The sequence below is a fragment of the Acinetobacter sp. KB005 genome, assembly GCF_049949095.1.
Classification (GTDB): Bacteria; Pseudomonadota; Gammaproteobacteria; order Pseudomonadales; family Moraxellaceae; genus Acinetobacter; species Acinetobacter calcoaceticus.
This window is the reverse complement of record NZ_CP188191.1, coordinates 1,037,300-1,152,642: the sequence shown is the minus strand read 5'-3', so window position 1 is coordinate 1,152,642 and position 115,343 is coordinate 1,037,300. Positions and strand designations below refer to the sequence as shown.

Here is a 115,343-nt window from a genome sequence, read left to right as displayed (position 1 = left end):
TTTTGATCCGTTAATTGCCCATTTAAAGAAGGCATATTCATCCGATCTTGACGGTCACCAATATTATAAATTAAAGCACCACCACCCCAATGCAATTGACCATCAACTGCAGCGAAACCTTGCTCTTTTTTATAATTAAAATCAATATCTTTTAACTGGATACTGTTCACAGGCCATTGCCAGTTCACAATTTGTTTTAATGTTTCAGGCGCAATTTGACCATTCATTGCTCTAACAAGTACTTTTTTACCAACACCATAGGCCATTACCCCAGATAATTGGGTATTTCCACTATGGATATCCACATCAGCCGCGAACCTCAATAGAAACAGGTCAAGAGGTCTAGTTTTCCAATGAATCGAGCCTCTCAAAGTACCGCGCCGCCAATCTGCTTGGCCCTGCCAGATATTTCCACTTACATTGTGTAGAGTTTGATTATTCTTTGAAAATTTAGAAATAAGCCACGTCGCTGGGATCTGTAAAATAATAAAAATTAAAAATGCAATGAGGGCAAATAACCACCACTTCCACTGCTTAGACTTTTTCTTCATTCAGCCTTACCAACATGCAAATTATCGTCCTTATTTTGAGAGTAGCTCCCTAGTCTGACATTATGCATACTTTTTCAACATCGCCAATTCACTTCATATAAAAAAACCAAGCAATCAGGCTTGGCTTCTGTATTAAGACTATAAGTTGAACGTATGACAAAATCATGAAAACTGGCTAATCAACTTACTAAACGTACATTTGATCTCAACAATCTATTTAAAGATGAATTTAAACACTCAAATTCTTAAATAATATTTATAGCAAAATTTTAAATATTTCACGCATAAAAAAGCCAGGCAAATTTGCCTGGCTTTTTAGATCAGCAATACGATTAGATTAAGAAATCTTCAAGTTTTGCGCCTTTTTCAATTTCAGCAACTAACCAGCGTGGTTGTTTACCACGGCCAGTCCAAGTCTCTTCAGAATTGTTTTTGTTACGGTAACGCGGTTCAACAGATTTACGTGTTGTTTTCTTACGTTTTTGAGCACCAAACTCAAGAAGTTGTTCAACACTAAAACCTACATTTTCAGCGATCTCGATAATTTGATTATAAGCATCTTCGATTGCTTGATCTTTTTTACTTACAATTAAAGCTTCAGCTTCTTCTTGTAAACGTTTTAACTCTTCAACAGATAATTCACTGATATCCGGCTTCATTAATAAATACTCCAGTCTTACAGACAATTCAAAATAATACAGACAAAATTTAAAAACATAAAATCAAGACCAATATTATTTATAATCTATTCAATAAGCAATAGTTTGAAAGCCGTGTTCATCAGAATAATCAAAAAAATTACCTTTTAATTACATTACCAATTATAAATGACATATATTTTATTAATATTTATTTAAGATAAATGTATTAAGTCATGTCCAACAGATTTTTCTAGCTCAATAATTTTTTGTTTTATCTCTTGAGGTATTTCACATTTTCGTTCTGTTAATTTATCTACGCATACCATAACAGCATCACCCGTAGCTACGATTTGTTGTTGTGTTTCGCTCCACAATATATAAGCCATACGGAATGCACTATTACGGAGCTCTTCCACACGAACACCAACTTTCAATACATCGGGATAAAAAACAGGCTTTAAGTATTTGCATTGGCTTGAAGCGACAACGGTATATAATTGTGGGGTTAATATATTTATCGCTTCCATATATAAAATACGTGAGCTTTCAATATATCGATAATATTGTACATTATTGACATGACCAAAAGCATCCATATCTCCCCACGCTACTTTCTGTTCATATATTATCGGGTAGACAGACAGTTCTTTCATTTTTACCTCATATTTTAAATTTTAAAAAATTCGCATCATTTTCAAAGATTAGGTTTAACTGATTGATTAACACTTCATCTTCTTTAAGGGTAGACTTAATACGCAAATAGCTCATTAAAATATTATCTGGATATAATGTTAATAATGTTTCAGCCTCTGCTTGACGTCCAGTTGCCATATAGACATGCCATTTTGCAAAAGTTAAAACTGGCAAATTCATATATTGATTTTCAAGCTCAATAATTTTTTCTTCGACATCAGCATAGTCTGGAACCTGTTTAAGCAATTGTTGCTGAAACCACAGGTAAAACACTTCTGGATCAAACTGCTCTTTTAATAAGTGTAGTGTTAAGGCTGCATGCTGCATGCTCATATCAGGCATACGTGCTAATAGTTTGAGCCATAACAACTTACTGCTATAAGGTCGAGTTTGGATCTCAGACTCTAAATCCAGATAACGTTGTTGCAAGGCATGCAGGTCATCAATAGAAGCTTGATCAAATTGCTGAAGAAGCTGCTGCAACCATAAATCACGGTGTTCAGCATCTAATAATCCATACTTCATGGACCGTAAATATACCCATGGATGTTGCAGCGCTAATTGCCCCCATAACGCAGTTAATCTTTGCTGGTAGGCGGTTTCTATTTCCTCAAGCCAAGGCGATAACTGATGCTGGTATAAAAATTCAAGATGAGTTAATGCACGATCAGCTTCATTTTGGGCTAAAAAGATTTCGATTCGCTCTAACTCTGCCAATTCAAATGCCATTGGCGGTGACTGATCTAAAGCAGCTAATGCTTTTGGATAGTCTCCACTTAAAACCAGAAACTTGGCATCAATAATATTTTTTAAAAGTCCTGATTGAGTAAAAACACGTTCAATAAATACACGTTGGTCTTCGGCAGCCTCTAATAACCAAACAATACCTAATTGTTCATAGGGATGAAGGTTTTTAAACTGGAAGATGTTTTCACTTTTTCTTTGCTCACGAGAGGAATAACGTTTAATCCAAAGCCATACGAGTTGTGCAATAAAACTCACTACCACAAAAGCAAGCGTTAATCCCCAGACATTTGTTTGCAACTGCAATTGTCGCCAGTAGATATAGACATACCCCATTCCATAGCCATAACTAAATAAAGCTAAAGCTGCAAAGAGTATTAAGCTAATTACGAAATAAACCGACAGGAGGTGTTTCATATCTCCTCCTTATGAGCCAATTAGACCAAGTGTAGATAATTTAGGAACAGGCACTACCGATAAATGTGCCACTTTAGCAATACGTTTTTTTAACTGCTGACTCGTTGCATCAGGCATTTCATCTAGCTTTTGCATCACAGACTGCAACTCGTTTTGGTACTCTGTCATTTTCCCTTCATTGAGCGCCTGTTCCGCAATTAATAATCTTAATTGCACTTCTTTGAGCACTACACTTCGATTCATTAAATTAATAGACGGCGTTTCTACTTTTTCTATACGGAACCATTTTTTCCACCAAGACACAGACTCGGATTGATCCATCTCAAGTTTAGGCTGAGCTAAGGCTTGCTGAATATTTTTATCAATCGTCTGTAATAAATCATCAATCAATTGATGGCGTTGATTTTGGGCCAATGTGAATTGCTGAACTGCCTGTTTATCCTGCTCAAGCGATTGGTTCAAGCTATGTTGCAATGCAGGGGCAATTTCATAGTGTAGAAGAGATTGCTGTAACTGGTTTAATTGATCAACTGCGTAAATCAATTGTTGCTGATCAATTGCAAATTGAATTAAATCCAACTTTTGTTTTATTAAAACTGTAGGGGCAATACCCATCGGCGGGACTTCTAAATGGCCGGCCGGACTCAGTTTATTCCCTGTATTTACAGGTTGATTCTGTAATTGTCGTTGTAAAGCAACCAATTGATCATTTAGATTGGCATAGTGCTGTTCTGATTGAAGCAAACTTTGCTTAAGCTCGGGAACAGTACGAGAAATTTGCCACATATCGTAACTGAGCTTAGCCAACCAAGCCATGCCCAGTAAAATGATGATAGAAACAAGTTTTCTCATACGAATCCTTATAATGCCTGAATGTGATGAATCATCCCCGAAGGCGATAAATTTTCAAGTTGAATAATGTGAAAATGAGCCTGTTGCTGATCGCGATATTCTTTAACAATTTGAAAAAGACGTGGCCCTAAAACCAAATATACACAATCAGGTTGTACATTATTTTTTGAACAAAGCTCTAACCAATACTTCCAGCTCGCCTCACTCGTAATCAAGACCAGCCATTTGTTTAAATTATAATTTGAATTCTGTGTCAGATGTTTGAATGTGGAATATGAGGTTTCTGGGCACTGCCGATGATATAAAACGAAATTTAAAATCTGAATTCCTTGCTGTTGCAAGGTTTCCATCATAAATTGACGACCACCTTCTCCTCGCCAAAAAGCGACGCTAGCAGCTTGCTTCATATTATGGAGAATAGGTAGATTTAACATCCCCTCAGAGGTTTCAATATCTGGAATATGTGCTTCTACTCCATATTCATTTAGACAATTGGCCGTTGACTGCCCAACGGCAATCCACTGAATATGCTTCAAGTCAGATAGTTTTAAACCGCTTTGCAGTAAATACTTCATCCCCACATCAACGGCGGTTGGGCTCACTACAACGATAGCTTGTACTTTAACTAATTGTTGGTAAAGCTGAAGTAAATGTTCGGAAAAGGGTTTAGCAACGAGTTCTAAAAGAGGTAAAGACTCAACCTGATAACCTTCATTTTGCAAAACTTCTGTTAATTCTGCAGCCCGAGAATCAGGTCGAGTATTAATAAACAACATAGCTTAGTAGAGAGCCTTTAATAGCTCACCAGCACCTTGATCAAGTAAGTTTCGAGCAAGGTTTTCACCCAATTGCTGAGCGTTGCTGGCTTCATCTGTCAGTTCAGCACGTAATAATGTTTGACCATCGGCACTTCCGACACGACCTTCAATATGGATTTGTCCATTTTGTAGTGTGGCATAACCTGCAATTGGGACCTGACAACCGCCTTCAAGATAAGCATTAAAGGCACGCTCAGCACGCACACAAACATCTGTTTCTTGGTGTAATAAAGGTTGAATTAAAGCTAATACTTCGTTGTCAGCTGCACGGCATTCCAAACCCAATGCACCTTGACCCACAGCAGGTAAGCTAATATCTGGTGTTAAACAATGACGAATGCGTTCTGACAGCCCTAAACGCTTCAAACCAGCACTGGCCAAAATAATCGCGTCGTATTGACCATCATCTAACTTCCCTAAACGTGTTCCAACATTTCCACGCAAATCAATAATTTGCAAATCAGGGCGTTGTTTTAAAATCTGAGATTTACGACGTAAACTTGATGTACCAACTTTTGCACCTTGAGGTAAGTCAGCAAATTTTTCAAATTGATTTGAAACGAAAGCATCTAATGGATCTTCACGTTCACAAATTACCGCCAAGGTTAAACCTTCTGGCAAAGCCATCGGAACATCTTTCATTGAATGTACGGCTAAATCTGCACGCCCATCTAAAAGAGCTGCTTCTAACTCTTTAACAAACAGCCCTTTCCCACCAATTTTTGCTAAAGGCGTATCTAAGATTTTATCGCCCTGCGTGACAAATTTAACCAACTCCACCATTAAATCCGGGTGAAGCTCCTGTAATCGGGCACGAATATATTCTGCCTGCCAAAGAGCAAGTGGGCTTTGTCGTGTAGCAATTTTCAAGGTTTTCATAAATTCAAGCATGGGCTGGTCAAACAATACACCCTAAACTTAACTTGATCCCTTAAAATTGCAAGTAAAATCTCGCACGTCCAAGATAACTCTTTTTAAGTTTAGAGCTGATGAATCCGGTCTCTAAGCATAGATAAATGTCGGCGGCTCACCGAAAGTCGTTCATCTAAACCACGTAATCGAACCTGATATTGCCCCGAACTGACCAACTCCAATCCATCTAAATAGGCAACTGCAACCAACGCATTGCGATGAATGCGAATGAATTGATCTGCAAATTCGGTTTCAAGCTCTTTTAAAGTTTCATCAATTAATACACTGCCATTTTGATGACGCACCGTGACATATTTCTGATCTGCTAAAAAATAATAAATATTCTCCACAGGAATCAGCTCAACCCCACGATAGGTTTTAGCAGCAATTTGATGTCGCTGTGTTTTTAGATCATGTAAAAAATCATGTTGTGGCAAAGCATTGAGCTGCGCTCGAGTAAGCTGAGTCAGTTGACTAAAAACTTGTTCAAGTTCTTGAGGGTCGATCGGTTTAAGAAGATAAGCTTGAGCCTGAGATTTAAACGCTTCCAATGCATGTTGGTCATAGGCTGTACAAAATACAATCGCAGGTCTAGGGTTCAGCTGACTTAACTGTTCTGCACAGACAAGACCATTCATACCTGGCATTTGAATATCAAGTAAGATTACATCCGGTTGATGAAGCCGCGCCTGTTCCAAGGCTTCCTGTCCATGATGAGCCGTTGATACAACTTCATGTCCCATCTTTGAAACTAAACGTGATAATCGCTCCACTGCAAGTGGTTCGTCATCACAAATCAGCACCTTCATTTATCCTCCTTGTCACCGTTAACTTGATCCATTTTTTTATGGTTAACTCTGACTAACTTATTATTTTGTTTGATATTGATAGCTCATAATGGTGGTATATAAGGTTTCACCTTTATAAACCTGAAATCTAACGGAGTTCCCATAATATGCTTTCAGGCGTTGTTTTACATTTTCAAGCGCGATTCCATGCCCTTTCCGTGAATTTATTGTATCGTCTGTATATGGGTTGGTAATGACTATACTGACCTGATTTTGCAATATTTCAACCAATACCCCGATGGTTGCCTTACCTATCATTGGTTCTACCCCATGAAAAATACTATTCTCTAACAAAGGTTGTAATGTCAATAAAGGAATGGTGATCTGTTTCAGTTGCACAGGTGAAAGTTCAATTTTCCAATCTACTTTTAAACGCTCTCCCAAACGTACCTGCTCAATCATTAAATATTGTTTACTCAACTCGATTTCTTCATGCAGACTCACCAATTTCAATTCTTGGAAGCTTGCGCGAAATAAACGTGACAGGCTAATCAACATACCTTCTGCTTTATCTGGGTCTATCGCAATTAAGCTCACCACATTATTTAAACTATTAAATAAAAAATGGGGATGAATCCGCGCTTGCATAGCCTGAATACGAGCATTTAACTCTGCATATTGTTGATGTAGCCATTGCTCTCTCACATAGAGATAGCGCAAGCAGAAAGCCCCCAGTAATATCCCGTAGCTTAGATATAAAGGCACATTGGTAAAATAAATGCGCCAGTCCTGTGTTAAAGAAGCATGTTTATTTAAAAGACCAAACTGAAAAAAATTACTTATTAAAGTCGTCAAAACAACGATAGCTTGCAACATGACAAAACCGATAGCCAAGGCAAATTCTTGACGTAAGCTGCTAAAAAAACCTTGAAAGCGTTCAACCAAGGAAAAAAACGACAATATTACCCAGTTAATAAAAACGATGTATTGTAAAAGGCGTCCACCGCTTAATGCTTGCCATGACTGAGCTTCAGCCAGTGCCAAAACCAGTGCCAAAATGTTACTTGCGATAATTAATTCGAATAAGTGTTGCCAACGACCGTTTTTCGTAAAAAAATAGGAGGAATTTTGATTTCGGTATGCTGTAGGAAACAACTTTGTTTGTTGAGCTTCGGCAAGTGATATACTCTTTTTTATTTTACTGAGCCACCATGACCACATCTTCAAATCCCCCTAATTCAGTAACCCCAGACCAAACCTCAGGTATGTGGGGTGGTCGTTTTTCTGAAGCGACGGATGCTTTTGTAGCCGAATTTACCGCCTCTGTTCAGTTTGACCAGCGTTTTTATAAACAAGACATCGCCGGTTCGATTGCGCATGCTACCATGCTTGCGAAAGTTGGCGTACTCACAGAAGCAGAACGCGATGACATTATTGAAGGTTTAAGCACTATTCGCTCAGAAATTGAGGCTGGAACCTTTGAATGGCGCATCGATCTTGAAGATGTTCACATGAACATTGAATCACGTTTGACTCAACGTATTGGTATTACAGGTAAAAAATTACACACTGGTCGTAGCCGTAACGATCAGGTTGCAACCGATATTCGTCTTTACCTACGTGACGAAATTGATGACATTTTAAAATTATTAGAGCGCTTACAAAAAGGCTTGTTAGGCTTGGCTGCCAAAAATGTAAACACCATTATGCCTGGCTTCACCCACCTACAAACTGCACAGCCAGTGACTTTTGGTCATCACCTATTAGCATGGTTTGAAATGTTAGTACGTGACTCTGAGCGTCTTCAAGATTGCCGTAAGCGTGTCAACCGTCTGCCACTTGGTTCTGCCGCTCTTGCTGGCACGACATATCCAATTGACCGCGCTTACACAGCAGAATTATTAGGTTTTGAAGCTGTATGTGAAAACTCTCTTGATGCTGTATCTGACCGTGACTTTGCCATTGAGTTTAATGCAGCTGCATCTTTAATTATGATGCACTTATCACGTATGTCAGAGGAACTGATTCTTTGGACTTCTGCACAGTTTAAATTTGTGAATATTCCTGATCGTTTCTGTACTGGTTCTTCAATCATGCCACAGAAGAAAAACCCGGATGTTCCTGAACTGATCCGTGGTAAATCAGGTCGTGTATTTGGTGACTTAATTAGCTTACTTACGCTAATGAAAGGTCAACCATTGGCGTACAACAAAGACAACCAAGAAGATAAAGAACCTTTATTTGATGCAATCGATACGGTTCGTGGTTCACTCATGGCTTTCGCAGACATGATTCCTGCATTGGTTCCAAATATTGAAATTATGCGTGAAGCTGCACTTCGTGGATTCTCGACCGCAACCGATCTTGCTGACTATTTAGTGAAAAAAGGCGTTGCTTTCCGTGATGCTCATGAAATTGTAGGTAAAGCAGTTGCATTAGGCGTAGCTGAAGAAAAAGATTTATCTGAATTAACGCTTGAGCAATTACAACAATTCTCTGACTTAATCACAGCAGATGTGTTTGATAAAGCTCTAACACTAGAAGCTTCAGTAAATGCACGTGATCATATTGGTGGAACTTCACCAAAACAGGTAGAAGCTGCAATTGCTCGTGCCCATACACGTTTAGAACAGTTATACGCTTAAGGATAAAACATGAGTCGACAAGTATTTTGCCGCAAATATCAAAAGGAAATGGAAGGTCTAGACTTCGCTCCATTTCCTGGTGCTAAAGGCCAAGATTTTTTTGAAAATGTTTCTAAACAAGCATGGCAAGAATGGTTACAACACCAAACAACGCTGATTAATGAAAAACGCTTAAATGTGTTTGAACCAGAAGCGAAGAAGTTTCTTGAAGAACAACGTGAGAAGTTTTTCAATAATGATGAAAGCGTAGAAAAAGCTGAAGGCTGGAAACCAGAATAAGCGGTTTGTTTTAACCTAATCATCATTTAAAAGGCGGGTCTATATACATAGATCCGCCTTTTTTTACGTGAAACTTACACAAGCATAAAAAGCCTTACATAGAGCGAACAGGACTCTACATGACATAAAAAAGCGAAGAACTTAATATCAATTCATAGCAAGAAGAACACGATCCCTGTCGTGTTTATGCACTTGATTTTCTGTCCTGAACTTCCCCCCAAAGTTCGGGACATTTTTTTATCTATTATTTCAAAAATAAAAAAGCCTTGTTTCAAACAAGGCTTTTAAATATTTCAGCTTAAGATTACTTTTCGTGGACTTTAGCTTCAATTTCTTCAATTTTGGTATGGCGGGCATCAAAGCCTTTTGCCATGTAAATCACTTGCTCAGCAATGTTACGGGCATGGTCACCAATACGCTCTAAAGAACGTAACACCCACATCACATTAATTACACGAGCAATATGACGTGGATCTTCAATCATATAAGTCATTAAAGTACGTGTTGCTGACTGGTATTCACGGTCAATATCTGCATCGGCTAAAAGCACACGCAAAGCTTGATCTGCATCTAAACGCGCAAAAGCATCAAGTGCATCATGAATCATGACACGAACTTGGTTACCAATATGACGGGTTTCCATGTAGCCACGCGGAGAACCACCTTCTTCACAGAGGTTTTGCGCAATACGAGCAATTTTTGCAGCTTCATCACCAATACGCTCAAGGTCAGTATTGGCTTTGCTCATTGCAATAACCATACGCAAGTCGATCGCTGCCGGATGACGACGTGCCAAAATTAGCGTAAGACCTTCATCAATATCACGTTCATATTGATTGACGGCGTTATCTTTAAATTGAACATCAATCGCTAAATTTGCATCTGTATCAAGCAAGGCATGAATTGCGTTCGCCACCTGTTGTTCGACCAAGCCACCCATGGTCATGAACTTTGTGTTTACATCTTGCAAATCTTCATTAAATTGAGAAGAAATATGATGGCTTAACACCGGATTACTTGGACTCAAGGGAAGCCTCCAACATGATGGCGCAGGAATAAAATGATTGAGCATTAGAACACAGCAATCATTAAGTTTTTATGACAAAATTAAAATTCAGATAAAAGCTTTTTTTGCTCACTGATAGGTTAGCCAGCTGTTTAATTCGACCAGATCTTTTTCGCCTAACTGGCCCACCGCAGCTTTTAACCGAAGTACATTCAATAAGTAGTCATATTGACTATTAAGATAATCCTGTTTTGCCGAAAAAGCATTACGCTGCGCTAATAAAACATCAACCATACTTTTTAAGCCTTCGTTATAACTCGCTTTTGAAGCTTGAGAAACAAGCGAAGACGAATCCATTGCAGCTTTTCGTGCTTCGAGTTTTGCTTGATCTGTATCTACCTGCATATATGCACTTTTCACATCAACATTGGCACGGCGAATAGCTGCATCAAGTTGTGCCTGAGCTTTACTGGCCTCTACAGTCGCTTTTTTAATTGATGTTCGTGTACGCCCACCATTAAATAAATTCCAGTTCATTTCCACACCGACCTGATCAAATTTTCCATCAGTGGAAATGAGTGTCTCTGGTGTCTGTTTGGTATATCCATAACTTGCAACAGCATCAATTTGAGGATAAAGCGCGGCTTTTTCCACACGGCGCTGATCCTCACTATATCGTTGCTGTAAACGTGCTTGTTGAATCTTTAAGTTTTTTTGCTGGGCCAAAGAAAGCCAATCATTAAGCTGGGCTGGATAAGGTTTTTGAAAATTAAAATCACCACGCAATATTGCAAGCTTATCTTGATAAGCACCAATATATTCGGAAAGCTGTTCTTGCGCTAAAAGTAATTGAACATTGGTTGAAATACGATTGGCTCTAGCATTTTGATATTGAGCATTTGCTTCACTCACATCACTACGCGCCACCAAACCCTCTTTGAGCTTGGCATTCATCATATTGAGTTGCTCAAGCAAAGCTTTTTCTTCTTGTAAGTATGCAACGCTTAATGCCTGCTGGCGCAGCACATTAAAATAGGCCTCTGCTACATTTAAAACATGGTCTTGTTTTTGCAATCTTAAAGTTATTTCACTTAAGGCAACCGAGGTTTTAACTTGCTTATAACCTTCCCAAGCATCCATTCGAAAAAGTGGCTGACGTGCAGTTAAAGTCGCTTGACGAGTAGTAGACGTATTACTCACCAAGGCATCTGAAAGCCCTTCCTGATCAACTCCAGGAAAATTAGAACGCTTCACCGTTTGCCGATTACGAGTAATATTTCCTGACAATGTGACCGTTGGTAATAAGGCACCAGTTGCCAAACCTAAATTAAGTTGATCTGCTTCAAATTGTTGTTGATTGGCTTGCCATGTTGGGTCATTTTGTTTTGCGCGCTCATAAGCTTCAACTAAATCTAGAGCAAAACTGGAAGATGCAAAACTCCAAAGGCCAACAGCGACCATTAATTTTATTTTCATTGTTCAAATCAACGATAAAACTTGCCTTTAAGACTAAGAAAAATTCCAAGCAAACTCAAGCCATTAAAAGTTTTAGTTTTTTAAGCGTTCTCATTTTTTGACAATATTAAAATACAAATGAAAATCAAAAACATACCTATCCAACCCAACCATGAAATATGCTCACCAACCAATACGATGGCAAAAAGCGCGGCAACTAGAGGTTCAAATAAAGTTAAGGTCGTCGCTTTACTGGCATTTACTGTTTTTAGACCAAAGCCGAAAAGTAAATAACCTAAAAACATAGGAATCAACATCATATAACCAGCAACAAGTAAATTGGTTGAACTTTGCAACAACCCTCCACCTGTAACCAGTAAAGTAGGAAGCAAAATAACTGCCCCACCACCCATAATCATGCCCATTGCAGCTTTAGCAGCAACACCCCGATCTATTAATCTTTTAGCAGCCCATGAATAAAGTGAATAAGTTGTAGCCGCGACAAGCCCAAGAAAAATACCGAAGATTTTATTCCATTCATTTGTACCCTCTTGGAGCGCATGGTTTTCACCCATGGATAACAAACTTACGCCCATAACACCAAAAATAAAACTTAAGAACCAGATCGCTGACAAAGACTTCCGATCAAAAAATCGTTCTAAAATTGCTGCGATCAGTGGCGCTGCACCAATAGAAACCACGGTGCCAATCGTAATTCCTGCATAATGCATTGAGGAATAAAAGGCCAAAGGATAAATACCAACTGCCGCAACACCTAAAAGCAGTATTAGAAGGTTTTGCCTTATAAATTGACGGTTTTCTCGAATAGCCCGCGATGCAACCAAAGCTTGCAAAAGACCTCCGCCACCCATAGCCACAGCACCAATGGCGAGTGGTCCAAGTGTTGGTGCAAATGCGGCAGCAGTACCTGTTGTTCCCCATAAAACAGAGGCAACTAAAATTGCGATTGTGCCGCCATAACTACTATTTTTAATGAGGCTAATCATGTTGGCCTTCTCTCTTTAGAAGATCTTCTGCCATTTGTCTTGCTAATAGAAGCTGACGACTACTTCCTTCCAACCCAGCTCTTGCCATAGAACCCTCTAAAAGAAAGGAAAGCTGCGTAGCCACGTAGCTAACGCGCTGCGAGTCTGGTATTAATTTTTTTAAATGTTCAGCAACAATAGCTTCAACCTCTTCTTTATGCTGTCTGACAGAACTTCGCCCTGCACTATTTGCTGGAAACTCAGCCGCAGCATTCAATAACCCACATCCTCGAAAGCCTTTTTCATAGGCAAATTCTGCATGATCTTGATAGGCATCAAACACTGCCAAAATAGCTTCTGTAGCTGATTTTGTTGTCTCTAAACGTTTTTGATAAAGATCAAGCCATTCTTGATGCCGCGCAGCAATGTAGGCATCGACAAGCTCGCCTTTTGAAGAAAAATTATTATAAAGCGACATCTTAGCAACATCTGCTTTAGCCGTAACCGAGTTAATTCCAGTTGCAGTAATGCCATCGTTATAAAACAAAGTTGCTGCTGCATCGAGAATTTTCTGTCTTGCTGTTTTATCATTCATAGCTTTGTTTTTTAAGTAGACCGATCTACCTAATAATAAAGATTTCTAACAATGATGCAATCTTTTTCCGAGTTATAATTTGAGCAATGTTCACTTCGATAAAAATACAATGATGAAAAAATTTCTAATGATGAGTGTATGCAGCGCACTACTTTTATCTGGATGTAATAAAACATCGCAGCAAGATCAAGCTGTTTCTAAAGAGCAAAAATCAACTGAACAAAAGCCAGAAAGCAAACCAGATAACAGCTGCATACAGATCAATGCCGCAATACAGAAGATTAATCAGAACAGTAAAATAGAAGACTTAAATCAAATTAATGAGAAACTGAAAACGTGTGTTCCATCTTTGAAGAATGATGAACAGCTTAAGGTGATTGATGCATCAACAGCTATGTATCAACGTTTTCTAAAGCAAGACTACACTGACAAAACAGCCAGAGCTTTTGAAGCTTTTGGCTATGCCGTTTTAGAACAAAAACAACGAGACCCTAAAAAAGTCATTCAAAGCCAGAAAAAATTATTCGACCAACTTAGTCCACGTGACCAATACTTACTTCAACATAATGGTGAAGCCTATATTGACCTCCTTTATCAAGGCGAAGGCATGTTTACCTATCGACGTCAGCCAAACTATCTAGTCGATGTTTTTTCTAAAGCCTTAACCACGGACCAAAAAGAGTTCTTAACTCGTATGGCGAAAGACAATCAGGATATTTTCTATAACGATGGTGCTTTGGCTGTTTCGTGGAAAGAGCTCACTGAACGAGCGCTGTTTTGGGAAAAATTTATTCAAAAATATCCAAAAAGCCACTTTATTGGTGATGCAAAACTACTCTTTAACGAATATCGCTATTTTATTTTCTTTGGCCTAGATAACACCCCTGTTTCAGATGAATATGCACCGAACACATGGTTTGATAAAGATGCACTTCAACAAATCCGTTTTCTATCTACACAAAACCAATCGAGTTTAGCAAAACCTGCCCAGCAATTTCTTAAGTTTATTGCCACGCCTGTAGAAGAGCGCAATAAGCAATTTAAAATAGATTTAACTGAAAAGAATGGCGATAAAAAATCAAATTATCAGATTACCCATGAACAACTTGAGCAGCTATTAAAATTTGATTCGCCATGGAACACGGAAGTCTATCGTGACTGCCATATAGATGCCGTTTGTATAGATACAAATTGACAATGCCAGCCAACCTAAATCATGTTAGTCTGTAATTCGCTTGACGGAGCGCGAGTAATAGCTCGCTGAGATTGTGTAAATTTCGTGTTATCGCAACACAAGTTTGATCACAAGTACCGTTGAACCTGATCAGGTTAAGACCTGCGTAGGAATCAAGCCATCTAAAAACTAAAGCCTCAAATTTATCTAGTAAAGATAAATCCGCCACCGTTTTTGGTCGTGCTTGATTCGTTGATGTTATTCATAAGGATCATGTAATGAACCAGTTAACGAATCTCTCTTCTGTTGAAATTTCAGCGCAACATGAACAAGATGCAAAAGATTTAACTCGCATCTTACCCGCTTCAAAAAAAGTTTATATTGAAGGCTCTCGCCCTGACATTCAGGTTCCAATGCGGGAAATTTCTCTCACCGATACCCCTACCGGTCTTGGTGGCGAACATAATCCCCCTGTTATGGTCTATGACACTTCAGGTGTTTATACCGACCCAAATGTTCAAATTGATTTAGACAAAGGTTTACCTTCAGTTCGCCAAAACTGGATTGAAGAACGTAACGATACTGACGTACTTTCTGGCTTAACTTCAACATTTGGTCAAGAACGTTTAAAAGACATTCGTACCGCAGATATTCGCTTTGCCCACATTCAAAATCCACGCCGTGCCAAAGCTGGCAAAAATGTCTCTCAAATGCACTATGCCAAGCAAGGTATTATCACACCTGAAATGGAATATATTGCAATTCGTGAAAATCAGCGCCAGCGTGAAGGTGTTGATACGCGCCAGCATCCGGGACAAAATTTTGGTGCAAAAAATTTAAAAGAAATTACACCTGAATTTGTTCGCCAAGAAGTTGCTGAAGGTCGGGCAATTATTCCTGCAAACATTAACCATCCAGAACTTGAACCAATGATTATTGGTCGTAACTTCTTGGTTAAAATTAATGCCAACATTGGTAACTCAGCGCTTGGTTCTTCAATTGATGAAGAAGTTGCCAAAATGACATGGGCAACCCGTTGGGGTGCTGACACCATTATGGATTTGTCGACAGGTAAGAATATTCATGAAACACGTGAATGGATTATTCGTAACTCACCTGTTCCAATCGGCACCGTACCAATTTATCAAGCACTAGAAAAAGTGGATGGTGTTGCAGAGGACCTGACTTGGGAAATCTTTAAAGACACGCTCATCGAACAAGCTGAACAAGGCGTTGACTACTTCACGATTCACGCAGGCGTATTACTTCGCTATGTACCACTCACTGCAAACCGTTTGACCGGTATTGTGTCTCGTGGTGGTTCAATCATGGCACAGTGGTGTCTAGCGCATCATGAAGAAAACTTCTTATACACACATTTCGATGAAATCTGTGAAATCATGAAAGCCTACGATGTTTCATTCAGTTTAGGCGATGGCCTACGTCCGGGCTGTATCCAAGACGCAAATGACGAAGCACAATTCAGCGAACTTAAAACACTCGGTGAACTCACTCATCGTGCATGGGAACATGATGTTCAAGTCATGATCGAAGGCCCTGGTCACGTACCAATGCACATGATTAAAGAAAACATGGACTTGCAGCTAGAAGTTTGTAAAGAAGCGCCATTCTATACGCTTGGGCCTTTAACGACCGATATTGCTCCTGGTTACGACCACATTACCTCTGCAATTGGTGCAGCCATGATTGGTTGGTATGGCACGGCGATGCTTTGCTATGTCACACCAAAAGAGCATTTGGGTCTACCAAATAAGAAAGATGTTAAAGACGGGATTATTACCTACAAGCTTGCGGCTCACGCGGCCGATCTTGCTAAAGGACATCCGGGTGCACAGGTTCGCGATAATGCCTTGTCAAAAGCACGTTTTGAATTCCGTTGGGATGATCAGTTCAACTTAAGTCTGGACCCTGACACAGCTCGTAGTATGCATGATGAAACCTTACCGAAAGAGGCTCACAAATCTGCACACTTTTGCTCAATGTGTGGACCAAAGTTCTGCTCGATGAAAATCACCCAGAATGTTCGCGACTATGCCAACAACCTCACCAATATCAATACAGAGGTTGAAGAAGGCCTCAAAACCATGAAAGAGGTTTATCAAGAACAAGGACAAAAACTGTATCACAAAGTGTAAATATTCAAAAAAAACACTTGCCTAGCCATGATTCTCAGTTAGGATGAAATAAATAGATTTTATCCTGACTGGCTCATGAGCATTGTTGAACATCCAAGCTATATATCTGAAGATGTCGAAATAACATCCCGTGAATATGTATTCCGCGGTTTTATTCAGGTTGAAAAAGTCAGCCTTCGACATCGTCTATTTAACCAGTCTGAATATACCCCTGTAATACAGCGCGAGCTTATTCATCGCCCTGAGGCTGCAGGCGTTCTACTCTACAACGATCAAAAACAACAGTTCGCACTTATTGAACAGTTTCGTGTTGGCGCTTTAGATGACCCTCTCTCCCCATGGCAACTGGAAATAATCGCAGGCGTGTTAGACGGTGATGAAACACCCGAGAGTTGTATTCGTCGAGAGAGCCTCGAAGAGTCAGGGTGTGCAGTTCAGGATTTACAACATCTATTTAGCTTTTATCCGTCAGCTGGTGCGTGTTCAGAGTTATTTCATCTCTATGTTAGCGAAACCGATTTACCTGCTGAAGGCGGCGTTTTTGGTGTAGATAATGAAGGTGAAAATATTCAACTGCACTTATTTAATTATAGTGAAATCCAGACGTTACTCGACAGCGGACGTTTAAGAAATGCTCCTGTCATTATGGCGTTACAATGGCTGTCTCAACACATCACAACGATAATAAAATCCGACGAGGTAGGACGGTGACTTTTCAAGTCTCAACACTTTCACAAAAAGACCATGTCATTATACAAATTACCGATACTCACTTATTGGAGTATCCGCACTTAGAATTTGTGGGGATGAATCCTGAAGAAAGTTTTCATGCAATTATTCAACAGATCCTGAAAAAACATCCTGAAACTGATGCCATTATCCATACCGGAGATCTGGCTCAAGCACCAACGCCTATTACGTACAAACGTTATATTCAATATATGCAAACGTTAGGTCTGCCATTTTTTCAGACACTGGGTAATCATGATAACGTTGACCATTTTCCATTGCATAAAGAAAACCATCAGGAACCTGTGGTGATTGGCTTAGGAAACTGGCGTGTTATTTTATTAAATAGTGCGGTACAAGGTCAGATTGATGGACACCTTTCACCAGAACAACTACAAAATTTAGCGACATTACTCGAAGAATTTTCAGATAACCCTGTTTTATTGGCTTGTCATCATCATCCTTTTGCAATGAAATCCAAATGGATTGATCATCACAAGTTACAAAATTCTAATGCGTTGCTTACAACATTAGCTCCATTTAAAAATGTAAAAGCTTTAGTCTGCGGGCATGTTCACCAAGACTCACTCAACACTTGGCAAGGGATCGAGTTTTTCTCGACCCCATCGACCAGTGTTCAGTTTAAACCGTTTAGTAATGACTTTGCCCTAGACCAAAATGCTCCCGGCTACCGTTACATTCGTCTAAAAAACGATGGTAGTTTTGAAACCGAAGTCTTCCGTCTTGAAAATTTTCAGGGCCTTATAAATACTGATATTTCAGGCTATTAGCTCTATTTTTTATATGCTTATATGCAATTATGACTAGGGTAAACACGTTTTGAAAATATTTACGGGTCGGAATGACTATCATCTTGCAGGAAAAATCTATATGATGACGACCCGATGGTAAAATCCATCGATGGTTTTCTATAAAAACACTTGCATATCACCATATTTTTTGCGTATAGATAATACGTGTATGATGAGGAATGCCCTATTATGGCGAATGACAACCACAACCAAGTTTTGGATGAACATACAGAAGTTGTAGTGGAAGGTGAAAAAGCTTCTGCAAAACGTGCACGTAAAGTGAAACCTAAAACTTCTGATATAGGCACAACTGCAAGTTTATTTGGTATTGCACCTTATCAACCTAAGAAAAATGAAGAGTACATGTCTGAAGGACAGCTCGAGCATTTCCGACAAATTCTGCAAGCATGGAAAGCTGAATTGATGTCTGAAGTTGATCGTACGTTGAATACGATGCAAGACGAATCAACTGCATTGCCAGATGTAAATGACCGTGCTACCCAAGAAGAAGAGTTTGCAATTGAATTGCGTACACGTGACCGTGAACGTAAGTTAATTCGTAAAATCGAACAATCTATGGAAGCCATTAAAAATGAAGACTATGGTTTCTGTGAAACGTGTGGTATCGAAATCGGCTTACGTCGTTTAGAAGCACGTCCAACGGCAACTTTATGTATTGATTGCAAAACTTTGGCAGAAATCAAAGAGAAGCAAAATAACGGTTAATATGACCGAGGTAACTCGTAAAGAGAAACCTAGCTTTGCATATTCAGGCCGGTTTGCGCCATCGCCAACCGGCCCTTTGCATTTTGGATCACTCATTACTGCCGTTGCCAGTTATTGTGATGCAAAGGCCCATCATGGCACATGGCTCGTTCGTGTCGAAGACACAGATATCCCTCGTATTTATCCCGGCAGTGAAGATCATATTCTCACATCACTGGAAGCCTTCCAGTTTGAACCCGATGCAGAAATCATCTTTCAAAAAAACCGTTTAGATATTTATGAAAGCGTATTAGACCAACTTAAAAAAGAGGGTCTTATCTATGCTTGTCAATGTACACGCAAAATGCTGGGTTCAAATGCAATCTACGCCGGAACTTGCCGCAATCTAGGGCTTGATTTTCAAGGACAAGCGATTCGGGTAAAAGTTCAAGATCAACAGATCTGTTTTGATGATCGGCTACAAGGAACTCATTGTTCTAATCTGCAACATGACCTTGGAGACTTTGTTCTTAAACGCCGTGACGGGATTATTAACTATCAACTTGCCGTAGTCGTTGATGATTATCTGCAAGGCATCACCCATGTTGTTCGAGGCTCAGACCTATTAGATAACACCGAACGTCAGATCTGGCTTGGCGAGCTCTTAGGATACCCTAAACTGAGCTATATGCACCTTCCTCTCGCCATGAATGATCAAGGGCAAAAGCTCTCTAAACAAAACCTTGCTCAGGCACTTGATTTATCTAAAGCGCCTGAATTGCTGCAACAAGCAATACAAGCACTAGGACAACCTACCGTTGATTTAGACCAGCCTAAAGTTATGCTTAAACAAGCAGTAGCGCAGTGGAATGTAGATTTAATTCCACATGTAGAGCAGCTTAGTGGAACCTACCTATAAATAAAAAAACCCGATATCAAATCGGGTTTTTAATACCTAAATACTCAACTAGAAGTTTGATTCTTCCCTTTCTGGGTTAACTTCTTGGGTTGAAGCATCAATCTTTAAGATCAAGCTAATCATCGCAGCACACATCATTAAAGATGTACCGCCATAACTAATAAATGGCAGAGTCAAACCTTTAGTTGGCATCAAACCCATATTCATGCCCGCATTTACCAAGATCTGAAGCAAGAAAATAATACTAATGCCGTACGCCAAATAACCTGCGCGAAGGTAATGATGTTTCAATGCACGATGACCAATTTTGATACAGCATGCCAACATCAAGAAAGACAAACCAATGACAATCGAAATACCAAAGAAACCGAATTCTTCGCCTAACACTGCCAACATAAAGTCAGTATGTGCTTCTGGCAAATAAGACAGCTTTTGGACACTGTGCCCTAAGCCTGTACCAAACCATTCACCACGGCCAAAGGCCATTAATGCATTTGATAACTGGTAACCAACCCCTAATGGGTCTGCCCAAGGGTCAGTAAATGAAATCAAACGCTGGAAACGATACGGCTCAAACAAAATTAAAAAGACAATACCGGTTACAATCGCACCAAGCATAATTAAGAACTGTGTTGGCGGCGCACCAGCTAAAAAGAACACACCAACCATCATCAATACAATTACGATCGTAGCACCCAAGTCAGGCTCAGCAATAATCAAACCGACCGTGATTGCCATGACCCCACTTAAACGTAATAAGCCTTTCCAATGAGTACGAACCTCTTTGGCACGGCGCACAACGTAGTCTGCGGTAAAGATCGCCATCATGACTTTGGCAACCTCGGTTGGCTGCAAAGTAAAGCCACCGATCTTAATCCAGCGTGTAGAACCGTTGACTTCTGAACCCACCACCAAAGCAGCAAGCAAAAGAACCATGGTCAACAACCACAACGGGAAAGTATTTTTAAACCACGTATTGAGTGATATCCGATAGGTCAAATAAGCCACCACAGCCGCAGCGACAATCGAAATACCATGACGAATCACATAGTGAAACGGGTTTTCATGCATATATTCAGCATAGGGCATCGAAGCAGATGCGACCATCACTGAACCGATACACAATAATGCAACGACACAGAAAATCAGGACATTACGTGGCGTCACTTCCGCTGGCCATTTAGGCAATATCCGTTCATACCAATGATTGATTTTCTGGATTGTGGTCTGAGCTAAGCCTGCCATACTACATTCCTAATCATGTTTTCTTTAAACCAACGAATTGACGCAGGCAACAAACTGCTGACCACGGTCATTATAACTTTTAAACATATCAAAACTTGCACAGGCTGGTGATAACAACACCACATCTTCAGCTTGTGTTTCACGTTGACACAGCTCTACAGCGTCTTTGAGCGTTGCTGCATGCAAAATTTTGGTCGCGCCCTGAATTGATTGTTCAATAACCGGAGCATCCTCACCAATCAATACCACAACTTTGGCATATTTTTCGATAGAAGAACGTAATGGAGCAAAATCTTGACCTTTGCCCTGCCCACCCAAAATCAAGGCAACCTTACCTTTTTTAACCTCAATTGCAGCACCTAAACCGTCAATTGCTGCAAGTGTAGCACCAACGTTAGTTCCTTTAGAGTCATTGTAATAACGTACATCATGTACAGTTCTCACATACTCACAGCGGTGTTCTAATCCTTTAAACTGTTTTAACGTTTCAAGCATAGATTCCATAGGTAAACCAATTGCTTCACCTAGCGCCAAACAAGCTAAAGCATTGGCTACGTTGTGCATGCCTTGAATATATAAATCTGAGCTTTTAATTAAACGCTGCAAACCACGTGCAAGCCAAAGCGTGCCATCGCCATCTCTTAAAACACCATATTGATTTAAGTCTGGAGCATTTAGACCAAAGCTTTGCATTGGTGTTGTATCTGGAACAAGAGGACGACTTAAAGCATCATCACGGTTAAATATGACTTTTTTAACACCTTGGAAAATACGGTGTTTTGCTTGGTGGTAACCCCACATATCGCCATGACGATCTAGATGATCTTCACTCATGTTAAGAACCACAGCAACCTCAGCATTCAAATGAGATGTGGTTTCTAACTGAAAACTTGATAACTCAAGTACAAGCAACTCTGGTTGATCTTTTAATAAATCTAGAGCTGGGCGTCCAAGGTTTCCACCAACAGCAACTTTCTTACCTGCATCTTTAGCCATTAAGCCAATTAAAGTCGTTACTGTACTTTTCGCATTAGAACCCGTAATCGCCACAATAGGTACTTCGGTCGCGCGGCGTAATAATTGAATGTCGCCTACGACTGAAATCCCTTGAGCAATAGCTGCCTGAATTTCTGGTAATTGCGGTGCAAGGCCTGGGCTTAAAATAATTTCTTCTGCTTGTAATAATAATTCTTGGTCAAGTTGACCGAAGCTGGTTTTAACGCCAGCTGGAATCTGGTCATAGCCTGGGGGTGTGGGACGAGAATCCGTTACTGCAACTTGGTAGCCTTGTTCATGCAGGAAATTAACAGCAGAAACGCCTGATATTCCCAAGCCTGCGACAACTTTTAATCCACCACGTTGTATTAACATTTTTGCCCCACAATTTATCAATCGACAGAATGGCAAAAATGTTAGCACTTTGCTGTTTTGAATGCTTTTTCAGTTTGAACTTTATTCATCTTTTTTTGTGTCAGTGCGTAAAAAAGCCATCAATATGATGGCTTTTTAAACGAAACAAGAAATACTAAATTTATTGCCATTTAATCGGCTTAATTTCTTGAACTGTATTCGTAGGTTTATCTTCACTTGAGCAACCACAGCCGCCAGCACAGCCAAAGGTCATTTTTGGCTTAAGCCATTTTGCCAAGGTTGTCCAACCCTGCTTTTCACAAAATAAAGAGAGTGTAGAAAAGACTGAATTTGCTGTTTTTGGAAATACCTTCTTAAAAACAACAACAGCACTCCAACTCACTAAAACCGCAATAATCAAATATTGAATCATGTACAACCTCCTTTCTTGCCTTAACCCCAATAGTGGGAAGCAATTTGATAGGTAACAAACGATGCCAAATAAGCCAAGCCGAACAGATATGCAGTCATGACAGCAACATGTTTCCATGAACCTGTTTCACGTCGTACTGTTGCCAATGTGGCCAAACAATGTGGAGCATAAATAAACCACACTAAAAGCGATAATCCTGTTGCCAAGGACCAACCCGAGCCATCTGCACTAATCAGATGTGACAAACCTTGAGCTACAGCATCGTCACTCGTTGCAGACAAGGCATAAACTGTACCTAATGCTGCCACTACGACTTCACGTGCTGCCATTGCTGGAATTAAAGCAATACAGATTTGCCAGTTAAAACCAATTGGAGCAAATAAAGGTTGGATAAGATGTCCGAGCATACCGGCAAAACTATAATCTATCGCAGGTAATGTCGCCCCTTCTGGTGGCTGTGGGAAGGTACACAAAAACCAGAGCAAAATAGAAAGCGCAAAAATGATTCCACCGACACGTTTCAAGAAGATCTTTGCACGATCCAGCAAACCAATTCCCACACTTTTTAAATCGGGGAAACGATAACTCGGTAGCTCTAGCAGTAAAGCATGCTGTGACTTATCTTTTTGCAAAAACTTCATTAAAAATGAAACGCAAAGAGCACTCACAATACCAGCCATGTACAGACCGAATAGCACCAGACCTTGTAAGTTAAAAATACCCCAGATCATTTTCTCTGGAATAAATGCAGCAATCAGCAAAGCATATACAGGTAAACGTGCCGAACAGGTCATTAAAGGCGCAACCATAATGGTCGTAAAACGATCACGAGGGTCACTAATACTACGGGTTGCCATAATTCCCGGTACTGCACAAGCAAAGCTTGAAAGTAAAGGAATGAAAGCGCGTCCGCTTAGACCCGCTTGAAACATTAATTTATCAAGCAAGAATGCTGCACGTGGTAAATAACCCGATTCTTCTAATACTAAAATGAAGAAGAACAAGATTAGAATTTGTGGCAAGAACACAACTACGCCACCAGCACCCGCGATAATTCCGTCAACGACCAAACTATGCAGTAGTGGCTGTGTAATCACAGTTCCCACCACTTCCCCCAACCAGCCAAAGAAGCCTTCAATGCCATCCATGAATGGAGCTGCCCAAGCAAAAACTGCCTGAAACACAATAAACATCATGAGGGCAAGGCTAAGTAGGCCTAAAACTGGGTGTAAGAAAATTCGATCTAGAAAATCAGTACGTTTATCTCCCTGATCGACATATTGAACAACATCTTTAAAAATCATATCGATTTTTTGATGATGAGTTCCAGTCAAACCACTCAGTTCGGTTTGCGGCACACTGTATTTTTCTTGATCAAGGGCATGTAATAAATTTTCAATACCCGCATTACGAACAGCAACTGTTTCAACGACTGCTACGCCCAAACGTTGAGACAACTTTTGAGTATTAATTTGGATGCCACGACGACGCGCTTCATCCATCATATTCAGTACGAGTAAAATCGGACGGCCAAGCTCGATCATTTCGAGCACTAGTCCTAAATGCAATTTTAAGTTAGTCGCATCGACTACACATAAAAAAGCATCTTGCTGACCTTCTTCGGCAATCTTACCCAAGCAAACATCACGGGTAATGACTTCATCAGGACTGGTTGCATTTAGACTATATGTACCCGGTAAATCGAGTACACGCACTGCACGCCCTGAAGGTAATTGAAAATGACCTACTTTACGCTCGACCGTTACGCCCGCATAGTTTGCGACTTTTTGTCGAGTTCCAGTTAAATGGTTAAAAAGAGAGGTTTTACCACAGTTTGGATTTCCCACAAGGGCAATACGTAACGCATCACTCATGCGGGTACTCCTTCTTCTACTTGAATTTCGATTTTGTCCGCTTCTGCTTTACGCAAAGCGAAACGAGTAAAGCCAATTTGGATCAAGATCGGATCACCACCAAAAATACCCTTGGTAATCACTTCCACTCGTGTGCCTGGCACAAAGCCCAAACTTTCCAAACGAATTGCGACCAAATCTTGCTGCTCGGACTCTACTGATATCCGATTCACTTTGCTGATGGTCGCCGCTTGCTTCACTTTTAAAGCTGATAAACGCACCGCATCCGATCCTAAACCTTTTTTTCTAGTATACATATAAATGAGAATAATTACCAAATAAGGTTAAATTTCACTTCCTATTCAGTTTAATCGACAAACCTTAAAGTTTCTTTTACAGTACAGAGGTTTAGAGGATGTAGTGTATGTTAAATAAAAAACCGCGTATTCCAAGTCCTGTTCAAATTCCTGAACATTTAAGCTTTTTACAAGGTTTTCGCGACTATCTCGTTGCACAGACAGTGAGTCCACATACACGTAATGCTTATTTATCTGACCTCATTCAATGCAGCGAACTCCATAAAAAAAATGCTCTTCCACAATGGTCAAGTGATGATATTGCCGATGTTCTTATCGAACTGACAAAAGCAGGAAAAAGTCCCCGCTCAATTGCACGGTGTTTATCTGCCCTACGTCAGTTTTACAAATTTTTACGTGAACAGAAGTTACGGAGTGACAATCCGGTTGCGACCCACCACTCTCCTAAAATTGGACGAGCATTACCCAAAGACCTATCTGAAGAAGATGTCGAATCACTGATTCAAGCACCAGATATCAATACAGCACTTGGCTTACGTGACCGAGCAATGTTTGAAGTGCTTTATGCATGTGGTTTGCGTGTTTCAGAATTACTTAACTTGCGTCTGGAACTCATTAATTTAAAACAAGGCTATTTACGTGTTACAGGTAAAGGCAATAAAGAGCGTTTGGTGCCATTAGGACAATTTGCCTGTGAGTGGGTAGAACGCTATTTGAATAATGCTCGGCCTCAACTCTATAAAAGCTCGACTGACTATCTCTTTTTAACCCAACATGGCGGGATTATGAGTCGACAAAACTTTTGGTATGCCATTAAACGCTATGCGCTACAGGCCAATATTCAAGCTGAACTCTCGCCTCATACCTTACGCCATGCATTCGCAACGCATCTGCTCAATCACGGTGCAGACCTACGCGTCGTGCAAATGTTACTGGGTCATAGCGATTTATCTACGACTCAAATCTATACACATGTTGCACAAGTCAGAATGCAACAATTACATGAAAAACATCACCCTAGAGGATGATAAACCTTTCAAGCTCCACTCAAGTATTTCAGATCAATCGTTTGATTTCGTTCACAAAGGTTAAGAAAGTTTTAACAATACACATTAGATTTTTTGGTATGCTTAGCAGCTTCTGACTATAAATACTGATGAAATAAGGGTTATCTATGTCTTTTACCCGCTCTCAAATTTTTCTTGCCTGTACTCTGGCATCTAGCCTTTTGTTCAGTGCTTGTTCTAAAGAAAACAAACCACAAAAAGAAGATGCGCTCACAGCGACTGCACCTGCTACAGGGGAAGCTTCAACCATTATCGAGCGTAATGCCAAGCAGCGTTTGATCGAAACTTTGCAAAAACAATTTAAGAATGCAAATATCAGCGCCAAAATTTTAGATATCAAGCCGACTGAAGTTCCTAATTTATATTGGGTAAATCTAGAAGGGATGACATCAGTTTATACAACAAATGATGGTAAATATTTAATTCAGGGTGATGTAATCCGCTTAGGAGGCAAAGAGCTTCATAATATTGGTGACTCACTTCAAGCATCAGAAAATAAAAAGCATCTTGCCGCTTTAAAAAATGAAGATCTTATTGTCTACCCTGCAAAAGGTAAGGCTAAGCACGTGATCTATGTGTTTACCGATGCAAGCTGTCCTTATTGCCATAAGCTACATGAGCACATACCCGAAATTAATGAAAAGGGTATTGAGGTACGTTATATCGCTTGGCCACGCGGCGAACAATTTATGCCGACCATGGAAGCTGTATGGTGTAGTGCAGATCGTAAAGCTGCCTTTAATCAAGCAGTACAAGGTATCAACATTCCACCGGCTCAATGTAAAAACCCTGTTCGAGAGCAATATCAACTTGGCTTGAATATGGGTGTAAATGGTACACCTGCTATTTACAATGCTGATGGCGAGTACTTGGGTGGATATCTAACACCAGATGAATTAATTAAACGTCTGGATAAATAATCCACTTAAAGTTGATGAATGATTAATCATCTGTCTCTTAAGAAAAGCGCTGCTCTTATTGCAGCGCTTTGTTTTTTCAATAATTAATACTTTATCCACCTGTGTTTAAAGACTGATCTACTCTTCTTTTCCAAACATCGCACTCTAATTCATTGAACAGGCACTAAAAGCGCTAGAGTCTGGCGTTTTTTTTAGCTATGATCTAGCTTCAACTAAATGATTAAATGATGAATGGAGTGTGACGTGAAACCAGTTCGCCTGGCAATACTCGGTCTAGGAACCGTAGGTGGAGGAGCCCTTAAACTACTACAAGAAAATGCCGCTGAAATTAAACGTCGCACCGGTCGAGAAATTCAAATTACCCACGTTGGAACACGCCGCCCTCGTCCAGATCTCGAATTAGAAGGGATTAAACAAAGCGCAGATTTACTTGATATCGTTCGTCAACCAGATGTTGATATGGTTGTTGAAGTGATGGGTGGTATACACCCTGCTTACGAAGTCATCATGGAAGCGATCAAACACGGCAAACAAGTCGTTACTGCAAATAAAGCTCTACTCGCTGAACATGGCAACGAACTATTTAAAGCAGCTGAAGACAATGCTGTACAAATCGCTTATGAAGCAGCAGTTGCTGGCGGTATTCCAATTATTAAAGTCATCCGTGAAGGTCTTGCTGCAAACCATATTCAATGGTTGGCAGGTATCATTAACGGCACAGGCAACTTTATTCTGACCGAAATGCGTGAGAAAGGTCGTGCATTTGATGATGTATTAAAAGAAGCTCAAGAACTTGGCTATGCAGAAGCAGATCCAACTTTTGACGTTGAAGGTATCGATGCTGCGCACAAACTTACCATTTTAGCGTCTTGTGCTTTTGGTATTCCTCTTCAGTTCGATAAAGTCTATACCGAAGGTATTAGCAAAATTACTGCACAAGATGTGAAATATGCCGAAGATCTCGGTTTCCGCATTAAACACCTAGGAATTGCGCGTCGCGCTGAAAAGGGTATTGAACTACGTGTTCACCCAACACTCATTCCAGATGAGCAGCTTATTGCTAACGTAAATGGTGTTAAAAATGCTGTTTTAGTTCAAGCGCATGCTGTAGGCCCTACACTCTATTACGGCGCTGGTGCTGGTGCTGGTCCAACTGCTTCTGCTGTTGTTGCAGATGTAATTGATATTGTCCGTGATATTTCTTATACCGAAGATGGTGCTGGAACGATTCCTCAACTTGCTTTTGAAGCATTAACAAATGTGCCAATTTTAAGCCGTGAAGAAATGACCACAGGTTATTACATCCGCTTAAATGCCGAAGATCAAACTGGTGTACTTGCAGATGTCACTACCATCTTAAGCCGTGCTGGAATTAGTATTGATGCCATCATGCAACAATCCCGTTTAAAAGACCTTATTCCAATCGTGATTCTCACCGATCCAATCGTCGAATCTAAAATGGATGAGGCACTTGCACAAATTCAAGCCTTACCTGCAATTCGTGGCGAAATCGTAAGAATTCGTTTAGAATCGCTCGATAGTTAATCAGGTTGAGGGAAAGATTCCCTCTCCCGCTTCATCTCTAATTGGAACACCATCATGTCTAATGCCAATCGTTATACTGGTCTTGTAGATCGTTATCGTGACCGTTTGCCAGTTTCGGCAACTACTCGTGCTATCTCTTTGGGGGAAGGCAACACCCCACTCATTAAACTAGAGAATATTCCACGTATTATTGGCAAAGATGTTGAAATTTATGTGAAATATGAGGGTTTAAACCCAACTGGTTCATTTAAAGACCGTGGTATGACCATGGCTGTAACCAAAGCGGTTGAAGAAGGCTCTAAAGCGATTATCTGTGCATCTACTGGTAACACTTCTGCTGCTGCTGCTGCTTATGCTGCACGTGCAGGTATCAAAGCATTTGTTTTGATTCCAGAAGGCAAAATTGCGATGGGTAAAATGGCGCAAGCGATGATGTATGGTGCGATCACTATGCAAATCCGTGGTAACTTCGATGATGGTATGCGTCTTGTAAAAGAAGTCGCTGATCAAGCGCCTGTAACGATTGTAAACTCAATCAACCCTTACCGTTTGCAAGGTCAAAAAACCATTGCTTATGAAATCGTTGAAGCTTTAGGCCGTGCACCTGATTATCACTGCCTACCTGTAGGTAACGCAGGTAACATCACAGCTCACTGGATGGGCTATACTGAAGCAGTAGCAAATCAGCCTGCTGATCAGTTTGAACAAGTTATTTATGACGCAGCAACAGATCAGTTTACTGGTCCAAAACCTGAAGGTTTACCAACAATGGTAGGTTATCAGGCTTCTGGCGCAGCTCCATTCTTACGTGGCGCTCCAGTTGAAAACCCAGAAACAGTTGCAACTGCAATTCGTATTGGTAACCCACAAAGCTGGAACCATGCTAAAGCGGTAGTACGTGACTCTAAAGGCTGGTTTGATGAACTTCAAGACAGCGAAATTTTAGAAGCTCAGCGCTTACTTTCTATGTACGAAGGCGTATTTGTTGAGCCAGCATCTGCTGCTTCTATCGGTGGTGCGATTCGTGACATTAAAGCAGGTAAAATTGCTGAAGGTTCTGTAATTGTATGTACAGTAACTGGTAATGGCTTGAAAGACCCAGATACTGCAATCAAACAATGTGCTGATGCAGTTATGTTGTCAATTGATGCAACAATGAGCCAAGTAAAAGATTCGATTTTATCTAACATGTAAAATCTGAGTTTTCATAAAAACGGCTGTTCAACACAGCCGTTTTTATGTCTTTTTTAATAGCCATAAAAAAACGCTTCTATCTAGAAGCGTTTTTAGAATAATTAAATTAAATACGTTTTGGTAAATTACTTAACCAACCTAATAGGTTAGTTGCATCATTGTTACGTGCCTGCGTACTTGGCTCACCAAGTAATACAATCACTGCTGGACGTGAGTTTACAGTCGTATGCATGACAACACAGCGACCTGCTTCATTGATATAACCCGTTTTAGACAAGTTAATATTCCAACCACCATTACGCACTAGAGCATTGGTATTGTTAGATTTCAACACGCGATAACCCAAGTTAAAATCATAAGTTGGTGTTGTTGAGAATTGACGAATCAAACCATATTGAGATGCTGTACTCGCCAAAATCCCTAAGTCACGCGCAGAAGATACATTGCGCGGATCTAAGCCTGTAGATTCATAATAATGAGTTGCGTTCATACCTAAAGCACGTGCTTTAGAGTTCATTGCAGCAACGAATGCAGGACGACCACCCGGATAGGTACGCGCTAAAGCCGCTGCTGCCGGATTTTCAGACTTCATTAAAGCAAACAACAACACTTCTGCACGGTTCATCTTGTCGCCAACACGGAGTGTTGAACTTGAATTTTTACCGTTTGCCCCCGCAAAATCAATTTGCTCAAGCATAATTTCTTCTGACATGTTTAAACGAGCATCTGCCGTTACCACTGCTGTCATTAACTTGGTAATAGATGCAATTGGCACAGAAGCGTTCGTATTTTTACTAAACAGTACTTCACCAGTTTGCGCATCCATCACTAACGCAGCTCGAGCACTTACACTCGGCTGAGCATTGTACCCACTCGTATCACGAATTGGAGCAAGCTTAGGAGCAGACGCTATAACTTTCGGTGCATTACCGCCACGCAATGTTGTAGTTACAGATGTTGAACCTTGCGGAGTGGGTTCATCATCTTCCTCATTCAAAAATTGGCTAGCGTCAGCTGAAGACCAATTTAAGCTTGCAGTACCACTACTCCCTGAGGACGGGTTATTGACGAGTTCTGCAAAGCTTGTTGAACTCAAACTAAGCAAAATAGACATGCTTAGCACATGTATTAAAGACTTTTTAGAATTTTTCACGGCACAATACTCGACTCAGGGTGATACACATTTGCGCTTACTATAATTATGCCTTACATTTGAGGTATAAGGTATAACGCTTTTACCGACACAATTGTGCACAACTATTCGCTCACTATATAAGAATAGGATTGCTAATTTTGTCATTCCATTGCAAGCTAATTTTGCTTTATGTAACAAAAAACTTGTTTTTTGAAAGAAAGGAGGTCTTCTTGATTACAGTTTTAGTTGTGGATGACCATGAACTTGTACGTACAGGCATTTGCCGTATGTTAGAAGATCATGCCGATGTAGAGGTCATTGGACAAGCCGAATCGGGTGAAGAAGCAATTGCTATTGTTCGTCAGAAACATCCTCAAGTTGTGCTACTTGATGTCAACATGCCAGGCATCGGGGGCGTAGAAACAACGCGTCGTTTATTACAAACCGCACCAGATACAAAAGTTATTGCTGTAAGTGGTTTATCAGAGGAACCTTACCCTTCTCTTTTGCTTAAAGCAGGAGCTAAAGGCTACATCACAAAAGGTGCTCCAATTACAGAAATGGTTCGGGCAATCAACAAAGTCATGCAAGGTGGTAAATACTTCAGTGCAGATATTGCTGAGCAGTTGGCGAGTTCCTATCTATCAGACACACAACAATCACCTTTTGACGCCCTATCCGAACGAGAAATGCAAGTTGCAATGATGGTTGTAAATTGTATTAGCGCTCAAGAAATTGCGGACAAACTTTTTGTAAGTGTCAAAACGGTGAATACTTACCGCTACCGTATTTTTGAAAAACTCGCCATCGATAGTGACGTTAAACTAACTCATCTTGCGATCCGGTATGGTCTGATCAAACCATAATCAAAATTATATGCAATTTCCCTTAAACTCATCGTTGTCCAATACGATTTTTCGTTTGGGCACGTGGTATGGTTTATATCGTCTTATTATTGCGGTTAGCCTCAATTTTATTTTGGTTTTAACCGATGCTCAAATCGACAATAGTCTACAACAACCCGCTTTATATTCTTACACACTGCTTGGCTATTCCATATTAAGCCTTCTTCAGCTTTTGTGTTTTAAGTTTATTGCAACTCAGGCAACAAAGCAGCTTATTTTATTTTTTGTAGTTGATGTTATCTGTCTGAGTTTACTTACATTTTCTGTAGGTGAACCAAATCTACAACTCAGCTTGCTGTATGTTATTGCTATATTTACCTCGGCAATTTTACTCAGTGCAAGAATGTCTTTACTCATTACATTACTTGCGGTCATTGCCGTTATTTACCAACGCTTTGTCGGTAGTTTATTTGACTACAATAATCTAAATACAATTGGTAATAGTGCCTTATTAGCCTTCTTATTTTTTGTGGTGCATGGGATCGGACAAATTGCTGTTCAGCGCTTTAAATTACTTGAGGCGCTAACTTTCCATCAATCAATAGAGCTCTATCAACTACAAAATATTAACCGCTATATTCTGGAACAAATTGAAGAAGGCTATCTTGTTCTAGATGAAAACTATGACATTGTTCTAAGTAATCCGGCTGCCTGCTCTCTGTTAGGCATTCCGCCACAATTTGCCAGTGAAAAATATCCTTTAGCTAAATGGCATCCCGATTTATTTGAAATTCTTAAGTTTGATAACCTACAAGAAGGTGATCGATTTATTTTTGAGTCTCGGCTGTCGGCTTACTCTATTAACATTAAAGTGCAGCATCTTGTAGTGCCGCAACAAGCATTGACGCTGCTCATTTTACAAGATGCGCAACACATTAATCAGCAAGCTCAACAACTCAAACTGGCTGCTTTAGGGCAACTTTCAGCCAGTATTGCACATGAAATCCGTAATCCTCTGGCAGCAATTGTTCAGGCAAATGAATTACTTAAAGATAGTGATTTAGAGCAGCAAAATACTTTACGCCGTATGATTGGTAAGCAAACAAAACGCATCGATAGTATTGTTCAAGACACCTTAGGACTTGCCAGCAGCGAAAGAACTCATCCAATCCAGATTGAATTAAATGACTTCATAAAGACGTTATTAGACGAAGATCTATCGGATGTTAAACATTCTATACAGCTTAAAATCTCTGATTCATCCTTAAAATTATTATTTGACGAGAAACAGCTAAGACAAGTGCTGATTAATCTTGTCAGGAATGCTTTACGACATAATGCCCCTGATTCACCCCATGTTCTGATCAACATTCACTCACAAACAAATAAAATTTATATTGATGTGATCGATTACGGCGAAGGTGTTTCAAAACGTGATATATCTCAATTATTTAAACCATTTTTTAGTACCGAAATTAATGGAACTGGTTTAGGATTATATTTGTCTCATAGTTTTTGTGAGGCAAACCATGCAAAGCTCACGTATGTAGAGCAAAAACAAGGGGCATGCTTCCAAATGGAATGCCCAATAATATATTGATTTTTTTATTAGGTTTTTGGGGAAATGGCAGAACAGCAACCACTAGTTTTGCTTGTAGACGATGAAGAAGATTTGTGCCTTTTAATGCAAATGACTCTTGCGCGAATGGGGATTAAAACACATCTTGCTTATCGGGTTGAACAGGCCAAACAACTCTTTACTCAGTTTCATTACGATGCATGTTTAACCGATTTGAACCTACCCGACGGTAGCGGTTTAGAATTGGTTAAACACGTTTCTCAAACTTACCCACACACACCAATTGCAGTTTTAACTGCATACGGCAATATGGATATTGCAATTGCAGCGTTAAAGGCAGGAGCTTTTGACTTTGTAAGTAAACCTATTAACCAAATTCATTTAGATCAGTTATTAAAAAAAGCGTTAAATCAGCCAAAACCAGAGCATGAGTTCGGTGAAATAACTTTGGAAAATGACCTATTAATTGGTCGTTCTCCTCCAATACAAAACTTACGAACAGCTATTAAAAAAATAGCCCGCTCTCAAGCTCCAGTGTTTGTTACAGGCGAGTCTGGTACAGGTAAAGAGGTTGTTGCTAATCTTATTCACCGCTTGAGTAATCGCAGCGAAGGTCCGTTTATCGCGATTAACTGTGGAGCAATTCCAACTGAGCTCATGGAAAGTGAACTTTTTGGACATAAAAAAGGCAGTTTTACTGGAGCTACCCAAGACAAACAAGGCCTTATTTTATCCGCTCATGGCGGCAGCTTATTTTTAGATGAAATTGCTGAATTGCCTTTAAGTATGCAAGTCAAATTACTTCGGGCAGTACAAGAGAAAAAAATTCGCCCAGTAGGTTCCGATCAGGAAATCGATGTTGATTTTCGGGTGATTAGCGCCAGCCACCAAGATTTAGAGTTATTAGTCCGACAAGGCAAATTCCGTCAGGACTTATTTTTCCGTATTCATGTTATGGATATCATGTTGCCGCCACTACGTGAGCGCGGTGGAGATATTTTGTTATTAGCCAATCATTTTATTCAAAAGGTTTGTATGGAATGGGGAATTCCAAGCAAACAATTAACCACTACTGCTGAAACTTATTTATTGCAGCAAGATTTTCCAGGTAATGTTCGTGAATTAAGAAATATGATTGAACGAGCTATTACCTTAAGTGATGATGAATGTATTGATTTAACACACTTAGCACCTCCTCTCAGAGGCAGTAGCGTTAACTCGCAAATCGCAACTAAACAAGTGAATGACACATCAACTGCGATTACTCAGACTCGGCCAAAATTACCAATGGAAGGCTTAGAACGCTACTTAGAAAATATTGAAAAAGATATTCTACTGAACGCGTTGGACATGACCCATTGGAATCGGACCTTAGCAGCTAAAAAGCTAGGAATGACCTTCCGCTCTTTACGCTATCGATTGAAAAAGTTTGGCTTAGATACCGAATTAGGAGAGGAAGTATAAAAGACTATTTTTTCTTTAGAAATAAGTCTGCAACACGATCTAAATATACGTCTTCTTTCATTTCTGGGGGCAAAGGGTAGGTCTGGTTAGGCTGAATACCTTGCCCTTCAATCATATTGCCATTTGGCGTGTAATAGTGTGAGACTGTCATTTGTAGTGCTGCACCACTTGGCAAAGGAAATAGTTTCTGCACTACGCCTTTCCCATAACTTTTTTCACCGATTACCCATGCACGCTGATGTTCTTTCATGGCCGCAGTAAAAACCTCGGCTGCCGATGCAGAACGATGATTAATCAATATACCTAATTTTATATTCTGAAATTCATTGCCGGGCAGAGCCTGAAATTGCTGATTACCTTCCGAACGGCTTTTAGTTGAAACGATAATCCCACTATTTAGAAATAAATCTGCCGACTCGACTGCTGCCGATAACAACCCACCCGGATTGTTTCGTAAATCGATTAAAACGGCTTTTAAACGTGGTGAACTATTTTCTTCAATTAACCGTTTAATTTCATTTGCCGTGTCTTGCTGGAATACTCTAATTTTTAACACTAAAACCTGATTATGTAGCATTACAGGTTCTATATCGGTTTCTATTTTTTTATTACGAACTAAGTTGATGTTTCCATTTAAATCTTCTGCTTGTACTTGAAGCGTACTTCCGATAGAGCCATAAAGCAGCCCAAGCACCTGATCTTGGTTTAAATTTTTTAAGTCTTGATTATCAATCTTGAGAATCGCTTGACCATTTCTCAAACCTAATTTGTATGAGTCTGAGCCAGTTTTAAGATCACGAATCATCCATTTATGGACATGCACTTCAGGGCTTAAAGCAAAATCAACCGAGGCGAGGTCACCTTCGGTATATTGAATCAATTGACGATATTCTTCTGCCGACAAATAACGTGAATAACGATCTAGCCCACTCACCAACCCTTTAATGGCTTGTTGAAATAAGGCATCGTCGGACTTCACGTCAACGTAATTATCTCGAACGATTCCATAGATTTGAACAAACTGTTGAATCGACTCAATCGGTACCTCTGCATAACTATGTTCCGGTTCTTCCGAATCGGAATGCAGAGGTGACAATTTCTCTTTTACAACTGGCGCTGCAAAAGCAAATTGGCTGCAACACAGCAACATACTTACAATAAGTTTTTTATATTTAATGTGTTGCAGCATCCAATCACCTTTGGCTTATGCAGATAATGTAATCAGATTACGCCCTTGCATTTCAGCAGGAACAGGAATCTGCATTAAATTGAGAATCGTAGGTGCTACATCGGCAAGCACACCACCTTCTGCAATTGTTGCTTGTGTTGGGCCAACATAGATAAACGGTACAAGTTCCGTTGTATGTTGAGTGTGAACTTGACCGCTTTCGTAGTCTTGCATTTGTTCAACGTTACCATGGTCAGCAGTAATCAACATATGGCCTTTCTTTGCCATTACCGCTTCATAGACACGCCCAAGACAAAGATCGACTGCTTCAACTGCTTTAACTGCAGCATCAAAAATACCTGTATGACCTACCATATCACCATTGGCATAGTTCACAACCAATAAATCGTATTCGCCAGAATTAATGGCTTTAACCAATTCATCAGTTACTTCATAAGCACTCATTTCAGGCTTAAGGTCATATGTTGCAACGTTTGGAGATGGAATCAAAATACGCTTTTCGCCCGGATATTCATCTTCACGCCCGCCACTAAAGAAGAACGTGACATGAGCATATTTTTCAGTTTCGGCAATACGTAACTGAGTTTTTCCAAGAGAAGATAAATATTCACCCAATGAATTTTTTAATGCTTCTGGCATGTATGCAACTGGTGCATCAATGCTAGCTTGATAACGGGTTAGCATGACAAATTTAGAAAGGTTTGGTACAACTTTACGCTCAAAACCTGCAAAGTCTTTTTCTACAAATGCACGAGTAATTTCACGAGCTCGGTCAGCACGGAAATTCATAAATACAACGCTATCGCCGTCTTGTACTTTAGCAACATCACCAATACGAGTCGCTTTTACAAACTCATCGTTTTCATTGGCTGCATAAGCTAACTCTAACCCTTCCGCTGCTGTTTGCGCAGTACGAAGTGCCTCGCCTTCGGTCAACAAGCGATAAGCTTGCTCAACACGATCCCAACGGTTATCGCGGTCCATTGCAAAGTAGCGGCCAATCATGGTCGCGATACGGCCTTGACCTGGATATTGAGCAAATAATGCATCTAATTTTTCTAAAGATGGCTGAGCACTACGTGGAGGTGTATCACGGCCATCAAGGAAAGCATGTAAATAAACTTTTGCACCACGTTTTAATGCAAGCTCACACATCGCCACAATATGGTCTTCATGTGAATGGACGCCACCTTCTGAGAGCAAGCCCATAATATGAACAGCACCATTAGCAGCTTTGGCTTTTTCAACAGCGTCGATCAACACTTCATGTTTAAAAAAGTCGCCAGTACGAATATCTTTAGTAATACGGGTAAAGTCTTGATACAAAACACGGCCAGCACCAAGGTTCATATGACCGACTTCAGAGTTACCCATTTGTCCATCAGGCAAACCAACATCTTCACCAGAACCAGAAATTAGACTATTTGGATGCTTTGCGGTCATTGCCGCCAAATTCGGTGTTTTTGCTGCAAGAAAAGCATTATCTTCAATCGCTTCACGGTGACCAACACCATCCATAATGACCAGAACGTGAGGGATCTTGCCAGCAGTTGCATCCGTCATAATCTATTTCTCTTTTGTCTACAATTTCGTCACGATATCTTACCGAATTTTCGGTCAAGACTCTATTTTTTCCTATGGCTTTCACCAATATCTACGATTGATGAAAACCATAAATTTCAATTATTACTAGCGAGCGCGGTAAAGCAAATAACTTCCGGCGCCAAACATTAACAAGATAGGTACGAGTACGAACCATGCAGGAGATGGGGCATAAACCAAGCTGGCATAACCCAAGAAATCTTGCAAATAATAGAAACTCAAACCAATAAACAATGCGATTACCAAACGGAAACCCATCGATTGTTGGCGTAATGGTCCAAAAATAAATGAACATGCCACGAGAACCAGAGCAATCAACGAAAATGGCGAGGCAACTTTTTGCCAGAAAGCCAATTGATAGGTCTTTGGAACCTGACTATATTCATCCATATAACGCATAAAACTAATGAGCTGGCTTGGAGATAAATCTTCAGGATCTAAAGTCACCATGTGCACATATTTAGGCTGTAATGCCAAAGAAAGTGATTGTTCGTCATGGTCGGTTTTGATGGCATTTCCTGCCGCCAAAATATCCATTTGTTGTGCTTTCTTCAAAGCCCATTGACCATCTTTTACAAACTGTCCTTGCTGAGCATTGATTAATGATTGCAAGTAATAGTTCTGGTCAAAATCGACCACTTGAATATCTTTTAAATTGCCTTGAGAGTTAGCATAGTCAATATAGATAAATCGCTGTCCTTCACGTGACCAATAACCTTTCACTTCGCCTAAAGCAGCTACAGAGCGGTGGCTTTTAACACTTTCTGCTTTTTCATTGGTATATGGAATAACCCATTCACTTAAAGCGAAAGACAAAATAATAAGCAGTAAAGCTGAGCGCATCACCCAACCAACAATACGCCATAAGCTAATACCAGCTGAGCGCATAACAATAAGTTCACTGCTGGTTGCTAGTGAACCTAAACCGATTACAGCACCAATCAAGGCAGAAATAGGTAAAATTTCATATAGATAACGAGGCGCTCCCCATAACACATAGATGAGAGCTTGCCATGCGTTATAGTCGGGTTTGAGCTCACCCAACTCACCAAGGTACGTAAATAAGATCTGTAAAATCGACAAAACAACCGTGGTGCCAAACATCGCAAGCGCAGTGGTTTTCGTCACATATTTGGCGACTATTCGACGTGCTAACATTATAATTTCACTCGCTTGATCTGTTTCTTGATTTTTGGTGCCAACTTCTGTTTACGTGAAAATAAGGCTGCTGCAACGCCATAAACCACCAACACTGCAGGATAAGCCCAAATATCGAGTTCTTCTTTACTAATACGAGTCTTGATTGCAATCATTAATACGATCAGACTGGAAAAAATAAAAATCGCCGGAATAAGACGGTAATAACGACCTTGTCGTGGACTCACCTCAGACAATGCCACAGAAAGCATTAAAGCAATCATAATGGTGAATGGTCCAAACAAACGCCATCCCAACTCGCTTCTTATGACTGGATCATTTGTTTTTGAAAAGAGTTTAGTCGTTGATAAGGCTTCTACATCGCCACTCTCAAACTTAACATCTTTATCATTTTCTAAACGTAGACGATAAGACTGAAACTCTGCTTGTGTATATTTTGGTTGTCCCGGGAATATTTCATAACGACGGCCTTGCACCAGATCAACGACATTGGCTGTGTCATTTGCAACTTCTACACGAGTCGCTTCTTTTGCCAAGATCATGACATCTGGCTTATCTTCTTTGGTCGCACGTTGATAAAAGAAAATATCCTTCAAATTCTTTCGGTCTTCTGACAATGAACCTGCATAAATCGTATAGGGTCCAGAAGAAATAAATTCTCTTGGGCGAACCAAATCGAAGCCTGTCCGAACCGCTTGGGTGGTGGTTAATTTTTCAAACTCACGTAGTCCCCACGGCGTCATCCAGAGCATAAGCACAGACTGACAAACCATATAAACAAGCGTCATTGGAATGAGTAATCGTGCTAATTGATGACGGCTCACACCACTACCGTTCAGTACTGCCATTTCATGGTCAACATATAAACGACCAAACACCAACATTAAACCAATGAAAAAACCCAGTGGTAAAATGAGTGTTAAAAATTCAGGTAAACGATATCCAATGATGCTAAACAAGATACTGGCATCTAAACGCCCCTGCGCCGCCACACCAAAGTATTTGATCAGACGACCACCCATCATGATTAAGGTCAATAAAGAAATGACCACCAATGAGGTAGAGACAACTTGCTTGACGAGATAACGCCGAATAATCAAAGTAATACTTCCAAAAGGCTAATCGGGACGACTGCTAGTTTACCCGAATGTTAAAAATATAAAACCGCACATTGCAACGCTATGCTTGAAAGTGTTTCAATGTTTTAATTCATCATAACTTTCTATAGGCAATCACGACAGCCATGAAATTTACAACTTATACAACTTTTCCCGAACAGACATCTAATGAATCTTTGTGGGTTTTAGTTGATTCAGAACAGTTACAAAGCAACGTCAACACATATCAAATCAATAACCTAGAAAGCGTTCTTAGCGCTACCCAATTTAAAGGCAACTTCAATGAAACTCTGCCTTTATTTGGTCAGATTTCAAATCAGCCTCACAGCCAATTACTTGGCTTAGGAAAAACAGCTGAACTTCAGACAGTTAAGTTAGCTAAACTTGCCCAAACGATTATCAAATCGACACAAAATAAATTTAAGCATATCGCAATTGATATTGCTGCGTTACCTGTCGAGCACCATTATTTATTTGCTTTAAGCTTAACTCAAGCAGCTTATGGTTATGATGAGTTTAAATCGAAAAAAAATGAATTTGTGTTACAACAGGTTGATTTAATTAGTTCAACGACTAGCCTAGATGAAAAACAACTGGCTTTAGTACATGCAGTACAGTCTGGTCAGTCTTATGCACGCGACCTTGGCAACCGTCCGGGTAATATTTGTTTCCCAGAATATTTGGCAGAACAGGCTCTAGCTTTAGCGGCAGAATTCCCTGACTTACTTAAAGTCACTGTTTTAAATGAGCAACAAATGGCTGATTTAGGCATGTATGCTTTTCTTGCAGTGAGTAAAGGATCTGAACGTCCGGGCCGTATTGTAACGCTCGAATATCAAGCACAGATTGATCAAGCTCCGGTAGTTCTTGTAGGTAAAGGCGTAACTTTTGATACAGGTGGTATTTCTTTAAAATCAGGCCTTGGCATGGATGAAATGAAATTCGATATGTGTGGTGCAGCCTCTGTACTAGGTACCATTCGTGCATTATGCGAAGCAAAACTTCCTATTCATGTAGTTGGTGCAATTGCAGCAGCAGAAAATATGCCTTCTGGTAAAGCAACCCGTCCGGGTGACATTGTGACCACCATGAGCGGGCAAACTGTTGAAATCTTGAATACAGATGCTGAAGGCCGTCTTGTTCTGTGTGACACATTGACCTATATCAAACGCTTCAATCCAGCAGTAGTGGTTGATATTGCAACTTTAACAGGTGCCTGTGTAGTCGCTTTAGGTAAAGTACTCAGTGGGTTGTTCTCACCAGATGATGCTTTAGCAGCTGAGCTCCAACAAGCTGGCGAGCAATCGTTTGACCGTGTATGGCGTATGCCAGTGATTGATGATTATCAAGAATTACTTGATTCACCATTTGCGGATATTGCAAACATCGGTGGACCATATGGTGGCGCGATTACAGCTGCATGTTTCCTTGAGCGATTTACACGTGAATATCGTTGGGCTCATTTAGATGTAGCAGGAACAGCATGGTTATCTGGTCCAGCTAAAGGTGCAACTGGTCGTCCAGTACCATTACTCATGCAATTTTTAGCGAATCGTGTAAGCACGAATGGCTAAAGTTAGTTTTTATCTGTTTGAAACCAGCGAAGAACGGCAAGTCGATAGTGCTTGCCGTTTATGTCGAAAAATATTACAGAAGCATCCTAAAATCTGGTGGTATTGTCCAGATGTGCAGCTACAACATATGCTTGATGAAAGATTATGGGAATTTGACCCAGTCAGTTTCATTGGGCATGGTGTTGACCAGCCTGATGCTGCTGTATGTATTTCGGCTAAACAACCACTTGAACAAGGCTTGTTAGTATTTAATTTTAACAATCATGCACTTGATCAAGTTGATCATTTTAGCCACATTATAGAAATTGTTGAAAATAATGAAACAGCCAAGCAAATTGGTCGAGAAAAATTTAAAATGTATCGCCGTTTGGGTATAGAACCGCGGCCCTTTAAATTATAACGCGCTAAAATGTAAATACTGTTGATCAAGGAGAACCATGGTGGCATTAAATGTCGGGCAAGATTTTAAAAAAAGATGGTTAAATGCGCCTGAAGCTGTCCGTCATACCTATCAACAGGATCTGGCACGTATTTGCGATCTACTCGAACCCCAAACCCCTATTCAGCTTTGGGTTTTAAATGACGAAAAAGCGCAGTTAGAATCACAGCAAAAAATTGAACAAGCCTACGCAGACCTCAAAGCAGAGCTCATTGAGCAAGCACGTATTCGTCGTCAACTTGCTTTAGAAAAAGCACTTGCTGACAAACGTGCATCAGAAGCTGCTTATGCTGCGGAGTTGCAAGCAGATGAAATTCGTAAGTTTAATGAACAGACTGAAACGTTACACACATTACGTAGCCATTTAGAACAAGAGGTTGCAGAGCAAACCGCGCGTTATCAGAAAAATCCTGAAACACCAGCAGTCAATTACTCTGCTGGTGTAAAACTTAGTATTACCGATGATCAAATCTTATCTGAGCTTGAAAGTTTACGTATTCGTTTAGAACTTGAAGCTGAGAGCTTAATTGAACAGTCTGTAACGGCTTTCCGAGCCAAGCTAAATTCGGCAGCTCAAGAAGAAATTGAATACATTTTAAAGAATTCTAAGTTTTCTGATGAAAAAATAGAAAAGTAAACCTTTAAATATTTCTTTTGTCATAAAAGTGACACGTATATGTCACAGAATAGACATATAGATTATTCTTATAGATCAATTAATTATAAGAATGAAAAGTAGCTATTCAAGATAATTAATGAGGATAAGAGATGGACATTCTGCATCAGATTTCAAAGCAAGTTGAACAGCTAAATCAGGGTGAGCAATGGACGTTTTCAGCACAAGAATTTTATATGAGTCATAACGACTTTAACTCTTTATCTATCTTACTTACACGTGAGTCTGAAACCCGTGATTTTACAATTACTCGCACTCAGCATAACAAGCCATGGGTGGGCACACACTCGGTTACTCTAACCAAGCATTAAGTTTTCGAAATAAAAAAACCGGAATATGTGTCCGGTTTTTTTATTTTAACGATCTAGCTTTTTATTTTAAAAAGCCATTCTCAGCTAAAAAAGCCATACTAATATTTGACTCTGTTTTTTGTTCAGCAGCTTTGTCACCCAGCAATAAACGCTCGATATAACGCGCTAAAACATCGACTTCAAGATTTACTTTACTACCTACTTGCCACGTTCCAATGTTAGTACGTTCTGCTGTGTGCGGAATTAAGTTCAAGCTTAAAATATTTCCACGTAAGTGGTTAATCGTTAAACTAATACCATCTACGGTCACAGAACCTTTTTCTGCTAAATATTTAGCAAGTTCTACAGGTGCTGTAACTTCATAATAGATTGAGCGAGCATCTTCACGTACTACAGTAATTTCGCCCACGCCATCAACGTGACCACTTACAATGTGTCCACCAAAGCGTGTTGTCGGTAACATTGCCTTTTCAACATTAACACGTTGCCCAACTTTCCAGTGACCCAAAGTCGTTCGGTTTAAACTCTCACGAGAAACATCAGCTGCATACCAATTATCGCCCCATTCAATCACGGTGAGACAAATTCCATTGGTCGCAATTGAGTCACCCAAATGTACATCTGACATATCCAGATCAGTCTGAATACGTAAACGCACATCACCACCTACGCTTTGCAGGCTTTCAACTTTTCCTAAACTTTCAATAATGCCTGTAAACATGGCTCAATCTCCAAATCTTTTTACACTGCTTAAATTGCAGCGCTTACCAAAGTGCGAGCTGTGTGCTATTACCTGAGGTATCTACACCACCTAGCTCGGCGAAGTGGTAAAGCTGGCCTAATAACTGACGTAATGGTGGTCCTGACTTGGCATGAGTATCAGTAATCACAATAAATTCAAGCACGCGTGCACGTTCAGACTGTCGTTGTTTACTCACTCGATAGCGTGGAACATCTTGTGTTAACAAGGTCACTTTGCCCCGCTCCAGATTGGCCATCAGCAAATCTTTCGGCTCGATATTACCATCAGTTGAATAACTGGTCAGAATATAGCGGGCATTGATGGTTGAAAGTAGTTTTTCATACGCATCTTTCGCATATTTAGAAGAGTTATATGGGCTTGGACGCTCTTTACGCCAAGCTCTATCAATTCCGCTCTTATAACCTTTTGTATCTGGTGAAGGTAAATCGACCTGATCCCATAAAGTTAATGCATTCAAAACATGGTAATTACTGCTATATGCATGCTGGTTATACGGTGGATCGAGATAGGCAACATCCACTTCAAAACCACTCATTTGATTTGCTAGATGCTGTGAATCTACACACCACATTTCAGCAGCGGGACGTTTACGGTCACCAATCTCGCAAAAACGGCTCGGTGTTAACCAAAGTAATGATTCAATTCGTTCTAACGCAGTTTGTGTACGTCCGCCCCACCCTTGGTGGAAGCTTTTAAATACGCCACTGGTGTTACTAACAAAACTTGCTGAATAGAGCAAAGGCGCGAGCAATGCACTCATCTCTACATCATTAATTGCGCCTTGAGATTGCCATGTTGCAATCTGCTGGCGAATCGCATCAATACGCATACCATTACGGCGTTTAAAGAACAAACGGTCACGAGCTGGATCATAAATATCATCATTACGTGGGCAAAGATTATGCGTTACCCAGCCTTTAACTTCAGGTAAGCGATTTAAATAATCGATTGCCTTCTGATAACCACCCAGCTCTTTAAAAGCAGGTGCATCAATACAAGCTAAAATCGCATGATTTAACGCATGGCTATAAGGTTCCCAGTCATTCGCAATCACTCGGTAACCATTTTGACGCGCCAAACGAGATACTACGCCACTGCCGGCAAAGAAATCGGCAAAAATCGGAGGATTCTTTTTCTTGCTATTCAGCGTCCCTGTAATTTCAAGGGCTTCTAAAATTAGATGGAGCAATCGGCGCTTATTACCCAAGTAAGGAACAAGCTGATGGAAAAGATATTCGTCTGTCGTACGGGCTGCATGACGACGTTTGTGATAAACCGAAGGCTCTGGATTCATACTTTCTCTTGCGTAGGGATTAACCTTAAGCGTATATCTTGATCAAGTTGTGTCACATCAAGAAGTGTAAAACGAAGTTGTTGTGCCATATATTCAAACTCTGCATTGAACATGGCTCTTGCACTTTTCCCCAATAATGTCGGGGCAATATAACTGATCAACTCATCTACCAAACCTTCTTGTAAAAAGGCAGTAGATAATGTTGCACCGGCTTCTACCAATACATCATAAATTTGATATTGCTTAGATAGGGTCTGTAACAACACTTTTAAAGGCTGAATTTCTAATTGTATCACGCCTAAATCAGCAAGTTCTTGACGATATGGCCCCATCACCATCACAGTTTCAGGGTTTTCTAAAATTTTAGCAGCAAGCGGCAGACGACCTTGGCGGTCTAAAATAATCCGTTTTGGCTGTGCAATTGTCTCAATATCAACACTGTCCAGACTTCGTACATTAAGCTGACAGTCATCTGCAATCACAGTATCAATCCCTGTAATCACTGCTCCTGAAATGGCACGCCAATGCTGTACATCTTGACGCGCAACTGCACCGGTAATCCACTTCGATTCACCAGATGCCATTGCAGTACGGCCATCTAAGCTTGAAGCTACTTTTAAGCGTACATAAGGCATGCCCGTAGACATCGCCTTTAAGAAACCTTGGTTTAATTTTTCTGCCAAATCTTCACAAATGCCAACTTCTACTTCAATTCCGGCATTTTTCAGAATCTGAACACCCTTACCCGCAACAAGTGGGTTTGGATCAGGACATGCCACAACCACCTTTTTAACCTGTGCCTTAACCAGTGCTTCGGCACAAGGAGGAGTTCTCCCATAATGTGCACATGGCTCAAGCGTCACATATGCTGTTGCACCTTGAGCCTGCTCAGCTGCCTGACGTAAGGCAAAAACCTCTGCGTGTGGTTGACCTGCTTTAGGATGAAAGCCCTCACCGATTAACTGATCATCTTTGACAATGACACAACCAACATTTGGATTAGGCTTAGTCGAATATAGACCTCGTTTGGCAAGTTCAATAGCTTGTTGCATCCAATATTGATCTTTTTTCAACTCAGACATAAAAATCTCAAATAATTATTGTTCACGTTGCTGCATTTGCTCAATTTGACGGCGAAAAGCTTCAACATCCTGAAAATCTTGATAAACAGAAGCAAATCGAACATAAGCGACATGGTCGAGTGCAAATAGAGATTGCATGACGACTTCACCAATTGTTCTAGACTTCACGTCACGCTCACCTAAACGGCGAATCTGCAATTGGATATCACTTAAAACAGTTTCTATCTGTTCTTGGGTGACCGGACGTTTTTGCAATGCATGCATTAACGAACGGCGTAGCTTGGCCTCATCGAAAGGTTCATTCTTTCCATTCGATTTGATCACACGGGGCATCACCACTTCATAGCTTTCAAAAGTGGTAAAACGTTCACCGCAACTTACACACTCACGACGTCGACGAATCTGACAGCCTTCGGCGGCTAAACGTGAATCGATGACTTTACTATCTGCGGCGTTGCAAAATGGACAATGCATAGCGGATTTATAGGGTCGATTACTTTGACCTAGTGTAGCAAAATTTCTACACTTACAGAACCAGCATTCTATGAGACAAAAAAACAGTCCTGAGCAAGATCAAAGCAACTCTTTGATCACAGCGCAAGACTGTTCTTTTAAGACAGCAGATATATTACGAATTATTCAATACGTTCGCCATGTTGGCTTAAATCCAGACCCATGCGTTCATCATCAGCGTTAACACGGATACCAATCACAAGATCAATCACTTTAAGAATTACAAAAGTCGCTACACCACTGTAAACCATGGTTGCCAATACGCCTTCAACTTGTACCCATAATTGACCAGCGAAGGTTGGAGCTAAGGTAACGTTGGCTGCTTTAATAATTTCATCACTGTAAAATACGCCAGTTAAAATCGCACCGACAATACCACCTACAGCATGTAAACCAAATGCATCCAAAGCATCATCAGCTTTAAGTAAGCGTTTAAGTGCAGTAATACCCCAGAAGCACACTACGCCACCGATAAGGCCCATGACTAAAGCACCGCCTACACCGACGAAACCTGCTGCTGGTGTAATCACAACCAAACCAGCGACAGCACCAGAGGCACCACCTAATACAGAAGCTTTACCGCGAATCATACGTTCAACAACTAACCAAGAGAACGCAGCAGCAGCGGCAGCAACTTGAGTCACTAAAATTGCCATGCTTGCACGAGCGCCAGCACCTAAAGCACTACCACCGTTAAAGCCAAACCAACCTACCCAAAGTAAGCTTGCACCGACTACAGTTAGAGTCAAGTTATGCGGAGCCATAGATTCACGGCCCAAACCAATACGTTTTCCAAGCATGTAAGCCGCAACGAGACCTGCAACACCTGAGTTGATATGTACAACTGTACCACCAGCAAAATCTAATGCGCCTGCTTTAAATAACCAACCATCTGCCGCCCAAACCCAGTGGGTAATTGGTGCATAGACTACGAGTACCCAAACTGCAATAAACACCATGAAAGCTGAATACTTCATGCGGTCTGCAATAGAACCACTTAGAATTGCAACTGTAATAATGGCAAAGGTCATTTGGAAAATAACAAAGAGACTTTCAGGAATTGTCCCACTCAATGCATCAAACGCGACTCCATTTAGCATTGCTTTAGACAAATCACCAAAAAATGCACCTGTGCCAGAGAACGCGATTGAATAACCAGCAATCACCCACAGCAAACTTACTAAGATTGCAGCTGAAAGGCTGAACATCATAGTACTGAGTACATTTTTCTTACGTACCATACCGCCGTAAAATAGTGCCAATCCCGGAATGGTCATTAATAGAACCAATGCGGTTGAAACTAAAATCCAAGAGGTATCACCCGTATCAAGAGTAGGTGTCGGTGCTGGAGTTTCAGCAACTGATGCTTCTGCAGTGGTTGCAGTAGCTTGAGATGTTGATGTAGCCGCAACTTCCGATGTAGGCGTTGTTACAGCTTCTTCTGCCCAAACGGCAGTACCACCCAAAAGAGCGCCTGATAGACTCAGCGCCATAAGCATTTTTTTCATTCGTGTCCCCCAACCTCATTTGCGAGTTATTTTCTACTCAGCAAGCTTTGTGCCAATTAGACAGCATCTGGTCCAGTTTCACCCGTACGGATACGGATTACTTGTTCCAGGTTAGTCACAAAAATCTTACCATCGCCAATTTTTCCTGTGCTTGCTACACGTGTAATTGATTCAATTACCGCGTCCACCATTTCATCACTAATCGCAATTTCGATTTTTACTTTAGGTAAGAAATCAACCACATACTCCGCGCCACGGTAGAGTTCTGTATGTCCTTTTTGACGACCAAAACCTTTAACTTCAGTTACGGTAATCCCTTGTACACCAATGTCAGAGAGCGCTTCACGCACATCATCCAATTTAAACGGTTTTACAATTGCAGTTACAAGCTTCATGTTTGTTTCCTTCGGCTTCTTTTCACCAGTAAGGTTTTATGTTCAATTTTCATGCCAATATTTCAAAGGTTGAGGGAAATGAATCTATTGCATGAACTTTCTTTATAACCTATTTAGTGATCAAGATGTAGATGAGCTATTAAAAATAAAATGAATTTTCAGTATGTTTACATGCTGATTTAATGTTCTATTTGTACTAAAAGAATTGAAACCTATATCCCACCTTCAAGCAGTGGTAAACTGTAAACCATAAGGTAATACAACACTTTGGATATTTCATGCTAGAAACTTTATTACAGGCCATTCTGGAACAAATTGATGAGCCTAAAAAAGATTTGGAAAAAAATTTACGTGCATTATTAAATGAAGCAGTCGAAAAGTTAGATCTTGTTTCCAGACAAGAAATTGACCGCCAAAAGACCGCACTGCAATCAGCCAACCAACGTTTAGCAGAGCTACAAAAACAAGTGGAACTATTAGAAGAAACTTTAAAGAATAAAAAATAAGCACCAATGTAGCGCACTTATACTTTACAACGATTAAAAATGAAGCACCATAATGGAACAACAAGATGTCTTTTTCTAAAATTTATACACGGGGACTTTTGGGTTTACATGCACCTCTCATTGAAGTAGAGGTACATGTAAGTCAAGGCTTACCTTCTCTTACCATTGTAGGCCTAGCCGAAGCGGCAGTAAGAGAAAGTAAAGACCGGGTTCGCTCGGCGATTATTAACAGTGGATTTCAATTTCCGACTAAACGACTAACCATTAATCTTGCACCAGCAGATTTGCCCAAAGATGGTTCACGTCTAGATTTACCAATTGCTTTAGGTATTTTAATTGCCTCTGGCCAGCTCCCAGAAAACTGTGCCGAAGATTTTGAATTTATTGGAGAGTTAGCACTTGATGGTCATGTAAGGCCAGTGTCAGGTACTTTAACTTTGGCAATGGCTTGTCAACAAGCCAAGCATAAAATGCTTTTTCCGATTGATAATAGTCAGGATATTAGCCACTTACCTGACTTTAAATGTTATCCAGTGAGTCACTTAAAAGAAGTCTGTGAACATTTTTTGGGCACAAAGTCTCTATCTTCGGTTGAGCCTACGGCCACTTCAAACCAAATGCCTTATAAATTTGACCTTGCAGATGTAAAAGGTCAGTTACGCCCACGCCGTGCACTTGAAATTGCTGCTGCTGGGGGGCACTCCTTACTTTTTAAAGGACCACCCGGCACAGGTAAAACTTTACTCGCCTCAAGGCTTCCTTCAATTTTACCGCCTCTATCTAATCAAGAAACGCTTGAAGTTGCTAGCATTTACTCTATTTCAAATACATCACATACTTTTGGTCAGCGACCATTTCGAGCGCCCCATCATACAGCATCAGCGATTGCACTCGTTGGGGGCGGTTCTCACCCTAAACCGGGCGAAATTACATTATCGCACTTAGGTGTACTTTTTTTAGATGAGCTCCCCGAGTTTGATAGAAAAGTATTAGAAGTCTTACGCCAGCCGCTTGAGTCAAAAGAAATCATTATTTCACGAGCAGCTCGGCAAATTACTTATCCGGCTAACTTCCAACTGATTGCAGCAATGAACCCATGTCCATGTGGTTATGCATTTAATCAAGATAGTCGTTGTCAGTGTTCACCTGAGAGTATTAAGCGCTATCAAAACCGTATATCAGGACCTTTACTTGACCGTATCGATTTACATATTGATGTGCCACCGTTAAAGGCCCAAGAGCTACAAGATCCAACGCCCGTTGAAGATTCGAGTAGTGTTCGACAACGTGTGATTTATGCTTATGAACAACAAATGCAAAGACAAAATTGTTTAAATCAAGCGCTTTCGCCGAAACAGCTAGAACAACATGCTGTACTTGATAGTACTTCTCAACGAATGATTGAAATGGCTCAACAACGTTTAAATTTATCGGCCCGCGCTTATCATCGTGTTTTACGGGTTGCTCGTACTATTGCCGATTTAGCTCAAAGTGAAGTGATTCAAAGCTCTCACCTTACAGAAGCATTATCCTATCGAGGAAATAGTTAACAAATGAAAAAACAGCGGATCGTGAGTCCGCTGTTTTTTAATATTTATATGAGTTGTTAATTAAAGAATTTATTACTGCCTATATAAAAAGGCAAAGAGGATGCTATGAAAATTTTAGCTATATCTGGCAGTGCAAGAGAGGCATCGACAAATACAGCGCTATTACGAGCAATGAAAGATATAGCACCGTCCAGTATTGAATTTTCAGTTTTCGATCAAATTAATACCTTGCCTGTCTTTTCTCCGGATGATGAGGGAGAAAAAACGCCTGCTGTAGTAGAAGAATTCATCAAAACTGTTTCTGCCTCAGATGGCATTATCATCTCAAGTCCTGAATATATCCGTTGTATTCCAGGCGGTCTTAAAAATGCAATTGACTGGATGGTTTCCCGCACCGAAATCATAGACAAGCCTATCGTTCTAGTTCATGCATCTAGCCGCGGTGACGATATGCTGGTTTCTTTAAGAAGAGTACTTTCGACAGTGAGTAGCAATTTTTTTGAAGATTTATTTTTACGCTTCTCTCTTCTTAGCAAATCGCCTGAACAAATTGTTGAGATGCTACAAACTGAAGAATATAAGTCACAAATTACACCGTTCCTGCTTAGCTTTGTCTCAGAGATTCAAAAGTATCAAGATCAATTAGAGTAAGCTGATCACCGTGTTTACGAGTAGCACGGACCATTGTCGATTTGGCTCAAAGTGATGTAATTCAAAGCTCTCATCTTACAACAGCGCTGTCTTATCAGAGATAATCAGCATTAAGATTAGAACAAAGGATTATGAGTCCGCTGTTCTTTTATTAAGAACCTCATTTAACTTCTCGATTAAAGAAGTGATTTCTTGCTCGGATAAAGCTGCAAAGCCAAAGCGAATACAACGATTAGAAGAATCATCCTGTCTAAACTTATGCTCTGTATCCATGTTGAGTCCGTCTAATTTTAAGGCTTGCTCTTTAGTAAAAGATTTCTGGAATTTCACCCATAAAGCCATTCCGCCTGCTGGAGGTTGAATCTGGACATCACCTGAAAAAACTCTGCTAAATTCAGTTAAGGCATGGTCACGCCGTAACTGATATATTTTTTTCATTTTACGAATGTGTCGTTTGATTTCACCGCGCTGCATTAAATCTGCTAAAGCAAGTTCGGTAATATTATTACCTTGCCGATCAATCAATAAAATATCTTCGATAATGGATTGAATGACTGATGCAGATGCCACGATGTATCCCAAGCGAATACCGGGTGCAAAAACCTTAGATAATGAGCCAACATGAATGACCAGCTCAGAATGAGGCAAACTCGCTAAGGGTGGCATAGGCCGACTGTCATAGTGGAATTCATGATCATAATCATCTTCAATAATATAAAACCCCCATTTTTTTGAAAGTTCTAAGAGCTGAAGACGGCGACTCATTGGCATCGTGACAGTTGTGGGATATTGATGATGCGGAGTTGTATAAATGGCAGCAACAGAATGTTCTTGTAAAATCCGTTCTAAATCCTCAATGACAATACCTTGTTCATCTAATTTGACAGAAACGACCTGAAACCCATTTGACTGAAACGCTTTAAAAGCAGAGGGATAATACAGCTCTTCAACTACAATCACTCCCTGTCGATTAGGTAGTGCACGGGATGCAAGAAAAATTCCCATCTGGCTGCCACGTACAATACAAATCTCATCTTCGGCAACACTCATAAAACGTTCCATCGACAACATTTTTTGTAAGGCTTGTCTTAACTCAATCATACCTTGGGGGTTTCCATAACCCATGTACTGGTTTTGGGTAATTTTAATCAATGCATGCCGATAGGCTCTTGAAAATAACTCATAGGGAATAAGTCTTGGGTCAGGCACACCATCGTTGTGTGGATATAAAGCAGCTTCTTGAATAGTTGGCTTATCATTAACTTTTCGCTCATTTACAGAGTCTATTTGGAGCTGCTTTTCCGGCAAAATATCTGCCACAAATGTGCCTTTTCGAGGACGAGTCACAAGCCAGCCTTGGGCCTCCAATTCTTCATATACCGCTTGTACGGTTTTTCTATTAATTCCCAATTCTTTTGACAAGCTACGAGACCCGGGCAACATAGTCCCTTGCACCAAGCGACCACTTAAAATCTCCTGACTAATCAAGTTGGTCAGTTTTAAAAAAACTGTTTTTTCTTCTCTTTCATCGATACGAAAATGTATTTGCCAAGGTCTTAGCATATTCGCCCCATCTGGACCATCTAACTTGTAAAAACTGGATGTATTGATTCAGCCAGTTGTTTTCTATTCTGCCTTCACCTACTTAATTTGGTCAACTGGACTGGAGAAGAGATGAAGACTGCTTCTGTAAACAAACAAGATCTGATGCAACATGCACAGCAAGACATGCAAAAGTGGATTAGCGATTCAGATTTAACTGACCGCCAAAAGCTTGCACTCACTTGTCGTATTTTATTTGATCATGGCCATGATGCTGGTTTAGCGGGCCAAATTACATGTCGTAGTGAAAATAAAGATTCCTTTATTACTCAACGTTTTGGTTTAGGCTTTGATGAAATTACTGCCTCAAACTTGCTTGAGGTTAATCAAGATTTAGAACCAATCAATCGAGAAGGAATGGCAAACCCAGCCAATCGTTTTCATACATGGATTTATAAAGAACACCCAGAGGTGAATTGCATTATCCATACGCATCCGACTCATGTAGCAGCTCTTTCCATGCTTCAAATTCCGCTCATGATTTCTCAAATGGATGTTTGCGCACTTTACGAAGATTGCTCTTTTGTAGGCCATTGGCCGGGTGTTCCTGTGGGCAATGAAGAAGGTATTTTGATTTCTTCTGCTTTGGGTAAAAACCGTGCTGTTTTGTTGTCTCACCATGGTCAACTGGTCACAGGAAAAACCATTGAAGAAGCATGTAACTTGGCTCTTTTAATTGAACGCGCAGCTCAATTGCAACTGCTAGCGATGTCTGCCGGACAAATTCAGCCTATCCCCCACGATTTAGCAACAGAAGCTCATGACTGGATATCTACTGACAAACGCAACAAAGTGAACTTTGCTTATTACGCACGTAAAGCTTTGAAAAAACATTCTGACTGTATTTAAAAAGAGACTTCTACCATGAAACTAAACGGTATTATTGGCTACCCTGTTACTCCATTTTCTGATGACAACACTATTAACATTGCTGTTTTAAAGCAGATGCTCGATTTACTTATCGAAAATGGCTGTGATGCCATCGCACCTTTAGGCAGTACAGGTGAAAGCGCTTATCTTGAATGGGATGAGTGGTGCTTAGTTGCCAAAACTTCAATTGAAAGCATTAATAAACGCTTACCTGTCATTATTGGAATTTCAGAACTCACGACGGATCAAGCCATCAAAAAGGCCCAAATCGCGCAAAGCTATGGTGCAGATGCACTTATGGTGATTCCCGTATCTTATTGGAAGCTAACAGATCAAGAGATTTTTGAATATTATCAGTCAATTGCACAAGCAACGACTTTGCCGATTATGATTTATAACAACCCTGCGACCAGTGGTGTTGATATGTCTCCAGAGTTAATCGTGCGTATGTTTAACAACATTGCAAACATTACGATGGTAAAAGAAAGTAGCGGTGATATTCAACGTATGCATCAAATTTATGAGCTATCAAAAGGAGAACTCCCGTTTTATAACGGCTGCAACCCTCTCGCTTTAGAAGCTTTATGTGCAGGAGCTAGCGGTTGGTGTACAGCAGCACCTAATCTATTAGGTCAAAGACCTCAACAGCTCATTGAATATGTAAAAAATGGTGAATTAGAACAAGCCCACAAGTCATTTTATCAGCAACTTCCTCTACTACGCTTTATCGTAAGCGGTGGTTTACCTAAAACGATTAAAGCAGGTTTGCAGCTAAAAGGTATTTCTGCGGGTACGCCACGTAAACCTCTGATCAAAGCAAATGATGTTGAGCTTAGTCACTTAAAACAGTTACTTACTCAAATATAGGACTAATAAAAAAAGCGGGTAAATAAACCCGCTTTTTTTTACCGCATAAACTTAGAATGTTTTAGTTAAACTAAACACTAAGCCTGTGTCATACGGTTTTTTCTGAGCATCGGTCATACCAGAAGTACTAATGTCTGTACCCACAACATCTAGCTCAGCAACAATACCCAAGATGTTACGGTTTACACCCACTTTATAATCGATATAACTATCGTCTTTACCTGGACCACCCGCAACTACGGCTAAAGCATCTTTATTTTTGAATTTGTTATAGCCAACTGATGCAAGTCCAGTAAATCCTGTGTCTGCAATTGGTGCTGAATAACCGACATTAAAATACCAGAACTGCTTAGAATGAGCCCAGTAGTCATCTGAATAGTTTACACCCACACTAAGTGCATCACCTTTAAATAAAGAATCAGCAAAAGTTAATTTACCGTAAACTTCATTAAAATCTAATCCATTTTTACCATCATAACCAATACCATTACGGTCAAAACTATGACCAGAGCCAATATAGCCATAATGGATTACACCAACATCATAAGTAGGAGCAAGCGTATCCGTTAATTTTAAAGTGTTGGTATAACCCAAAGCGACATCTGTCTCTGTTGAATTGCCAGTTACGCCAAAATCAACGCTTGAGCCCCAGAGGGATAAATAAGCACCTGACTTATGAGAAAAAGTAAAACCACCTTGAATGGCTGGGTTATTTGACGATTGTGTAACACCGCGGAAGCGGTAGTCTGTAGTTGCCGCTACATTACCTGTTGCAGTGATACCATAAAAAGATGGTGCTTCTTCAGCCATAGCCATGGTTGAACCAGCTGCGAAAATACCAAGACCTAAGGCCTTAAGTGCAAATTTCATCATTTTGATCTCCCCCATAATGAATGCACGATTTATGTATATAAAACACATTGTGTTACTTAAGCTTTAGCAATTGCTGTGCCAAGTCCATATTCCCCTTCGCTGCATATCATTAATATTGAAATCAAAATATCTCTACAATAAAAATGCCATTTTATTTTTACAAAAATATATTCATAAAAAACAATATTATAAAATAATACATCTATCCGATTAGAAAAGAGCAACATGAGAAAACACCTTGTCGGAAATAAATTAGCGACGTCAGCAGTATCCATTTACTCAATGTAAAATTTCTATTTAAACTTAAATAAGAGATATAAAAATTACGTAAATTTCTTAAGGCCGAGCTTGTAATGGTCTGTGAATGGGCATTTCTTTTAATTAGATTTCTTCGTTTTTTTCTGTTTTGAAACTTATGAACTATTTTGGGTCTTTTTTAAACAATAATATGAGCAAAAAGAGTAATGCACAAAATTTACGCAAAATATCGCACTAAATTTGATCAAATCAACTAAATTCGATTGGCTTATTATAGTGATCTCTTTTTGCACATCATGCATTAAAAATAATGTTATATAGTAACAATTTAGAGGGTATTGAAAATAAACTGTTAAAAAAATCAACTTAAGACAAGATTAAAAAGTAAACATATCCAACAAAAAAGAGCAAAAAATGAACACAAGATTCAACTATTTTTTGAGCTTGGAATATAAAATAAATGGTAAAAATCCACTAAAAAATAAATTACTTTTTTTATTTTAAACAATACATTAAGTATAAAAGCTTAATAGTAAATTTACTAAATAACCAGTAACACATTAATCAATTTCTGCATAGCATATATAAAATAAAATCAACAAAAATATATCTTTTTTATAGATTACTTATACAATTGATTCAAATCCTAGGCCCTGAACAATAACAAGGCACAGGATTTATCGTTTTTATGAGGTTCTTTAAATATGCTAAATGCACAAAAACTTACATTAGCAGTTCTCATTTCTGCGGCAATAATTTCCTCAGCTCAGGCAAGTGAGCAAAGTGAGGCAAAAGGATTTGTTGAAGATGCGAACGGTTCTATTCTCTTCCGTACAGGTTACATCAGCCGTGACAAAAAAAATGGCGTGGATGATACCAGTTCATTTGCTCAAACAGCAATCGTAAATATTGATTCTGGCTTTACTCCTGGTATTGTCGGTTTCGGTGTAGGTGTTGTTGGCGATGGTTCATTTAAAATCGGCGCAAACAAAAACGCTGGCAATAACATGATTCCACGTGAAACTGGTCTCAATGATGATGGCGTACCAACAAAAGGTGCTGGTGATTCTTATGATCACTGGGCACGTGGTGGTGCTAACGTTAAAGCACGTTTCTCAAATACAACAGTACGTTACGGTACTCAAGTACTTGATTTACCAGTTCTAGCAAGTAACACAGCACGTTTGGTACCTGAATATTTCACGGGTACTTTGTTAACTAGTCATGAAATTAAAAATTTAGAAGTGATTGCTGGTAAATTTACTAAAGATCAATATTCTGATCAGGTGAATACAGATGGTCGTCATCTTGACCGTGCAATTGTTTGGGGTGCTAAATATAAATTTGATGACAACTTGAATGCATCTTACTATGGTCTAGACAGTAAAAATGCTCTTGAACGCCATTATGTAAATGTAAACTATAAACAGCCTTTGGCGAATGACAGTTCATTAACTTACGATTTTAGTGGCTACCACACTAAATTCGATGCGAATGCGAATACCTACTCAGCTACTGGAGCAGTAGCACCAGATTATGGTAAAACTGGTATAGCAGGTGAAGAAAAGTCTAATAACATTTGGGCAATTTCAGGTACTTATGCAACTGGTCCACATAGTGTGATGTTAGCATACCAACAAAACAGTGGTAATGTTGGTTATGATTACGGTGGTAATGCTGACGGTGGCCAAAGTATCTATTTACCGAACTCTTATTTGTCTGACTTCATCGGTAACGATGAAAAATCAGCACAAATTCAATACAACGTTGATTTTGGTAAGTTAGGTGTATTACCTGGTTTAAACTGGACGACTGCATTTGTATACGGTTGGGACATCAAAGTTAGAAATGTAACTGACAGTGCTCAAGAACGTGAGTTCTTTAACCAAGTGAAATACACTGTTCAAAGCGGTTTCGCTAAAGATGCAAGTCTTCGTATTCGTAACTCGTACTACCGTGCAAGTGACTCATACCAAGGTGCATACATTGGTGACACCAATGAATGGCGTTTATTCCTTGATATTCCTGTGAAATTATTCTAATTCATAGATCTATCAAGCATAAAAAAACCTACGTCTGGCAACAGATGTAGGTTTTTTATTAGGCTCAGAATCTCAATTAAGAAACTCTGAGCCTTATCAATTAAAGCTTATTTAGCAGCTTCAATTGCTTTTAGTACTTCAGCTTTAGCAACATCAGCACCTTCCCAACCACTGATTTTTACCCACTTACCAGGTTCTAAATCTTTATAGTGACTGAAGAAATGCTCAACTTGGCTAATCAACAATGGAGGAAGATCTGTATATTCCTTCACGTCTTTATAAAGTGGAGACAATTTTTCGTGTGGAACAGCGATTAATTTCGCATCGATACCACCGTCATCTTCCATTTTTAATTTGCCCACTGGACGGCAACGAATTACAGAACCAGCAGCAACAGGATGAGGAGTTACAACAAGTACGTCTAACGGGTCGCCATCTTCAGACAAAGTATTTGGAACATAACCATAGTTCGCTGGATAGAACATTGCTGTGCCCATGAAACGGTCTACAAACAATGCATCAGAATCTTTGTCGATTTCATATTTAATTGGTGCTGCATTTGCAGGAATTTCAATGATGACATAGATGTCATTTGGGGCATCTTTACCTGCTGGGATATCGCTGTAACTCATATCAATACTCTTTCGTTATGAAGTCAGATGTAAAATCCACTCGATTATAGCGTGGATATCATCAAAATGATGCCGATTATACAATGCGCACACGCGAAAGTTGATATGAATGATGACAGAATGACACTCAAGTCAGTTTAATCGTGACCACTAATAAGAAGATTGGACACAATATAGATAAGAACCAGACAATCGAGCGTAAAGTTGCCCAATTACTTAAATAGCAGATCCCATAAATAACTCTTAAAATAATATATGCCCAACCTAATCTCAGAATAAAATATTCTGGAACAACCATATATTCGGCCATTAAAATAGCCGTTAAGAATAAAGGTAAGCTTTCAAAACTATTTTGTTGTACGGCATTAGCGCGAGCAGCCAGACCAGTTGTTTTGGCAAAAAAAGCTCTCGGGTTTTGATTATCGGCAGGCTGAAAACCACCTGTAATTTTTGCAATTGCGGTAAATACGTATGGCAGTAAACATGCCACTAAAATAATATAGATAATGCCGCTGATGCCCTGCATAGTGCCATCCATCACTGAAAATACTGTTGATCATGCTATCATAACATTGCATTTTTACCTGAAATTTTATGCAATCACTTGTCAACACTGATGAATAGGGCCATGTATGCAACAACCTGATCAAAAAGAACTGTTTGAAGTCTTGGATAAGCAAAAACAGAATCAACTTCAGATAGATCGCATATTAAAGATCGTACTCCCTATTGTCGCTTTTTTACTAAGTGTGATTTGTGCAAATTTGAATTGGCAATCTACACTTGGCACCTTTGTTATTTTAACAATTACCTTTATTGCTGTTGGTATTAAACGACTTCCTTTGTGGCACTGGCTCATTGTGATTACGATATATTGCTTAGCAGATAATTATTTAAGTTATGGTCAGCTTGATTTAACTCACCTACGCCTGCAACTCGGCACAATGCTTGTTTTTGTGGGGATGGTTGGAATTGGACGCCCTTATATAGACCGCTGGTTTATAAAAAGTCATAAAATATAAAATAAAAAAAGCGCCCTAAGGCGCTTTTTTTATTAACCGATTAAGCTGGTTTACGTAAGTCTTTACGTAAAATTTTGCCTACATTTGATTTTGGTAATTCATCCATAAACTCAACATAACGAGGGCGCTTATAGCCTGTTAGGTTCTCTTTAGCAAAGCTTAAAACTTCTTCTGTAGTCAAGCTTTGATCTTTTTTCACGATAAAGAGTTTTGGCACTTCGCCTGATTTTTCATCTGGAACACCAATCGCTGCAACTTCCAATACTTTTGGATGTTTAGCAATAACTTCTTCGATTTCACTTGGGTAAACGTTAAAGCCAGAAACCAAAATCATATCTTTTTTACGATCTACAATTTTTGTATATCCACGGCTATCCATCACGCCGATATCGCCCGTACGGAAGAAACCATCTGCTGTCATGACTTTAGCTGTCTCATCAGGGCGGTTCCAGTAACCTTTCATGACTTGAGGCCCACGAATCGAGATTTCACCTTGCTCACCTAAAGCAACTTCTTTACCGTCATCATCTAAAATGGCAACTTCAGTTAAAGGTAACGGAATACCAATGGTGCCGCTAAATTCAGTAGAAGCAGGTGGATTTGCAGTTGCTACCGGTGAGGTTTCTGACAAGCCATAACCTTCAATAATGGTTGTGCCAGTAATTTTCTTCCAAGCTTCTGCTGTAGAAGGTAAAACGGCCATACCACCGCCCATCGCCATTTTTAACTTGCTATGGTCAAGTTGTCTGAACTCTTCATTATTCACTAAAGCATTAAATAATGTATTTACTGCTGGGAAGAATGATGGTTGATATTTACGCAGCTCGTTAATAACAGCTGGTAAATCACGAGGGTTCGGAATCAAGATATTTGCCTGACCTTTATACATACCGTACATAGCGCAAACCATGAACGCAAAAATATGATAAAGCGGCAATGCACAAACAATACGGTCACCTTTAGCGCCATCGTTTACACCAAATTTACTTTGGAAAATACCATCACATTGAAGTAAGTTTGCGACAAGATTGAGATGAGTAAGCTCTGCACCTTTTGAAACACCAGTAGTACCGCCAGTATATTGAAGCACAGCCGTATCACTTAAGGTTAAAGTCGGACGCTTGTAATTACTTGGATTTTCTTTATTTAACGCTGAATTAAATTTAACGTGTCCCGGAATATTCCAAGCTGGAATTTGCTTACGTACTTTACGTAATACAAAGTTCACTAGAGTACCTTTAAGTGTACCCAGCATATCTCCTACAGTAGCAATTACAACATGCTTCACTGGAGTTTTACCTAAAATGCTTTGATACACACTAGCGAAGTTTTCAATAATTACGAGTACTTCTGCACCTGAGTCATTTAATTGATGCTCAAGCTCACGTGCCGTATAAAGCGGATTAACATTCACTAATACCAAGCCCGCACGTAACACAGCTAATGCAACTACAGGATACTGCAACACATTCGGCATCATTACTGCAACACGAGTTCCTTTTGCTAACCCCAAATTTTGCAAATAGGTCGCGAACTTACGGCTTGCAAGTTCTAACTCATTAAATGACATCGCCTTATCCATGAAGATAAAGGCATCACGAGAACCAAATTTTTGGAAATTACTCTCAAAAATATCAACAAGTGAGGTATTTTCTGCAGGCAATTCTACTGTTTCTGGAATCCCTGTCTTTTGGTATTCTGCAAACCAAATTTTTTCCATAATGCCATTATCTCCGATTCGTAATCCTTAGTAATAACTGTTATTCAATGCCCCAGCTATTCTTTAGCTTCTTGGTGCCAGAACATATTTAAAACTTATTGGCACATTCATGACACTTTCGAACAAGATTATGAGACAGAAATTTTGACAATTTGACCCTGTCAATTTTTTTTGCATGGAGTACAAATTACGTACTCCAAATTGCTGTCCTTTTAATCATTATTCAATACCAACAAGTTCAGTTCATTGCTTGAACATGTTGCCATATATAGCGTATTTATGTTGCCAGACGCTAGCTTTATCTCTGAATCAACAGTTTATTTGCTTTTTGATATCCACGTGGTAAGAGCTGACCTTTTGAAGCTCGTTTACCTATGTATTTTTGTAGATCATCACCTTTTAATTTTAAATGTTGTTGACCTGCAACCACCTGAATTATTTCATCTAAGTTCAGGGTTGTCATGGATAAAATTTGCTCTTTCGCTTCAAGTTGTATCAACTTATTACCTTTACCCTTATTTAAGTTCGGCAGTTCAGCCAAATCAATAATTAAGAGTCGCCCTGCTGAACTGAGCACAGCCAAATGTGTCATATTTTGAGCAGATATTAATGGTAAAGCTTTTGATTTTTCAGGCACCGACAAGAATGTTTTACCTGCCTTGGCATTGGTATCTAGCTGTTTAGCTTGAGTTTTAAATCCATAACCTGATGTACTCGCAGCGATAAGTTCAGACGCTTCATCTTCTAGATAAACCTGAATAAACGACACGCCACTTGCAGGAGCAAGTTTGGAACTTAATGGTTCACCTAAACCTCTTGCTGATGGCAAGCTGCTGATAGGTAAAGCATAACTACGCCCTGTCTCATCAAGGAAATAAATCCGCTGGTTGGTCTTACCCACAGCGTGACTTAAATATTGGTCGCCAGCACGGTAGTTTAAATTTTCTGCATCAACATCTGCACCTTTTGCAGCACGAATCCAACCTGCTTCAGATAAAACAACCGTTACTGTTTCTGCAGGTACAAGGTCTTGCTCTTTAATCTGGACAGCTTCAGCACGCGCTACAATTGGAGAACGGCGCTCGTCACCAAACTTTTTCGCATCTTCTTTTAATTCACCGATAATCAGGTTCTTTAAAGATTCTGGATTTCCTAATTGTTCACGGATAATTGCTGCTTTTGCTGCAAGTTCATCCTGCTCTTGACGGATTTCCATCTCTTCGAGTTTTGCTAAATGACGTAACTTGAGTTCTAAAATTGCTTCTGCCTGTATCTCATCAATCTTGAAGTGTTCCATCAATACAGGTTTAGGCTGATCTTCTTCACGGATAATACGAATAACCGTATCAATATCAAGATAAGCAATTAAAAGACCTGCCAAAATATGCAGACGCTTTTCAATTCGGTTTAAATGGTATTCTAGACGGCGAGTTACCGTTTTCTTACGAATTTCGATCCATTCCAGCAAAATACGACGAATCGATTTAACCTGAGGACGCCCATCTTCACCAATCATGTTTAAATTAACACGATAGCTTGACTCTAAGTCCGTCGTTGCAAATAAGTGGCTCATCACCGCTTCAGCATCAATACGATTTGAACGAAGTACAATCACTAATCGTGTTGGGTTTGCATGATCCGACTCATCACGTATATCTACTACCAATGGTAGCTTCTTAGCCTGCATTTGATCGGCAATTTGAGTAATGACCTTAGAGCCCGATACCTGATAAGGCAATTCAGTAATCACGATTTCATTTTTTTCGATGGTGTAGACCGCTCGCATGCGGTAACTACCACGACCAGTAGTCTGGATTTTGAGTAACTCTTCTGGTGGAGTAATAATCTCAGCTTTTGTTGGTAAATCTGGTGCTGGAATATATTCAGCCAATTTTTCATCTGAAGTTTGCGGATTACGAATTAAGGCAATCGTTCCTTTAATCACTTCACGTAAATTATGCGGCGGAATATCTGTCGCCATACCAACAGCAATCCCCGTTGTGCCGTTGAGTAGAATATTAGGAATACGTGCTGGCAACGTAATGGGTTCTTTTAATGAACCATCAAAGTTATCTTGCCAGTCAGTTGTGCCCTGCCCTAACTCATTTAACAATAACTCACTGTAGGCAGAAAGTTTTGCTTCGGTATAACGCATCGCAGCAAATGACTTAGGATCATCTGGCGCCCCCCAGTTACCTTGTCCTTCAATTAAAGGATAACGATAACTAAACGGCTGTGCCATCAATACCATGGCTTCATAACATGCTGAGTCGCCATGAGGATGGTATTTACCAAGTACATCACCGACTGTACGGGCTGATTTTTTTGGCTTCCCACTATTTTTCAGCCCTAATTCGCTCATGGCAAATACAATACGGCGCTGTACAGGCTTTAAACCATCACTGATATGTGGCAATGCACGGTCCATGATGACGTACATGGCATAATTCAGGTAAGCCTGTTCAGTAAATTCGGCTACAGAGCGGTTTTCTGTCGCTTGATGCGCAAGGCTGGTCATAGTCAGCTTATCTTCCAAATCAGTCGTTATTTTAAATGAGTCTTATGCTAAGTGGGCTATGTTACAGACACAAGAGGGAGTCTGTCACCTGAGCGTCAAATTATGTCTCATCTCTCTATATTTTTAGTTACTTGCTATAAAGTTAGGCAAAACTAGAGGCCTATCGACTCTAATCTTTTTCCTTGGGTTTCTTCACCCAATATCAAAATTACAGCAGCAACCAAAAGCAAAACAACTGTAAACATCATAAAAACGTGGCTAAATCCATTCTTAGCCACCATCATATGTGTGACAACTATGGGGGCTAAAATCCCGCCTAAACGCCCCATTGCGGAAGCCCAGCCAGAACCAAAAGCTCGAATATTGGCTGGATATTGCTCTGGCGTATAGGTATATAACACTCCCCATGCTCCTAAATTAAAGAATGACATAAGGCAGCCCCAAAACATAATGCTGTTCACACTGTCGGCTTGTCCAAAGAAATATGCAGACAATGCACAAAAGCCAATAAAAGAAGCCAGTGTAATTTTTCTACCCAATCGCTCTACAAACCATGCAGCTGCTAAGTAACCTGGTAGCTGTGCCAAAATCATAAGAAGAACATATTCAAAAGATTTAACAATGTCATAGCCCTGTTTCACCAATAAACTTGGTAACCACGTAAAAATACCGTAGTAGGAATATACGATTCCAAACCAAATGAGCCAAAGCATTAAACTACGGCGTGCAAAAGGGCCACTCCAAAGTTGTTTAAAAGAGACCTTTTGTTGTATGGCTACAGGCACAACTTCAATGTGATGAACGATTTGGACACCCGCCTGAGCTTCTAGTTTTTGTACTAAAGTATGCGCTTCTTCGATACGACCACGGTTAATCAGGTACGGTATCGACTCGGGGAGTTTTTTCCAAATCACTAGAATATAAATCAGAGGGAGGCCACCCATGAGAAATGCGATATGCCAGCCAAATTTAGGAATAATAAAATAAGAAATTAATGCAGCAACTAACCAGCCTAAACCCCAAAAACTTTCAAGTAATACAATAAAACGACCACGTACATGTGAGGGTATATACTCACTCACCAATGTCACCGCAACAGGCAACTGTCCACCAAGACCAACGCCAACAATAAAACGAAAAATTAATAACCACTTTAAATCTGGCGCAAAAGCACATAAGGCTGTGGCAATACTATAAATTGCCATGGTGGTCGCAAATATTGTCTTACGGCCAAAACGGTCTGCTAAAGCCCCCGAGCAAACTGCTCCAATCGCCATTCCCACAAAGCCAATACTCACAATCCAGCCACTTTCGGCTGGAGTTAGTGCCCAGTCTTTGACTAAGGTTGTCATGATAAAAGCAATGATTCCTGTGTCCATCGCATCAAACATCCAACCTAGCCCAACCACCCACAATAATGTGTAGTGAAATTTGCCGATTGGAAGATTTTGTATACGTGAAATCAGGTCCATAGGAAAACTCTACTGGAAAAAGTAAGTGAGCAAGACAATATATTTAATTGTTATAGCATGCTCACATAGCATTCTGCATGATTAATGTTCGTCGGTTGAAGAAGCCGATTCTGCATCATCATCTTTATAAATAAATTTAGGCATTTCTAAACCAAAATAGATGGCAATTAGGCGCAGGGTAAAACCGAAAATTAAGGTTGAAATGACGGTTAACTCTAAACTTAATCCTAAATCCTGACATACCCAGTAACAGATGACCGCCACAAAAGAAATACTCGCATAAAGTTCGCGACGGAAAACGAACGGGACATCGTTACATAAAATATCACGTAAAATACCGCCAGAAACTCCGGTCAATACACCAGCTACAGCGGATACGACAAAACCGTGTCCCATTTGTAATGCAATTTGGCAACCAATGATGGTAAACCCGATTAAACCTAAAGCATCGAGCACCAAAAAGATGTTATGTAAGTGACGCATCCATTTGGCAATAATGATTGTGACAAATGCAGCGCAACAAGTCAGAACCAAATATTCAGGATGTTTTACCCAAGTTAAAGGATAGTGGCCGAGTAGTACATCACGTACAGAACCACCACCCAAGGCCGTCACACAGGCAATCAGTACGACACCGAACCAGTCCATACTCCGTCGCCCAGCAGACAATGCACCTGTCATGGCTTCAGCAGTAATCGCAATAATATAAATAACGGTGAGTAACATCGCCCTTTCCCTCAGGCCAAACGGTGGCCGTATTTTAAGGTAAAGTTATATGAATTGTGCACAGCATTGCTTAAATTTTTTTCCAGAGCCACATACACAGGGTTGTTTCATCGTGACATTCATTTCTACAGTCGGATCAAGGAAAAACCATTGTTGTTGCTGATATACAAAATGTGAAACCTCATGGTGAACTTGAGCTTTTTGTCCATCATGATAATGTGCCTTGAACTCAACCTGTGCATGCGTTTTGTCTAATTTTTCTTTAGCCTGAATAACATCTAAACCCAGCCATTGATTTTGTTTGCTCCAGTCTGCAATAGCCTCTTTATCAAGAGCAGCTTGCTGACCTAAAGCAGTTGTTTGAACAATATAGTCAATTTGTTGTAATGCAAAAGCACTATAACGCGAACGCATAAGCTGCTCTGCTGTTAGGGCTTTTGCTGTGCCTAAATGTAAAGGCTCACAACATTCTGCATAGCTGGCTTTTCCACATGGACAAGTGTGTTGAGTCATTCTGTGTTTCTCAAATAAAAAAATAGCTCAGATTTGAGCTATTTTATGATGTTTCTAGAATTGAAATGTCATTTAATCTTTCAATTCATCTTGTTCGATAGAAACAATATGAACTTTCTCGATTTTATGGCCTTCCATCGTCACCACTTCAAAGCGATAACCATCGGCTTCAACAGTTTCACCATTTTCAGGCAAGCGACCTAAATGGAATAACAAATAGCCCGATAAAGTAGAATACTGTTCACTTTCATCAACCAAATCACGGCCTAATAACAAAGATACATGGCGAATGTCGGTTGAACCTTCAAGTATTAATGAACCATCTTCCAAGCTCTCAGCGGCTGCATCTAGTTCATCTTCATCAGGGAATTCACCCGCAATTGCTTCTAAGATATCGATTGGTGTTGCAATACCTTCAATTGAACCGTATTCATTTAAAACGATTGCCATTTGTAAAGGTGCTTGACGTAATTGCTCCATCACCATAAGTACTTGAGCATTTTCATGCACAATGACGGGTTCACGTAAATGCTTTTGAAAATCGACCACACCAGTTTCAATAAAGCCATTCAAAACTTTATGAGTAAGTGCAATACCCTCAATGTTATCAAGTTCACCACGTGCAACAATCAAACGAGAGTGTGTCATTGACATTAAACGTTCTTTTAAAACTTCCGGCTCGTCGTCTAAATCAATCCATTCAAGTTCAGGTCGTGGCGTCATTACGGACTTTACTGGACGTTCTGATAAACCAAGAACACCTTGCACAAGTACACTATGATAAACACCATTGTCTTCATCAAAAACTTCATCTGCAAAAGCTTGAGTAGCTAATACATCTTCTTTATCAGAAGATTGTGTATCTGAGCTAGAGCCACTGCTTTTACTTCCTAGCATACGTAAAACCGCAGAGGCAGTGCGATAACGCAAGTCTGTGGTTGTAACCAGCTTTTCCTGATTGCGGCGCATGCTCTGATTGATAATTTCCACCAAAACAGAGAAGCCAATTGCAGCATATAAGTAGCCCTTCGGAATATGGAAACCAAAACCTTCCACGACCAAAGAGAAACCAATCATCATCAAGAAACCAAGACACAGAATAACGACCGTTGGATGCTTATTAACAAAGTCCATGAGTGGTCTTGATGCCCACAACATGATTCCGATAGCAATTACAACGGCAACCATCATGATTGATAGCTCTTTCACCATACCTACAGCTGTAATCACACTATCTAACGAGAACACAGCATCAAGCACAACAATCTGGACAATGACCATCCAGAACGCAGCATGAACAGGATTATCTTCTTTATGAAGTTGGTTACCTTCCATTCGTTCATGCAATTCCATGGTGCCTTTAAAGAGCAAGAACACACCACCGAACAGCAAAATCAAATCACGACCAGAGAATGGATGATTAAGAATATGGAAGAGTGGTTCAGTCAGAGTCACAACCCAAGCAATCGAAGCTAAAAGTATTAGACGCATTCCTAAGGCGAGTACCAGACCCACTACACGCGCTTTAGCTCGCTGCTCTGGCGGCAGTTTTTCGGCCAAAATAGCAATGAAAACGAGGTTATCAATCCCTAGAACAATTTCGAGAACGATTAAAGTTGCTAAGCCCACCCAAGCAGCGGGATCAGACATCCACTCAAAGATCATCGATCCTGCTCCTGCGCTGACTGGATTTTATCTTTATTTGGCAACACAGCAGGCATGCCCATACAAAGGAGGGAAAATGTTTTTTTAGGACAAGAAATTAAAACGGAGCGACTACAACCACTACCCATATTTGTTCATATGTTGTTAAACGAATTTTTAGTATAGGCAAGATTTAATAGAAATTCATCATTTTTATTTGTTCATGACAGGCATTCACCAAACCCATACAAAACATGAATCTTTCTTATAAATCTGCTTATAAAGTTGTCATATCTTTGGCTTAGTGTAGACAAGAAATATGAACGTGATAAGGTGAAAATAAAGCAATGAATAGCGTATTAACAATGGCAGTAAATGATTCATCTATAACAGCTGTAAAAACAAAACAACCTCTTATTGCATTATATTGTGGTTCACGTGTAGGAAATAATCCAATCTATCGAGAAAAAGCAATTGAGCTCGCTCGCGGCATTGCTGAGCAAGGCTTTGGTTTGGTCTACGGCGGTGCAAGCATTGGCTTAATGGGACAAGTAGCCGACAGCGTACTTGAAAATGGCGGTGAAGCTGTGGGAGTGATCCCTGATTTTATGCTTAACTATGAAGAAGCACACTCAAGATTAACCGAATTACACGTGGTAGAAACCATGCATGAGCGCAAAGCCATGATGGCTGAACGTGCAAGTGCATTTGTTGCATTACCGGGTGGTTTAGGAACATTCGAAGAGATATTAGAAATAGCCACTTGGGGTCAACTCAACCAACATCAAAAACCCATGATTTTATATAACGTAAATGGTTTTTATAATGCATTGATTGCTCAGTTAGATCATGCGGTTCAAGAGGGTTTTCTCCCACTTCAACACCGCGCTAAATTGATTATCTGCGAAGACGTTGATCAAATTTATAACGTGATTAAAAACTTAAAAATGCCAAAAAGATTTGTTGTCTAGTTGCCCACCTACTCTCCATAAAAAAGCGGTCCTGCCGCTTTTTTTGTTTTAACTATTTTCACCGTGCTTTCAAAAGCAATTAGATTTAGTAAAGGGGTACTCAACATTGTCTTACTTTTTTTACTTTCAATTTGTTTTACACTAGACCAAAACGTTAACTTTCAAATGTTATGAATGCCACGCCGACCCACCAAGCCTTGCAACCTGAATATCGCTTACTCGTACTTTTGGTTTCCATTGGCTTTTTCATGCAGGCTTTGGACACAACGATTGTAAATACCGCTATTCCTGCAATGGCTCATCATCTAAATGAAGATCCTCTACGCATGCACAGCGTAGTAGTGGCCTATGTCTTATCAGTAGCTGCCTGTATTCCTTTAAGTGGCTGGTTAGCAGACCGCTTTGGTGTTAGAAATATTTTCTTATCGGCAATCATTATTTTTACTCTGGCTTCTTTAGGTTGTGGTCTTTCTCAAAGTCTCAATGAGCTGTTAGTTTTCCGAGTCATCCAAGGCGTGGGTGGAGCATTATTACTCCCTGTTGGTCGATTATCTCTTTTAAAAATTATTCCTCGAACTCAGTTCTTAGCTGCAATGAGCTTAATGAGTCTTGCAGGTTTACTCGGACCTTTGGCTGGTCCAACTTTAGGCGGCTGGTTAGTTGAAGTTGCAACTTGGCACTGGATTTTTCTCATCAATATTCCTATGGGTATCTTAGGCATATTAATGACATTAAAAGTCATGCCTAATTTAAAAGAGCCTACAGTTAAGACATTCGATCTGATCGGTTTTATATTATTAGTGGTAGCAATGATCGGATGGTCGTTGGGTATCGAACATCTAGCCTCACCTGAATATTCAAAATGGTTCAGCATTTCGCTATTGGTGGTCGGCATAATCGCAACTCTTTGGTATGCCTATCATTCTCACACCCATCAAAACGCATTATTCCGTAGTCGACTCTTTAGAAATAAAATTTATGCGATTGGTATTTTAGGTAATTTCTTTGCCCGCTTTGGTGGTAATGCCTTACCTTTTGTTTTACCGCTCATGTTACAGGTCGCTTTTGGTTTTGAACCTTTTATTGCGGGTTTAATGATGATTCCTCTAGTGTTAGGTTCATTATTTTCAAAGCCAATCGTCAGACCAATTATTCAGAAAATTGGCTACCGACGTTTTTTACTCATCAACACAACGCTGGTCGGGCTATGTATTGCCTCTTTTGCCATCATGACAGTCGACACTCCAACTTGGTTTAGAGCCTTACACTTTTTCTTATTTGGTACATTAAATTCATTACAATTTGTTGGAATGAACACTTTGACCTTAAAAGATTTGCCTCAACAAGATGCGAGTAGCGGTAATAGTTTTTTATCAATGATCATGATGCTATCAATGAGTATTGGCGTGGCGCTGGCAGGTACACTCATTAATGTATTTACCAGTTATTATGGTGCCGATCACGTGACAACAGCATTCCATGTCACCTTAATTTGCCTCGGTTGTATCAATGTCATTGCTGCACTTATCTTCTGGCAGATTCCCAAAAATACCCCCGTATAAGCCGTTGCACTTTTAGCGTGGTTTATCACTCTTGAATCACGTTATGATGTCGGCCTAACATCTTTAATGAGTTTTGCATGACCAAACTGGCTAAAACCTTTTTCACAGCACGGCACTACAATACCCTAATGGGAATTGGCTTGGCATGTGTTATGGGAGTTCTGGCTTATTTTGGTCTGTTCTATCAACAAAAAGCCGTGGCACAAGATTATCCAGTTCAAGGATTCGATGTCTCTCACCATCAAGGTGATATTGACTGGAAAAAAATATCACCAGAAAAGTTCCAATTCGTTTATTTAAAAGCGACTGAAGGTGGTGATTATAAAGATTCAAAATTTCAAGAAAATTGGCTTAAGGCTCGTGAACATGGATTTCATGTAGGGGCTTATCACTTTTATCGTCTATGCCGTGATGGTAAAACGCAAGCAGATAACTTTATTGCGACGGTGCCTAAAAAATCAGATGCGCTTCCGCCAGTTATTGATCTGGAATACGACAGTAACTGTATTAATACATACACCAAAGAACAATTAATTAAAGAAATTGGCATCATGCATGACCGTTTAAAACAGCATTATGGTAAACAGCCTATCTTCTATATTTCCAGAACTTTTTACCACATTGTCCTAGTTGGAAATTTTTCTGCTACTCCCCTTTGGGTTCGTGATTATGAAGCTAAACCTGAACTCAAAGATAAAAGAAAATGGCTCTTTTGGCAGCATAGTAATCAAGGTAAAATTGAAGGGATAACAAAGCCTGTAGACTTAAATGTCTATGAGGGTTCAGTCAAAGAATGGCACCAATTTTTACAGCAGCAAGGCATCGTGAAAGCACAATAATATGCGCAAAATCATTCATATCGATATGGATGCCTTTTATGCATCAGTCGAGCTACGGGAACAACCTGAATTAAGGCATTTACCCGTTGTTATTTCGTCTCATCATCCGCGAGCTGTGATTGCTGCTGCATCTTACCCTGCCCGCGAATTTGGTTTGCGTTCAGCCATGTCGATGAGTCAGGCAAGAAAACTATGCCCTCAAGTCGTTATTATTGAGCCAAATTTTGAAAAATATCGCACAGTTTCAGCTCAAATTCACTCGATCTTTCAGCAATATACACTACTTATTGAGCCATTATCTTTAGATGAAGCTTATTTGGATGTCACTGAGAATTTAAAACAGATTGCGAGTGCAACTGAAGTTGCCATGCATATTCGAGAAGATATTTTTAGATTAACTGGATTGACAGCATCGGCAGGTGTAGCACCCAATAAGTTTTTAGCAAAAATTGCTTCTGACTGGAATAAACCAAATGGCTTATGCGTAATAAAACCTTCGCAGGTTGCTAATTTCATTCAAGATCTTCCACTTAAAAAAATTCCTGGTGTGGGTAAAGTCACTCAGGAAAAATTACAACAGCTTCAGTTACATACGCTGGGTGACTTACAAAAAATTGAAGAGGCTATTTTAATTCACCACTTTGGTAAATATGGTCAACAGCTCTATCTATATGCGCAAGGAATTGACCATAGACCTGTTCAAGCTGAAAGAGCTCGCCAACAAATTTCGAAAGAGACGACATTTGATAGTGATTTTACTTTAGCTCAATGTCAGCCCTATTGGCAGGGCTTAGCCGAAAAAGTCTGGCAAAGCTTAGAGAAAAAACAACTCAATGCACGTGGTGTTAATGTCAAACTTAAACTCAAGAATTTTCAGACTTTACAGCATAGTAAAAGCTTTAAAAGACCCATCCAGTCACTACACGACCTCATCCAAGTTTTATTTTTATTATTAAATGAAATGCAGATTCCCGAACATTTCCAGTTCCGCTTAATTGGTATAGGGGTTTATCAATTACAAACTCAATCAGATGACTTTCAACTTAACCTTTGGTGATTGACTACTTTTCACTCAAAAAGAGTGGATTTTGAACAAAATCTATTCCCTTTTGCTCCAAGTTTAGAGTAACCTAATCAGCGCATATTCATTACCCATGTATTTGCAACATGCTTAAAGCAACCTTTACTTTTGGCATACCGTCCTGTGATTGGCGTGACGACCAAATCCGAATATTACAGGGCACAAATGTGCCCTTTTATTATAATTTCTTCTTTAATAAAAACATTTATATATTACAGTCCTGTTTGGTCATTTTAATTTTAGTTAATGGCACATTATCTTTATATAAATACTTTAAATTAAGTTGCGCTCCTTTATTTAATAATTCTTTCATTTTTATATTATCGCAAACACCTTTAACAATTTCAGGAACACCATTAACTTCCATTGCTTGTACCCATTCAGCAGGCATATCCGCAGACGTTATATGAATCAGACGATAATTCAACGTTAATTCTTTCCCTTGGGCCTCAACATGTTCTAAATTTGTTTCTCGATCTACTTGCATAGGCAAGTTTTTATTGATCATCTTGGCCCCAAAAGTTAACTGTAGCGGCAAATCATCCTTAATACTTTCTTTACACAAATTCTGAGGGACACTTGTAGAATATTCCTCTGTAATATATAACTGTTTATCCACCCCACGAGAAACCACCATATAGTAATCACGATCTGTAAAACAGTTCTTAGTGCTATATCTCGTCGCTGAAATCTTTGCAGAGCTTTGACTTCTCGTCACTTTCACATCACTATAGTTAGATGTATATCCCAGCTTTTGAAGCATTTCTTGATTTTCTAAAAATAGTTCTTTTAGTTTTTTCCCAGACATACTCATGCTTTGTTCAATACCATCCGGTGTGATTTGTTTTTGATGAAGTTTGGCATTGTCTGCATAGAGTTCCATTCCTTTTGGATCACTCTCATTTGACAACTGTTTATATTTTTCAAAGAACAATATATATTCTTGATCAGGATTTATAGCATGCGTTATTGTTGTCATTCCCAATAATCCTCCCAATATAATAATCTCTATTTTTTTTCGCATGATCATGTCCAATATATTATTTTATTCAATGCAGATATTAGCAATTTATAATAAATCTTGTCATTAATTAATTATAGCCACCAATATCAACTAAAAAAATTCCACTGCTTAATTCAATCAAGTACAATTCTAAGCATCTTTTTTTATTGGTTCATCATCATGACGATTCAACGCCTGCACGTTACTTCACGCTACTGCGAAGTTGCGATTTCAGGTAATTTAGTACACTTAGCTGGGCAACTCGCAGATGATACAAGCGTAGATGTTACATCACAGACTCAGCAAACTTTAGATAATATTGATCGCTTATTGGCAGAAGCTGGAACCGATAAAACCCACATTCTTTCTGTCATGATTTTTCTAAAAGATATCGAAAAAGATTATGCAGCGATGAATGCTGTTTGGGATGCATGGATTAGTGAAGGGAACCCGCCAGCGCGTACTTGTGTAGAGTCCAAACTTTATGCGCCAGACGTGCTTGTAGAAATGACGGTTGTTGCAGTACTTCCATAATTTTTATAAATATAAATCGAGATTAAATTGAGCAATATCTCTAGTTATATTGCTCAATTTTTTACTGCTTAAATAATTAATGTCAGTATCTTATTAGGGCTTATCAAATTGCTAAGCTTGTCCATACTTGTTATTCAAGATGAGGCACAATTATTTTTAATCTTTATTGCACCGAACGCTTATCTCAATCCGACGTTACCTACTTTTTAAGACTTAACAAAAGCATTTGACATTCTTTCTAGCTGTGGCGTTGCATGTAAAGTTGCCATCTCTGTTTCTGGACTCAATAAGTCTCTTCTTAGATCATGATAGTCAGGTACCTCACTGTAATGCAGCACACGATAACCAGCGAGTTGCAACAGACGACGTTCATATTGTTGATGCGCTCGGCGTAAACCATTTTCGCCAAGAACAACAACTACAACAACCTGATAATTTTGATCAAGTACAACAAAATCAGCTGCCATATTTTGATATTTTCGACGTGTATGCGCATATTTTGTAGTTAATAGTGCATCAAAGGATACATGTGCCAATACTGTAAATTTAGGCAAAACTGTTTGTAATCTGGTTAATGTTATTTGCTCATGACTCGTTAATACTGCACGGCGCTTCAAGGCACTGTCATGTTGATGCCTTCGTGAAAGACTTTTCACTGCCATCACAACAGCCAAAAATAATAATAAGATCGTAATTAGATAATACATGGGCTTAATCCTTTAAGTTTTTTATAATGATTTTGCTAGATCACACTTTGTTTTAATTGATAACGACACAGCCGTTCTTTAAAAGGTTCACTTAGTAATTTCACTTGTAGTTATCAAGCTTGGCTTAAATTTGGCCACCCTCACATTATTTATAATCATAGAGTCAACAACAATCAAGTGCAGCTCGTCAGATTTATGGTATTTATCATTTTTCGTTACGTTTTTTGTACTTTAAATCTGCAAAAATCTCACTATGCGATTTAAATAAACACATTAAAAACAAAAAAGGCTCTGTTTAAGAGCCTTTTTTATCATTATCCACGAGCTTTTGATTTTGGTTTACTTTTACCACCAAACGGTCTTTTCTCACCTGTTTCACGAGGAGGCAAACCTGTATGCTGGGTTAGAACCTGTCCTTTTTGTGGACGTTTTTGCCCCGCTGCTGAGCGAGATTGCCCCTGACCGCGTTTTGCTGAATCTCCCGCCACAGACGAGTTCTTCTTACGTGCAGATTTATATTCACCTTCAGCAGTACCTTGCGGCTGATAGGTCGGAATCAAATGCTGCTTCGAATTACCAATTAAATCGGCACGACCCATTTCTTTTAAGGCCTCACGAAGTAATGGCCAGTTGTTTGGATCATGGTAACGTAAGAATGCTTTATGCAAACGACGACGTTTCTCACCCTTTACAATATCAACCTTTTCGGTATAGCGAGCTACTTTAGCAAGCGGGTTTTTACCCGAATAGTACATGGTGGTTGCAGTTGCCATTGGCGATGGATAGAACGTCTGTACCTGATCAGCACGGAAACCATTCTTCTTAAGCCAGATTGCAAGATGCATCATGTCATAATCTGAAGTACCTGGATGTGCAGCAATAAAGTAAGGAATTAAGTATTGCTCTTTTCCTGCTTCTTTACTAAAGCGGTCAAACATTTGCTTGAAACGATCATACGTACCAATACCCGGTTTCATCATCTTCGATAATGGACCATTTTCGGTATGCTCTGGAGCAATTTTTAAATAACCGCCAACATGATGTTGTACCAGTTCTTTTACATATTCCGGATTCAGTACGGCAAGGTCATAACGTAAACCTGAACCAATCAGAATTTTCTTCACACCTTTAATCGCACGTGCTTTACGATAAAGCTGCACTAAAGGTGCATGGTCGGTATGCAAGTTTTGACAAACGCCCGGATATACACAAGAAGGTTTACGGCAGTTCTTTTCAATTTCAGGGTCTTTACAATGCAAACGGTACATGTTTGCTGTTGGGCCACCTAAGTCAGAAATAATGCCTGTGAAGTTTGGTGCCGTATCACGAATTTTTTCAATTTCTCGGAGAATCGAGTCTTCCGAACGGTTTTGAATAATACGTCCTTCATGTTCTGTAATCGAACAGAAAGTACAGCCACCAAAACAGCCACGCATAATGTTGACCGAGAATTTGATCATATCAAATGCAGGGAAACGAGCATCGCCATAAGTTGGATGAGGCAAACGTGCATATGGAAGATCAAACACATAGTCCATTTCCTCAGTGGTTAGAGGAATTGGTGGAGGATTGATCCAGACATCACGTTCACCATGGCGTTGAACCAAAGCACGGGCATTACCCGGATTAGTTTCAAGATGCAAAATACGGTTTGCATGCGCGTAAAGCACGTGATCATTTGACACTTCTTCAAAAGAAGGTAAACGAATGACCGCTAACTCGCGTGGAGGTAACTTATGTTTAATTGCTTTTGACGGTGCCGGCTTTAATTGAACGATTTGAGTGTCGTCATCTAGTTTGTCGCCTTCACGCACAATCGGGTTTGCAACAATCTCTTTCTGGAAATCTTGATACTGAGCTAAAGAGTTACCCTTTTCTTTTTCAACCTCACAGCCATCAATATCTTCAGTCATGACATATGGGTTAATAATTGGATCAACACGCCCAATCGTATCTACATCATTACTCGCAACTTCAACAAACTTTGCTTTTGAAGCTTTGTTATGTTTATTAATAATAAATGCTGTACCACGAACATCTGTAATCTCGTGGATTTTTTCACCTTTAGCCAAACGGTGCATCACATCAATAATGGCACGCTCACCATTACCATACATAAGCAAATCGGCTTTTGAATCCATCAAAATCGAACGACGAACTTTATCCGACCAATAATCGTAGTGTGCAATACGACGTAAACTGCCTTCAATTCCACCTAATAACACAGGTACATCAGGGAATGCTTCACGACAACGCTGGCAATATACCGTTGCTGCACGGTCAGGACGTTTGTTTGGCTCATTGTTTGGAGAGTAAGCATCATCTGAACGGATTTTACGATCTGCCGTATAACGGTTGATCATCGAATCCATATTACCTGCCGTCACACCCCAAGCAATGGTGGGCTTACCTAAAACGCGGAAGCTTTCCGCATTGGTCCAGTCTGGCTGTGCAATAATTCCGACACGAAAACCTTGTGCCTCAAGCACACGTCCAATCACACCTGAAACAAATGACGGATGGTCAATATAAGCATCACCGCAAACTAAAATGAAGTCACACGCATCCCAGCCTAGTTGATCCATTTCTTCTCGTGACATCGGCAAAAATGGCGCTGGTTCAAAACACGACGCCCAATATTTGTCGTAATCAAACAACGCTTTTGGCGCAGTTTGCATGGTGTAGGCAGTAGACATGGCTTGCGAATCTCGGCTAGCAGATGGAGGAGAGACATCTAAAGATGAAAGCCGATCATTTTAACATGAATTCCATTCATTTTCCCTGTTTATAAAACAAACGAAAACAAGGATATAAAAAATAATTTGATTAAAGTTTATCCAATATTTTATTCTTCTAATAAATGCGGCGGAATAAAAGCCGCCGCATTTTTAACTCATTTATTTATAGGGCTTAGAACAAAGCTTTTGGCAAACGAATTTGAATAATCTCATTATCGTCAGCCAATTTTGCGTTACGCCCTGTAGATCCAGGGAAGTTATTATCATTTAGAACAGTCAACGTTGTGCTATTTTCAATGATGACATCTTCAATAGTTTCAAATGGGAAAGCGAAAACTTGTTCTGTCCCAATATCCCCTGCTCTTGCTGTGCCATAAAGTAAATTAGGATTGGCAATTTTAATTAAATCGACTAAATCTTCGCGACTTACTGGTTGGCCTGACTCATTTAATTTAATACGAATTAATTTTTTATATCCGCCTAAATTATTCTGAGTCGCATCACGCTCAATAATAATACCTTCTTTATCATTAAAGAGTTGGAAGTCACCAATATTGGTTGCCTTACTGTCTAACTGGAACCAATAATATTTTCCTGTATAAGCTTTCTTCTTCAGATCAAATTGGGAAATCAATAATTGTCTTTCCGTTTCTCGAATTGATTTAAGCGGTTTCTCTACAAGAGGATAGAGATATTGGCCATCTGGAGAGATTGCCATTCCTTCAAAACCACCACTTTGCTGAACTAAAGGCTCTACAAAATTAATTTGCGCTTTATTAAACTGATTTTGAGGAGAGCGAAGTTCTTGCGTCGGATTTAGTGGATTTGGCAGAGCAATTGGAGCATCCAACAACACACCATCTGCTGAGAAATGAAGTAAATAAGGACCAAACTCATCCCCAATCCAATAAGTCCCATCACTAGTACGTTGCATTGACTCTGGGTCAAAATCGGCACCCGTTAATAAACGCTCAGCTGTATCACCATTAACAATATTAAATGGAATTAACTTGTTTGGATCACGCAGTTGGATAAAGCTTTGCACAGTAACTTGACCCGTACCTTTAGCTTTAGTTTTGAAATCAGGCTTTATTTTATAAATACGAAGTAAAAAGTCTGATGAATTAGCTTGAGTTCCAAAGCCGTTATCGGCCATTGCCATATAACTGCCATCTTCATTTTTTAATGCAGCAGAAAAGCCCTGTACAGGCTGGCCTTTAAATGGAGGATAAATTCCATTTGCACCTTTCACATATGCACCAGAGTCTGGACCAGCAGCGTAGGTTTCTACAGGTAACTTGGCAAAAGAAATTAAGGTCGGTTCGGTAACGTTTTCAGTGGGTGAAGTTTGTTCTTGATCGTTATCATCGTTACATGCCGTCAATCCTAAACTGGCACAGCATAATAATGCGACTAAAGTTTTTTTGCTCATGGTTTTATACAGTCGGTAAAAAATTAAGCAAATTTAATCAAGCTTATATGAAGTTTTTACTTCAAAAAGATGAAATCTTTATGGCGAAAATATGACAAATATATCTGTTAGATCAATGTTAAAAAACTATTGGCTCAAGATTTCACTAAAGTTTCGTTGGCTGATATTCTCCAGCAATTGCTGCTTTCAAAAAATTCTGAAAGGTAGGACATAGCATATGATTTTCAGCAGGACACACTGCCGCATGTTGTAATCCTTGACTAATAAAATGTAATCGCTTTGCCATTTGCTCTAATTGTTCAGCTTTATCTTTTAATTTTTGACGATCAAGATCAGGTTTACCATCTTGTCCAAACATTGTGGCGATTTCATTTAAAGAAAAACCCGCAGCACGACCTAAAGCAATTAATGCCAATTGATCAAGCACCTGTTTACCATATTGCCGGCGTAAACCCTGCCGCCCTATCGACTTAATTAATCCCTTCTCTTCATAAAAACGTAGCGTTGCTGTTGTGACTTTTGCTCTCTTAGCGACTTCACCAATATCCATAATACCCTCTTGACTTCAAGTGAACTTCAACTTGCACAATAAATTTATCACGTTTCATACATATAAAAGCAAGGTGTAAAAATGAATATCTCCACATTGTTCTTTCAAGCTTTATGCCTCGGCATCGGGGCAACAATCACTATGGATATCTGGCTGTTAATATTAAAGATATTCAAAATTCCAACCTTAAACTTTGCCTTTCTCGGACGCTGGATTGGTTGGATATTTCAAGGCAAATTCATACATAAATCTATTGCAAAAAGCTCTCAAATTAAGGGTGAATATTTATTGGGTTGGATTGCTCACTATAGTGTTGGGCTGATTTTTGCCTTGAGCTTTCTTTGCATTGTGGGCCCCGATTGGCTCATTCATCCTCAGTTTTACTCAGCTCTACTTTTTGGTTTAGTCACTGTTCTCATTCCTTTTTTTATTATGCAACCTGCGATGGGTCGTGGTTTCGCTTCTTCAAAAACCCCTCATCCATTTTTGAATTGTCTAAAAAGTTTGCTTAACCATAGTGTTTTTGGCTGTGGTTTATATCTCACTGCAAAAATCTTTCAAATTTAAAATAAAGGAAAATCTTATGAAAACCGTTGCTATTATTTACCATAGCCGCCAAGGTCATACTCAGTTTATTGCTCAGCAAATTCAAACTGGAGTATCAAGCCAAAAAAATATTAAAGTAGATCTACTGAGTGCTGAACATCTCATTGAAAATCCTGAAAGACTTATCCAATACGATGGCTTAATTTGGGGGTCTCCGACTTACTTAGGCGGAGTATCCTCGAAATTAAAACAACTCATGGATGCGACAGGTCCATTGTGGAAAAAACAGAGCTTTAAAGGAAAACTAGCGGCTGGGTTTACCGTATCATCCCTTCCCGCGGGTGATAAACAATCGACATTAATTTCACTTTTTACCTTCTGTATGCAACATGGCATGTTATGGATCGGTAATCCAATTCTGCCCGAGCAATATCAAGGTGTGCCTTATTCTGAAGCTGCTAATCGTCTTGGTTCATGGTCAGGTTTAATGGCTCAGGCTGAACACGGCAGTAGTCCCGATAGGTTTGATGAAGGAGACATTAAAACTGCTCGATTATTTGGAAATAATTTTGCAATGACCTTGAATGCTTATCTTGGAGTGTAAGATTATGACAGCACAAAGGATTTTATTTCCGCTCATTTTATCCGCAACGATGTCATCTATAATTTCAGAAATTACGACTTTCAAAGCAATAGGACCAGTTCAAAATTTCTTTTCATTATGGATATCCGCATGAGGTATTGCGTGGATATTTACTTTCCCAAGTATGTTGATCTGTACTCCTGTAGCACAGAAACTAGTCGACATCGTATTTAAGAAAGTTGAAAAAGTATATCTGTAAGTTAAAACGTACAAAACTTGCGGTGAATTGCGGATATCCAGCTTTAGTATTTTTTTATAATATATGAAACATAGAGAGACAGGATGTCTCATTGAAGAAGAATAAGAACGCAGGAAGCGGTAGTTGACAGGAGTTAGCTACATAAGCTGAATACGAAGGAACCTCGACAGGATGTCGGGGTTTTTTCATTTTAATTATACAAAATTATCACTATTTGCTTGTGCTGAGCAACAGAACTTATATTGATCCATTAGTTACAGCTGAATACCATGATTTCATTTGAAACTTGATTATCGGTTTTATATTTTGCTTACCTCATCTTTATCTAACAATTATTTTAAACCAACTCAAATACACATTTTGAGCCTCAAATTTTTTACAATTGTTTTAATGACAATAATGACGGGATGTACGAGCTTAGGCCCGAATAGTGGTTCATTTTCATGGCGATCAAATAAGCTCTCGTCTGGTCTACAAAAAGCTTATTCTGTTCCACAAAGCACAGCTAATCGGTTATCTCCAATTATTATTCAAAGTGCTGATCAATATAATGTACCTCCTCTTTTACTTGCCGCGGTCATAAGACAAGAGTCTAGTTACAATAGTAGCGCCCTCTCACCTACGGGTGCAGTAGGTTTAACTCAAATTATTCCTAGCTATTGGCAACAAACTTGTGCTGGTAATTTGTATGATGAATCTACAAATATTCAATGTGGTGCATATATTTTAAATCATTACTATCAATCAGCAGATAGCTGGTTTAAAGCCACTGCTTATTACAACGTTGGACCTACAGGATATGAGCGAAGTTTCTGGACACGTCACAAAGCTAAGAAATATGCCCGATCTGTTAAACGTCATCAAAAAGCTCTAAAAAGCGCCTTATAAATTAAGGTCAAATAAAAAGCCCATCTGTTGATGGGCTTTTTATACAAGTAATTTTATTCGTCAAATAAACCTTCAAATAGAACAGAAGATAAATAACGCTCTCCACTGTCTGGAAGAATAACAACAATCGTTTTGCCAGCATTTTCAGGACGTTCTGCAATTTTAGCAGCCGCAGCCAAAGCTGCTCCACTTGAAATACCCACTAAAATGCCTTCCTGCGTTGCACAATTTCTTGCCCACTGAATTGCTTCTTCACTAGTTATTGGTAGGACTTCATCAACAAGATCTAAATCAAGATTCTTTGGAATAAAGTTCGCACCAATTCCCTGAATTTTATGTGGTGCAGGTGTAATATTCTCACCATTTCTAGTTTGAGTAATAATTGGAGACTCAGCAGGTTCAACGGCTACAGAGTACAAAGGTTTATTTTGAACTTGTTCGAAATAACGAGAAATACCAGTAATTGTGCCACCAGTACCTACACCAGCAACCAAAATATCGACTTGCCCGCCTGTTGCTTGCCAAATTTCAGGACCAGTTGTATCCACATGGATTTGTGGATTTGCTGGATTTTCAAATTGTTGAGGTAGAAAATAAACATCTGGTTGTTCAGCTGCTAATCTCACAGCTTCATCAACTGCACCTTTCATCCCTTTCGCTGGTTCAGTTAAAACTAAATTGGCACCGAGTGCTTTTAATACTTTTCTACGCTCAAGACTCATGCTTGCAGGCATAGTTAAAGTAATTGGGTAACCCTTAGCCGCTGCAACAAAAGCCAATGCAATCCCCGTGTTACCACTAGTTGGTTCAATAATATGCATGCCTTCTTTTAACACACTACGCTTTTCTGCATCTGCAATAAGTGCCGCTCCAATACGACATTTCACAGAAAATGCAGGATTCCGACTTTCTACTTTTGCTAATACAGTTGCACCAGTTTTAATCAAACGATTGATACGAACTAAAGGTGTATTACCAATTGCTTCTGCATTATTTGAATAAACTGCGATCCCTAAATTATTGGGTGTTGGAAATTGCTGGTCGGTAGACATGTTATATCCTTATTAGATTTGGAATGATGCTGAATCATTATAGGTATATAAATTAGAGTTACTACAAAATTCAATTATTCTGAAACAAATTTGCTTTATCCAATCATGAGTGATTCTAATTAGTTATTGAATATATTCTTTAATGTGGTGTCTTCAAAACAAGAAACTGAATTAAAGAAATAACCCAATAAATTGTTGTGCTAAAACCAATTAAAATTAGTCCACGAGCTAGATTAATTCTCCATGGCGATACAAATTGGAACCAACTCAAGGCAACATTTTTAGCAGTACATTCAGCACTTCGAACTAGAAGTAAAGCAGGAAGGTCAACATTTATGCTCATAATTTCAATTCCTATCTCCTCCCTAGGTGATAGGTTATCAAATATTAAAGTACAGCGACCATCTTGATCTATCTTTTGTTCATAAGAGCGAACAGGTCAGGAATTTATATGCTGGGGCTGCCAGTTAAAAATTAATTCGATTTTATTTGCAGTATCTCTTCCAATATTTATGACTTTGATTGAGGCTGTCTCGACTCTTTGCATTGGTCTTAAAATATTACCCTCAACATCTCTCAAAGGTTCTTGTACAAGGAAAATAAATGCATGAGGATTCGTCCAAATTAATTTTGCTCTAGGCTTTATCCCCACATTAAGGAACCAAGTAATAAATGGTACTAATAAAGAAACTATTTCCTTACCATAGGTACTTATAAACTCCATAGCATCTCCTCAGCAAACAATCCCAAATAGTTATTATCATAGATTTATTTTTAAAAAATTATTTTAAATCAGTTAATTAATGTGAATTATAGCTAAAACTACCAAACTTCACCCTCTCGCCATTCTACGGAAATACTATCGTCTTCTGAACGGTGTGATAGTAGATCTTTCATATGGATACTCAAAGGATATAACATAATTTCATAGTCATCAGTCAGATAAGTAGAAGTATCTTGTTTGATGTATAAATCTCCCCACCATGAAATCCAACCTAATTTTTTATAAAATGCTTCATCTTCTGGTTGTAATGCCACAAGCCCATATTCCAAAGAAGTTAATGTATCAACTAAATGTCTTAATAGTTGCGATGCGAACCCCTTACCCCGCATCTTGTAGTCAGTAGTCACATACTCTATATAAGCAGTTTTTACATTGAAACTGCCATTTATGGTGAAAACTCTATCTGTCCATAAAGCATGTGACACAATATTATCATCTAATATGCCTAATAGATGAACAGCAGTTTGCATAAAGGTATATTGACTCCAAGGATCTTCATCAAAAGCAGAAAAACATAGCTCAGCAATCTATTGTCGCTGTTGCTTATTTAGGTCTTGGGCCGCGATAATTTTAAACTGCATAAGCAGAAGCTCAATTTTAATTGCTCATATCATAAGCAAAGATCGAAATAATATGCAGTATTTTTAATGAAAACCATTCTAATGGTTATTTCCAGACATAAAAAAACACCCTCAACTGTTAAGTTGAGGGTGTTTAGAATAATGAGCTGGCGATGACTTACTCTCACATGGGAAACCCCACACTACCATCAGCGCTAAGAGGTTTCACTTCTGAGTTCGGGAAGGGATCAGGTGGTTCACTCTTGCTATGGTCGCCAGCACAACTGGTATGGATACTTGCATTGGTCTTATTAGCTGCCGATGCGTTTTCCAAATCTTTACAGATGGGCTGATTGAGTCTTACTTTATTTTGTTCATTTTAGCTAAGCGTATAACTAAATCAAGTTGCTTTGCATATTAATGAATCGATTGATGCTTTATATACAACTGCTTGGGTGTTGTATAGTCAAGCCTCACGAGCAATTAGTATTGGTCAGCTTCACATATCACTATGCTTCCACATCCAACCTATCAACGTCCTAGTCTCGAACGGCTCTTTAGAGGACATAAAGTCCTAGGGAAATCTTATCTTGAGGTAGGCTTCCCGCTTAGATGCTTTCAGCGGTTATCCCTTCCGAACATAGCTACCCGGCGATGCGACTGGCGTCACAACCGGTACACCAGAGGTTCGTCCACTCTGGTCCTCTCGTACTAGGAGCAGATCCTCTCAAATTTCCAGCGCCCACGGTAGATAGGGACCGAACTGTCTCACGACGTTCTAAACCCAGCTCGCGTACCTCTTTAAATGGCGAACAGCCATACCCTTGGGACCTGCTTCAGCCCCAGGATGAGATGAGCCGACATCGAGGTGCCAAACACCGCCGTCGATATGAACTCTTGGGCGGTATCAGCCTGTTATCCCCAGAGTACCTTTTATCCGTTGAGCGATGGCCCTTCCATACAGAACCACCGGATCACTAAGACCTACTTTCGTACCTGCTCGACTTGTGGGTCTCGCAGTTAAGCGCGCTTTTGCCTTTATACTCTACGCGTGATTTCCGACCACGCTGAGCGCACCTTCGTACTCCTCCGTTACTCTTTAGGAGGAGACCGCCCCAGTCAAACTACCCACCAGACATGGTCCTCGCCCCGGATTACGGGGCAGAGTTAGAACCTCAACATTACCAGGGTGGTATTTCAAGGACGGCTCCATTGGAACTAGCGTTCCAACTTCAAAGCCTCCCACCTATCCTACACAAGTAAGGTCAAAGTTCAATGTCAAGCTGCAGTAAAGGTTCACGGGGTCTTTCCGTCTAGCCGCGGGTACACTGCATCTTCACAGCGATTTCGATTTCACTGAGCCTCTGCTGGAGACAGCGCCGCCATCATTATGCCATTCGTGCAGGTCGGAACTTACCCGACAAGGAATTTCGCTACCTTAGGACCGTTATAGTTACGGCCGCCGTTTACTGGGGCTTCGATCAAGAGCTTCGCTTACGCTAACCCCATCAATTAACCTTCCAGCACCGGGCAGGCATCACACCCTATACGTCCACTTTCGTGTTTGCAGAGTGCTATGTTTTTAATAAACAGTTGCAGCGGCCTGGTTTCTGTGGCTGTCATCAGCTCAGGAAGCAAGTTCCATCACCAACAACAGCGTACCTTCTCCCGAAGTTACGGTACCATTTTGCCTAGTTCCTTCAGCAGAGTTCTCTCAAGCGCCTTGGTCTACTCGACCTGACCACCTGTGTCGGTTTAGGGTACGATTCCTGTGTAACTGAAGCTTAGAGACTTTTCCTGGAAGCATGGTATCAGCCACTTCGCTGTACAAGTACAGCTTGCTATCAGATCTCAGCATAGAGCACCCCGGATTTGCCTAAGATGCATGCCTACTTCCTTTCACCTGGACAACCAACGCCAGGCTGACTTAACCTTCTCCGTCCTCTCATCGCATTACACAGAAGTATTGGAATATTAACCAATTTCCCATCGACTACGCCTTTCGGCCTCGCCTTAGGGGTCGACTCACCCAGCCCCGATTAACGTTGGACTGGAACCCTTGGTCTTTCGGCGAACGGGTTTTTCACCCGTTTTGTCGTTACTCACGTCAGCATTCGCACTTCTGATACCTCCAGCATACTTCTCAATACACCTTCATCGGCTTACAGAACGCTCCCCTACCACTTGACTTAAAAGTCAAATCCGCAGCTTCGGCACATAGTTTTAGCCCCGTTACATCTTCCGCGCAGGCCGACTCGACTAGTGAGCTATTACGCTTTCTTTAAAGGGTGGCTGCTTCTAAGCCAACCTCCTAGCTGTCTATGCCTTCCCACATCGTTTCCCACTTAACTATGATTTTGGGGCCTTAGCTGGCGGTCTGGATTGTTTTCCTCTTGACTACGGACGTTAGCACCCGCAGTCTGTCTCCCGGATAGTACTCATAGGTATTCGGAGTTTGCATCGGTTTGGTAAGTCGGGATGACCCCCTAGCCGAAACAGTGCTCTACCCCCTATGGTATTCGTCCGAGGCGCTACCTAAATAGCTTTCGGGGAGAACCAGCTATCACCAGGCTTGATTAGCCTTTCACCCCTATCCACAAGTCATCCCCTGGCTTTTCAACGACAGTGGGTTCGGTCCTCCAGTTAGTGTTACCCAACCTTCAACCTGCTCATGGATAGATCGCCTGGTTTCGGGTCTATACCCAGCAACTAAACGCCCTATTAAGACTCGATTTCTCTACGGCTCCCCTATACGGTTAACCTCGCTACTGAATATAAGTCGCTGACCCATTATACAAAAGGTACGCAGTCACCGAACAAGTCGGCTCCCACTGCTTGTATGCATGCGGTTTCAGGATCTATTTCACTCCCCTCACAGGGGTTCTTTTCGCCTTTCCCTCACGGTACTGGTTCACTATCGGTCAGTCAGGAGTATTTAGCCTTGGAGGATGGTCCCCCCATATTCAGACAAGGTTTCACGTGCCTCGCCCTACTCGTCATCATTATGTGTGCCCTTTCGTGTACGGGAATATCACCCTCTACGTTCGCACTTCCCAGAGCGTTCCACTAAAACACACATAACTTAATGGGCTGATCCCCGTTCGCTCGCCGCTACTAAGGGAATCTCAATTGATTTCTTTTCCTAAGGGTACTGAGATGTTTCACTTCCCCTCGTTCGCCTTGCAACACTATGTATTCATGTTGCAATACCTACCTTAAAGTAGGTGGGTTCCCCCATTCAGAAATCTCCGGATCAAAGGATATTTGCCGCCTCCCCGGAGCTTATCGCAGGCTATTACGTCTTTCATCGCCTCTGACTGCCAAGGCATCCACCACATGCACTTAATTACTTGACTATACAACCCCAAACAGTCGTTATTACCTACAAGGAGTAATAAGACATGATCAATGATTTCTCATCAATCTCTTACAGTTTGAAGTACTGTGTATTTAAACACTGTACAGCTTCAATCTAATTCATATACCAAAACGCTTGATTCAGTTAATTTGCTAGTTCTCAATTAATTCCAAGATCAGAATTACTTCCTCTCTTTTCATTATTGAGTGAACAATTTATTTCAGACTCAATTTTGCCAATCTGTTAATGAATAAACATGCCTTCGTCAGGTCATGCTTAATACCGTGATACTTAAATCACAGAAGTTAATAAACCAAGATCTAAATCTTTATTTACTAATTTCTGTAATCCGAACTTCTCTTAAGTTCTGGTGGAGACTAGGAGAGTCGAACTCCTGACCTCCTGCGTGCAAAGCAGGCGCTCTACCAACTAAGCTAAGTCCCCAGCTTACATCATCAGTTATGTATCTTCTTTTCTATAACTTCAACCAGTCAAAGTCATGGTGGGTCTGACAAGACTTGAACTTGTGACCCCACGCTTATCAAGCGTGTGCTCTAACCAACTGAGCTACAGACCCTCAGATACATCTATGAAGAACAACTTGTTGTGGATTCTTACCAATCGTCAATCTTTCGTTAAGGAGGTGATCCAGCCGCAGGTTCCCCTACGGCTACCTTGTTACGACTTCACCCCAGTCATCGGCCACACCGTGGTAAGCGTCCTCCTTGCGGTTAGACTACCTACTTCTGGTGCAACAAACTCCCATGGTGTGACGGGCGGTGTGTACAAGGCCCGGGAACGTATTCACCGCGGCATTCTGATCCGCGATTACTAGCGATTCCGACTTCATGGAGTCGAGTTGCAGACTCCAATCCGGACTACGATCGGCTTTTTGAGATTAGCATCCTATCGCTAGGTAGCAACCCTTTGTACCGACCATTGTAGCACGTGTGTAGCCCTGGCCGTAAGGGCCATGATGACTTGACGTCGTCCCCGCCTTCCTCCAGTTTGTCACTGGCAGTATCCTTAAAGTTCCCGACATTACTCGCTGGCAAATAAGGAAAAGGGTTGCGCTCGTTGCGGGACTTAACCCAACATCTCACGACACGAGCTGACGACAGCCATGCAGCACCTGTATGTAAGTTCCCGAAGGCACCAATCCATCTCTGGAAAGTTCTTACTATGTCAAGGCCAGGTAAGGTTCTTCGCGTTGCATCGAATTAAACCACATGCTCCACCGCTTGTGCGGGCCCCCGTCAATTCATTTGAGTTTTAGTCTTGCGACCGTACTCCCCAGGCGGTCTACTTATCGCGTTAGCTGCGCCACTAAAGCCTCAAAGGCCCCAACGGCTAGTAGACATCGTTTACGGCATGGACTACCAGGGTATCTAATCCTGTTTGCTCCCCATGCTTTCGCACCTCAGCGTCAGTGTTAGGCCAGATGGCTGCCTTCGCCATCGGTATTCCTCCAGATCTCTACGCATTTCACCGCTACACCTGGAATTCTACCATCCTCTCCCACACTCTAGCTAACCAGTATCGAATGCAATTCCCAAGTTAAGCTCGGGGATTTCACATTTGACTTAATTAGCCGCCTACGCGCGCTTTACGCCCAGTAAATCCGATTAACGCTTGCACCCTCTGTATTACCGCGGCTGCTGGCACAGAGTTAGCCGGTGCTTATTCTGCGAGTAACGTCCACTATCTGAAGGTATTAACTTCAGTAGCCTCCTCCTCGCTTAAAGTGCTTTACAACCATAAGGCCTTCTTCACACACGCGGCATGGCTGGATCAGGCTTGCGCCCATTGTCCAATATTCCCCACTGCTGCCTCCCGTAGGAGTCTGGGCCGTGTCTCAGTCCCAGTGTGGCGGATCATCCTCTCAGACCCGCTACAGATCGTCGCCTTGGTAGGCCTTTACCCCACCAACTAGCTAATCCGACTTAGGCTCATCTATTAGCGCAAGGTCCGAAGATCCCCTGCTTTCTCCCGTAGGACGTATGCGGTATTAGCATTCCTTTCGAAATGTTGTCCCCCACTAATAGGCAGATTCCTAAGCATTACTCACCCGTCCGCCGCTAAGTGATAGTGCAAGCACCATCACTCCGCTCGACTTGCATGTGTTAAGCCTGCCGCCAGCGTTCAATCTGAGCCATGATCAAACTCTTCAGTTAAAAATCATTTTGCACCTTATTAAAGACAAGGTGCCAATTCTGGCTCATCAATTTTCTGACTTAAATTTCGCTCAAATAAACTTCGAGTAATTTAAACCAATCAATCAATGATAATATTTCGATCAATCAATCAGTAAAAATCCACACAAGTTGTTCTTCATAATCTCTTAATGATCTTCTTACTGGTTCGTCACCAGCAAGCTAGGTCGGCTATATTACTCTTAATCTCTTAAAAGTCAACAGGTAATTTCGATATTTTTAAAACTTATTCTCAAAACCAACTTCTTATCAAATCTACTGCTCAAAGCAATCAACTCAATTCCAAGTAACTGTTTTTCAACAAGTTTCTATCTGCATCACCGCCGATGGATGTGCATTATAGACGATTAAATTCCCTTGGCAAGCGAAAATTAAAAACTTATGACTTGAGCGTTCATTTTTAAAACAACAACCATATTAACCAATTGTTTTATATGAATAATTATTTTAATTATTTATTTTTGACTTAAATAAGCCAGTATCATGCTCGATAATTCTTGTTTAAGTTGTTGTTCTGAGATAAGAAAATTATTCTGACTAACATATCTCATCATTGTAAAAAGCGTACTATTGATGATTACAAAGGATTTATGCTTCACCTGTTCGAAGTCCCATTGATGGGGATTTCTACTAAATGTATATAGTCCAACTTCAAAAAAATGTTTTTCTAAAATCTGAGCAGCTTGCGAATGACTATAGTCGTGCCAATGCTTTAATACCTCTATAAAAAATCCATGATCGGCTTTTAATGCAGCAAATCCTAGTTCTATTGCTAAGGGTATAAGGATATCCAAAGGAATATTTCCTTGCTGCATAACTAATTCTTTGAGTTGTTGCCCCAATAGTTCGCTTTTACGGCGCAACAGTTCTTCTATGATTTGATCTTTATTTTCAAAGTATTGGTAAATTGAACCCACACTTACTCCAGATCTCTCTGCAATTTTAGGAGTCGTGGTATGGAGCAATCCATATTGGGCAATACAGTGCTGTGTCGCCTCTAAAATATGGTCAACAATAATTTTTGAACGCTGTTGCTGTGGGGCTTTTCTCATTGGTTTTTTATTCTTTAAATGTGAATTGAATGCGAATAATTATTCATATTAGCCTATTTATTATTCAGTTCAATAAGTAAGTGACAAAATGCAAATAAGTAGCCCGACTCGACTTGCCTCTTTTAAGGACATGCAAGACAGTAATTTCTTTACTCAGTTTTTAAATGTCTGTTGCGAAAAACCCGCCCAGCCAAACTATGCAGAATATGTGTCTTTACAACGTGCTCTTTATGAAGGAGACGTTGAAATGGATAAAGTAATTGACTGGGTTATGCAAAATCCCAAAGATCACCGCATGATTTTTGAGAAGATATTATTTCAAGGCCGCAATGACTTATCTGAGCCGATGCCTACTGAATTAGAAAATTTCTTTAATTACATTGAACAAAAGCCTGAATGGCTAGACCAACACCAAATTGATGAGGCTATTAAATTTACTCATCGTTTAGGAATAAATAATGGTTTTATTCTTAGAGATTTATCTTTGATGGCGGGATATTTATATCCAGGATTTAATCAACCTCTAATTTTAACTGGTGCCTTGAAGAAACAGGCAGGAACACGTTTAGCAGAGACTACAAAATGGTGGGTTGATATTACTGAACCTCAAGGCCTTTCTCGTTTGAGTTCAGGCTTTACCTCAACCATTTATGTTCGCTTTATTCATGCACTCGTTCGCCGGCAATTGAAAAAGTCTGATCGTTGGAATAGCGAAGTTTGGGGAATTCCTCTTAATCAGTTTGATTTAGCAATGACCAATTTAGCGTTTAGCAGTGTGGTTTTGTTAGGAATTCGAGCTTTAGGAATATGGCCGACAAAACAGGAAACTAAGAATTTTTTACATTTTTGGCGTTATGTTGGCTGGTTGATGGGTATTGATGAAAAATGGCTTATTCAATCTGAAACTCAAGGCTGGCGCTTACTTTACTGGATGCAGTTTGCTCACCCTCGCTCCGATCACAGCAGTATTGAATTAGGATCGAGCTTATCTAAAGAACCTTTTGAGAGAAAGTATCTGCATTTACGCTCTTTGCAGCAGAAGCTTGCTTACCGACAACATTTAGAACTTACCCAATTTTTTATTGGTAAGAAAAGAATGAAACTACTCGGATTGCCTCGTCAGTCAGCTTCATGGTTTGCTTATTATCTGATTTTGCGTAATTCATTACTTTATAGTGGTGCAAAGCTTTCGCCAAGAATTGAAAACTTCTTATCTAAATCAGGGCGTAATATACAAAAACTTGGTCTAAGTCTTTATCAGAATCAAGGTAAAGCGAAAAAATTGGCAAGTATGCATCAATAATTTTCTAAGCCTAAAAATAAAGAATGGAAGTCTGGATATCAGACTTCCATTCTTAAATGTTAAGGACTTATTGAGGCGATGAACTATGCATTTCAGCGTGATTCATTTGCTCGTGTGACTCCACCATCTGCTTCTTTTTTTGACTTGGCATGTAGTCAGGCTCATTGTTGATCGCCAAGTAAAAAATAATCATAAATAATAAGCTCAAGATAGAAGCCACAATAAGTAACTTCCATCCCCACCAAGACTGTTCAGGCGATAATTTATTTGTCATTTGATTTCTCTCGTTAAATTAATATTTTCAGTTCATTTAATTCGCTACAGCTTATTAAAACTTCATGCTCATACGAACCCAGTAGTTTCTTCCGATATTGTTAAACTGCTCTTCACTCGCAAATCCAAAGCCTGCACTACCCGCTTTGTTTAAGTGTTCGGTGTAGGTTTTATCTAATACGTTATCAACACCAACAGAGACATCGATATCTTTACGAAGGTTGTAACTTCCGTTTAGAGAAAGAGTCGAAAAACCTTTACTTGGTTTTAAGTCATATCCCACGATATTACCTTGATGTAGACTCACACGGTTTTGCTCAGCCACAGCTCGCCACAATAGACCTAAGTTATATTTGTCAGCCACATAGCGAATATTTAGGCGACCTTCTAAAGGTGAAATTTGAGGTAGTGGTTTGTCATCTGTGGTGTTTTTACCCCATGCATACATCGCACTCAAATCTGCCTGAATATGATCAGTAAATTGATATCCAATACCCGCTTCCGCACCTGCGATGGTTGCATCGACATTTTTGGCACCCGCAGTAATATCATGACTCATATCATGTCCACCCATATCCATGCTTGGGTGATGGTGATAACTCATTAAAATGTAGTCATCTACTAAGCCTGCATAGGCAGAAGCCCATGTATTTAAAGCTCCATGTTGTTGCTGAAAGCCCAGATCCAACTGTAGTGTTTTCTCAGGACTTACACCGTTAAAGGTATTGGTCGAGCCAGCATTACCATGTTTAGGCGAAAAAAGTTCCCAATAATCAGGCATACGTTCTACATAGCCTAAACCGATATAGCTTTTTAGGTCATGCTCAGGATGTTGATTTTCCCAGCGGACAAATGCACTTGGTAAAGTCTTTTCAAGTTTAGTATTAAAGCCTTTTGCTTGAGAATCTGCGCGCTCATCTTCAACTGTTACTCGATCTAAACGCACACCTGTAACCAGTTTATTTAGATCGTTCCATTGATAACCGAGTTCACCAAAAGCACCATAAGATTGAAAACGCATATCTTGACGATATGGAATATTCATAGAAGGCATCGTTGGTGATGACATGCTGCCGCCATGTTTATTGAATTGAGAATCTACACCTGTGATCAGGCTCCATTGATTCCATTCAGAAGTCATAGCTAAGCGCGAGTTTAGTGTACGGCGTGTCACTTGCATTGCCATTGGGTTCGGCATCAGCATCGTTATACCACCATGGTTCATTTCAACTAATGGCGGTGTACGCAAGCTAAAGTTATCCATAATATGGTCGTTATAGCTGTAGTTCACCTGCCCTTCTATTTTCTTGATGACATTAGTGATGTTTTTCTTTTCAAAACGTAGACCTAAGCTTTCACGTGCAAATTGTGAACCGTCCATTGAGCGTCCAGCATAAAGCGATTCACCATCAGATTTCCCACCAGTGAGTTCAACCCAAGTGTTTTCATCTGGAGTGAAACCAATCGCCACATCAGCATTCCATTTTTCCCATGCTGAAGGTACGGTATTGCCGTCACCATCTTGATAACTGTTCGACTCAGAACGATTAGCATTTAAACGGATATATTTTTTCTCATCACCAATTGCCGCTTCAACATTATGGTCAATACGCCCATATGAACCTAACAATACACTCACTTGTCCACGATAAGGTTTTTCTGTGGTGAGCTTTTCAGGCTGACGTTCAAAAAGAACAGTCGCTGCTGAACCCGTATTGGCATATTGAACTGTTTGTGGACCTTTAATGACAGAAATACGGTCATAACTTTCTGGTGAGATATAAGAAGTTGGTGCATCCATACGGTTTGGGCATGCGCCTAAATTTTCAGTTCCATCAGTTAGAATTTTGATGCGTGAACCAAACATGCCTCGGAATGTCACATCGCCATTTGTTCCACCGCTTTGTATTGAGTTAAAACCCATAATACTTTGCAGGTAATCTGCACCATCTGTAGCAGGTACTGGCTGAATCGGTTGCTTTGGATCTGCATGCACGATCAGACCGTTTGCATCATTGCCTTGCTGTGCTGTAACAACGATAGGTGCCAATGAATGAAGTGTTTTGGTATCGACATCATTTTTTTCTGAATCAGCAAAAACTAGACCCGAATGAGAGACAGCAAACATCGCAACCCATAGAGGTTGTAATAAGAATTTAGAATGTGACATTTTTTATACGCTCTAAAACATAAATAAAGTGATATTGAAGTCAATCAAGACCCCAACAAAAATTTGCTTTTATTTATGCAAATAGAGGCGGTGCACGCCCTTGCGGGAGTAGGAAAAGTCGCTGTAGCGCAAAATAAACATGTTTGAATGCTTGTTGATAGGCGACTAAGCGAACTTGTATGCGAACTAAAACTTCTTTTACGCCGAATTCAGGCGGCAAAACCAGATTGGCATAGACGGTACAATATTGACACTGGTGATTTGCATCATGATGGACATGTTGACTAGCAGTTTGTGCCTGTTCAATATGATGTTCATGATGTGAATGCATTGTATGTGACATGGTTTCCATCTGTGCTTTGGGTTTAAGCAAAGCACGAGTAATAGTTTCACAGACCGGAGCAATTTGATATTGCTTCGGTAATAGCGGCTGTAGAAATACCGCAACCTGTAAAAATACTGCTGCACATGCAAGCAGTAAACCACTACGAAAAACCAAAAATCACATCCACACTATATTAATATTTGAAGAATAGAAATTTTTAACGTTTTACTGCAACTTTTTCACGCTCACGTTGACGAACAACTTTTTCGACTTTTTCACGCGCACGCTGACGTTTAAGTGGCGACAAATAATCCACAAATAATTTGCCATTTAAGTGATCCATTTCATGTTGGATACAAACAGCGAGAAGTCCATCAGCTTCTATCTCAAATGCTTGACCTTCAAGGTTAATTGCCTCAATTTTCACACGTGACGGGCGCTCAACTTTGTCGTATATTTGTGGCACAGATAGGCAGCCTTCTTCGTACTGCTGCTTATCTTCTGTCAGTGGAGTGATTTTGGGGTTAATAAAAACCAAGGGTTCATCTTTAGCTTCAGATAAATCTATAACGATTAACTGAATATGACGATCTACCTGTGAAGCTGCTAAACCAATACCTGGTGCGGCATACATGGTTTCAAGCATATCTGCTGCAAGTTGACGAATTTCATCAGTAACTTCTTCAACAGGCTTAGCAATGGTACGAAGACGGGGATCAGGAAAACTTAAAATAGGTAATAAGGCCATACTGACGTCCTCACTTATGCCATTGATTGAAAAACCAAATGAAGGAAATACTTCATCGAAAAATTGTGTGTAAGCCGCTCATTATAACGCATCTGCACACATAATTTTTAGGAATTATCATAATGAAAAAGGTTTTTAACGGCATGGGTGAATTTCATGCTTTGGGGATAAAAAAGCATTTACTTGCTTTCGCACTTTTTACAGGGGTTGCAATGGGTACAGTAGCAGAGGTTCATGCTGCTAGTCCGAACCATAATCCACCCTCTCTAAAAAGTAATGCACCACATGTCTACGTTGTAAAACGAGGAGATACGCTGTGGGATATTTCTGGTCATTTCCTAAATAAACCTTGGCGCTGGCCAGAAATCTGGGCAAGTAATCAGCATGTCAAAAATCCACACTGGATTTACCCGGGTGACCGCTTATTGTTATGCAGTTTAGCTGGTCGCCCATTGATAGGTAAAGATGAGGGAGATGGTTGTGTCGGCATTATTCGTCGCTACACAGGCCAAACAGCAAACTTACAACCTCAAGTTCGTGTGGAGTCGCTCAACGATAATGTGCCTGTTATTCCACTTGAAGATATCAAACAGTGGTTAGAACACAGCACAATTTTACCAGCCGATGCAATTGAACACACCCCCTATGTAGTGGGAACTGCCGATCAGCGCGTACTTGCTGCAAAGGGCCAAACGATTTATGCCCGTGGACAAGGCTTAGTTAATGGCCAACGTTATGCAGTCTACCGTGAAGGTGAACCTTACTATTTCACAGACAGTAAAGGCAAAAAGCACAGTCTAGGTATTGAACTACAACAAGTTGCCTCGGGAATTGCGATCTCTTCTGAAAAAGACATAACAACGCTTGAGTTAACTGATAGCTACGATTCCGAAGTGCGTCGTGGTGATCGGGTTATGCCAGAAGAAGAAGCAACATTACCTACTTTATTTTATCCTGTAGACGCCACTCAAGTTACAGATGCTGGCAAGATCATTCGTGTAATGGGTTCAATTGGCAGCGCTGCCAAAAATAGTGTCGTGACTTTAGACCGAGGTACAGCACAAGGGACTCAAGTGGGGCAAGTTTTTGATATTACTCAAAAAGGTGAGACTATTCGAGACCCTAAAACCAAAGAACCAATACAGTTACCTGGTCAACAAATTGGTAGCCTTATGGTTTTTAGAACCTTTGATCAGCTTAGCTATGCCTATGTATTAGAAAGTGAATTACCTATTAAAGTAGGTTCAAGTATTCAGCCACCTCGTTTTGATGATTAACGCTGGATATACCCTTTACAATGCTTACTCAACTTTCATCACACCATTACCACACCCTTAAAGTGTGGTATTTGGTTCAGCACTCTTTAGTTAGCTTTAAAAAAATTTTCGACTATTTCGGCAGCTGTGAAACGGCTGTACAACCTGCTGGGTTAGCCCAATGGTCTAATCTCGGTTTACATGCCAATCATTTAAAACGCGTAGATGAATTTCAAACTGCTCAGGGTCAAGCTCAGTTTAAAAAACTGGTTCAGCAGATCCAGCAATATACCGACTTTATTTTAACGCCCGATGACTCTGGTTATCCTACGCAATTGCTACCTTACACAGATCATCCGCCCATCATTTTTGGAAAAGGCCAAGCTCAAGCTTTACTACAGCCACAAATTGCTATTGTGGGTAGTCGAAAACCAAGCCCGCATGGTCGTCAGGTTGCTTATGACTTTGCCTATTACTTAAGTGAAAAAGGATTCTATATAAGTAGTGGTTTGGCATATGGCATTGATGAAGCCGCTCACCAAGGAGCTTCAGTACATCAACGAACTATTGCTGTAACTGGAACAGGTCTAGACAGCACCTACCCTGCTCAGAATAAAAAACTTGCAGAACAGATCTTGGCTCAAAACGGCGCCATCATTACTGAGTTTCTACCCGGTACGCCACCATTACAGCAGCATTTTCCACGTAGGAACCGAATTGTTAGTGGTTTGAGTTTAGGAGTACTCGTCGTCGAAGCAACTTTAAAAAGTGGCTCTCTGATTACTGCCAACAAAGCTGCTGAGCAAGGTAAAACGGTGTTTGCTATTCCTGGCCATATTTATAGTGAATTCCATCAGGGCTGCCATCAGCTTATTCGTGAAGGCGCAATCTTAGTCGATCATCCTGAACAGATTATTGAGGACCTTGCTCTTCCAACCCAATGGCAGAGTCAGCAACAAAGTCAAAGTGAGACAGCTGAAACTGGCGCGCCAGAAATTCCTAAACATTTAATTAAACTATATCAATCTTTAGACTGGGTCGGCCAAGATATCGATCAGCTTGTTGTGCACCATTCACAACCCGTTGCTGAACTCACCTCTTCACTCATGGAACTAGAACTACTTGGTTTATGTATGCAACAATCAGGGCTGTATTTACGTTGTCGCTCTTAGTACTGGAGCGCACAATAGCAATTCTGTCTGATTGAAAGGAAGAGTATTACCATGATTACCACCTCAGTTACCGAAGCAGCCGAAAGTTTACATCAAGGTCAAGTCTTGGCGTATCCAACTGAGGCAGTTTGGGGGCTAGGTTGCGACCCTTTTAACGAACAAGCTTTTCAAAAAATTCTAGAGCTGAAACAAAGACCAATTGAAAAGGGGGTCATTTTATTAGCCGGCCATATTAGCCAAGTTGAGCACCTGTTAACCTCTTTACCTCAAACAACCCAACAAGAAATTATTGATTGCTGGACGAATCACCAACCTTCAGAAAGAGCCACAACTTGGCTCTTGCCTGCTGGTGAACATATTCCTTCATGGATTAAAGGTGAACATCCTCTTGTCGCTGTTCGAGTCACCACACATCCTTTGTGTGTAGCATTATGCAATGCTTTTCATGGTTTTATTGTCTCGACTAGCGCTAATCCAAGTGGGCAAGAACCTGCTCATTCACTACAAGATGCCTGCCAATACTTTGGTTCACAATTGAACTATCTCAATGGTGATTTAGGCCAAAGTCAGCAGCCAAGTAGAATTATTAATGCTCTCACAGGCGAGATTATCCGCGCTTAATTTCAGACAAAAAAAAGCTCAGTTATATAGGGATAACTGAGCATAAAAAAGGATGGGTATATACCGCATCCAGAGGGTTTGGATATCTCTGCAACGAAAGATAATTTGCAAAAAAGAGCGTCTTTCGTAGTGGTCGCTATTATGTGGCAATAGACTAAATGAGAGAAATATATAATTTCTCTAAAAAAAGCATGAAAAGTGTAGGGAATTTACGGTTTTTCGCTTAAAAATTAAAATTATATTAATATTTTTATTCGGCTTTTTTAATATTTATATTTCAACCTAGTTTTATAATCTATTTATAAATCATATAGAAAAGCTTTAACTAAGAAAAAAATGGCATATTTTCATTAGTTTTTTTAAAAATATGCCATAGTTTTTTTAGTCGTCTTAGTTTTGCTCTTGTATGAGTTCACTCTTTTTAGAACTAACCTTCTTTTGAGCCATGATGATACCAATTAAAATTATTACACCACCTAGTGTGTGATAAATGGTCCACTGCTCAGATAACCAGACACTCGCAATAATTGCTGTAAACACAGGAACTAAGTTCATAAAGATACTTGTTCTATTAGGACCTAATTGCTGAACAGCCAACATCCAAACTAAAGGCGCAATGAGTGAAGCAAATACTCCTGCATAAATAGCACTCGGAGCATTTTGTGCATTTAAAGCATCCAGTCCGAACCAGAAAATCAAAGGAAGGTGAAATATTACAGAAAAACCAATCTGGACATATAAGCTCGTCATGATTGGAAGTGGCAACTGCCATTTTTTAAGAAAAACCCCATAAAATGCATAGAAGAATACAGCGATAATCATTAAAGCATCACCAAGATGTCCACCAGCACTTAATAAGTGGCCAATATCTCCTTGGGACATGACATAGAGCAAACCTGCAAAAGATAGAATACTGCCAAAAACTGCAAAGCGATTAGGCACATCTTTTAAAATGGCAAGCGAAACAAAAATAGTAAAGATGGGAATAAATGCATTCACAATTCCCATATTAGTTGCACTGGTATAATGGGCAGCCGTATAAGCAAGTCCTTGATAAAGCACCATTCCAAATGCACTTAATACTGCTAATTTAGGCAAATACTGTTTTAATAAGTGTCGCTGTTTCCAAACTGGTAACAACATAAATGGGGTTAAAATAATAAAGGCGATTAACCACCGGTAAAAACTGATACTGACCGGAGAGATATAATCAGAAACATAGCGGGTAACTACAATATTTAAAGACCAAATCAGTACTGCCAAAATGGGAAATATAAATGCCCATTTATGATATTTCATGACCTGACTCATAGTAATACGCCATCTGTAAAAGAGAGTTTATTTTGAAGAATGTCTTAATAAATTGAAATATCGTATTTCCGACATTGATATTGAACTTAGGACATCATCCGTTTTTTAGAATAATGTCCAAGTCTTCATGGCATGTTCAACAACTTTGTGTAATTGCTCGGTACTCGCCCCATCTCTTGCTTGAATCGTTAACCCTTGAATGACGGTTGCATAAAAGTCTGTCATTTCCTGTAACGGTGCATTTGGAGACAAATCACCCTGCTCTACACCTTGTTGAAGACGTTTGAATAATTTTTCTTTGGTCTTTATTCGTTTATCGAGAAGGTTCTGCTGCACATTCTGAGTAGCGTCAGAACAATTCATAGCTGCAACGACGAGCATACAACCAGCAGGCTTATTTGGCTGGACGAGTCGTTTAACGTTATCGTATAAATAAAGTTCAAAAGCAATTTTTGCTGTTTTTGCTTCTAAAAAGATGGTTTCAATAGGGCATGCTTCATGAGCCAAGTAGTAATCAATACTTTGATAAAACAGCCCAGCCTTATCTCCAAACGCACTGTATAAACTTGGTGCTGTAATTTCCAAAGCCTGTGTTAAATCACTGATCGACGTTGCTTCATAGCCATGCTCCCAAAAAAGCAACATTGCCTTTTGCAAAACCTGCTGTTCATCAAAGCATTTAGGCCGCCCACGCTTTTTTTTCAGCGTGTCTTCAGCAGCGATCAAATTCGTTTCATGCGTATTTGTCATAAAGATCACATCTATTTTTATAACAATCGTTATTAAATTAATTGACGTTCGATTTTTTATCAACTATTTTATTTTCATAATGATCGTTAGTTAATTAATAAATTGCCTTTCTTCACTCCAAATTTAGCCAAGTAAGGATTTCCTATGGACCAATCTTCTATCTCTAAAGCGCGACCCACGACCTCACCACAAGGAAGTTGGTTTGCCATTTTGGCCGTTGCCATTGCAGCATTTGCATTAGTAACAAGTGAATTTTTACCTGTTGGTGTTTTAAATAGTGTTGCAACAGATTTAAATATTTCTGTAGGTACAGCCGGTCTTATTATTACTGTACCAGGCATTATGGCCGCGATTGCCGCCCCCTTATTACCAGTTTCAGTGAAACAACTTGATCGACGCTATGTTCTCATTTTACTGACAGCAATTATGGTTATTGCCAATACCATTACTGCTTTTGCTGAAAACTTTCATATTTTATTACTTAGTCGCTTAATTTTAGGAATCTCAATTGGCGGGTTCTGGGCCACAGCAATCGCTTTAAGTGGAAAATTAGCTCCCACTCATCTCCCTATTGCTAAAGCAACTGCTGTTGTAATGGCAGGTGTAACTTTTGCGACAGTTTTGGGTGTTCCTATTGGAACATGGTTAAGTGAATTTTATGGCTGGCGCAGCGCTTTTGGAATTACAGCAGGAATTGGCTTAATTGTTTTAATCTTACAATTAATCTTTTTACCTAAACTTGTTCCAGACTCGCCAATCCATATGAGGGACTTACCAGCATTATTACGCACGCCTAAAGCACGTAGCGGCATGCTGATTGTCTTGCTTATCGGCCTTGCTCATTTTTGTGCATATAGCTATTTAGCACCTTTCTTTAAGAATATTGCTGGCTTTAACGGAACAACGATTAGCTCATTATTATTGCTCTACGGAATTGCAGGTATTTTCGGAAATGCATTTGCTGGATATAGTGGTAATTTGAATGTCCGTTATACGCTTGCCTTTGTTAGTGCTTGCTTTGCAATTGTATTTTTTGGATTCCCACTTTTTGCCATTCATGAATTTGGTGCTATTGTCTTAACTGCTTTATGGGGCTTCGCATTTGGTGCTTTTCCTACCTCAGCCAATATCTGGATGTTTGTACATGCGCCACATGCAGTTGAAAAAGGTATGCCTCTTTTTGTAGGTATGTTCCAGGTCATGATTGCCACAGGTTCATTATTAGGCGGTTATGTGGTTGATCATTTCAATGAAAATACCTTAATTTATGGCGTATTAAGTTTTGTTGCTTTAGCACTCGTAAGTACTTTTACCCTAGCAAAAGGCTTAAACAACACTAAAGCGACCTGTGAAAATTAAATATGAGTCAGAGCATATAAATGAAAAATGAGGACCAACAATTTTCTTTATTGAACAGTATAGAGGTTCATGAATTTCTATATCAAAAAGAAGATATTGTTCGTCCTCATGCCTCGCTCTGGGGAGATTTTAATTTCAGCTTAAATGGCATTTTAGAAATGCAGGTGGAAGAACAGCTATATCTGTCTCCACCTAGTTATGGACTTTGGATTCCACCTCAAACGGTTCATCAATCGACTGATATTGATCACGAAATTCACTATATCTGTATTCGTCTACATCCCCGCCTATGCTCTGTTTTAGGAGATGTCTGTCAGTGTTTTAGTATCCAGCCCTTTTTTCGGACGTTGGTCCTCCAAATTCTGGAACAACAGAAGCTGAATAAAAAACCTGAATATTTAGAACATCTTTTACAAGTCTTATTCGACCAATTACAACAAGCCCCAGCCTATTCGCATTATTTGCCTCAAACGCGGCATCCAGTTTTATTGCCTATTTTAGAAAAGCTTTCCGACCCATTACTTTTTGATCACTCATTACAACAGTTACTCCAAAATTTCTCGGTAAGTGACCGTCACCTGTTACGTTTGAGTCAGCAAGAGCTACAACTCTCTTTATCTGAATGGCGAAATCGAGCCAAAATTGTTTATGCAATTCATCAAATACGACAAGGGACACCCATTAAGCGTTTAGCATATGATTTAGGTTATCAACATAGCTCAAGTTTTATTGAGTTTTTTAAACGTTATACTGGACAAACACCTATTCAAATTAGAAATAACTAGAATTCAGTTTATCTTTTAAAATCTTTTTCTTTTTTTGAACACGAATATTATTGCACTACCCCTCAATAGCAGTTAAAACAAATGCGTTACTTGATATCAACTACAATCTTTAGGAAATACTCATGACACAATCTGTATATCACATTCCAGTAAAAGCTATTTCAGGCGAAACGGTTGACCTTGAACAATATAAAGGCAAGGTTTTACTTATTGTAAATACTGCTTCTAAATGCGGTTTAACTCCACAATACGAAGGCTTAGAAAAGCTTTACCAAGCAAAAAAAGATCAAGGTCTTGAAATTTTAGGTTTTCCAGCAAACAACTTTAAAGAGCAAGAACCTGGTTCAGATGAAGAAATTCAACAATTCTGTTCATTAAATTATGATGTTCACTTCCCTTTATTCTCTAAAGTGTCTGTTGTCGGTGAAGATAAGCACCCACTCTATGAAACTTTGACAGCAGCTCAACCAGAACGTACTGGTGAAGGACCTTTCCGTGAGCGTTTAGAAGGTTTAGGTATTCCAACTAATCCAGCCCCAGAAGTTTTATGGAACTTCGAAAAATTCTTAATTAATAAAAATGGCGAAGTAGTGGCTCGTTTTGCTCCAAACCTAACTGCGGATGATGAACAAATCGTTAAAGCAGTTGAAGCAGAGTTAGCAAAATAACGTTTAAAAAACGTAAAAAAGAGCGTTTCCTACGCTCTTTTTTATTATCTGGTCAAAATGTTGTTTGTTTGCAAAAATACAATCTTTCTCCATATTTTATGCCTATAGTACCTATTTGCTTTATTTGATGTTGTTTGTAGTTATGAAAAAAGTTTTACAGGGTGCATTTCTTCCTTTTGTAATTTTTGCCTCAGGCATGCTTTTACTCGGGTGTGATCAGGCACAAGACCATGCTACTGAACAAGAAAATACTGAAATAACTGAAAAGGCGTCTGATCAAACTATTGAACAACAAGAGTCAGATATTGCTCCAAGCAAAACTGAACTTAAAAGCGGCAATATTTTTTATATGATTCGAGATGCTGCTAATTTACAGCTTAAAGCTGGGGATTATGTTGAACAACTTAAAGACACTCAACTTGACGTTGAACAAGCTATTCAAGATAAAAATCAAAATGAATTAAAAACAACTGTTTCAACTTTAAAACAGCAATTACAAGGTTTAAATCAAGCTCTTCTCACCTTAGATATCAAAAGTCAGGAAATTGAGAATATTCGCCAAAGTTTATTACATGCCAATCAACAAGCTCTAAGCATGCCTTTACTAAATGGGAAATTAGATCAAATCAATTTTGAACAAATTGAAAAACAGCTTAATACCATTCAAATGGATATGGTTAAACTCGCAGCTATGATTATGGCTGGAGATGATAAGCCAGACTCAAAAACTGATTCTTAAGTTATATCCAAATAATAAAAAAGCCACCTTACGGTGGCTTTTTTTGATGAACACTGCACAAATTATAATGCGCGGTTCTTCATCTTACGGATAGTTTCAAGCTGACCTGAAATCTCTGATAAAGATGCCAATGCAGCAGCTGAGTCCAAATCACTCTTTTGGTTCGCAAGCAATTGTTCAGCATTTTTACGTGCTTCTAAAATTGCAGCTTCATCCAAGTTGTCAGCACGGATTGCAGTATCTGCAAGAACCGTTACAACATGAGGTTGAACTTCTAAAACACCGCCAGATACATAGACGATTTCTTCTGTACCATTTTCCAACTGAACACGAATCGGGCCCGGTTGAAGCAAAGTCACAAGTGGTGCGTGTCCTGGCAAAATACCAAGTTCACCACCTGCGCCTTTCGCGATTAACATCGTTACTGCGCCAGAGTAAATAGACTCTTTAACACTTACGACATCACATTGCATAGTCGCCATGAGATGATCTCCTTAAATTAGAGTTTCTCAGCTTTAGCAATCACTTCGTCAATACCACCAACCATATAGAACGCTTGTTCTGGGATGTGATCGTATTCACCAGCTAATAGACCTTTAAAGCCACGAATCGTTTCTTTAAGCGATACTAATTTACCAGGAGCACCAGTAAACACTTCAGCTACGTGGAATGGTTGAGAGAAGAAACGTTGGATTTTACGCGCACGGTAAACAACCAATTTATCTTCTTCAGCTAACTCATCCATACCCAAGATTGCGATGATGTCTTTAAGCTCTTTATAACGTTGCAAAATGTTCTGTACAGAACGTGCAATTTCATAATGCTCTTGACCAACAACTAATGGGTCTAACTGACGTGAAGTTGAGTCAAGTGGATCGATCGCTGGATAGATACCAGAAGATGCGATGTCACGGCTCAATACTACTGTTGCATCTAAGTGAGCAAATGTAGTTGCAGGCGATGGATCTGTTAAGTCATCGGCAGGTACGTATACTGCTTGGATCGATGTGATCGAACCAGATTTAGTAGACGTAATACGCTCTTGAAGAACACCCATTTCTTCTGCAAGTGTAGGCTGGTAACCTACCGCAGATGGCATACGACCTAACAATGCTGATACTTCAGTACCTGCAAGAGTATAACGGTAGATGTTGTCGACGAATAATAATACGTCACGACCTTTACCATTTTCGTCTTTTTGATCACGGAAGTATTCAGCCATAGTCAAACCAGTTAACGCTACGCGTAAACGGTTACCTGGTGGCTCATTCATCTGACCGTAGACCATTGCTACTTTGTCAAGAACGTTAGAATCTTTCATCTCGTGATAGAAGTCGTTACCTTCACGAGTACGCTCACCAACACCAGCAAACACAGATAAACCTGAGTGAGCTTTCGCGATGTTGTTGATCAACTCCATCATGTTAACGGTTTTACCAACACCAGCACCACCGAATAAACCAACTTTACCACCTTTTGCAAACGGGCAAAGTAAGTCAATTACTTTAATACCAGTTTCTAAAAGGTCAGTAGAAGCAGCTTGTTCAGCATAAGAAGGCGCTTGACGGTGAATTGGCAAACGTTCTTCAGTTGCAACTGGACCAGCTTCATCAATTGGGCGGCCCAAAACGTCCATGATACGACCAAGCGTAGCTGGACCTACTGGAACAGAAATCGGTGCATTTGTGCTAGTTACATTAAGGCCACGTTTAAGACCTTCTGTAGAACCCATTGCGATGGTACGAACAACACCATCGCCAAGCTGTTGCTGAACTTCTAATGTAGTTTCAGTACCGTCAACTTGGAGAGCGTCATAGATCTTAGGAACGCTATTGCGCTCAAACTCGACGTCGATAACCGCGCCGATGATCTGAATGATACGACCGCTACTCATTGCTGTCTCCTCAATTCAAACTTAATAATGTTAAACGGCAGCGGCACCGCCAACGATCTCGGAAATTTCCTGAGTAATCGCGGCTTGACGCAGCTTGTTGTAAATGAGTTGTAGGTCTTTAATCAGTTGTCCTGCGTTGTCTGTCGCTGCTTTCATCGCGACCATACGAGCTGACTGCTCACATGCAACGTTTTCAATCACACCTTGATAAACCATAGACTCGATATAGCGAACCAACAAACCATTTAACAATTGTTCTGCTTCTGGTTCGTAGATATAGTCCCAACCATAAGTACGGTTGAGATCATCGCCTTCTTCTGCTGGTGCTAAAGGAACAAGTTGTTCTACTTTAGGCTGCTGAGTCATTGCATTAATGAAGCCATTTGATACGAGGTAGATACGATCTAATTCACCCTTATCAAATGCATCAAGCATAACTTGGACTGAGCCAGTTAACTGTTCCAAACTCGGCGCATCGCCAAGTTGGGTAGTTGCACCAAGCACTTTACCGCCGTAATTCTTAAAAAACGAAACCGCTTTTTGACCAATTAAAGCAAATTCAACTTCAATTGACTGCTGTTGTTGTGCTTTGACATGCTGCACAACTTTCTTGAACAAGTTAATGTTCAAGCCACCGGCCAAACCACGATCTGAAGACACTACGATATAGCCAACGCGCTTAACAGGGCGGTCAACCATATAACGGTGTTTGTATTCAGGGTTTGCTTGAACCAAGTGAGCAATTACACGGCGCATATTATCGGCATACGGACGGCCCTGAGCCATGCGCTCTTGCGCACGACGCATTTTAGAAGCAGCTACCATTTGCATCGCGCGAGTAATCTTTTGCGTGCTCTTGATACTAGCTACTTTGGCGCGAATTTCTTTTAAATTTGCCATACGCTTAACCTAGTATTCGAAAGCCCTTTCGAGCTTCCGAAGGTTGATCCGTGAACCAAACTTAACTAAAACTAAACTTAGTAAGTTTGAGTCGCTTTAAAGCTCTCAATACCTGCTTTGATTGCTGCTTCGATGTCTTTGTTGTAATCACCAGTTTCATCGATTTGTTTCATCAACGGAGCATATTCTGAGCGGAAGTAAGAGATTAACGCAGCATCAAAGTCTACGATTTTCTTAACTTCTACGTCAGCCATATAGCCTTCGTTAGATGCATAAACAGAAACAGCTTGGTCAGCAATTGAGTAAGGAGCATATTGCTTTTGCTTCATTAACTCAGTTACACGTTGACCATGTTCAAGTTGCTTACGAGTTGCTTCGTCAAGGTCAGAAGCGAACTGAGCAAACGCAGCCAATTCACGGTATTGTGCTAAAGCAGTACGGATACCACCAGACAATTTTTTGATGATCTTAGTTTGAGCAGAGCCACCAACACGAGATACAGAGATACCCGCGTTCACAGCAGGACGAATACCTGCGTTGAATAATGATGTTTCTAAGAAGATCTGACCGTCAGTAATCGAAATTACGTTCGTTGGTACGAATGCAGATACGTCACCTGCTTGAGTTTCAATAATTGGCAATGCAGTTAAAGAACCAGTTTTACCAGTTACTGCGCCATTAGTGAATTTCTCAACGTAGTCAGCAGATACACGAGAAGCACGTTCAAGAAGACGTGAGTGAAGATAGAATACGTCACCCGGATACGCTTCACGACCTGGTGGACGACGTAAAAGCAATGAAATTTGACGGTAAGCAACAGCTTGCTTAGACAAATCATCATAAATAATAAGAGCGTCTTCACCGCGGTCACGGAAGTATTCACCCATTGTACAGCCAGAGTACGGAGCTAAGTACTGCATTGCAGCAGGATCAGCAGCCGCAGCAGCGACAACAGTTGTATACGCCATAGCGCCAGTTTCTTCTAGCTTACGTACAACGTTTGCAATTGTTGATTGTTTTTGACCAATCGCAACGTATACACATTTAATGCCAGAATTTTTCTGAGCGATAATCGCATCGATCGCCATCGCTGTTTTACCAGTTTGACGGTCACCAATAATCAACTCACGCTGACCACGACCCACAGGAATCATGGTATCAACTGATTTATAACCAGTTTGAACAGGTTCGTCTACAGACTGACGCCAAATTACGCCTGGTGCTACTTTTTCAACAGCATCAGTTAATTTTGCATCAATTGGGCCTTTACCATCAATTGGGTTACCCAAAGCGTCGACAACACGGCCAAGAAGTTCCGGACCAACTGGAACTTCAAGTACACGACCTGTACAACGAGCTTTTTGACCTTCTTGAAGGCTTAAGTAGTTACCTAAGACAACGGCACCCACTGAATCCTGTTCTAGGTTCAGTGCCATACCAAATAAGCCGCCGTCAAATTCGATCATTTCACCGTACATTGCATCAGCAAGACCGTGAATGCGCACGATACCGTCGGATACCATAACAATGGTACCTTCGTTTTTAGCGGTCGCGCTGGTGTCCAGATCGCTGATACGCTGTTTAATGAGCGCACTGATCTCGGATGGATTCAGTTGTTGCATTGCGCTATTCCTCAATCTTTTAATAGTTCAGTCTTCATCATTTGCATTATGCAAGAAGACGAGTACGCATTTTTTCAAGCTTGTTAAGCGCAGAATCATCTATCACTTGATCGCCTGCACGAATTACAACACCTGCAATAAGCTCAGGTTTAACTTCAACTGAAACAGTTACAGTACTGTTAAAATGCTTTTCTAAAGCAGATTTCAACAATTGCTCTTGCTCAGCAGTTAATGGGAAAGCCGATTCAATCACGACATCCACATTGTTGTTATTCTGTGATTTAAGCTGTTCATATTCTGCTTCAATTTCAGGTAACAACATTAAACGATCGTTATCTGCAAGAAGTGTCAAAAAGTTAGACACTGCTTGAGACTGATCTTCACCTAAAACTTTAGCAAAAAGCTTCACTTGCTCCACAGGAGTAAGTTCAGGGCGATTTAAATAAGCGGAAAATGCTTCGTCTTGCACCGCAGCACTGAGCACTTGTAACGCATTCGACCAATTGTCTGTTGCACCTTGCTCAGAAGCATAAGCAAATGCTGCTTTGGCATACGGACGTGCCAACGTCAAGAGTTCAGCCATGATTCGCCTCTCTTAAAGTTTAGCAGCCAGCTGAGACAGCATGGCATTATGAGCTTCTGCGTCAACTTGCTGGTTCAGGATTTTTTCTGCGCCAGTTACTGCCAAAGCAGCTACTTGTTGACGTAATTCTTCGCGAGCAGAATTGATATCTTGATCAACAGCTTCTTTAGCCTGTTGACGAATACGCTCACCTTCAGCCGCAGCTTGAGTACGAGCTTCTTCAATCAATTGTGCTGCACGACGGTTTGCTTGTTCGATCAATTGAGCCGCTTGTGCTTTAGCCGCATCAAGCTCTTGCTTTACTTGCGATTGTGCATCGGCAAGATCAGCTTTTGCTTTTTCTGCTGCATTTAAGCCATCAGCAATTTTACGCTGACGCTCACTAATCGCATTGATTAGTGGTGGCCAAACGAACTTTACGCAAAATGATACAAAAATCAAAAATGCGATCGATTGGCCAATCAATGTGAGGTTGATGTTCATTGCAATTCCTCAAATAGTGGATTTAGGAATTAAGATGATTAACCTACAAATGGATTAGCGAAGATGAAGAACAAGCCAATACCAACACCGATCATAGGCACAGCATCAAGAAGACCCGCGATTAAGAACATACGAGTTTGAAGTTGTGGAGCCAATTCTGGTTGACGAGCAACAGCTTCTAAAAAGCGACCACCCAAAAGACCGAAACCAATCGCAGTACCTAAAGCACCGAAAGCGATCAAGATAGCAGATGCAATTGCAACTAGACCTAAAGTGAGTTCCATGAAAAATTCCTCAGAGGTTAGGTTATTACCAAATTAAATTAAAAAAATTGTACCTAACCACCAATTGATAGTTAGGCAATACCATTAATGTTTTTCGCTTGCCATGCTCAAGTAAACGATGGTAAGCATCATAAAGATGAATGCCTGCAACGTGATTACAAGAATGTGGAAGATCGCCCAAGGCACAGACAACGCCCATTGAATCCAGAACGGCAATAAAGCAATTAGGATAAAGATCAACTCACCGGCATACATGTTACCGAATAGTCGGAGAGCTAATGAAATCGGACGAGCAAGGAATGTTACCAATTCCAAAATCAAGTTCACTGGAATAAGCAACGCTTTTGCAATTGGATTACTTGGGTTAAATGGGTTAAGTGCCAATTCACCAACGAAACCACCAACACCCTTTTCGCGGATGCTGTAGAACAAAATCAGTACAAATACAGATAAAGACATACCGAGGGTAATGTTTGGATCTGTAGATGGAACGATTTTGAAGTAAACGTGGTGAGGATCCATACCAAATACGTTTGCACCTACAAGTGCAGCAACTTGAGGAATCCAGTCAACTGGGATCAAGTCCATTAAGTTCATGAGGAAAATCCACACGAAAATAGTGAGTGCAAGCGGAGCGATTAAACGTGATTTGCCATGAAAAGTATCACGGACACTTGAGTCAACGAACTCGATAATCATTTCGATTGCTGACTGAAATTTAGTTGGAACACCTGCACTTGCAGCTCTCGCAACCATCCAGAATAACAAACAAAAAATAACACCAAGGCCAATTGACCAACCCATTGAATCCAAGTGAATTGCAGTGAACCCCATCGAATGAGCTTCTTCAGCAGTCTCAGCCAATTTCCATGTCCCATCTGGCATTTTGCCATAGGTCAAATTGGTCAAGTGATGCTTGATATACTCTGTCGAAGTGAGGGCATGTTCTTCAGCAGCCATAAATCACACCTGGTCAATGTCAATTACTAAAAAGAAGGGAAACGAACATCGGCGCACTGTCGATATCTCGCCACCCTCCAAAAAATCTTCAATTCTTCTTGTTTCTACACCCGTTTTTGTAGACGTGACACCCAAAACGGAGCGACCCACGACATTGCCTGAACGAGAATAAAACCAAACAGCAATGCTAACGGTGATAAAGGTTTAACATTGCTCAAAATCAAAATAAATCCAACGATCATGATTGCAAATTTGCCTAACATGCCCCTATACATGTTAGACAGCACTTGTTTTGATGCTCTCGCACCTGCTGTTCTGAAGGATTGCCATGAGAAATAACTCATAGCAAGCCAGCAAACCAGTGCACCAAGTGCCGCACTTAATGCTGCTGTCATGTCTTTTATGCTCCACGCCACAAGGGCGGAAACAGGGATCATACATGCTTGTAAGAAGACCAAAGCTTTTGCTAATCGTCGGTCAATCAAGCGACTAGTTCGGCTCATTATTTATCCACTCACAGCATAAATGCTTGACAAGTTTAGCTGATGATCGCTTTTAATCGCAGGCATTATAGAGTTACACCCCTGAACATGCAATCTTTTCCCGACTTTAGTCGGGGTTTTTCATGACCGGTGGTGCTGACGCTACAGTCAGCCTTTGTTTATTTTTTATCTTACTTTTGCGTACTTAATACACATTTATCTGTTTTTATAGCCAGTTTCTTCCATGCAGTGACGAAATCATCCTCGTTATTCATGCTCTCGTCTACTGGCTGAAAAGTAATGTTACCTAATTTTTGATACTGACTTTTAGTGGTAAAACTTTCTGCGAGCAAACACATCTGATTTTTCGGTCGATTATCATTAAGATACTTAATTTGAGCTGCTGTTGGTGCAACATGCGGATCATCCGTCAAAGCACCTGCGAATTTTAAGTTTAACGAGCGCTCTAAATATTGATAGGCATCATGATATGACCAATATGGCTTACCATTACTTGTACTGTCGTAAACTTGTGCAGCCTGAAACATCTTACGGGCAAACATATTGGCATTATTCCAATATTTAGCCTTATTTTCAGGATGCTGCTGAGAACGTAAAGCAGCAATAAAGAAACCTATTCGAACTGCGTTGTTTGGTTCTAACCACACATGGGTGTCTACTGTATTAGGTAAAGCCACGCCGCGTGTACTACGCAGGGGTAAAACAGAAACTATGCCACTATCTAATAAGGCAATCGCTTTTTTATTATTACCTAACAATTTATTTAAAGGTGCTTCATGAGCCTTACCCAACCAGATCACTAAAGATGCATCATTAATTGCTTTACGGTGAGCCGGAGTCAACTGTACGTCATGACCGGTCTGACCTTTAAGCAAAAGCTGAGGTTCTTCAACACCCTGAGTGATTTCTTTTGCAATCAGATAAATCGGGTGTGTAGAAACCACCAAACCCTGACTCCACCCTAACGTACTCAAAAGAGAGAACATACTGAAAACAAAAAAACGGAACATGCTAGACCATCAATTTAAATTAGCTCGAAGCATGTTATAATATAACAAAGTTACAAAAATACCTAAGATTAATCGAATGAAGCATCGCTTCATGCTAATATTCCGTTAAAAATTCGAGGTTATTTCTATGAGTTCCTGCTCGCATGAACATCATGATTCTTTGCATGGTGTGCATGATCACCATAATGTCGCAAACCGTTTAGCTGAAGCAGAAAATTTATGTTCTGCGACTGGCGCACGACTTACGCCTTTGCGCAAAGAAGTTTTGGAACTCATTTTAAATGCTTCGGGCCCAATGGGTGCATATGACTTACTCGCACGTATAAAAAGTCAAACTGATCGCCCGGCTGCTCCCCCAACTGTATATAGAACTTTAGATTTTTTATTAGAAAAAGGTTTGATCCATCGCCTGACTTCTATTAATGCCTATATTCCCTGTTGCCACCCTCGTGAAGGCCATCAAGCAGCATTCTTGATTTGTACTGAATGCCACATGGTTAAAGAAGCCTCTTCTCAAGGTTTAACTCACCAACTTGACCAACTTGCAGCGTCAGATGAGTTCGTGGCTCAACACAGCATTATTGAAATTTCAGGGAAATGCCAACAGTGCCGCACAACTCTTTAGATCCTGTATTAATTCAGCTTGAGCAGGTTTCTGTTCATCGTGATAATCGGGAAATTTTAAAAAAAGTTGATTTTGCTCTACATCAAAATGAAATTGTGTCTTTAATTGGCCCGAATGGTGCAGGTAAATCAACACTTATTAAAGTTCTACTTGGTATTCTCCAGCCGAGTAGTGGACGTATTGTTAATTATAAAAAACTCAAAATGGCGTATGTGCCACAAAAGTTCAATCCTTCACACAGCCTACCTTTACGTGTTCAAGATCTCCTTGATTTAGAAAAATGCAGCTCTACCCTCCGTCAGGAAATTATTCAAGACACAGGTATTTCAAAGTTACAACAATCAAAAGTACAACAACTTTCCGGTGGTGAACGCCAACGTGTCCTACTAGCACGTGCACTACTTCGCCAACCAGATATTTTAGTTCTTGATGAACCGATGCAAGGCTTAGACATTCAGTCAGAAGCAGAACTTTATGAGTATGTCCGTAGTCTGCCGGAACGATATGGCTGTGCGATCTTAATTGTTTCCCATGACTTACAATGGGTGATGGAAGGAACACACCGTGTAGTGTGTTTGAATAAACATATTTGCTGTAGTGGGCTACCCGAAAATATTCAACAACATCCTGAATATCAGGCTATCTTTGGAACTCAACGAGTTTTCTATCAACATCATCATGATCATTGTGCTCACGGTGATGCAGCACACCCCTGCCCTCATAATGACCGCCCTCACATCCACCCAGAACCGGAAGCTTAAGCCATGATGGAATGGTTACAATTATTGTTGCCCGCATGGATTATGGGAACCTTGTTGGTGTTTTTAACCGCACCTCTTGGTTGTCTAATGCTTTGGAGACGCATGTCTTTTTTTGCTGACACCATGGCACACGGTACATTACTTGGGGTTGCTATCGCAGGTGCTTTAAGTCTTCCTCTTTGGCTTGGTGTTGCAGGCACTGCAGTTTTACTGGTCGCAATTTTATGGGCTCTACATGACAATCGCTTACCCAACGATGCTCTCTTAGCCTTATGTTCAGCGACATTGCTCTGTAGCGGCTTATTGTTTATTCAACATGTTCCAAGTTTAAGACCAGAGCTTTTAAGTTATTTATTTGGTGATTTGCTCAGCATTGATTGGCCCGACTTACCCGTTTTCACTTTAATTATTGTGATATCACTCGTAATTCTTTACCGCTTTTGGCAGCCGCAAATACAGTTTGCAATTGATCCAGACATTGCAGTCAGTGAAGGGGTAAATGCGAACTGGCAACGTCTTATTTTTATGCTTTTATTGGCTTTATTTACTGTCTTAGCTTTGCGTGCTGTAGGTTCTTTGCTTATGGGAGCATTACTCGTAATACCTGCTTTAAGTGCTCGCTTACTAGCAAATTCACCAAAACAAATGGTCATTTGGGCGTTTGTGTTGGCTCAAGTTGGGGTTAGTGTGGGATTATGGTCAAGCGCAGCACTCAATATCTCTACAGGCTTGAGTATTGTTTTATGCATGGCGTTAACTTTCGCTGTTATTTTTATAACTCAAAAGCTAAAAAATCAAACACAGGCGGCCTAAATTAGGACGCCTGATGAACTGTACTTAATAATAAAGCCGCACAGCTAAACATCACAGCAAAACCCCGATTCAAATATTTTTGCTGTTTAGGGGAGCGAAGTAATCTCAGAACCTTTGATGCTAGCCCTGTATATCCAGCCATTACAATCAAATCAATCGTAATCATTGTTACAGCCATAATCAGGTACTGTATCCATTGAGGCTTACCCAAATCTAGAAACTGGGGTAAAACAGCTAATAGAAATACAATCGCTTTGGGATTACTAATATTAACCACAAAGCCATTTAGCAATAGCGCAAATACAGATTTATCTCTTTTTTCTTGTTGAATTTGTATATCTTTTACAGGTGCTGTCCACTGTAAATAAGCAAGATATAACAAATAAATCACACCAAACCATTTAACAAACTGAAAAGCCAAAGGTGTCGTTGCAAATAAAACCCCCACACCTGCCGCCACCACCATAATTTGAAGTAGCAAAGCAATTTGTAAACCAATTGCGTTCCAATAGCCATGTCTAAAACCATAGTTTAGACCACTCGACATTGAAGCAATTGCTCCCGCACCTGGTGAGATACTAATTACCCAACAGGCCAACATATAAGCGAACCAAACTTGCAGAGACATAGCGAAAAATAGACTATAAAAGTAGAATTATACTGTTTTATAAAGCTATCTTAGTCAGAATTCAAACAATAAAATCAAGAAATAGACTACTAACAGCTCTTCGCATCAGGCACAATAATTAAAGCTCATACTAAATTATAATTGAGGAGATACCTTCCAATGACTGCTCAATC

Annotated in this window: 112 protein-coding genes, 2 tRNA genes, 3 rRNA genes, 3 pseudogenes and 1 riboswitch (2 of these 121 running past the window's edge); of the genes and pseudogenes, 48 read left to right on the top strand and 72 right to left on the bottom strand. The window is 40.1% G+C overall.

Going from position 1 to position 115,343, the window contains the following annotated elements; translation table 11 throughout:
- From gspN to ACPF64_RS05625, 9 genes are all read right to left on the bottom strand, one after another.
- Window positions 1-551, bottom strand: the 5' portion of a protein-coding gene (gene gspN, locus ACPF64_RS05665; protein WP_005037277.1) for a type II secretion system protein N. The gene continues 193 nt to the left of window position 1, outside the view; the window shows 551 of its 744 coding nt (coding positions 1-551); the start codon lies at window positions 549-551; its stop codon lies beyond the left edge, outside the window.
- A gap of 332 nt (window positions 552-883) precedes the next feature.
- Window positions 884-1,210 carry an H-NS family nucleoid-associated regulatory protein gene (locus ACPF64_RS05660; RefSeq protein ID WP_003654486.1) on the bottom strand — a complete coding sequence of 109 codons (327 nt, stop codon included), beginning with the start codon at window positions 1,208-1,210 and terminating at the stop codon, window positions 884-886.
- A gap of 194 nt (window positions 1,211-1,404) precedes the next feature.
- Complete coding sequence (locus ACPF64_RS05655) at window positions 1,405-1,845, bottom strand: acyl-CoA thioesterase (RefSeq protein WP_004640721.1); 441 nt, start codon at window positions 1,843-1,845, stop codon at window positions 1,405-1,407.
- Window positions 1,846-1,852: 7 nt separating this feature from the next.
- The gene (locus ACPF64_RS05650; RefSeq protein ID WP_231764205.1) at window positions 1,853-3,046 is read right to left on the bottom strand and encodes a heme biosynthesis protein HemY; all 1,194 of its coding nucleotides are present in this window, start codon (window positions 3,044-3,046) and stop codon (window positions 1,853-1,855) included.
- Between the two features lie 9 nt (window positions 3,047-3,055).
- Window positions 3,056-3,898 carry a hypothetical protein gene (locus ACPF64_RS05645; RefSeq protein WP_005037281.1) on the bottom strand — a complete coding sequence of 281 codons (843 nt, stop codon included), beginning with the start codon at window positions 3,896-3,898 and terminating at the stop codon, window positions 3,056-3,058.
- 8 nt (window positions 3,899-3,906) lie between these two features.
- Window positions 3,907-4,674, bottom strand: coding sequence for a uroporphyrinogen-III synthase (locus ACPF64_RS05640; protein ID WP_426455788.1), 768 nt, complete (start codon window positions 4,672-4,674; stop codon window positions 3,907-3,909).
- A gap of 3 nt (window positions 4,675-4,677) precedes the next feature.
- Window positions 4,678-5,595, bottom strand: a complete 918-nt coding sequence (gene hemC / locus ACPF64_RS05635; protein ID WP_426455787.1) for a hydroxymethylbilane synthase — start codon at window positions 5,593-5,595, stop codon at window positions 4,678-4,680.
- A 101-nt stretch (window positions 5,596-5,696) separates the two neighbouring features.
- Complete coding sequence (locus tag ACPF64_RS05630) at window positions 5,697-6,437, bottom strand: LytR/AlgR family response regulator transcription factor (RefSeq protein WP_003654476.1); 741 nt, start codon at window positions 6,435-6,437, stop codon at window positions 5,697-5,699.
- Window positions 6,438-6,497: 60 nt separating this feature from the next.
- On the bottom strand, window positions 6,498-7,637 hold the full coding sequence (locus ACPF64_RS05625; RefSeq protein ID WP_426455786.1) for a sensor histidine kinase: 1,140 nt from the start codon (window positions 7,635-7,637) through the stop codon (window positions 6,498-6,500).
- Here ACPF64_RS05625 and argH point away from each other — a divergent pair.
- Together argH and ACPF64_RS05615 are read left to right on the top strand one after the other, a co-directional pair.
- Window positions 7,628-9,061 carry an argininosuccinate lyase gene (argH, locus tag ACPF64_RS05620; protein WP_017387747.1) on the top strand — a complete coding sequence of 478 codons (1,434 nt, stop codon included), beginning with the start codon at window positions 7,628-7,630 and terminating at the stop codon, window positions 9,059-9,061. The two genes, ACPF64_RS05625 and argH, sit on opposite strands and share 10 nt — an antisense overlap.
- 9 nt (window positions 9,062-9,070) lie before the next feature.
- Window positions 9,071-9,340 carry an oxidative damage protection protein gene (locus ACPF64_RS05615; RefSeq protein WP_000089995.1) on the top strand — a complete coding sequence of 90 codons (270 nt, stop codon included), beginning with the start codon at window positions 9,071-9,073 and terminating at the stop codon, window positions 9,338-9,340.
- A 304-nt stretch (window positions 9,341-9,644) separates the two neighbouring features.
- Here ACPF64_RS05615 and phoU read toward each other — a convergent pair whose 3' ends face one another.
- The 4 genes from phoU to ACPF64_RS05595 form a co-directional block, all read right to left on the bottom strand.
- Window positions 9,645-10,367, bottom strand: a complete 723-nt coding sequence (gene phoU / locus ACPF64_RS05610) for a phosphate signaling complex protein PhoU (protein ID WP_003654470.1) — start codon at window positions 10,365-10,367, stop codon at window positions 9,645-9,647.
- Between the two features lie 108 nt (window positions 10,368-10,475).
- Complete coding sequence (locus ACPF64_RS05605; protein ID WP_426456107.1) at window positions 10,476-11,807, bottom strand: TolC family outer membrane protein; 1,332 nt, start codon at window positions 11,805-11,807, stop codon at window positions 10,476-10,478.
- Between the two features lie 95 nt (window positions 11,808-11,902).
- Window positions 11,903-12,808, bottom strand: coding sequence for a DMT family transporter (locus ACPF64_RS05600; RefSeq protein WP_270903159.1), 906 nt, complete (start codon window positions 12,806-12,808; stop codon window positions 11,903-11,905).
- The gene (locus tag ACPF64_RS05595) at window positions 12,801-13,382 is read right to left on the bottom strand and encodes a TetR/AcrR family transcriptional regulator (RefSeq protein ID WP_426455785.1); all 582 of its coding nucleotides are present in this window, start codon (window positions 13,380-13,382) and stop codon (window positions 12,801-12,803) included. Before ACPF64_RS05595 ends, ACPF64_RS05600 begins: the two co-directional genes overlap by 8 nt.
- Before the next feature lie 109 nt (window positions 13,383-13,491).
- On the opposite strand from ACPF64_RS05595, the gene ACPF64_RS05590 reads away from it, so the two are divergent.
- The 6 genes from ACPF64_RS05590 to gluQRS all read left to right on the top strand — a co-directional run bounded on the left by ACPF64_RS05590 (window position 13,492) and on the right by gluQRS (window position 19,877).
- Window positions 13,492-14,577: a hypothetical protein gene (locus tag ACPF64_RS05590; protein WP_426455784.1), complete on the top strand. Its 1,086-nt coding sequence runs from the start codon at window positions 13,492-13,494 to the stop codon at window positions 14,575-14,577.
- A 34-nt stretch (window positions 14,578-14,611) separates the two neighbouring features.
- A riboswitch (TPP riboswitch) is annotated at window positions 14,612-14,746 on the top strand.
- 88 nt (window positions 14,747-14,834) lie between these two features.
- Window positions 14,835-16,712: a phosphomethylpyrimidine synthase ThiC gene (thiC, locus tag ACPF64_RS05585; protein ID WP_003654459.1), complete on the top strand. Its 1,878-nt coding sequence runs from the start codon at window positions 14,835-14,837 to the stop codon at window positions 16,710-16,712.
- 75 nt (window positions 16,713-16,787) lie between these two features.
- On the top strand, window positions 16,788-17,423 hold the full coding sequence (locus tag ACPF64_RS05580) for an NUDIX domain-containing protein (RefSeq protein WP_426455783.1): 636 nt from the start codon (window positions 16,788-16,790) through the stop codon (window positions 17,421-17,423).
- Window positions 17,420-18,232 (top strand): 3',5'-cyclic-AMP phosphodiesterase, encoded by an 813-nt coding sequence (cpdA, locus tag ACPF64_RS05575; protein ID WP_005037307.1) that lies wholly within the window; start codon window positions 17,420-17,422, stop codon window positions 18,230-18,232. Before ACPF64_RS05580 ends, cpdA begins: the two co-directional genes overlap by 4 nt.
- 210 nt (window positions 18,233-18,442) lie before the next feature.
- Window positions 18,443-18,979, top strand: a complete 537-nt coding sequence (gene dksA, locus ACPF64_RS05570) for an RNA polymerase-binding protein DksA (protein ID WP_004640678.1) — start codon at window positions 18,443-18,445, stop codon at window positions 18,977-18,979.
- A 1-nt stretch (window position 18,980) separates the two neighbouring features.
- Window positions 18,981-19,877 carry a tRNA glutamyl-Q(34) synthetase GluQRS gene (gluQRS, locus tag ACPF64_RS05565; RefSeq protein ID WP_426455782.1) on the top strand — a complete coding sequence of 299 codons (897 nt, stop codon included), beginning with the start codon at window positions 18,981-18,983 and terminating at the stop codon, window positions 19,875-19,877.
- 48 nt (window positions 19,878-19,925) lie between these two features.
- On the opposite strand, the gene ftsW is transcribed toward gluQRS, so the two are convergent.
- The 5 genes from ftsW to ACPF64_RS05540 form a co-directional block, all read right to left on the bottom strand.
- Complete coding sequence (ftsW, locus tag ACPF64_RS05560; RefSeq protein ID WP_004795141.1) at window positions 19,926-21,122, bottom strand: putative lipid II flippase FtsW; 1,197 nt, start codon at window positions 21,120-21,122, stop codon at window positions 19,926-19,928.
- Window positions 21,123-21,146: 24 nt separating this feature from the next.
- Window positions 21,147-22,493, bottom strand: coding sequence for a UDP-N-acetylmuramoyl-L-alanine--D-glutamate ligase (gene murD / locus ACPF64_RS05555; protein WP_426455781.1), 1,347 nt, complete (start codon window positions 22,491-22,493; stop codon window positions 21,147-21,149).
- A gap of 160 nt (window positions 22,494-22,653) precedes the next feature.
- A complete protein-coding gene (locus tag ACPF64_RS05550) occupies window positions 22,654-22,905 on the bottom strand; it encodes a DUF6587 family protein (RefSeq protein WP_080026171.1) in 252 nt (83 codons plus the stop codon).
- Window positions 22,906-22,925: 20 nt separating this feature from the next.
- A complete protein-coding gene (feoB, locus tag ACPF64_RS05545; protein WP_080026170.1) occupies window positions 22,926-24,779 on the bottom strand; it encodes a ferrous iron transporter B in 1,854 nt (617 codons plus the stop codon).
- A complete protein-coding gene (locus ACPF64_RS05540; RefSeq protein ID WP_016801736.1) occupies window positions 24,776-25,039 on the bottom strand; it encodes a FeoA family protein in 264 nt (87 codons plus the stop codon). The genes feoB and ACPF64_RS05540 overlap by 4 nt, the downstream gene beginning before the upstream one ends.
- A gap of 143 nt (window positions 25,040-25,182) precedes the next feature.
- Between ACPF64_RS05540 and xerD the strand changes: the two genes are divergently transcribed.
- The 4 genes from xerD (at window position 25,183) to thrC (ending at window position 29,801) form a co-directional block, all read left to right on the top strand.
- On the top strand, window positions 25,183-26,103 hold the full coding sequence (gene xerD, locus ACPF64_RS05535; RefSeq protein WP_004640667.1) for a site-specific tyrosine recombinase XerD: 921 nt from the start codon (window positions 25,183-25,185) through the stop codon (window positions 26,101-26,103).
- Window positions 26,104-26,249: 146 nt separating this feature from the next.
- Window positions 26,250-27,062 carry a DsbC family protein gene (locus ACPF64_RS05530; RefSeq protein ID WP_426455780.1) on the top strand — a complete coding sequence of 271 codons (813 nt, stop codon included), beginning with the start codon at window positions 26,250-26,252 and terminating at the stop codon, window positions 27,060-27,062.
- A gap of 243 nt (window positions 27,063-27,305) precedes the next feature.
- The gene (locus tag ACPF64_RS05525) at window positions 27,306-28,607 is read left to right on the top strand and encodes a homoserine dehydrogenase (RefSeq protein ID WP_004640662.1); all 1,302 of its coding nucleotides are present in this window, start codon (window positions 27,306-27,308) and stop codon (window positions 28,605-28,607) included.
- Window positions 28,608-28,661: 54 nt separating this feature from the next.
- A complete protein-coding gene (gene thrC, locus ACPF64_RS05520; RefSeq protein WP_003654438.1) occupies window positions 28,662-29,801 on the top strand; it encodes a threonine synthase in 1,140 nt (379 codons plus the stop codon).
- Between the two features lie 106 nt (window positions 29,802-29,907).
- On the opposite strand, the gene pbpG is transcribed toward thrC, so the two are convergent.
- On the bottom strand, window positions 29,908-30,954 hold the full coding sequence (gene pbpG, locus ACPF64_RS05515) for a D-alanyl-D-alanine endopeptidase PBP7/8 (RefSeq protein ID WP_151744792.1): 1,047 nt from the start codon (window positions 30,952-30,954) through the stop codon (window positions 29,908-29,910).
- Between the two features lie 212 nt (window positions 30,955-31,166).
- On the opposite strand from pbpG, the gene gacA reads away from it, so the two are divergent.
- Genes gacA through ACPF64_RS05500 form a run of 3 tightly spaced genes read left to right on the top strand, consistent with a single transcriptional unit; the run spans window position 31,167 to window position 34,824 of the window.
- On the top strand, window positions 31,167-31,802 hold the full coding sequence (gene gacA / locus ACPF64_RS05510; RefSeq protein WP_003654436.1) for a response regulator transcription factor GacA: 636 nt from the start codon (window positions 31,167-31,169) through the stop codon (window positions 31,800-31,802).
- Window positions 31,803-31,812: 10 nt separating this feature from the next.
- Window positions 31,813-33,381 (top strand): sensor histidine kinase, encoded by a 1,569-nt coding sequence (locus tag ACPF64_RS05505; protein WP_426455779.1) that lies wholly within the window; start codon window positions 31,813-31,815, stop codon window positions 33,379-33,381.
- 24 nt (window positions 33,382-33,405) lie between these two features.
- Window positions 33,406-34,824 (top strand): sigma-54-dependent transcriptional regulator, encoded by a 1,419-nt coding sequence (locus ACPF64_RS05500; protein ID WP_426455778.1) that lies wholly within the window; start codon window positions 33,406-33,408, stop codon window positions 34,822-34,824.
- 4 nt (window positions 34,825-34,828) lie between these two features.
- Here ACPF64_RS05500 and ACPF64_RS05495 read toward each other — a convergent pair whose 3' ends face one another.
- The 4 genes from ACPF64_RS05495 to lptF all read right to left on the bottom strand — a co-directional run bounded on the left by ACPF64_RS05495 (window position 34,829) and on the right by lptF (window position 39,873).
- Window positions 34,829-36,013: a S41 family peptidase gene (locus tag ACPF64_RS05495; RefSeq protein ID WP_426455777.1), complete on the bottom strand. Its 1,185-nt coding sequence runs from the start codon at window positions 36,011-36,013 to the stop codon at window positions 34,829-34,831.
- A 15-nt stretch (window positions 36,014-36,028) separates the two neighbouring features.
- Window positions 36,029-37,576 carry a 2,3-bisphosphoglycerate-independent phosphoglycerate mutase gene (gene gpmI / locus ACPF64_RS05490; protein WP_426455776.1) on the bottom strand — a complete coding sequence of 516 codons (1,548 nt, stop codon included), beginning with the start codon at window positions 37,574-37,576 and terminating at the stop codon, window positions 36,029-36,031.
- 126 nt (window positions 37,577-37,702) lie between these two features.
- On the bottom strand, window positions 37,703-38,773 hold the full coding sequence (lptG, locus tag ACPF64_RS05485; RefSeq protein WP_151744796.1) for an LPS export ABC transporter permease LptG: 1,071 nt from the start codon (window positions 38,771-38,773) through the stop codon (window positions 37,703-37,705).
- The gene (gene lptF, locus ACPF64_RS05480; protein ID WP_151744797.1) at window positions 38,773-39,873 is read right to left on the bottom strand and encodes an LPS export ABC transporter permease LptF; all 1,101 of its coding nucleotides are present in this window, start codon (window positions 39,871-39,873) and stop codon (window positions 38,773-38,775) included. Before lptF ends, lptG begins: the two co-directional genes overlap by 1 nt.
- A gap of 143 nt (window positions 39,874-40,016) precedes the next feature.
- Here lptF and ACPF64_RS05475 point away from each other — a divergent pair, with 143 nt between their 5' ends.
- From ACPF64_RS05475 to ACPF64_RS05460, 4 genes are all read left to right on the top strand, one after another.
- Entirely contained in the window at window positions 40,017-41,465 is a 1,449-nt protein-coding gene (locus ACPF64_RS05475) for a leucyl aminopeptidase (RefSeq protein WP_426455775.1), read from the top strand.
- A complete protein-coding gene (locus ACPF64_RS05470; RefSeq protein WP_426455774.1) occupies window positions 41,458-41,865 on the top strand; it encodes a DNA polymerase III subunit chi in 408 nt (135 codons plus the stop codon). Before ACPF64_RS05475 ends, ACPF64_RS05470 begins: the two co-directional genes overlap by 8 nt.
- A 37-nt stretch (window positions 41,866-41,902) precedes the next feature.
- Entirely contained in the window at window positions 41,903-42,541 is a 639-nt protein-coding gene (gene blhA, locus ACPF64_RS05465; protein WP_080758627.1) for a cell division protein BlhA, read from the top strand.
- Between the two features lie 131 nt (window positions 42,542-42,672).
- Entirely contained in the window at window positions 42,673-42,891 is a 219-nt protein-coding gene (locus tag ACPF64_RS05460; protein WP_003654423.1) for a hypothetical protein, read from the top strand.
- A gap of 61 nt (window positions 42,892-42,952) precedes the next feature.
- On the opposite strand, the gene ACPF64_RS05455 is transcribed toward ACPF64_RS05460, so the two are convergent.
- From ACPF64_RS05455 to glnK, 6 genes are all read right to left on the bottom strand, one after another.
- Window positions 42,953-43,612, bottom strand: a complete 660-nt coding sequence (locus tag ACPF64_RS05455; protein ID WP_045437225.1) for a riboflavin synthase — start codon at window positions 43,610-43,612, stop codon at window positions 42,953-42,955.
- 43 nt (window positions 43,613-43,655) lie between these two features.
- Window positions 43,656-44,948, bottom strand: coding sequence for a DNA adenine methylase (locus tag ACPF64_RS05450; protein ID WP_003654420.1), 1,293 nt, complete (start codon window positions 44,946-44,948; stop codon window positions 43,656-43,658).
- Window positions 44,945-46,030, bottom strand: a complete 1,086-nt coding sequence (ribD, locus tag ACPF64_RS05445) for a bifunctional diaminohydroxyphosphoribosylaminopyrimidine deaminase/5-amino-6-(5-phosphoribosylamino)uracil reductase RibD (protein WP_005045235.1) — start codon at window positions 46,028-46,030, stop codon at window positions 44,945-44,947. The genes ACPF64_RS05450 and ribD overlap by 4 nt, the downstream gene beginning before the upstream one ends.
- A 15-nt stretch (window positions 46,031-46,045) precedes the next feature.
- Window positions 46,046-46,504: a transcriptional regulator NrdR gene (gene nrdR / locus ACPF64_RS05440; protein WP_003654416.1), complete on the bottom strand. Its 459-nt coding sequence runs from the start codon at window positions 46,502-46,504 to the stop codon at window positions 46,046-46,048.
- Window positions 46,505-46,665: 161 nt separating this feature from the next.
- The gene (locus tag ACPF64_RS05435; RefSeq protein WP_426455773.1) at window positions 46,666-48,051 is read right to left on the bottom strand and encodes an ammonium transporter; all 1,386 of its coding nucleotides are present in this window, start codon (window positions 48,049-48,051) and stop codon (window positions 46,666-46,668) included.
- 56 nt (window positions 48,052-48,107) lie between these two features.
- Entirely contained in the window at window positions 48,108-48,446 is a 339-nt protein-coding gene (glnK, locus tag ACPF64_RS05430; RefSeq protein WP_000780326.1) for a P-II family nitrogen regulator, read from the bottom strand.
- Between the two features lie 278 nt (window positions 48,447-48,724).
- Between glnK and ACPF64_RS05425 the strand changes: the two genes are divergently transcribed.
- From ACPF64_RS05425 to ACPF64_RS05410, 4 genes and pseudogenes are all read left to right on the top strand, one after another.
- Window positions 48,725-48,952 (top strand): accessory factor UbiK family protein, encoded by a 228-nt coding sequence (locus tag ACPF64_RS05425; protein ID WP_003654412.1) that lies wholly within the window; start codon window positions 48,725-48,727, stop codon window positions 48,950-48,952.
- Between the two features lie 65 nt (window positions 48,953-49,017).
- Window positions 49,018-50,502: a YifB family Mg chelatase-like AAA ATPase gene (locus tag ACPF64_RS05420; RefSeq protein WP_426455772.1), complete on the top strand. Its 1,485-nt coding sequence runs from the start codon at window positions 49,018-49,020 to the stop codon at window positions 50,500-50,502.
- A 105-nt stretch (window positions 50,503-50,607) separates the two neighbouring features.
- Window positions 50,608-51,153: an NADPH-dependent FMN reductase gene (locus tag ACPF64_RS05415; RefSeq protein WP_426455771.1), complete on the top strand. Its 546-nt coding sequence runs from the start codon at window positions 50,608-50,610 to the stop codon at window positions 51,151-51,153.
- Between the two features lie 14 nt (window positions 51,154-51,167).
- Window positions 51,168-51,257: pseudogene (locus tag ACPF64_RS05410) on the top strand (ATP-binding protein); the annotation flags it as partial.
- A 25-nt stretch (window positions 51,258-51,282) separates the two neighbouring features.
- Here ACPF64_RS05410 and ACPF64_RS05405 read toward each other — a convergent pair.
- Window positions 51,283-52,716 carry a PLP-dependent aminotransferase family protein gene (locus tag ACPF64_RS05405; RefSeq protein ID WP_426455770.1) on the bottom strand — a complete coding sequence of 478 codons (1,434 nt, stop codon included), beginning with the start codon at window positions 52,714-52,716 and terminating at the stop codon, window positions 51,283-51,285.
- A gap of 111 nt (window positions 52,717-52,827) precedes the next feature.
- Here ACPF64_RS05405 and ACPF64_RS05400 point away from each other — a divergent pair, with 111 nt between their 5' ends.
- Window positions 52,828-53,604 carry an aldolase gene (locus tag ACPF64_RS05400; protein ID WP_426455769.1) on the top strand — a complete coding sequence of 259 codons (777 nt, stop codon included), beginning with the start codon at window positions 52,828-52,830 and terminating at the stop codon, window positions 53,602-53,604.
- A 15-nt stretch (window positions 53,605-53,619) separates the two neighbouring features.
- Window positions 53,620-54,492, top strand: a complete 873-nt coding sequence (locus ACPF64_RS05395) for a dihydrodipicolinate synthase family protein (protein WP_426455768.1) — start codon at window positions 53,620-53,622, stop codon at window positions 54,490-54,492.
- A 51-nt stretch (window positions 54,493-54,543) separates the two neighbouring features.
- Here ACPF64_RS05395 and ACPF64_RS05390 read toward each other — a convergent pair whose 3' ends face one another.
- The gene (locus ACPF64_RS05390; protein ID WP_198079157.1) at window positions 54,544-55,365 is read right to left on the bottom strand and encodes a TorF family putative porin; all 822 of its coding nucleotides are present in this window, start codon (window positions 55,363-55,365) and stop codon (window positions 54,544-54,546) included.
- 56 nt (window positions 55,366-55,421) lie between these two features.
- The gene (locus ACPF64_RS05385) at window positions 55,422-55,592 is read right to left on the bottom strand and encodes a hypothetical protein (protein WP_171056787.1); all 171 of its coding nucleotides are present in this window, start codon (window positions 55,590-55,592) and stop codon (window positions 55,422-55,424) included.
- 735 nt (window positions 55,593-56,327) lie between these two features.
- Here ACPF64_RS05385 and ACPF64_RS05380 point away from each other — a divergent pair.
- Window positions 56,328-57,665, top strand: a complete 1,338-nt coding sequence (locus tag ACPF64_RS05380) for an OprD family outer membrane porin (protein ID WP_151826333.1) — start codon at window positions 56,328-56,330, stop codon at window positions 57,663-57,665.
- A gap of 107 nt (window positions 57,666-57,772) precedes the next feature.
- On the opposite strand, the gene ppa is transcribed toward ACPF64_RS05380, so the two are convergent.
- Both ppa and ACPF64_RS05370 read right to left on the bottom strand, forming a co-directional pair.
- Window positions 57,773-58,297: an inorganic diphosphatase gene (gene ppa, locus ACPF64_RS05375; protein WP_003654399.1), complete on the bottom strand. Its 525-nt coding sequence runs from the start codon at window positions 58,295-58,297 to the stop codon at window positions 57,773-57,775.
- Window positions 58,298-58,424: 127 nt separating this feature from the next.
- A complete protein-coding gene (locus ACPF64_RS05370) occupies window positions 58,425-58,823 on the bottom strand; it encodes an MAPEG family protein (protein ID WP_426455767.1) in 399 nt (132 codons plus the stop codon).
- Between the two features lie 106 nt (window positions 58,824-58,929).
- Here ACPF64_RS05370 and ACPF64_RS05365 point away from each other — a divergent pair, with 106 nt between their 5' ends.
- On the top strand, window positions 58,930-59,319 hold the full coding sequence (locus ACPF64_RS05365; RefSeq protein WP_005037366.1) for a hypothetical protein: 390 nt from the start codon (window positions 58,930-58,932) through the stop codon (window positions 59,317-59,319).
- 40 nt (window positions 59,320-59,359) lie between these two features.
- Here the strand turns inward: ACPF64_RS05365 and ACPF64_RS05360 are convergent, their stop codons facing one another.
- The 6 genes from ACPF64_RS05360 to ACPF64_RS05335 all read right to left on the bottom strand — a co-directional run bounded on the left by ACPF64_RS05360 (window position 59,360) and on the right by ACPF64_RS05335 (window position 67,933).
- Window positions 59,360-61,039, bottom strand: coding sequence for a long-chain-fatty-acid--CoA ligase (locus ACPF64_RS05360; protein ID WP_426455766.1), 1,680 nt, complete (start codon window positions 61,037-61,039; stop codon window positions 59,360-59,362).
- A 298-nt stretch (window positions 61,040-61,337) separates the two neighbouring features.
- A complete protein-coding gene (gene parC / locus ACPF64_RS05355; protein WP_426455765.1) occupies window positions 61,338-63,557 on the bottom strand; it encodes a DNA topoisomerase IV subunit A in 2,220 nt (739 codons plus the stop codon).
- Window positions 63,558-63,709: 152 nt separating this feature from the next.
- A complete protein-coding gene (gene niaP, locus ACPF64_RS05350; protein ID WP_209831402.1) occupies window positions 63,710-65,029 on the bottom strand; it encodes a niacin transporter NiaP in 1,320 nt (439 codons plus the stop codon).
- A gap of 81 nt (window positions 65,030-65,110) precedes the next feature.
- Window positions 65,111-65,755, bottom strand: coding sequence for a trimeric intracellular cation channel family protein (locus ACPF64_RS05345; RefSeq protein ID WP_002121256.1), 645 nt, complete (start codon window positions 65,753-65,755; stop codon window positions 65,111-65,113).
- Between the two features lie 45 nt (window positions 65,756-65,800).
- Window positions 65,801-66,268 (bottom strand): YchJ family protein, encoded by a 468-nt coding sequence (locus ACPF64_RS05340; protein WP_426455764.1) that lies wholly within the window; start codon window positions 66,266-66,268, stop codon window positions 65,801-65,803.
- Window positions 66,269-66,340: 72 nt separating this feature from the next.
- The gene (locus tag ACPF64_RS05335) at window positions 66,341-67,933 is read right to left on the bottom strand and encodes a TerC family protein (RefSeq protein WP_426455763.1); all 1,593 of its coding nucleotides are present in this window, start codon (window positions 67,931-67,933) and stop codon (window positions 66,341-66,343) included.
- A 326-nt stretch (window positions 67,934-68,259) separates the two neighbouring features.
- Here ACPF64_RS05335 and ACPF64_RS05330 point away from each other — a divergent pair, with 326 nt between their 5' ends.
- The 4 genes from ACPF64_RS05330 to dinB all read left to right on the top strand — a co-directional run bounded on the left by ACPF64_RS05330 (window position 68,260) and on the right by dinB (window position 72,341).
- Window positions 68,260-68,883 (top strand): TIGR00730 family Rossman fold protein, encoded by a 624-nt coding sequence (locus tag ACPF64_RS05330; protein ID WP_005037381.1) that lies wholly within the window; start codon window positions 68,260-68,262, stop codon window positions 68,881-68,883.
- A gap of 170 nt (window positions 68,884-69,053) precedes the next feature.
- A complete protein-coding gene (gene mdtD, locus ACPF64_RS05325) occupies window positions 69,054-70,445 on the top strand; it encodes a multidrug transporter subunit MdtD (protein WP_426455762.1) in 1,392 nt (463 codons plus the stop codon).
- A gap of 77 nt (window positions 70,446-70,522) precedes the next feature.
- Window positions 70,523-71,284 carry a glycoside hydrolase family 25 protein gene (locus ACPF64_RS05320; protein ID WP_426455761.1) on the top strand — a complete coding sequence of 254 codons (762 nt, stop codon included), beginning with the start codon at window positions 70,523-70,525 and terminating at the stop codon, window positions 71,282-71,284.
- Window position 71,285: 1 nt separating this feature from the next.
- The gene (dinB, locus tag ACPF64_RS05315; protein WP_005045271.1) at window positions 71,286-72,341 is read left to right on the top strand and encodes a DNA polymerase IV; all 1,056 of its coding nucleotides are present in this window, start codon (window positions 71,286-71,288) and stop codon (window positions 72,339-72,341) included.
- A 229-nt stretch (window positions 72,342-72,570) separates the two neighbouring features.
- Here dinB and ACPF64_RS05310 read toward each other — a convergent pair whose 3' ends face one another.
- On the bottom strand, window positions 72,571-73,389 hold the full coding sequence (locus tag ACPF64_RS05310) for a hypothetical protein (protein ID WP_426455760.1): 819 nt from the start codon (window positions 73,387-73,389) through the stop codon (window positions 72,571-72,573).
- A 159-nt stretch (window positions 73,390-73,548) separates the two neighbouring features.
- Here ACPF64_RS05310 and ACPF64_RS05305 point away from each other — a divergent pair, with 159 nt between their 5' ends.
- A complete protein-coding gene (locus ACPF64_RS05305) occupies window positions 73,549-73,902 on the top strand; it encodes a RidA family protein (RefSeq protein WP_198497129.1) in 354 nt (117 codons plus the stop codon).
- A gap of 206 nt (window positions 73,903-74,108) precedes the next feature.
- On the opposite strand, the gene ACPF64_RS05300 is transcribed toward ACPF64_RS05305, so the two are convergent.
- The 4 genes from ACPF64_RS05300 to ACPF64_RS05285 all read right to left on the bottom strand — a co-directional run bounded on the left by ACPF64_RS05300 (window position 74,109) and on the right by ACPF64_RS05285 (window position 79,329).
- Window positions 74,109-74,609 carry a DUF2726 domain-containing protein gene (locus ACPF64_RS05300; RefSeq protein WP_003654375.1) on the bottom strand — a complete coding sequence of 167 codons (501 nt, stop codon included), beginning with the start codon at window positions 74,607-74,609 and terminating at the stop codon, window positions 74,109-74,111.
- Window positions 74,610-74,923: 314 nt separating this feature from the next.
- Window positions 74,924-77,305 (bottom strand): YgiQ family radical SAM protein, encoded by a 2,382-nt coding sequence (locus tag ACPF64_RS05295; protein WP_017387782.1) that lies wholly within the window; start codon window positions 77,303-77,305, stop codon window positions 74,924-74,926.
- Window positions 77,306-77,519: 214 nt separating this feature from the next.
- A complete protein-coding gene (locus ACPF64_RS05290; RefSeq protein ID WP_426455759.1) occupies window positions 77,520-78,779 on the bottom strand; it encodes an esterase-like activity of phytase family protein in 1,260 nt (419 codons plus the stop codon).
- A gap of 145 nt (window positions 78,780-78,924) precedes the next feature.
- On the bottom strand, window positions 78,925-79,329 hold the full coding sequence (locus ACPF64_RS05285; RefSeq protein ID WP_426455758.1) for a helix-turn-helix domain-containing protein: 405 nt from the start codon (window positions 79,327-79,329) through the stop codon (window positions 78,925-78,927).
- Between the two features lie 81 nt (window positions 79,330-79,410).
- On the opposite strand from ACPF64_RS05285, the gene ACPF64_RS05280 reads away from it, so the two are divergent.
- The 4 genes and pseudogenes from ACPF64_RS05280 to ACPF64_RS05265 all read left to right on the top strand — a co-directional run bounded on the left by ACPF64_RS05280 (window position 79,411) and on the right by ACPF64_RS05265 (window position 81,605).
- A complete protein-coding gene (locus ACPF64_RS05280) occupies window positions 79,411-79,896 on the top strand; it encodes a DUF2938 domain-containing protein (RefSeq protein WP_426455757.1) in 486 nt (161 codons plus the stop codon).
- A 16-nt stretch (window positions 79,897-79,912) separates the two neighbouring features.
- Entirely contained in the window at window positions 79,913-80,479 is a 567-nt protein-coding gene (locus tag ACPF64_RS05275) for a flavodoxin family protein (protein WP_426455756.1), read from the top strand.
- A 4-nt stretch (window positions 80,480-80,483) separates the two neighbouring features.
- Window positions 80,484-80,717, top strand: a pseudogene (locus ACPF64_RS05270) (DUF2798 domain-containing protein).
- Window positions 80,718-80,996: 279 nt separating this feature from the next.
- A complete protein-coding gene (locus ACPF64_RS05265) occupies window positions 80,997-81,605 on the top strand; it encodes a lytic transglycosylase domain-containing protein (RefSeq protein WP_092709716.1) in 609 nt (202 codons plus the stop codon).
- A gap of 53 nt (window positions 81,606-81,658) precedes the next feature.
- Here the strand turns inward: ACPF64_RS05265 and cysK are convergent, their stop codons facing one another.
- From cysK to ACPF64_RS05215, 10 genes and pseudogenes are all read right to left on the bottom strand, one after another.
- On the bottom strand, window positions 81,659-82,657 hold the full coding sequence (cysK, locus tag ACPF64_RS05260; protein ID WP_426455755.1) for a cysteine synthase A: 999 nt from the start codon (window positions 82,655-82,657) through the stop codon (window positions 81,659-81,661).
- A gap of 139 nt (window positions 82,658-82,796) precedes the next feature.
- Window positions 82,797-83,000, bottom strand: coding sequence for a hypothetical protein (locus ACPF64_RS05255; RefSeq protein WP_416660339.1), 204 nt, complete (start codon window positions 82,998-83,000; stop codon window positions 82,797-82,799).
- 96 nt (window positions 83,001-83,096) lie between these two features.
- Complete coding sequence (locus tag ACPF64_RS05250) at window positions 83,097-83,381, bottom strand: hypothetical protein (protein ID WP_416660337.1); 285 nt, start codon at window positions 83,379-83,381, stop codon at window positions 83,097-83,099.
- Window positions 83,382-83,479: 98 nt separating this feature from the next.
- Window positions 83,480-83,968, bottom strand: a complete 489-nt coding sequence (locus ACPF64_RS05245) for a GNAT family N-acetyltransferase (RefSeq protein WP_426456106.1) — start codon at window positions 83,966-83,968, stop codon at window positions 83,480-83,482.
- Between the two features lie 198 nt (window positions 83,969-84,166).
- Window positions 84,167-84,281: ribosomal RNA gene (gene rrf / locus ACPF64_RS05240) — 5S ribosomal RNA — on the bottom strand.
- Between the two features lie 182 nt (window positions 84,282-84,463).
- Window positions 84,464-87,357, bottom strand: a 23S ribosomal RNA gene (locus ACPF64_RS05235).
- A gap of 370 nt (window positions 87,358-87,727) precedes the next feature.
- Window positions 87,728-87,803: transfer RNA gene (locus ACPF64_RS05230), tRNA-Ala, on the bottom strand.
- A gap of 56 nt (window positions 87,804-87,859) precedes the next feature.
- Window positions 87,860-87,936: transfer RNA gene (locus tag ACPF64_RS05225), tRNA-Ile, on the bottom strand.
- Between the two features lie 59 nt (window positions 87,937-87,995).
- A 16S ribosomal RNA gene (locus tag ACPF64_RS05220) occupies window positions 87,996-89,533 on the bottom strand.
- Together the 16S, 23S and 5S rRNA genes with 2 tRNA genes alongside form the textbook arrangement of a ribosomal RNA operon.
- 520 nt (window positions 89,534-90,053) lie before the next feature.
- Window positions 90,054-90,624, bottom strand: a pseudogene (locus ACPF64_RS05215) (TetR/AcrR family transcriptional regulator).
- A gap of 88 nt (window positions 90,625-90,712) precedes the next feature.
- Between ACPF64_RS05215 and ACPF64_RS05210 the strand changes: the two are divergent.
- Entirely contained in the window at window positions 90,713-91,927 is a 1,215-nt protein-coding gene (locus ACPF64_RS05210; protein ID WP_080026141.1) for an oxygenase MpaB family protein, read from the top strand.
- A 67-nt stretch (window positions 91,928-91,994) separates the two neighbouring features.
- Here the strand turns inward: ACPF64_RS05210 and ACPF64_RS05205 are convergent, their stop codons facing one another.
- From ACPF64_RS05205 to def, 4 genes are all read right to left on the bottom strand, one after another.
- The gene (locus tag ACPF64_RS05205; protein ID WP_003655499.1) at window positions 91,995-92,201 is read right to left on the bottom strand and encodes a hypothetical protein; all 207 of its coding nucleotides are present in this window, start codon (window positions 92,199-92,201) and stop codon (window positions 91,995-91,997) included.
- A 54-nt stretch (window positions 92,202-92,255) separates the two neighbouring features.
- Window positions 92,256-94,370, bottom strand: coding sequence for a TonB-dependent copper receptor (locus ACPF64_RS05200; protein ID WP_426455754.1), 2,115 nt, complete (start codon window positions 94,368-94,370; stop codon window positions 92,256-92,258).
- 73 nt (window positions 94,371-94,443) lie between these two features.
- Window positions 94,444-94,869: a DUF2946 family protein gene (locus tag ACPF64_RS05195; RefSeq protein ID WP_426455753.1), complete on the bottom strand. Its 426-nt coding sequence runs from the start codon at window positions 94,867-94,869 to the stop codon at window positions 94,444-94,446.
- A gap of 43 nt (window positions 94,870-94,912) precedes the next feature.
- Window positions 94,913-95,443: a peptide deformylase gene (gene def / locus ACPF64_RS05190; protein WP_004795267.1), complete on the bottom strand. Its 531-nt coding sequence runs from the start codon at window positions 95,441-95,443 to the stop codon at window positions 94,913-94,915.
- 122 nt (window positions 95,444-95,565) lie between these two features.
- Between def and ACPF64_RS05185 the strand changes: the two genes are divergently transcribed.
- From ACPF64_RS05185 to ACPF64_RS05175, 3 genes are read left to right on the top strand one after another with little or no spacing between them, the layout of a single operon-like run.
- On the top strand, window positions 95,566-96,720 hold the full coding sequence (locus ACPF64_RS05185; RefSeq protein ID WP_426455752.1) for a LysM peptidoglycan-binding domain-containing protein: 1,155 nt from the start codon (window positions 95,566-95,568) through the stop codon (window positions 96,718-96,720).
- Window positions 96,721-96,740: 20 nt separating this feature from the next.
- A complete protein-coding gene (gene dprA, locus ACPF64_RS05180; RefSeq protein ID WP_426455751.1) occupies window positions 96,741-97,871 on the top strand; it encodes a DNA-processing protein DprA in 1,131 nt (376 codons plus the stop codon).
- Window positions 97,872-97,922: 51 nt separating this feature from the next.
- Entirely contained in the window at window positions 97,923-98,492 is a 570-nt protein-coding gene (locus ACPF64_RS05175) for an L-threonylcarbamoyladenylate synthase (protein WP_080026138.1), read from the top strand.
- A 390-nt stretch (window positions 98,493-98,882) separates the two neighbouring features.
- Here ACPF64_RS05175 and ACPF64_RS05170 read toward each other — a convergent pair whose 3' ends face one another.
- Both ACPF64_RS05170 and ACPF64_RS05165 read right to left on the bottom strand, forming a co-directional pair.
- Complete coding sequence (locus ACPF64_RS05170) at window positions 98,883-99,803, bottom strand: DMT family transporter (RefSeq protein WP_231762113.1); 921 nt, start codon at window positions 99,801-99,803, stop codon at window positions 98,883-98,885.
- A gap of 105 nt (window positions 99,804-99,908) precedes the next feature.
- Window positions 99,909-100,562, bottom strand: a complete 654-nt coding sequence (locus ACPF64_RS05165) for a TetR/AcrR family transcriptional regulator (protein ID WP_003655509.1) — start codon at window positions 100,560-100,562, stop codon at window positions 99,909-99,911.
- Between the two features lie 135 nt (window positions 100,563-100,697).
- Between ACPF64_RS05165 and ACPF64_RS05160 the strand changes: the two genes are divergently transcribed.
- From ACPF64_RS05160 to ACPF64_RS05145, 4 genes are all read left to right on the top strand, one after another.
- Window positions 100,698-101,912, top strand: a complete 1,215-nt coding sequence (locus tag ACPF64_RS05160; protein ID WP_426455750.1) for an MFS transporter — start codon at window positions 100,698-100,700, stop codon at window positions 101,910-101,912.
- A gap of 20 nt (window positions 101,913-101,932) precedes the next feature.
- Window positions 101,933-102,697 (top strand): AraC family transcriptional regulator, encoded by a 765-nt coding sequence (locus ACPF64_RS05155; RefSeq protein WP_426455749.1) that lies wholly within the window; start codon window positions 101,933-101,935, stop codon window positions 102,695-102,697.
- A 122-nt stretch (window positions 102,698-102,819) separates the two neighbouring features.
- Complete coding sequence (locus ACPF64_RS05150; protein WP_004640554.1) at window positions 102,820-103,365, top strand: glutathione peroxidase; 546 nt, start codon at window positions 102,820-102,822, stop codon at window positions 103,363-103,365.
- A 142-nt stretch (window positions 103,366-103,507) separates the two neighbouring features.
- Window positions 103,508-104,104 (top strand): hypothetical protein, encoded by a 597-nt coding sequence (locus tag ACPF64_RS05145; RefSeq protein ID WP_426455748.1) that lies wholly within the window; start codon window positions 103,508-103,510, stop codon window positions 104,102-104,104.
- A gap of 62 nt (window positions 104,105-104,166) precedes the next feature.
- On the opposite strand, the gene ACPF64_RS05140 is transcribed toward ACPF64_RS05145, so the two are convergent.
- The 10 genes from ACPF64_RS05140 to ACPF64_RS05095 form a co-directional block, all read right to left on the bottom strand.
- Window positions 104,167-104,586 carry a F0F1 ATP synthase subunit epsilon gene (locus ACPF64_RS05140; protein ID WP_003655525.1) on the bottom strand — a complete coding sequence of 140 codons (420 nt, stop codon included), beginning with the start codon at window positions 104,584-104,586 and terminating at the stop codon, window positions 104,167-104,169.
- Window positions 104,587-104,603: 17 nt separating this feature from the next.
- Window positions 104,604-105,998: a F0F1 ATP synthase subunit beta gene (gene atpD, locus ACPF64_RS05135; protein WP_003655528.1), complete on the bottom strand. Its 1,395-nt coding sequence runs from the start codon at window positions 105,996-105,998 to the stop codon at window positions 104,604-104,606.
- A gap of 30 nt (window positions 105,999-106,028) precedes the next feature.
- The gene (atpG, locus tag ACPF64_RS05130; RefSeq protein WP_003655530.1) at window positions 106,029-106,898 is read right to left on the bottom strand and encodes a F0F1 ATP synthase subunit gamma; all 870 of its coding nucleotides are present in this window, start codon (window positions 106,896-106,898) and stop codon (window positions 106,029-106,031) included.
- Between the two features lie 77 nt (window positions 106,899-106,975).
- On the bottom strand, window positions 106,976-108,520 hold the full coding sequence (gene atpA / locus ACPF64_RS05125; RefSeq protein ID WP_005037448.1) for a F0F1 ATP synthase subunit alpha: 1,545 nt from the start codon (window positions 108,518-108,520) through the stop codon (window positions 106,976-106,978).
- 46 nt (window positions 108,521-108,566) lie between these two features.
- Entirely contained in the window at window positions 108,567-109,103 is a 537-nt protein-coding gene (locus ACPF64_RS05120; protein ID WP_426455747.1) for a F0F1 ATP synthase subunit delta, read from the bottom strand.
- A 12-nt stretch (window positions 109,104-109,115) separates the two neighbouring features.
- Entirely contained in the window at window positions 109,116-109,586 is a 471-nt protein-coding gene (locus ACPF64_RS05115) for a F0F1 ATP synthase subunit B (protein ID WP_049838248.1), read from the bottom strand.
- Between the two features lie 38 nt (window positions 109,587-109,624).
- Window positions 109,625-109,870 carry a F0F1 ATP synthase subunit C gene (atpE, locus tag ACPF64_RS05110; RefSeq protein ID WP_000424060.1) on the bottom strand — a complete coding sequence of 82 codons (246 nt, stop codon included), beginning with the start codon at window positions 109,868-109,870 and terminating at the stop codon, window positions 109,625-109,627.
- A gap of 84 nt (window positions 109,871-109,954) precedes the next feature.
- Window positions 109,955-110,830 carry a F0F1 ATP synthase subunit A gene (gene atpB / locus ACPF64_RS05105; RefSeq protein WP_426455746.1) on the bottom strand — a complete coding sequence of 292 codons (876 nt, stop codon included), beginning with the start codon at window positions 110,828-110,830 and terminating at the stop codon, window positions 109,955-109,957.
- Between the two features lie 104 nt (window positions 110,831-110,934).
- Window positions 110,935-111,333 carry an ATP synthase subunit I gene (locus tag ACPF64_RS05100; RefSeq protein ID WP_282495716.1) on the bottom strand — a complete coding sequence of 133 codons (399 nt, stop codon included), beginning with the start codon at window positions 111,331-111,333 and terminating at the stop codon, window positions 110,935-110,937.
- Between the two features lie 170 nt (window positions 111,334-111,503).
- Window positions 111,504-112,343: a metal ABC transporter solute-binding protein, Zn/Mn family gene (locus tag ACPF64_RS05095; protein WP_005037453.1), complete on the bottom strand. Its 840-nt coding sequence runs from the start codon at window positions 112,341-112,343 to the stop codon at window positions 111,504-111,506.
- A gap of 127 nt (window positions 112,344-112,470) precedes the next feature.
- On the opposite strand from ACPF64_RS05095, the gene ACPF64_RS05090 reads away from it, so the two are divergent.
- From ACPF64_RS05090 to znuB, 3 genes are read left to right on the top strand one after another with little or no spacing between them, the layout of a single operon-like run.
- Window positions 112,471-112,968: a transcriptional repressor gene (locus ACPF64_RS05090; RefSeq protein WP_426455745.1), complete on the top strand. Its 498-nt coding sequence runs from the start codon at window positions 112,471-112,473 to the stop codon at window positions 112,966-112,968.
- Window positions 112,941-113,729 (top strand): zinc ABC transporter ATP-binding protein ZnuC, encoded by a 789-nt coding sequence (gene znuC / locus ACPF64_RS05085; RefSeq protein ID WP_426455744.1) that lies wholly within the window; start codon window positions 112,941-112,943, stop codon window positions 113,727-113,729. Before ACPF64_RS05090 ends, znuC begins: the two co-directional genes overlap by 28 nt.
- Before the next feature lie 3 nt (window positions 113,730-113,732).
- The gene (gene znuB, locus ACPF64_RS05080) at window positions 113,733-114,542 is read left to right on the top strand and encodes a zinc ABC transporter permease subunit ZnuB (RefSeq protein ID WP_426455743.1); all 810 of its coding nucleotides are present in this window, start codon (window positions 113,733-113,735) and stop codon (window positions 114,540-114,542) included.
- Window position 114,543: 1 nt separating this feature from the next.
- Here the strand turns inward: znuB and ACPF64_RS05075 are convergent, their stop codons facing one another.
- A complete protein-coding gene (locus tag ACPF64_RS05075) occupies window positions 114,544-115,170 on the bottom strand; it encodes a LysE family transporter (RefSeq protein ID WP_426455742.1) in 627 nt (208 codons plus the stop codon).
- 159 nt (window positions 115,171-115,329) lie between these two features.
- On the opposite strand from ACPF64_RS05075, the gene ACPF64_RS05070 reads away from it, so the two are divergent.
- Window positions 115,330-115,343, top strand: the start of a protein-coding gene (locus ACPF64_RS05070) for a Dyp-type peroxidase (protein ID WP_426455741.1). 907 nt of this gene lie beyond the right edge of the window; the window shows 14 of its 921 coding nt (coding positions 1-14); it begins with the start codon at window positions 115,330-115,332; its stop codon lies beyond the right edge, outside the window.

Bases quoted from the DNA above. Each gene is read 5' to 3' on its own strand.
- ACPF64_RS05660 (WP_003654486.1), bottom strand. From the start codon at position 1,210: ATGAAGCCGGATATCAGTGAATTATCTGTTGAAGAGTTAAAACGTTTA.
- ACPF64_RS05655 (WP_004640721.1), bottom strand. From the start codon at position 1,845: ATGAAAGAACTGTCTGTCTACCCGATAATATATGAACAGAAAGTAGCG.
- ACPF64_RS05650 (WP_231764205.1), bottom strand. From the start codon at position 3,046: ATGAAACACCTCCTGTCGGTTTATTTCGTAATTAGCTTAATACTCTTT.
- ACPF64_RS05645 (WP_005037281.1), bottom strand. From the start codon at position 3,898: ATGAGAAAACTTGTTTCTATCATCATTTTACTGGGCATGGCTTGGTTG.
- ACPF64_RS05640 (WP_426455788.1), bottom strand. From the start codon at position 4,674: ATGTTGTTTATTAATACTCGACCTGATTCTCGGGCTGCAGAATTAACA.
- hemC (WP_426455787.1), bottom strand. From the start codon at position 5,595: ATGAAAACCTTGAAAATTGCTACACGACAAAGCCCACTTGCTCTTTGG.
- ACPF64_RS05630 (WP_003654476.1), bottom strand. From the start codon at position 6,437: ATGAAGGTGCTGATTTGTGATGACGAACCACTTGCAGTGGAGCGATTA.
- argH (WP_017387747.1), top strand. From the start codon at position 7,628: ATGACCACATCTTCAAATCCCCCTAATTCAGTAACCCCAGACCAAACC.
- ACPF64_RS05625 (WP_426455786.1), bottom strand. From the start codon at position 7,637: ATGTGGTCATGGTGGCTCAGTAAAATAAAAAAGAGTATATCACTTGCC.
- ACPF64_RS05615 (WP_000089995.1), top strand. From the start codon at position 9,071: ATGAGTCGACAAGTATTTTGCCGCAAATATCAAAAGGAAATGGAAGGT.
- ACPF64_RS05605 (WP_426456107.1), bottom strand. From the start codon at position 11,807: ATGGTCGCTGTTGGCCTTTGGAGTTTTGCATCTTCCAGTTTTGCTCTA.
- ACPF64_RS05600 (WP_270903159.1), bottom strand. From the start codon at position 12,808: ATGATTAGCCTCATTAAAAATAGTAGTTATGGCGGCACAATCGCAATT.
- ACPF64_RS05595 (WP_426455785.1), bottom strand. From the start codon at position 13,382: ATGAATGATAAAACAGCAAGACAGAAAATTCTCGATGCAGCAGCAACT.
- ACPF64_RS05590 (WP_426455784.1), top strand. From the start codon at position 13,492: ATGATGAAAAAATTTCTAATGATGAGTGTATGCAGCGCACTACTTTTA.
- thiC (WP_003654459.1), top strand. From the start codon at position 14,835: ATGAACCAGTTAACGAATCTCTCTTCTGTTGAAATTTCAGCGCAACAT.
- ACPF64_RS05580 (WP_426455783.1), top strand. From the start codon at position 16,788: ATGAGCATTGTTGAACATCCAAGCTATATATCTGAAGATGTCGAAATA.
- dksA (WP_004640678.1), top strand. From the start codon at position 18,443: ATGGCGAATGACAACCACAACCAAGTTTTGGATGAACATACAGAAGTT.
- gluQRS (WP_426455782.1), top strand. From the start codon at position 18,981: ATGACCGAGGTAACTCGTAAAGAGAAACCTAGCTTTGCATATTCAGGC.
- ftsW (WP_004795141.1), bottom strand. From the start codon at position 21,122: ATGGCAGGCTTAGCTCAGACCACAATCCAGAAAATCAATCATTGGTAT.
- murD (WP_426455781.1), bottom strand. From the start codon at position 22,493: ATGTTAATACAACGTGGTGGATTAAAAGTTGTCGCAGGCTTGGGAATA.
- ACPF64_RS05550 (WP_080026171.1), bottom strand. From the start codon at position 22,905: ATGATTCAATATTTGATTATTGCGGTTTTAGTGAGTTGGAGTGCTGTT.
- feoB (WP_080026170.1), bottom strand. From the start codon at position 24,779: ATGAGTGATGCGTTACGTATTGCCCTTGTGGGAAATCCAAACTGTGGT.
- xerD (WP_004640667.1), top strand. From the start codon at position 25,183: ATGTTAAATAAAAAACCGCGTATTCCAAGTCCTGTTCAAATTCCTGAA.
- ACPF64_RS05530 (WP_426455780.1), top strand. From the start codon at position 26,250: ATGTCTTTTACCCGCTCTCAAATTTTTCTTGCCTGTACTCTGGCATCT.
- thrC (WP_003654438.1), top strand. From the start codon at position 28,662: ATGTCTAATGCCAATCGTTATACTGGTCTTGTAGATCGTTATCGTGAC.
- ACPF64_RS05505 (WP_426455779.1), top strand. From the start codon at position 31,813: ATGCAATTTCCCTTAAACTCATCGTTGTCCAATACGATTTTTCGTTTG.
- ACPF64_RS05500 (WP_426455778.1), top strand. From the start codon at position 33,406: ATGGCAGAACAGCAACCACTAGTTTTGCTTGTAGACGATGAAGAAGAT.
- ACPF64_RS05495 (WP_426455777.1), bottom strand. From the start codon at position 36,013: ATGCTGCAACACATTAAATATAAAAAACTTATTGTAAGTATGTTGCTG.
- gpmI (WP_426455776.1), bottom strand. From the start codon at position 37,576: ATGACGGATGCAACTGCTGGCAAGATCCCTCACGTTCTGGTCATTATG.
- lptG (WP_151744796.1), bottom strand. From the start codon at position 38,773: ATGTTAGCACGTCGAATAGTCGCCAAATATGTGACGAAAACCACTGCG.
- ACPF64_RS05475 (WP_426455775.1), top strand. From the start codon at position 40,017: ATGAAATTTACAACTTATACAACTTTTCCCGAACAGACATCTAATGAA.
- ACPF64_RS05470 (WP_426455774.1), top strand. From the start codon at position 41,458: ATGGCTAAAGTTAGTTTTTATCTGTTTGAAACCAGCGAAGAACGGCAA.
- blhA (WP_080758627.1), top strand. From the start codon at position 41,903: ATGGTGGCATTAAATGTCGGGCAAGATTTTAAAAAAAGATGGTTAAAT.
- ACPF64_RS05460 (WP_003654423.1), top strand. From the start codon at position 42,673: ATGGACATTCTGCATCAGATTTCAAAGCAAGTTGAACAGCTAAATCAG.
- ACPF64_RS05455 (WP_045437225.1), bottom strand. From the start codon at position 43,612: ATGTTTACAGGCATTATTGAAAGTTTAGGAAAAGTTGAAAGCCTGCAA.
- ACPF64_RS05450 (WP_003654420.1), bottom strand. From the start codon at position 44,948: ATGAATCCAGAGCCTTCGGTTTATCACAAACGTCGTCATGCAGCCCGT.
- ribD (WP_005045235.1), bottom strand. From the start codon at position 46,030: ATGTCTGAGTTGAAAAAAGATCAATATTGGATGCAACAAGCTATTGAA.
- nrdR (WP_003654416.1), bottom strand. From the start codon at position 46,504: ATGCATTGTCCATTTTGCAACGCCGCAGATAGTAAAGTCATCGATTCA.
- ACPF64_RS05435 (WP_426455773.1), bottom strand. From the start codon at position 48,051: ATGAAAAAAATGCTTATGGCGCTGAGTCTATCAGGCGCTCTTTTGGGT.
- glnK (WP_000780326.1), bottom strand. From the start codon at position 48,446: ATGAAGCTTGTAACTGCAATTGTAAAACCGTTTAAATTGGATGATGTG.
- ACPF64_RS05425 (WP_003654412.1), top strand. From the start codon at position 48,725: ATGCTAGAAACTTTATTACAGGCCATTCTGGAACAAATTGATGAGCCT.
- ACPF64_RS05420 (WP_426455772.1), top strand. From the start codon at position 49,018: ATGTCTTTTTCTAAAATTTATACACGGGGACTTTTGGGTTTACATGCA.
- ACPF64_RS05415 (WP_426455771.1), top strand. From the start codon at position 50,608: ATGAAAATTTTAGCTATATCTGGCAGTGCAAGAGAGGCATCGACAAAT.
- ACPF64_RS05405 (WP_426455770.1), bottom strand. From the start codon at position 52,716: ATGCTAAGACCTTGGCAAATACATTTTCGTATCGATGAAAGAGAAGAA.
- ACPF64_RS05400 (WP_426455769.1), top strand. From the start codon at position 52,828: ATGAAGACTGCTTCTGTAAACAAACAAGATCTGATGCAACATGCACAG.
- ACPF64_RS05395 (WP_426455768.1), top strand. From the start codon at position 53,620: ATGAAACTAAACGGTATTATTGGCTACCCTGTTACTCCATTTTCTGAT.
- ACPF64_RS05390 (WP_198079157.1), bottom strand. From the start codon at position 55,365: ATGATGAAATTTGCACTTAAGGCCTTAGGTCTTGGTATTTTCGCAGCT.
- ACPF64_RS05385 (WP_171056787.1), bottom strand. From the start codon at position 55,592: ATGTTGCTCTTTTCTAATCGGATAGATGTATTATTTTATAATATTGTT.
- ACPF64_RS05380 (WP_151826333.1), top strand. From the start codon at position 56,328: ATGCTAAATGCACAAAAACTTACATTAGCAGTTCTCATTTCTGCGGCA.
- ppa (WP_003654399.1), bottom strand. From the start codon at position 58,297: ATGAGTTACAGCGATATCCCAGCAGGTAAAGATGCCCCAAATGACATC.
- ACPF64_RS05370 (WP_426455767.1), bottom strand. From the start codon at position 58,823: ATGCAGGGCATCAGCGGCATTATCTATATTATTTTAGTGGCATGTTTA.
- ACPF64_RS05365 (WP_005037366.1), top strand. From the start codon at position 58,930: ATGCAACAACCTGATCAAAAAGAACTGTTTGAAGTCTTGGATAAGCAA.
- ACPF64_RS05360 (WP_426455766.1), bottom strand. From the start codon at position 61,039: ATGGAAAAAATTTGGTTTGCAGAATACCAAAAGACAGGGATTCCAGAA.
- parC (WP_426455765.1), bottom strand. From the start codon at position 63,557: ATGACCAGCCTTGCGCATCAAGCGACAGAAAACCGCTCTGTAGCCGAA.
- niaP (WP_209831402.1), bottom strand. From the start codon at position 65,029: ATGGACCTGATTTCACGTATACAAAATCTTCCAATCGGCAAATTTCAC.
- ACPF64_RS05345 (WP_002121256.1), bottom strand. From the start codon at position 65,755: ATGTTACTCACCGTTATTTATATTATTGCGATTACTGCTGAAGCCATG.
- ACPF64_RS05340 (WP_426455764.1), bottom strand. From the start codon at position 66,268: ATGACTCAACACACTTGTCCATGTGGAAAAGCCAGCTATGCAGAATGT.
- ACPF64_RS05335 (WP_426455763.1), bottom strand. From the start codon at position 67,933: ATGATCTTTGAGTGGATGTCTGATCCCGCTGCTTGGGTGGGCTTAGCA.
- ACPF64_RS05330 (WP_005037381.1), top strand. From the start codon at position 68,260: ATGAATAGCGTATTAACAATGGCAGTAAATGATTCATCTATAACAGCT.
- mdtD (WP_426455762.1), top strand. From the start codon at position 69,054: ATGAATGCCACGCCGACCCACCAAGCCTTGCAACCTGAATATCGCTTA.
- ACPF64_RS05320 (WP_426455761.1), top strand. From the start codon at position 70,523: ATGACCAAACTGGCTAAAACCTTTTTCACAGCACGGCACTACAATACC.
- dinB (WP_005045271.1), top strand. From the start codon at position 71,286: ATGCGCAAAATCATTCATATCGATATGGATGCCTTTTATGCATCAGTC.
- ACPF64_RS05310 (WP_426455760.1), bottom strand. From the start codon at position 73,389: ATGCGAAAAAAAATAGAGATTATTATATTGGGAGGATTATTGGGAATG.
- ACPF64_RS05305 (WP_198497129.1), top strand. From the start codon at position 73,549: ATGACGATTCAACGCCTGCACGTTACTTCACGCTACTGCGAAGTTGCG.
- ACPF64_RS05300 (WP_003654375.1), bottom strand. From the start codon at position 74,609: ATGTATTATCTAATTACGATCTTATTATTATTTTTGGCTGTTGTGATG.
- ACPF64_RS05295 (WP_017387782.1), bottom strand. From the start codon at position 77,305: ATGTCTACTGCCTACACCATGCAAACTGCGCCAAAAGCGTTGTTTGAT.
- ACPF64_RS05290 (WP_426455759.1), bottom strand. From the start codon at position 78,779: ATGAGCAAAAAAACTTTAGTCGCATTATTATGCTGTGCCAGTTTAGGA.
- ACPF64_RS05285 (WP_426455758.1), bottom strand. From the start codon at position 79,329: ATGGATATTGGTGAAGTCGCTAAGAGAGCAAAAGTCACAACAGCAACG.
- ACPF64_RS05280 (WP_426455757.1), top strand. From the start codon at position 79,411: ATGAATATCTCCACATTGTTCTTTCAAGCTTTATGCCTCGGCATCGGG.
- ACPF64_RS05275 (WP_426455756.1), top strand. From the start codon at position 79,913: ATGAAAACCGTTGCTATTATTTACCATAGCCGCCAAGGTCATACTCAG.
- cysK (WP_426455755.1), bottom strand. From the start codon at position 82,657: ATGTCTACCGACCAGCAATTTCCAACACCCAATAATTTAGGGATCGCA.
- ACPF64_RS05255 (WP_416660339.1), bottom strand. From the start codon at position 83,000: ATGAGCATAAATGTTGACCTTCCTGCTTTACTTCTAGTTCGAAGTGCT.
- ACPF64_RS05250 (WP_416660337.1), bottom strand. From the start codon at position 83,381: ATGGAGTTTATAAGTACCTATGGTAAGGAAATAGTTTCTTTATTAGTA.
- ACPF64_RS05210 (WP_080026141.1), top strand. From the start codon at position 90,713: ATGCAAATAAGTAGCCCGACTCGACTTGCCTCTTTTAAGGACATGCAA.
- ACPF64_RS05205 (WP_003655499.1), bottom strand. From the start codon at position 92,201: ATGACAAATAAATTATCGCCTGAACAGTCTTGGTGGGGATGGAAGTTA.
- ACPF64_RS05200 (WP_426455754.1), bottom strand. From the start codon at position 94,370: ATGTCACATTCTAAATTCTTATTACAACCTCTATGGGTTGCGATGTTT.
- def (WP_004795267.1), bottom strand. From the start codon at position 95,443: ATGGCCTTATTACCTATTTTAAGTTTTCCTGATCCCCGTCTTCGTACC.
- ACPF64_RS05185 (WP_426455752.1), top strand. From the start codon at position 95,566: ATGAAAAAGGTTTTTAACGGCATGGGTGAATTTCATGCTTTGGGGATA.
- dprA (WP_426455751.1), top strand. From the start codon at position 96,741: ATGCTTACTCAACTTTCATCACACCATTACCACACCCTTAAAGTGTGG.
- ACPF64_RS05175 (WP_080026138.1), top strand. From the start codon at position 97,923: ATGATTACCACCTCAGTTACCGAAGCAGCCGAAAGTTTACATCAAGGT.
- ACPF64_RS05170 (WP_231762113.1), bottom strand. From the start codon at position 99,803: ATGAGTCAGGTCATGAAATATCATAAATGGGCATTTATATTTCCCATT.
- ACPF64_RS05160 (WP_426455750.1), top strand. From the start codon at position 100,698: ATGGACCAATCTTCTATCTCTAAAGCGCGACCCACGACCTCACCACAA.
- ACPF64_RS05155 (WP_426455749.1), top strand. From the start codon at position 101,933: ATGAAAAATGAGGACCAACAATTTTCTTTATTGAACAGTATAGAGGTT.
- ACPF64_RS05150 (WP_004640554.1), top strand. From the start codon at position 102,820: ATGACACAATCTGTATATCACATTCCAGTAAAAGCTATTTCAGGCGAA.
- ACPF64_RS05145 (WP_426455748.1), top strand. From the start codon at position 103,508: ATGAAAAAAGTTTTACAGGGTGCATTTCTTCCTTTTGTAATTTTTGCC.
- ACPF64_RS05140 (WP_003655525.1), bottom strand. From the start codon at position 104,586: ATGGCGACTATGCAATGTGATGTCGTAAGTGTTAAAGAGTCTATTTAC.
- atpD (WP_003655528.1), bottom strand. From the start codon at position 105,998: ATGAGTAGCGGTCGTATCATTCAGATCATCGGCGCGGTTATCGACGTC.
- atpG (WP_003655530.1), bottom strand. From the start codon at position 106,898: ATGGCAAATTTAAAAGAAATTCGCGCCAAAGTAGCTAGTATCAAGAGC.
- atpA (WP_005037448.1), bottom strand. From the start codon at position 108,520: ATGCAACAACTGAATCCATCCGAGATCAGTGCGCTCATTAAACAGCGT.
- ACPF64_RS05120 (WP_426455747.1), bottom strand. From the start codon at position 109,103: ATGGCTGAACTCTTGACGTTGGCACGTCCGTATGCCAAAGCAGCATTT.
- ACPF64_RS05115 (WP_049838248.1), bottom strand. From the start codon at position 109,586: ATGAACATCAACCTCACATTGATTGGCCAATCGATCGCATTTTTGATT.
- atpE (WP_000424060.1), bottom strand. From the start codon at position 109,870: ATGGAACTCACTTTAGGTCTAGTTGCAATTGCATCTGCTATCTTGATC.
- atpB (WP_426455746.1), bottom strand. From the start codon at position 110,830: ATGGCTGCTGAAGAACATGCCCTCACTTCGACAGAGTATATCAAGCAT.
- ACPF64_RS05100 (WP_282495716.1), bottom strand. From the start codon at position 111,333: ATGAGCCGAACTAGTCGCTTGATTGACCGACGATTAGCAAAAGCTTTG.
- ACPF64_RS05095 (WP_005037453.1), bottom strand. From the start codon at position 112,343: ATGTTCCGTTTTTTTGTTTTCAGTATGTTCTCTCTTTTGAGTACGTTA.
- ACPF64_RS05090 (WP_426455745.1), top strand. From the start codon at position 112,471: ATGAGTTCCTGCTCGCATGAACATCATGATTCTTTGCATGGTGTGCAT.
- znuC (WP_426455744.1), top strand. From the start codon at position 112,941: ATGCCAACAGTGCCGCACAACTCTTTAGATCCTGTATTAATTCAGCTT.
- znuB (WP_426455743.1), top strand. From the start codon at position 113,733: ATGATGGAATGGTTACAATTATTGTTGCCCGCATGGATTATGGGAACC.
- ACPF64_RS05075 (WP_426455742.1), bottom strand. From the start codon at position 115,170: ATGTCTCTGCAAGTTTGGTTCGCTTATATGTTGGCCTGTTGGGTAATT.